The following is a 115,343-nucleotide window of genomic DNA, read 5'->3' as shown; positions in this document are numbered from 1 at the left end:
AATTATTTCGCATTTATTAGCTTCTGATCCAAACATAAATTTATTTTTAGAATCATTATAAACTTTAACTCTTAATATACCGCCTTCAAACAATTTAATATTTTTAGCTAAATTTAGAGTCAATTCACCTTTATTGTACATAGGAATATCAAAATTTTCACATGCTATAATCCCGTCTGGAGAGATAGCCCATCCATCTTCTTCTTTTATTAGAGCATACTCATAGTCAGCAGTAGTTTCTTCCTCATTAGCTTTTGAAGTTATTTTTATAGTAGCTCTTTTGATTGTGTCACTATAATCCTCCATACTAACTAACTCAGAATTTACTATTTCATATTCTTTTTTAGATTTTTCTAATATTTTTTCAATTGTAGATAAGTCATATCCTGTTGAATCTACATATACATCTGAATATAATTTCACCATTTCACTTACATTTTTTTCTTCATTATCTTTAATAAATGTTTCTACTAATTCTTCTGGAGTTCCTAATCTAACAGGTTCTACTTCTGCTTTAGTACCACACCCTACTAAAGATAAGCTGGCTAATCCTGCTACCAATAATATTTTTAAAAACCTTTTACCTTTAAACATTTTCATTCTCCTTTGTAAAATATGTTTTATTATTCTTACTTATTATAAATCAATTTCCTACCATTATAAATATTTTTTTCTAAAATTAATAAAAGATTCATTAATTTTAATGAATCTTTTATTAATACTTAATTTATTATAAACCAAATTTTTCATGCAATAAATTCATAGCTTGTGCTAATTTGCTTGTATAAATTAAACACCAGATAGTTATATTAGAATCTGTAGTTTGAAGTACTTCAATATTATTTTCTGTTAAAGTATTAATTATTTTAGCCATCACTCCAGGTACTCCAGTCATTCCGCTTCCAACTATTGCAATGGTACTGCAGCCTTCAACTGTAGTAAAGTTTATATTAGCTTTAGTTAATACTTGATTTAATTTTTCTTTTTCATCTGCATTTATTGTGAAAATTTGATGAGCTGGAAAAATATTGATTAAATCTAAACTAATATTATTTTTTGCTAGACTATCTAATAAACTTCTATATGCTGCATGATTTGGATTTTCTGATAATCTTACTCTTACCTGAATTCTATTATCTAAATGAGTAATTCCAGTTATAAAGCGCTTATTTTCCTCTGAAACGTCTCTAATAATTAAGGTTCCTTTACTATCTGACATAGTGTTTTTTATTATAAGTGGTATATTAGCTTTTTTAGCTAAGTCTACAGCTTTAGGATGAATAACTTTAGCACCTTGATCGGCCAATTGATAAACTTCATTATAAGTTACTTCGTCTATTAACGACACATCATCTACTAATCTTGGATCCGCTGTCATAATTCCGTCAACATCTGTATAAATTTCAATCTCTTTCGCCTTTAAAGCTACCCCTAGAATACACGCTGAAGTATCACTTCCTCCACGGCCTAACGTTGTGATTAAGCCATCTTTAGTAATACCTTGGAATCCTGTTACTACTGGAACTATTCCATTTTTCACAAGTTCTAAAACTTTACTTGGATCTGTATTAATAAAGCTAGCATTAGTAAAATTATCGTCAGTTAATATACCAGCTTGGCCACCTGTCAATGGAACAGCTTTTATTCCGTAATTATAAAGAGTATTACATACAACAACCGAACTAATTATTTCCCCACAACTCATTAATAAATCTTGAGCATTTTTATTATCACTCATAAACTTTTTTCCTACAAGTGATAATAGTGTATCAGTTGAATATGGATCACCTTTTCTCCCCATGGCAGATACTACAACAACAGGACTCATTCCGTTATCAATAGCAGCTTTAACTTTAGTAGCTAATTGTTTTCTTCTTTCCTCTGTAGATACAGATGTTCCCCCAAATTTTTGCACTATAATTTCCAAGGATTGTTCCCCCTTAAAATTTAAGCAGTGCATAACTGTTTTTAAGCTCGTGCACGCCTAATTTTTGTTTCATCTGCAGAGATTACTATTACATTAGCTCCAACCTTTGTAACACAGTCCCATGGAATTTCTACATATTCACGGCTAGATAAAAAACTAAATTTACTACCATTTACTCCTACGATCATATATTTTATATAACCATTTTCATCTATAATAAAATCAATGTTCTGAGCATTGTCATATTTCTCAGCTGATTCTAAATTAAATATTTCAAATCTTTCTAATTCACTAAGCATTTTTAAGCTATTATCTGCTTTTTTTTCATAATATTCATAATCTTTCATAAGAACTACCCCCTTATCTATACATAAGTTTATGCGTTTAGGAGGTAGTTTAGTACACTTCATAATTCAATTATTGTTATATTATAAAATTATTTTATTATTGAGTTTAATTTAGTAATATCTACACTTTGCCCAACATATGCGGAGCTAATAATTCCTGGTTTAAAGCATCTCTCCAATACACAGTTTATGTCTTCATTACTAATTTTGTTAATTTTATTTATAACATCTTCTTGAGTCTTTATTTTGTTTTGTAATAAAACTGATTTTGCATTTGCAAACATTCTAGACGAAGTGCTTTCTAATCCCAAAATATAAGATGCCTTTATTTTTTCCTTATTAATTTTAAGTGTTTCTTCACATATACCATTCTTACTAAACATTTTTAATTCTCTATCTATTACTTCTAAAGCATTATCAGCAAATTGTTTGCTTAATCCAGTATATATATTTAAAGTACCAACACCTAAATATGTTTGAGGGTATGAATATACTGTATAGCATAACCCTAGTTCTTCTCTAACCTTTTGAAAAAGTATTGAAGACGCTCCTCCACCAAATACGTTATTTAATAATAATAACGAATAAGATTTATCATCAGCATAAGGTAGCCCTTGTAATCCAAGATTAATATGAAGTTGTTCTATTTGCTTCTCTGTAAAAGCACTATCATTATGAAGTGTTGGAATTGTATATTGAGGTGTATATTTATCAGTTGTTTTCCAGCCACCAAAATAATGCTCGATTTTCTTTTTAAGTTCATCTATATCAAATTTTCCACAAATACTTATTACAGAATTAGAAGGTGTATAATGTCTATCTATATAGTTTTTTATTTTCTCTCTATCAAATGATTTAATTCTATCTATTGTTCCTAATATAGGATATGCTAAAGTACTATCTCCAAATATAGCTTTAGAATGTATATCATCTAAAACATCTTCTGGATTATCTTCGCTCATATTTATCTCTTCAATGACTACGCCTTTTTCTTTTTCTATTTCTTCTGCATCAAATTTAGAATTTAATAACATATCAGATAAAACATCTAAACACAAATCCATTTGGGTATTTAAAGATTTTAAATAATAACAAGTAGTTTCTTTACTTGTAAATGCATTTATTTGTCCACCAATATTTTCTATTTCCTGCACTATATCTTTAGATGTTCTTTTTTCTGTTCCTTTAAAGAACATATGCTCAATAAAATGAGATATCCCATTCTCATCTTTAGTCTCATTTCTTGATCCATTTTGGACCATTACACCAATACTTATTGAATTAACATGTTCAATATACTCTGTTACTACTCTTAGTCCATTATCTAATGTATATAAAGTAAACATAATTTCCTCCCTCACTTTGTTGCTTTGCTTTTAGTTTATTTTAATATAGTAATAATTATTCTCTATATTAAAAAAAGAGAATTTAATAATTCTCTTTCATTAGTATATTATTCACTTTTTTCTTCTTCATCAGGTAAAGCATCTTTTCTTGATAGATTAATTCTGCCTTGTTGATCTATTTCAGTTACCTTAACTAAAATTTCGTCTCCTACAGAAACAACATCTTCAACTTTATTTACTCTAGCCTTATCTAATTTTGAAATGTGACAAAGTCCTTCTTTATTTGGTAATATTTCAATAAATGCACCGAATGTAGCTATTTTAGTTACCTTTCCTAAGTAAACTTCACCTGGTTGCACTTCTTTTGTTAATCCTTCTATAATCTTAATAGCTGCATTAACACCATCATGATCAGGAGAAGATACAAATACAGTTCCATCTTCTTTGATATCAATCTTAACACCAGTATCTGCAATTATTTTATTAATTACCTTTCCACCAGCACCGATTACATCTCTGATCTTTTCTGGATCGATTGTAATAGTAGAAGTCTTAGGAGCAAATTTAGAAACTTCTTTTCTTGCTTCTGGTAAGCATTCATTTATTTTATCTAAAATAAATAGTCTAGCTTTTCTTGCATCATTTATAGCCTTAGTTATTACGTTAAAGCTTAATCCTGCAATCTTTGTATCTACTTGAATTGATGTAATCCCTTCAGTAGTACCAGCAACTTTAAAGTCCATATCTCCAAAGAAATCTTCAATTCCTTGGATATCAGTTAATACTTCTTCTTCAGTTAAATCTTCTGAAGTTATTAATCCCATAGCTATACCAGCAGCTGGTCTTTTTATTGGAACCCCTGCATCTAATAATGCTAATGTTGAACCACAAACTGATGCTTGTGAAGTTGATCCATTAGAACTTAATACTTCTGATACTAATCTAATAGTATATGGGAATTCTTCTTCAGATGGTATTAGTGGCTCTAATGCTCTTTCAGCTAAAGCACCATGCCCAATTTCTCTTCTACCTGGACCTCTTAATGGTTTTACTTCTCCAACTGAATATGCAGGGAAGTTGTAGTGATGCATGTATCTCTTAGATTCTGTTTCACCTATACCATCAATTATCTGGATATCACCAACTGCTCCTAAAGTAGCAACAGTCATTACTTGAGTTAATCCTCTTGTAAATAATCCAGTTCCGTGTGTTCTTGGAAGTAATCCAACTTCACAACTTATTTTTCTTATTTGGTCGAAGTCTCTTCCATCTGGTCTTCTCTTATGATTTAAAAGCATATCTCTAACAACTTCTTTTTGCATGTTATATACGATTTCTTTTATATCAGATACATTATCAGGATATTTTTCAGCAAACTCCTCATTAATCTTATCGTTTACTAAATCCATTGCAGCATTTCTTTCATCTTTATCTGTAATCCACATTGCTTCTTTTATCATTTCACCAGCAAATGTAGCTATTTCAGATTTTAATTCACTATTTGGTTTGTAAAGTACAGGTTCATCCTTTGTTTTACCAAACTTACTCATAGCTTCTTCTTGGAATTGAATTATATCTTGACACTTATCAAATCCATATTCAATTGCTTTTATCATTACATCTTCAGGTATTTCATCTCCACCTGCTTCAATCATCATAACTCTATCTTTTGTAGCACAAACAGTTAATTGAAGAATACTTTCTTCTCTCTCAGTTGAAGTTGGATTTAAAACAAAGTTTCCATCGATAAGTCCCACTTGCACCGCAGCAACAGGAGTTGTGAAAGGTATACTTGATACGCATAATGCCATAGAAGCAGCATTTATTGCTAGAATTTCTGGTAAGTTATCTTGTTCTACAGATACAACTGTACAAACCACTTGAACATCATTTCTATATCCCTTTGGGAATAAAGGTCTAAGAGGTCTATCTACTGCTCTACCAAAAAGTATTGCATTTTCAGAAGGTCTTCCCTCTCTTTTAATAAATCCACCTGGAATTTTCCCAACAGCATATAATCTTTCTTCATACTCAACGCTTAATGGGAAAAAATCTATACCTTCTCTTGGTTTTTCTGAAGCATTAACATTAGTTAGTATTACTGTATCTCCATAGCTCATAAAAATAGCTGCATTTGATAACATTCCAACTCTACCAAATTCAACTTTCATATTTCTACCTGCTATATTTTTTTCAAGCACATTAATCATTTAATAACCTCCTTTCAGGTCTATCATACAAATATAATTTTTTAAAATAATAGAGCGGAAAAACCCGCTCTAAAGATTATCTTCTTAAGCCTAATTTTGAAACGATAGCTCTGTATCTTTCGATATCTTGAGCAGCTAAGTAGTTTAAGAATCCTCTTCTTTGTCCAACCATCATTAAAAGACCTCTTCTTGAGTGGTGGTCTTTCTTGTGCATCTTTAAGTGAGCTGTTAAAGAGTTGATTCTTTCTGTTAATAATGCGATTTGAACTTCTGGTGAACCTGTATCACCTTCATGTCTTCCGAATTCGTTGATTATTTCTTGCTTTCTGATTTTATCCATTTTTCTTACCTCCGTAAATATATCCCCTAGCTCCATGAAATGAGAAATCACCCTCAAATCTTAGAAATAGGTTTTCCATAAAGAATTATAGCAAACTAATTATGTCTTGTAAATACAAATTAATTATTTCCTATAATTTTGTTATATTTATAATTACAATAAACTTATAAGTCTATTTTTGTCTTATTGTTTCTTTACCTTCAGCCAAGATTTTATCTTTTTTTAATTGACATACTAATTCATCAATTCCACTGAATTTCATTTCATCTCTTATTCTATCAATAAAATATAATTTTATTTCTTCATCATATATATACTTATCAAAATCTAGAATATAGGTTTCTATAGTTAATTCTTTCCCATTTACTGTAGGGTTATTCCCAATTGATGTAATTCCTTTATAAATTTTACCATTTACTTCAACATTAGTATAATATACCCCTACTTTAGGTATTAATTTATCTGCTGTTAAATTAATATTAGCTGTTGGAAACCCTATTTGTCTTCCAAGTTTTTTACCATGAACTACATTACCGTTAATTGTATATGGTCTTGATAACATCTTATTAGCTATAGCTACATTTCCGTTTAATATTTCTTTTCTTATTCGTGTAGAGCTAACAACATCACCTTCATATATATATGGCTCCATTACATAAAGTTCATAATTATATTTTTCTTTAAGTTCATTTAAAAGATCAATATCCCCTAGATTTTTATAACCAAATCTAAAATTGAACCCAACAACAATTCCTCGTATAGAATAGTCATTACATAGCCATTTTATAAATTCTTCTGGATCCATTTTCATTACTTCTTTATCAAAAGTTTTTAACGCTAGAATATCAACATTTTCATTTAGTAATATATCGATTTTCTCTCTATTAGTCATTAGCAAATCTAGATTATTTTCAGCCATTATTACTGTTCTAGGATGATTCTTAAAAGTAAATACCATCGATTTACCTTCATTATCCTTAGCTAATTCTTTAACCTTATTAATTAAAGATAGATGTCCAATATGAAGACCATCGAAGCTGCCTAAAGCAACATAATTGCTTCTTTTTGGTTCTAATAAATTAACATTATCTAATACTAACATTATCTTCTCCTAAGTAATTAATAACTTCTCTATCTTAAATCCATTATTGTTCTTACTTCCAATTCCTAATAAATTATTATTTTCATCATATACTCTATATAATTTATTAGCAATTAATTTCTCATTTGCAACTCTCGAATCAAATACATTAACTCCATTAACTAAAAGCTTAGCAAATTTATTATTCACAACTATCTTGTCAAATTCATTTAAAGCTTCTTCTATCGAAATTAAATTTTGAGTTAAATTATCTTTAGTTAGTTCATTTATATTAACTGAATTTTCTATTAAAAATCTAGAAGTTTTTACTCTACACAACTCTGTCATAGCTGCATAAACTCCAAGTTTCTCTCCAATATCGTAACATAAGCTCCTTATATATGTTCCTTTTGAGCAAGTTACTTTCATAGATATATATGGATTGTCAATTTTAATATCTTCTATATTATATATAGTTATATTTCTCCCTGGTCTTTCAACTTCTATTCCTTTTCTAGCTAATTCGTATAATCTTACTCCATTTTGCTTTAACGCTGAATACATTGGTGGAACCTGACAATATTCTCCTTTAAAAGAGTTTATTGCATTTAATATTTCCTCATATTTTAAGAAAGAGCTATCTCTTTCTTCAAGAATTTCACCTTCTAAATCATAAGTAGTTGTTTTTAATCCTAGTTTAAAGGTAACTTCATAAATTTTTTCTGAATCCATTATGTAATCAATAATTTTTGTAGCCTTACCGATACACACAGGTAAAACCCCTGTTGCTTCAGGATCAAGAGTACCAGTATGTCCAACCTTTTTGATTTTGCATACCTTTTTAACTTCTCTAACTACATCAAAAGATGTCATTCCCTTTGGTTTAAAAATATTTAAAACACCATTCATATTCTACAACTCTTTCTCTATTTCTTTTAAAAGAATTTCTTTTACTTCATTTATAGATTTCTCTTTAATAGCTATCCCAGCAGCTTTAGTATGACCTCCACCACCGAAAATCTCAGCAATCTTTCTTACATCTACATTATTTTTTGAACGTAAACTACATTTTACGCCATTCTCAACTTCTTTAATTAAAAGTGTAACTTCTACACCTTTAATTTGTAACCCATAAGATATAATGTCAGACGTATCACCAATTTCTATACTAAATTCATCAGCAAAGCTATTTGGTAATTCAATTAAAGCTACTTTCCCATCTAATACTAATTTCATATTACTTATTACTTTACCAATGAACCTTACTCTATCAAATTCCTTATTATCGAAAAGACTTTGATAAATATAAGTATTATTTACACCAATCTTTTTTAAATTACTAGCAATTAGTAAAGTTCTATCTGTTACATTTGAATGTCTAAAACAACCTGTATCTGTAACTAAAGACGTATATAGGCACGTAGCAACATTTAATGTTTTTTCATTACTTATAGATAAATCTACTCCTAATAACCCTAGAAGCTCATATACTATTTCGGCTGTAGCAGATGCTGATGTATCTACATAATTACTATCTCCGTAAAAATCATTAGAAAGGTGATGATCTACATTTAGTAAAACACCATTAAAATTATTTAAATTAGCACAAACTCTTTCTAAGTTTCCACAATCTAAAACTATTACAACATCTGTGTCTTCAGTTGGTTCTGTTATATTTCCTGTTACTTCATTTGATGTAGGAAGATAATTAAGATTTTCACTTAACTTATCTTTTGATATGATGTAAGCATCTTTATTAATAATACGTAATCCTTGTAGAAGTGCAAGGACACTACCTACAGCATCACCGTCTGGTGATACATGGTAGGTAATGCCTATCTTTTTTGCACCTAATAATATTTCACTAATAGACTTTAAGTCCATTTTTATTTATCCTTAACCTTTGCAATTAGTTCTTCAATATGCATTCCATAATTAATTGAATCGTCTAATTCAAATAATATTTGTGGATTATATCTTAAATTAATTCTTTGACCAATTTCTCTTCTAATATATCCACTTGCATTCTTTAAGGCTAAAAACGTATTATTTTTTTCTTCTTCATCTTTTCCAAATATACTTACATAAACTTTTGCGTATCTTAGGTCTTTAGTAACTTTTACATCAGTAACAGAAACCATTGCAGTAAGTCTTGGATCTTTAATTTCATTTCTTATAATATTACTTATTTCTCTTTTTACTTCTTCGTTTATTCTTCCGCCTCTATAGTTAGCCATTTAAATCACCTCTTAAAGCTCTTTTCTTTTAATAGCTTCCATTGAATATGACTCGATTACGTCACCTTCTTTAAGATCATTGAATTTTTCAACGCTTAATCCACATTCATATCCTCTTGCAACTTCTTTAGCGTCATCTTTAAATCTCTTTAAAGAAGCAAGCTTTGATTCAAATATAACTATTCCATCTCTAATAACTCTTATTTCAGAATTTCTAACTATTTTACCATCTGTTACATAACATCCAGCTATAGTTCCTACATTAGAAATCTTATATGTCATTCTTACTTCTGCTTTACCATTAACAACTTCTTTATATTCTGGATCAAGCATACCTATCATAGCTGATTTAACATCTTCTATAGCATCGTAGATAATTCTATAAGTTTTAATTTCAACGCCATCTCTATCAGCTTGAGCGATTGCATTGTTATCAGGTCTTACATTGAATCCTATAACTATTGCATTAGAAGCAGCTCCTAAAGTTACGTCTGTCTCTGTTATTGCACCAACAGCTCCATGAATAACTCTTACTTTAACATCATCAGTTGATAGTTTTTCTAATGATTGCTTAATAGCTTCTACTGAACCTTGAACGTCAGCCTTAACAACTATTGATAATTCTTTTACTTTTCCTTCTTGAATTTGGCTATATAAATCTTCTAGAGATACTCTATTAGATGATTGATGACTAGCAGTTCTTATCTTTTCTTTTCTAGCTTCAGCCATATTTCTAGCAGTCTTTTCATCTTTAACAACTACAAATCTATCACCTGCTGCTGGAACTTCAGATAAACCTAATACCTCTACTGGAATTGATGGACCAGCTGATTTTATCTTCTTTCCTCTATCATCAAACATAGCTCTTATTCTACCATAAGTAGAACCAACTAAAATTGAATCACCAACATTTAAAGTACCATTTTGAATAAGTAAAGATGCTACAGCTCCTCTACCTTTATCTAACTTAGCTTCTATAACAGTTCCTTTTCCTTTTCTATTAGGATCAGCTTGTAATTCTTGCATTTCAGCAGTTAAGATAACCATTTCTAGAAGACTTTCAAGATTTTCACCTGTCTTTGCAGAAACAGGAACACATATAGTATCTCCACCCCAGTCTTCTGATACTAATCCATGCTCTGTTAATTCTTGCTTAACTCTGTCAATGTTAGCACCTGGTCTATCTATCTTATTTATAGCTACTATCATTGGAACTCCAGCAGCTTTACAGTGGTTTATAGCTTCTTTAGTTTGAGGCATTATTCCATCATCTGCAGCAACAACTAATATTACTATATCAGTAACTTGTGCACCTCTTGCTCTCATTGCTGTAAAAGCTTCGTGACCTGGAGTATCTAAGAATGTAATTTTTTCACCATTTAAAGTTACAGTATAAGCACCTATATGTTGAGTGATTCCACCTGCTTCTGATGCTGTAACCTTTGCATGTCTTATAGCATCTAATAATGATGTCTTACCATGGTCAACGTGTCCCATTACAGTAACTATTGGAGGTCTCTTTTCTAAGTTTTCTTCTGAAACTTCTGAATCATCTTCAAACTTTTCTAGTTCATTAGTTTCTTCTTTTCTTGCAACTAAAACTTCATATTTTTCACATACTTTTTCAGCTGTATTGAAATCTATTTCTTGATTTAATGCAGCCATAACTCCTGTAAATATTAAAGTTCTAATTACGTCGTTACTAGGCTTACCAAGTTTTTCAGCTAATTCTTTAACTGTTATAGTGTCACCTATTTCAATAACTCCTGAAGCAGCTTCAGCATTTCTTTCAATTTCTTCTTGCTCTAATTGCTTCTTAGTTTTTTTCTTTTTTCTTACACCTTTGTTTAATTCTTCAGCTAATTGCTCTTCATATTCGTCAACGATAGTTTTCTTTTCTCCATCTTCTGAATTACTATCTGAAGATCCACCTAATAATTCTTTTATAAGCTCTGCATCTTCATCTTCAATAACGCTCATATGGTTTTTTACTTCTATGCTAAATTCGTCCATTAATAAATTTATTAAATCTTTAGAGCTAACATTAAGCTCTTTTGCCAATTCATATACTCTAATCTTTGACAATAAAATCACCCCCGGTTAATTTGTTACTTTTTCTGTTTGGTACAATGCTAATAGCTTTTCTGCCATATTTTTATCTTTTAAAGCTAAAATTTTAATTTCAGCTCTTCCAATAGCAATTCCAAGCTCTTCTTTTGAAAAATCTTCAATTAAAGGTATTTGTTTTTCTGCACAATGATTTCTAAACTTTCTTTTTGTACTATCTGATGCATCATTAGATAGTATTACAAGATATAAATTAACTTTATTTCTTTGTTCATCACACTTGCTATAACCTTCAATTAAATTTCCAGATCTTTTTGCTAAACCTAGAAAGTTAAAAAATCTATTCATTTTCTATCTCATTCCTTAGTCTGTTGTATATCTCTTCATCTATAACAACATCTAGATTTCTACTTAATCTCTTTGCTTTAAAAGCTTTTTCAAGACATTCAGAATTTTTGCATACATAAGCGCCTCTTCCAGATTTTTTACCAGTTAAATCTACTGAAACTTCTCCATCTGGGCTCTTAACGACTCTTATAAGCTCTTTTTTGGGTTTCATCTCCATGCAACCAGTACACATTCGTAAAGGTATTTTTTTTACTTTCATAAAAAATCACCTCTATTCTGCTGATGCTTCCGCTTGAGATTTGCTCTTTATGTCTATCTTCCATCCTGTTAATTTCGCAGCCAATCTAACATTTTGACCTTCTTTACCTATAGCTAACGAAAGTTGGTTATCTTCTACAACAACCTTAGCTGACTTGTTTTCTTCATCTACATCTACACTTAATACTTTTGCAGGACTTAAAGCACTAGCTATAAATTCTTCTGGATCTTTACTCCATTTAATTATATCTAATTTCTCACCTTTAAGTTCATTTACTATATTTTGAACACGAGCACCCTTAGGTCCAACGCAAGCTCCCATTGGATCAACATTTTCATCGTGAGAAACTACAGCAACTTTACTTCTTGATCCTGCTTCTCTTGATATACTCTTGATCTCTACTACACCTTCATGAATTTCTGGAACCTCTAGTTCAAATAATCTTTTAACTAATCCTGGATGAGTTCTTGATACAACAACTTGAGCTCCTTTTGGTGTATTTTTAACTTCTACAACATATAACTTAACTTTTTCTGGGAATTTATAGATTTCTCCAGGCATTTGCTCATTTGGTCCTATTGCTGTTTCAAGTTTTCCTATATTAACGAATACATTACCTTTATCTTTTCTTAATATTGTACCAGTGATGATATCATATTCTTTTTCTTTATACTCGTTATATATAATGCTTCTTTCAGCTTCTCTAATTCTTTGTGTAACAACACCTTTTGCAAGTTGTGCTGCAACTCTACCAAAGTTTTTAGGTGTAACCTCGAAATCAACTACATCGTTTAAATCATATTTAGGATTTAATTCTTTTGCCTCTTCTATACTTATTTCAGTTACGTTGTCAAAAATCTCTTCAACAACAATTTTTTGAGAGTAGACATGAATTTCTCCGTTATCTCTATTAATTGTAACTTTTACATTTGCAGCTGCTGAATTAGGTCCTGCATAATTCTTTTTGTATGCTGCCTCTAATGCATCTTCTATAGTTTCAAATAATAAATCCTCACTTATACCTTTTTCTTTAACAATTTCTCTAAGAGCTCCTATAAACTCCTCATTCATTTTAATTGCCCTCCTTGCTATATTTCCCCTTCTAAGTTTGTAGATTTTATCTTATCTTTAGGAATAGTTTGTAATTTTTCATCTTCTAGTTGAATAACAATGTTATCTTCATTTACTTCTTTTAACGTACCTTTAAAGTTCTTATTTCCATCTAATGCTTTAGTTAATCTAACTAAAACTTCTCTACCAACAAATTTTACATAGTGATCATTAGTAAATAATCTTCTGTTTAATCCTGGTGAAGAAACTTCTAAGAAATAAGCTTCTTTTATAGGATCTACTTCATCAAGCACATCACTAACTCTTCTTGAAAGAGCTTCACAGTCAGATAGGAAGATTCCCCCATCCTTATCTATATATATTCTTAAATAATACTCTCCATTTTCCTTAACATATTCAATATGATAGATTTCTAAGTTAAGTTCCTTAGCCATAGGCTCAACAATTCCGTAAATCTCTTTAATTAAAGACTCAACTTTCATATTAACCCTCCTTTACAATATTCAGTTTTTAAGTAATTTAAAAATGTACGTAAAAACGCAACTAGGTAAAGTAGTTGCGTTCAAATAGAAAAAGCGGGAATTCATACCCCACTTTGTTTTTAAGCTATTAGTAAATTACTTCTTTTTAAATGTTAACATACTTCACTATAAAATACAAGGGGTATATATTACATTTATCCCCCCTATTTTAAATTTGCCCAATTTAACTCATTTTATTCAAAGTAAAACACATTTTAAATACTATATAATTAAATCTTTTAATAATGGCTCGAAGAATATACCATTTCTTTCATCGGCATTTTCTAAACTCGTCATATATACAGCATTTTTAATAAAGTCACACGCTTTATTTACAGCTATTTTAAAATCAAACCCTCTAACTAACATACCACAAATTATAGATGCAAATATATCCCCCGTTCCACTGTAGGATTTATTATTATACGGATTAGAAAAACTGAAACTTTCATCTCGCTCTTTATCATATGCAAATGTTATTACTTCATCATCTTTTATAACACCAGTTATAACGACCTTCTCAGGGCCAAGTTCAGAAATTTCTCTTGCTATTTCAAAAAGAGTCTCTTCATTAATAACATCAACAACATCTTCATATTTTCTATCTGTTAAAATACAACATTCAGTTAAATTAGGAGTTACAATATTAGCATGTTTAACTAAATCTTTTACTTTATTACACATTTCTATTGTATAAGTTTTATATTTTTCACCGTTATCTCCCATAACTGGATCAACTACAATTAAAGCTTCTCGATATCTCTCTATTAATTCTATAACAATATTAATTTGATCCTCTGAACCTAAGAAACCACTATATATACCATCAAAACTTAAATTCATACTAGTCCATGAATCTATATAATCTCTCATTTCATTAGTAAAATCATAAAAATGAAAATTAGGATATTCTGTTTGACAAGATAAAATAGCTGTTGGAAGAGGGCACGGTTGCACTCCTAACACAGATAATATAGGAATCGCTGCAGTTAATGAACATCTACCTATCCCTGCTATATCTTGAACTGTCGCAACTTTTTTTACCACTTTTGACACTACAACACCACCTATACATATTCTGCAACTAAACAAAAACTTTCTTATAAATAATCACTATACAATTTTGCTACCTTATCAAAGGCTTTTAAAGAATTTTCTATCTTTTCATACTTAATACAATAGGAAAGTCTAAAATGGCCATTACAACCAAATACCGATCCTGGTACTGCTAATATATTAAATTTCTTTAATTCATTACAAAATTTATTGTCATCTTCTATTGGAGACTTAGGAAATAAATAAAAAGCTCCATTAGGTTTTAAGCATTTAAATCCTAAGCTAACAAGGTGATTATATAATAAATCCCTATTTTTCTTATATATATTAACATCAACTTCTAAATCTAAAGATCTTCCTACAACTTTTTGAAAAAGCGATGGTGCATTAACAAAACCTAATACTCTATTTGCAATATTTAATGCAGCTAAAATTTTTGATATATTATTCATCTTAGGATTAACTACAATATAACCAATTCTTTCTCCTGGTAATGATAAAGACTTACTGTACGAATATACAATTAAAGAGTTATGATAATACTTAAGAATAAAAGGCACCTCGACTCCATCATATACAATTTCTCTATATGGTTCATCTGATATTAAACAAATTTCAGTACCTAATTTCTCCGAACTTTCTCTTAATATATTACTAATAGCTTTAATAATCTCCTCAGAATAAATAACCCCTGAAGGATTATTTGGAGAATTAATAATTACAGCTTTAGTTTTAGCAGTAATTTTTTCTTTTAGCTCATCTAAGTTTGGTTCAAAATTATTTTTATCACAAGAAACAATTACAGTTTTACCATTATAGTTATTGATATAATTTATATACTCTCCAAAATATGGAGCAAAGATTATAACTTCATCATCTGGATTTACTAAGGTCTTCATAATAATATTAAGTCCACCTGCAGCCCCACAGGTCATAATAATATTTTTATCTTCTAATTGTATTCCTTTAGTTTTAGTTAAATGCTCTGCTATATTTTCTCTTACAGAAAAATAACCTGAATTATTCATGTATCCATGTACCTCTAACGGATTTTCTTCATTTAAAATTTTAATTATATTTTCTTTAATTTCGTTTGGAGGAGTTACATTTGGATTACCTATACTAAAATCAAAAACATTCTCTTCTCCATATAATTGTTCTAATCTCTTACCTTCATCAAACATCTCTCTAATGACAGAGTTATTTTTCATTAAGGTTTCCATACTCTTTGATACCATATTAAATGCCCCCTTTTAATGATGGTGTTTTATTATACCTATTGCTACACCTAAAATACTTACCTCTTTATCTACTAAACTTATCTCACTATATCTATTGTTCGCTGGTATAAGTTTAGGATATTTACCATTAGTATTTAATATTTTTAATGTTGCTTCACCATCTAATGAAGCAGCTACAATATCATTATTGTAAGCTGTATGTTGTTTCTTTATAACAACTAAATCACCACTAAAGATATTTTTATCTATCATACTATCACCCTTAACTTCAAGGATAAATGTATCTTTACCACGTTCAAGCCAACCAGCTGGCAAATAGAAGGTTTCTCTCATCTCATCATTTATTTCAATTGGATTACCAGCAGCAATCTGATTAAATACAGGTATCTCCTTTAACTCATTTTCTTTAAATACTAAATTATCCTCTAAATAAATTTCTTTAGTTCCACCTAAACTATCTATATTAAAATCAAATTCATTTTTATGCTTTAAATTAATATATTTAAACTTCTCCATATAGTCTACCTTTTTAGCTTCATTATTAATTGGTAATCCCTTTAATATATAAGTTTTATTTTTGTACTCTTCTTCTAAATAAGTTGTCTTTTTTCCTTTAACAAACCAAGAATCTATCTCTGTAGTTTCTTCTGTATTTATTGTAAATGTTAATGAAGAAGTACTAGATATGTTATATAATGATGAAATAAATTGAAGCTCACATCTAGTAATCTTCTCTCCACCATCAATTATTATATGCTTAAACTTTTCATTTACATTCTTGCTAAATTCTTTAGCAAATTTAACACGATCATACTTGTCCATAAATTTATTTTGAAGCATCTTTTTATTATACATTTCCATAAGGTTATATAATAATTTTCTTGATATAGAGTTTTTTCGTAATCTTTTTATAGCTCCTGTTCTGCTACAATTCATATACTCTTCAAATGTAAAGTCACATGATTTAATCCAAAGAATTTCCTCTAATAAAGATTCCAAAGGGAGATTTTTAATCAACTTAGATTTCTTTCCGTAGGCAGTGATAATATCATTAAAATCTTCATCTTTAATCAATTGAATTAAAGACTCCTTATTCTTATACACTAACTTCATATCATTATACATTTTATATTTATTAGAATATTCTAGTATAAGTTCTGGCAACGAAAGAATTGTCACCTTCTCATCTATTGAAGAAAATAATGAATAAAAATAATTTTTATCTTTTATCTCATTATATTTAGACTTGATATTATTAGCACTATCATTATTTAAAGCTAAATACAATATTCTATCTTCATTATATATACAATAATTATTTTCAAGATTTATTGTTCTATATAATGAAGCAGTTGTTTTACCACTATTATTTTTACCTTTTAAAAATGATACTCCCATAGACTTATTATTTATAAATCTATTTTGACCTTTAGTTAACTTCATAAATCCACCTACTGACAATATGTATATGATAAAAACTCCAAAGAAAACTACTTTGGAGTCTACATTATAATTTTATTAATCCATTACTGAATTGTCAACCAAAATTTATTAATTATATTAATAAATAGCTTTAATGTATTTTATTTATTTAAATATTCTTTGCAATTATCATCAAACTCTTTAATCATTTTATCTGCAATATCAAAATTTGCTATAGAAGCACCAGCAGCTAGCATATGTCCGCCACCGCCAAATTTTGCAGCTATATCATTTACTCTAGGTCCATTTGATCTAAATTCACAGAACACTCCACCATCTGGCTTTTCAACAAAGAACATCCAGTTTATAATTCCTGCTGTATCTTGAAGAGCATTAACCATTCTTACAGCTTTCATTGTTTCAAGCCCAAAGTTAGCTACATCTTCTTTTGGAACCTTTAAATACGCAACTCCATTTTCAGTCTTTTTATAGTTTGAATATATATATCCTAAGAATTTCAATTCTTCTTCTTCTCTTCTATACATATTTGCATAAATCTCTTTTGTTTCTAAGTCAAATGTTATTTCCGATAACTTTTTAAAGATATCTGTAGGATTTTCAACATAAAGGAATCTTCCTGTATCCCCTATAATTCCTGTAAATAAAGCTTTTCTTCCTTGCTTTTCAATCTTAAGTTTATCTTTATTGCTTAAATATAAATCTAAAATCATTTCACAAGTAGATGTATAATTTGTATCTACCCATGTAAGATTTTCAAAAGGTGCATCAAAAGGCTTGTGGTGGTCAATCTTTAAAATATATCCACAGTTATTAAATTCTTGGTTATCTACTCTAGGTGCATTTGCAACATCTAAAATAATTGCAAGTGTATCTTTATCAAGTTCTTCTGATTCATCCATCTTTCCTATGTATTCAAGATTTTTAGAATGTTCCCCAAATAATAATACTTTTTTATCTGGATATGTACATTCAATTATATTTTTAAGAGCATTTTGTGCTCCATATGAATCTGGATCCGGAAACACGTGTCTAAATAATACTATCTTATCAAATTCTTCTATTTTTTCTATAATTTCTTTCATTGGTGCGTATATCATTATTTTCCTCCTATAATTTACGATAATATATATCTGTAAAAAAAATCCCTACATAGCTATATATTATAACTAAGTAGGGACTTTAAATCAATTAATTGTTAGTATCCTCAATATTAACTTTCGTTAATACGCCTATACTCTAATAACTTCAAATTATTAAATTAAATGTTTTATTTCAAACTATTGTCTGCTTATTGAAGTTTCAACTTCTGATAATAAATCTTTAACAAAAGTATCTAAATCAGTAATGTTTCCTGTAACGAATGCTGCATACTTTTCTTCAACTGATGTTCTTGCTGATTGAGCATTGTTAACAGCTGGAGTGTAGTAAGCATATTCTAAAGCTTTTTGAGCTACGTTGTAAATTTGACCATAAAGGTTAGTTTCATCTTCAATTAATGCTTTAACTGAATCTAAATCTTGAGCAGACTTTCTAACTGGTAAGTAACCTGTTGAAGTTGCAAATTTAGCTGTATTTTCAGCGCTAGTTAAGAATTTCATAAATTCATATGAAGCGTATTGTTGTTCAGCTGAAACAGTAGATGTAGCAAATAAAGAAGCACCTTGTTGGATAACAGCTTTGTCTTTACCTTCAAATACTGGAACTTCAACTACACCTATTTCGAAAGCACCATTTGTATTGATATGAGCAAATCCTGCTGAAGAACCTTGGTAAGTTAACATCTTTTGGTTAGAGAATGGACCTGAAAGGAACTTGTCCTCTCCAGCAATTCTAAAGTATCCTTTAGTAGTTTGTTCTTGTAAGAATGGCATAAATTCTCTTACCCATTCATTATCAACATTAATTGTACCATCTAATTCAACAAAGTTCATTCCACCCATTTTTAAAGTTGAAATGTAAGCATTTGAAGAAGAGTCAAATCCAAATCCAGCTATTCCTAATTCATCATAAGCTTTCTTTGAAATTTCAGCTAATTTTTCCATAGTTAAGTTTTCCATGTCAGCCATAGTATAACCTAACTTTTCAAGTAAAGTTTTGTTTACGTATAATACTTCAGTTGATTTAGTCATTGGTAAACCATAAACTTTTCCTTCTTCCCATTGAGATAGCTCTGCAATGAATGCGTCTACGAAATCATTTTTCATATCATCAGCCATACCAACGTTTTCGTCGTTTATGTATGTAGCTAAATCTACTATTTTACCTTCATTTATTAATCCTGTAGCTAAATCAGGATAAACATTTATGATTGCTGGTAATGTATTAGATTGAGAAGCTGCTATAACCTTCTTGTTAAGATCTGCAACACTTCCTTGAGCAACAGCATTTACAGTTATCCCCTTATCGTTTGTAGTATTGAACTCTTCAACGATTTCTTGTAATGTTTCAGCTTGTTTACCAGTCATGTAGTGCCACATTTCTATAGTTACAGGCTCTTGTAGTTCTGTTACTATATCAGCATTTGAAGAAGCTCCTTTAGAACATCCAACGAAAGCTGAAGTAGCAACTGCTGCAGTCATTAATACTGCTAATAGTCTTTTTTTCATTAGTACCACCTCTTGTAAAAATTTTAATTTATATATCAAGAATTCCATTTATTCCATTTTAATGAATAAAAAAAGATTAAAATTTTTTGAGCTAAGAAGTCACCTTGATTAAATCAAGGTTCCTTCATGCTCTAAAACTTTTTTAAATCATTAAATAAAATTATGTTATTCCTAATAAACTATCCTTTAATTCCCCCGATAGAAATACCACTCATTATCTTCTTATGAAGGAAAATATAAACTGCAATTATTGGCATTGTAATTATAGTTGAAGCTGCCATAATTAACTCATATTGATTTCCTGCATCAGATTGGAATGCTGTTAATCCTGTTGCTAACAGTCTCATGTTTTCTTTATTAGTAACTAATAATGGCCATAAGAATGCATTCCATGAATTTATTCCTACTAGTATACAAATTGTAATTATTGAAGGCTTGGCCATTGGAACAACGATTCTCCATAAGAATTTCCAATCACTTGAACCATCAACCTTAGCTGCATAATATAATTGTTTTGGTATCTTTAAGAAGAATTCTCTAAGCATATAGATGTACAGAACGTTTGCCATGTAAGGAACAAATAGTGCTGTATAAGTATCCATAAGACCTAACTGAGATATTGTCTTAAAGTTTGTAACTATTAAAACTTCACCTGGTATCATCATTGAAGCTAAGAAAATTGAGAATATTAAATCTCTTCCCTTAAATTCTAGATGAGAGAAAGCGAAAGCTGATAATATTGCTATTATAACTGTACTAATTATACTTAAAATCGTAACTATAATAGTATTTATAAAATATCTTCCAAATGGAGCCATTGATAATGCTGTGCTGTAATTTTCCCATAATATTTTATTAGGAACCATTGTTGGAGGTGTTTGGATAACCTCAAAACTATCCTTAAAAGATGATGCTATCATCCAGTAAAATGGGAATAAAGTAATTATAGCAAAAGCAACTAATATAAAATACTTTAAAGCTACTTTTATATTTAATTTATTCTTCATGTCCGCACTCCTTAATAATGAACTTTATTACGTGAAATTGTTCTTTGAACAAACGTAACAGTTAAAATTATTATTAATAATACTACTGCTGCAGCAAATGCTAATGGGAAATCTTGGTCCCCATAGAATCTATCAATAATATATCTAACTACTGTAGATACTGCACCATCTAGTGTACGTCCTCCAAATAGAACATAAACTTCTGTATAAACCTTAAATGCTGCTATTAAGCTGATTATATATGTATATACTATCATAGGAGAAACTAATTTAATTGTTATCTTTCTAAATATAGTTCCATCAGTAGCTTGGTCTATTTTAGCTGCTTGATAGTATTGCGGATTAATTGAAGCTATTCCTGTAGTTAAAATTAGTGTATTAAACGCTAAACTCTTCCATACTGCAAAGATTATTAATGCAAGCATTGCATATTTAGGATCATTAAGCCAGTTTACTGGATTAATTCCTACTAACCCTAACAAGTAGTTTATAATACCATACTCACTATTAAATAACCAAGACCATACTACACCAATTGCAACTAAAGAAGTTACGTATGGTAAGAAGTAAATACTTTGGAAAACCCCTCTTACTTTTTCATTTTTTATATTTACTAATGAATTTGCAAGTAATAGTGAAATACCAACAGATAATGCTGGAACTACTGCTGCATAAATACATGTATTAATAAGTGATTGTATAAATCTCTTATCTTGGAATAAGTATCTGTAACTATCAAATCCAAATACAAATCCCGGAGCTTTAGTTTCATCAAAACTTCCTACTATAGTAGTTATAATTGGATAGAAAACAAATACACCTAATATAATTAATGCTGGTAATAAATATATATATCCTTTACGCCCTTTTTTTAGCATTTTGTTACGAACGCCTCACTTTCAGCGTCAAACACATAACTCTTACCAGTTTTAGGTCTAACTATTAATTCTTCACCTTCATTGATATAGAACTCTTTATCAACTAACATCTTATAAGTTCTATCATTATGTTCTAAAGTTAATAATCTTTCTCTACCAAGTATTTCTACTGTCATAACTTTTGTTTTAAGACCTTCTGTAGCAACTTCAAAATCTTCTGCTCTAACACCTAAAGTACCTTTAGACATATCTTTTGGTAGATTGTCTATTTTTAAAGTATCAATAGTGCATTCTCCGTTGTTTATTGTTAGGTCAATGAAGTTCATTTCAGGACTTCCTATGAATGACGCAACAAACTTGTTACAAGGGTTCATATAAATATCACTTGGAGAAGATATTTGTTGTATTGCTCCATCTTTCATTAAAACTATTTCGTCTGAAATACTCATAGCCTCTTCTTGGTCGTGAGTAACGAATATAGCAGTAACCCCTGTTTCTTTTTGAATTCTTCTTATTTCTTGTCTAGTTTCAACTCTTAACTTAGTATCTAAGTTTGAAAGTGGTTCATCTAGTAATAAGATATCTGGATTCTTTGCAATAGCTCTTGCTATAGCAACTCTTTGCTGTTGTCCTCCAGAAAGTTGTGCTGGCTTCTTATCTAATTGATCTTGAATTTTTACTATCTTAGCAACTTCAAGAACTCTTGCTTCAGCCTTAGCCTTGTCCCATTTTAAGTTCTTTAAAGGGAACATTATGTTTTCTCTTACAGTCATGTGAGGATATAGTGCATAGTTTTGGAAAACTAAACCTATTCCTAATTTTTCTGGATCTAATCCAGTAACATCTCTGTCTCCAAAGAATATCTTACCACTGTGTGGCTTATGTATTCCTGAAATAGTAAATAATGTTGTTGACTTACCAGATCCTGAAGGTCCTAATAATGAAACAAGCTTACCTTTTGGTATTTGTAATGTTACATCATTAATTGCCTTAAAATCTCCAAACTTTACAACTAGATTTTCTAGTTTTATACCCATTTGTAATTCACCTCATGCCTAATTTTATACAAATATTAATTACTAAATGCAAAAAAGCTTTCGCACATCTAACAGAATACGATAAATTTCGACCTTTTGTCAACGCTTTTTAAGCAAATACAAGATATTGTATTTTTAATATATTTTTATTTTCCAATATAAGTATTATTATCCCACTATTATCCTTTTAAGCTTTGATATTTTGTCATAAATTACAAAAAAAGTTGTGAGCATTTTATAGTTCACAACTTTTTATTTTTAATGTCTTGTAATTTTAATTCAATTATCTTTTCATTATTTTTAAACTTTGATATCTCTTTCATAGCATCATTTTCTATACATTCCCAATACAAATTCATCTTAAAAGAAATATCATTAAAGCTATTCTTAATTTTATTAATATCTATTTCTTTAATAATGCTATTAAAATTTTCCTCATCCCACCTATTAAAATCAAGAGATATATTATTTACTATTTCTTTGCTCCATTTTTCATTGATACGAGGACCATTTAAATCTCCTTCTAATTTTCTTAAAGTCTCACTATTGGTGCCTCCATCAAGAATTATAAAATATCCATAATCATATATACTCCTTACTAATCGTCCATATCCCTGTTTAACTTTGATACACACTTTAGGGTAATTGTATCCACTATAATAAATATTCGTATACGCTTTTAAAGCTTTATATAAAGGATCAGTAGGATTTATATTAGGAATTTTATCTATTATTACACAATTTAAAGAATCACCTGGAATGTCTATTCCTTCAAAGAATCCTTTACTACCTAAGATTACAACCTGTCTATTTTTATCTTTTAAATATTGTATAGCCTTTTTATTATCGTATACCTCTAAAGCAGTACCTTTAGCATATTGAATTAATCTATTCATTACACTTTGTCTTCTTAAGTTATTACTAAATAAAACTAGCATATGCCCTTTTGTTTTTACAGCTAATTCATAAATGAATTTTGCAGTATTATTAGCAAATATATCCTCATTCTTATAAGAACCTATGTCTTTTACTGTAAAAATTTTAGTTCTATCTTTTAAATTAAATACTGGCTTTATGAAAAAGGTATTCGCTTCTTGTTGACCTAATATTTTTTTAACTTCATTAAATGAATTATTAATTCTTAAAGTAGCCGAAATAAAAACTGTGCTTTTAACTTCCTTTAACATATTTTCATTAATTAACTTAGCTATGTTTAACGGTATATTCTTGATTATAAAATACCTATATTCCTTATCTATTTCTAACACTTTTGCATAATCTTTTGAAAACTCTAAAAAGTTATCAATTATCTCAAAAGAATCTCTAAGTTTCATAACATAATTACTCAGCACTCTATATTCGTTTCCAGAATCTTTTTCATCTTCATCTAGTATACTTTTCATGTAGTCATCTAAAACTTTATAAAGTCTATAGATACTTAATTTGATATTACTTAATAGTTCTTTAATACTAGATAACGATTTTTTCAATATTTCTTCAGAATTAAAAAATTCATCACTAAAGTTGTACTGTCCATTTTTTAGGCCTAGTCTTCTAAACTCATTTAGTATAAAAGCTAAATTAATTTCTACATCTTTTGATTTATTAATTATATCATCTGTATCAATATGATTCTTATAGTTATATAATCCATTCAACCTTTTTAATAAAAATATAATAGATGGAGTTGTTTCATTTATTTGCTTTAATAACTCTAAAAACTCAAATGAATTAAATTCTTCCGAAAAGAAATCATATGCTTTTTCCATTAAATTATGAGCCTCATCTATAATTAAATGATTAATTTTTCTTTTTTCTGAATATGGCCAACTAGCTAATAGGGAGTGATTAACAACTGTAATGTTCTCTTTTTGTAATTCATTATATCTATTCTTCAAATAGCATGTAGTTTTACATCTATCTAAATTACAATTTTCACTATCACAATTAATATGTATCTTATATTTATCAATTTTAAAATGATTTAAGGCCCAAAAATTAATATTTTCTAAATCACCACTAATACCATCTTCTCCATATCTCTTTAAGAATATAAAAGCAAGCAAACTCATATCATCATTGTCAAATTCTTTAGATTTTTTAAGTCTTTCCATACAAATGTAGTTTCCTTTGCCTTTCATAGCTCCAAAGTTTATTTTATTATATAAATTTAATTTTCTAAGCATATTAGGGATATCTTTGTCAATTAATTGATTCTGCAATTCTTTTGTATCTGTTGAAATTACAAAATTACTATCTTCATAATTTTTATTTTGCTTATTTAAATAAGCTGTAATAATAGCAATTAAAAGATATGCAAATGTCTTTCCACTCCCTGTTGGTGCTTCAATAAATATTCTTTTACTTTTCTCATAGTTATTTCTTATCTGTAAAGAAATAGACTCTTGATCTGCTCTATACTGATATTTAAAATCTCCACCGTTATTCCATATTTCATTATCTCTTAAAAGTTTTTCATATCTTTCATAATCTATATCAATTTTGTTCATTCTTAAAGGTTTAAATAAACGCTCCTTAAATAAAACATAAGGATAATCAATAAAATCAAACATAATTGGTTTTAATAAGTACTCTTCCCATTCCCACGAAGGTCTGTTATTAAACAATTTCTTTATGTCATTATATAAAGCATTAACTTTATTATTCTCTTCTTCTTTTTGCCACAATCTGCACAATAACGAATTAACAATTAGCATAGTATGAATTGAATCACTAAGTCCTCGATGTCTTTCCTTTTCTCTTATTGTAGTAATCTCACTTAGAAGATCTTGAATATTGTAAGACTTTCGATTTGGTTCTAATATACATGCTAATTCCATTGAATCTAACATGTTATTGTTTATATCTGGAAAGTAATATGAGAAAAAAGATTTTTCAAAAGATTTATTATGACAAATTAAAGGCAACTCCTCAATAAACTCTTTCAATATACTCTTGGCTTCTTGTAGTTCATACCCATTATCTAAATCTTCTTTTCTAAGTCCTTCACATAGATGATATATACCTTTTGGAACATCTTTTATAGGTTTAATTAAAATACTTATTTCACTTTGTATAAAATCCTTAATCTTTATAGCTCCAATCTCAATAATTTCAGAACTAAGGGGATCTAATCCGGTGGTTTCTATATCTAGATACACTACATTATTTAAAACACTTTTATAATTCATAAAAAACCACCTCCTTTATTTTATTTGAATAGTCTTTTAAGTATATCTTTTGCTTCATATTTTAAATTTTTATAAAAGTAATTAGAAAACAACTTGAAATTCTCTGTGTTCTCAATTATTACATCACATGCAATAAAGGTTACCATAGCCAAGTCATCCCATTTATTCATATTTTCACTCCCATAGTATATTCATTATACTATATTATGAAAGTTAAATTTTCTTTGTTACATTTAAATTTTCAACTCTAAACCCAATTTCTCTATTTATCTTTCTATAACTATCTATAAGTTTCTCTTCTCTACTTTTTTCACCGTTTAATAATAAATCCATAGTAATTTGTTCTTCATTAGGATAATATCGTTCTAACAACCTTTCTTCTAAATCTAATTGGGATGAAATAGTTAAATCATCTTCTATATGTTTAACATTAAAACCTCTTTTATATAAATCTCTTCCAACAAGAGCAAATCTATGACAAGTAACAGGATCTTGTTTAGCGCCTAATAATGCTATAGTATATCCCTTTGCTAAACCGTTCTTTAGTCTTTCAATCCCTTCTATAAAACTTGGTTCATTAATAACCTTTTCAAAATCTGAATAACCTTCCCATGTATAAATTATTTTATTATCTCTTTGTGCAGCAAACTCTCTCCCCATATAAATATATTTAAATCCTAGCTCTTTCAATGTAATGCCTAACGCTTCTTTATTATATTGAGTATTATATTTTGAATAAGGAGTTCCTCTTATATCAACTACTACATCTATTTTAAACTTTTTTAACATTTCAACAAATCTCTCTATAGAATAATTAGAATGTCCTATTGTATAAATATCTATCATAAACTTATCCTTTCTTTAACTAACAAATCTAATTTTTTTATCTTGTTAAAATATAGTCTTAATTTAATTTTTACTATAAATTCTTATATTATTTATAATATCGAGTAGATTTTAAAGTTATAATATTATGTTTCTCTTGCATATTTTCAATATCTAAAATAATATTATATTTATAAAGATATCATATTATTTTATTTTTATTAATATTTAGAATTAACAAAGGAGTTTAACATGCTAGCATTATTAATTATTTTTAGTTATCTTATGGGATCTATACCTAGTGGATACATTATAGTTAAGAAAAAGTTAAATAAAGATGTAAGAGATTATGGAAGTGGAAATATTGGCGCTACTAACGTTGGAAGAGTTGCTGGTAAAAAAATAGGTAAAATAACAGCTATACTAGATATGTTAAAAGCTATTGTCCCTGTCGTTTTAACACAAATACTTTTAGCTAATAATATATTAACAACTAATAAAAGTTTAAGCTTAGGGTTAGTTGCATTAGCAGCAATACTTGGACATAACTACACTATTTTCTTAAAATTTAAAGGTGGTAAGGGAGTTGCAACTTCAGCTGCAGCATTTATGTTTATAGTTCCTAAAGCTTTCATAGTTACAGCGATAGTTTTCTTTGGCTTAAAACTTTTTACAAAAATAGTTTCTATTAGATCATTAACTGCTGCAGTAGTTTTATGTACTTCTACATGGCTTTTTGGTTATGATAAATACTTGATTATATCAACATTTATAGCTGCTGCACTTTGTTTTTGGAGACATAGAGCTAATATAAAAAGATTAATAGATGGAACTGAAAAATAATAATACTTTTAAAAATTCTTAAGTTACTTTATACTTAAGAATTTTTCTTTATAACCAGTTATATATAATTATTAGAAGAGGTGAATAATTTGATTAAGTATTTTACTATATATTTTATTATAATAAATTTCGTATCTTTTATATTAATGTACATAGATAAGAGACGCGCTATAAAAAAAGAATGGAGAATAAGTGAACATACACTTATATTGATATCTTTATTAGGAGGTTCAATAGGCTCCCTTATAGGAATGTATACTTTTAGACACAAAACTAAGCACCTAAAATTCAAAGTAGGAATTCCAATAATTCTAGTAATTCAGCTACTTGTAATAGCTAATATAATTAGATAATTTAAACTTTCGTAGTATATAAAAAAGAGCTGCTATTAAGCAACTCTTTTTTTATCTTTATTTTTTTCTTTTCTTTCAAAATTCGAAATTAGTATAAATGCTATCAATCCAAATACTATAGGACCTGCTAATTGGAATATTGTTGAAACGTAGTCTTTAGTTTCAATAGCTGGTTGAATTATTGTGAAGAAGTTTGCAAATCCAACTGTTATTGTAACTATTATCGCCCAAACTGTAGCCATTGTTTTACTCTTGAATATAACAAATGGTTTTTTAATATTATCATTTTTCTTAAAGTAAATAAAAGCTATAGCTAAGAACATAGTTGGTATTGTCATAGACACGTTACCCATAAGTATTAAGTAATCTAAGAATTTATCTGAATTACGTCCTCCAAATGATGCAATTAGTATTATAGCTATAACTGCTATACCTTGAACATACATAGCTTTAACTGGCATTCCATTCTTATCTAATTCAGTCCAGCTTTTTGGCCAAATTCCCTTTGGAGCTCCTTCAATTAATTGTTTTAATGGTGCATAAATTAATGTAAAGAATGCTCCAAGTAATGCTAGGAACATTGCAAGCCCTATATATCTAGCAAACCATGTACCCATTATTTCTATTCCATTCGGTGACAAGCCGAAAACCTTACCTAATTCTACTCCTAAGTTTTTAATAACAACATAAGAAACATTTGCCATTGTAACATTAGGATTATTTAATACTGCATCCCAATTTGTAAAGAATCCAACTGTAAGTATTGCTAAAGAATATCCAACACCAATAACTATTGCTGAAATCTTAATCCCTTTCGGAAATGTTACTTGAGAGTTTTCTGTTTGGTCAACTAATCCACCAACTGCTTCTAATCCGCCATAAGCAAAAATAGCGAAAACTAAGAATCCTAACACACCAAGAATTGATCCATATGCTGGATTTGGTGAATGTGTAAATTGTTCTAAAGTTATAGGTTGTGCAAATTTAAATTTGTTTGCACAAAGCACAATAATTGAACCAACAATCAGTACAACATTAGCACTTGTTACAAAAGCTCCTCCAACTGAAGCTACTTTTGAAATACTGTTCATTCCCTTTGATGATAGGAATGTTATTACTATAATAAAACATATACCTAGAATTCCAAGTGTTTGTGCTGAGTTTAGGCCAAATAATGACCAAGTAGATGTTTTATCTGCACCAAATATTAGGTTTGATAGAGGTACCCATATAGAAGATGATACACTTACCATCCATACTATATAAGAAGAAAACCACATAAATGTCCCAATAAATGCAAATTTACGTCCTACAGAGCTTTCCATCCATGAATATATTCCACCTTTTTCATCTTTGTAAGCAGCACCAAACTCTGCCATCATAAATGCATAAGGAATAAAGAAGGCAATTGCCCCAAAAATATACCATGGAATAGCTGAATATCCCATAAGGTAAAATGCTCTTGGAATATTGTTAAAACCAAATACTGATGTAAAAATCATAAGTATAAGAGCCATTAAAGTTAATTTAGATGTACTTTTTTTACTTCCCATATCTTATCTCCTCTTTTGTTTATTAAAGTGTAATTCCACAGAATTATACTTTAAATTTAATAATAGCAAACTTAATCATTATATTCCATCTGATACATTAGCAAATATCTAATGAATTAACGTTTTCATTAAAATTATTTACTATTATCTTTATCAGAAGTCTATTTTTTATTCATATTATAGATATCAAAATTTTTACGATAATAATTTTGACAAATTTTTAATAATTAAAATGTTTTGTTACAATACTTTCAATAAGTTCATTTGATGATAAAATAGGTAAGGTTATATGATCTTTATTTTTATTATTAATATTATAATCAATGCTTGTAGTTATAGAGTTTTCATTTCTAGCCCAAGCTCTTCTAGCTACACCTCCCATAACATCCCAAAGGATAGCTGAATTTATTACTTCATCCACATAGAAACTACCATCTAAAACTAATCCAAATCCACCATTTATAGCTTTGCCTATACCAACTCCACCACCATTATGAAGAGCTACTAAACTCATACCTCTCGAAGCATTTCCTACATAGCATTGAACAGCCATATCAGCCATGATGTTACTACCATCTTTAATATTAGACGTTTCTCTAAAAGGTGAATCTGTTCCACTAACATCATGATGATCACGGCCTATCATTATTGGACCTATTTCACCATTCCTTATCATTTCATTAAACTTTAAGGCTATGTCTCTACGACCATAAGCATCTTGATATAGAATTCTTGCTTTTGTTCCAACTACCAAATTATTTTTCTGAGCATTTTTTATCCAAACATAATTATCTCTATCTTGTGCTCTCCTATTAGGATTAATACATTCCATTGCTGCCTTATCAGTTTTTATTAAATCCTCTTCTTTTCCACTTAAACATACCCATCTAAAAGGGCCATAACCATAATCAAAAAGTTCAGGTCCCATTATATCTTCTACATAAGAGGGAAAAATAAAGCCATCCTTTTCATCTATTCCATTTTTAGATATTTCTTTAACACCTGCATCAAATATAGCTTTCATAAATGAATTTCCATAATCAAAGAAATATACCCCTCTGTTACATAATTCTTTTATTAATTTGAAATGGTCTTTTAGTGTACAATCAACTAATCTTTCAAACTCTGCTCTTTCTTCTTTTAAAAGTCTAGTTCTCTCTGCAAAATCAATTCCTCTTGGGCAGTATCCACCATCATATACAGCATGACAAGATGTTTGGTCAGATAAAAGGTCTATGTTTTTATTATTTTTCACAACATATTCTAGTAAGTTTACTATATTTCCATGATAAGCTATTGAAATAGGTTCTTTTCTAAATTTATATTCTTCTGCAATCTTAAATACTTCATCTAGATTATTAGATACAATCTTAATCCAACCCTGATTGTATCTTGTTTCAATTCTTGAATAATCAACTTCTGCAATTATCCCAACTGCTCCAGCTATTTCTGCGGCTTTACCTTGAGCTCCACTCATTCCACCTAAACCAGATGATACAAAAATATAACCACTTAAATCTTCATCCTCTTTAATTCCAAGCTTTAATCTTCCTGCATTTAATATGGTATTAAAAGTTCCATGCACTATTCCTTGAGGACCAATATACATCCATCCACCTGCTGTCATTTGGCCATAGTTTGCTACACCTAATTGCATAGCTCTATGCCAATCTTTTAAATTATCGAATTGTCCTATCATAATAGCATTAGTAATTATTACTCTTGGTGATTCTTTTCTTGATTTAAAGAGACCTACAGGATGACCTGATTCAATAACTAAAGTTTGCTCGTCTGTAAGTTCTTCTAGATATTTTTTAACTAAACAATACTGCATCCAATTCTGAAACACTTGCCCAGTTTCTCCGTAAGTAACAAGTTCATATGGATATAAAGCTATGTCAAAACTTAAATTATTATCTATCATAACTTGAAATGCCTTTCCCTCTATACATTTACCTTTATATTGGTCTATAGGCTTACCATAAATCCTTTCCTTAGGCCTAAATCTATATCCATATATCCTTCCTCTAGTAGTAAGTTCTTCTAAAAATTCTGGTGCTATTTCTTCATGCAATTCTTCAGGAATATATCTCAATGCATTTCTAAGAGCTAACTCTGTTTCTTCCTTTGTCAAATTAAATCCTCTATCTGGTGCTCTTCTTATACCTTCTTTAAATATAGTCTTATCTGGCAATACATTATCTAATTTTATATTCATTGAATTATATATATCTTTATTATTCATAAATCTCAACCTTCCATTAACATTCTAATTCCATTTGCACCTTCTTCAATATATCATCTCTTTTATCTCTACCATTTTTTATAGTTTCATTACATTCATAAATAATTAAAGATACATATTCTCTGTCTTCTATATATTTTGCATTTATCTTTACATTTAGTGCAGCTCCTTCTATAGCTGACTGTAATGATAATGCAGCTACCCCAACATCAGTTATAGCATTCTTATTTCCATATAAACATGCCAAATATATATAATCATATAGCTTATAGCTTTCTCTAAGAGTTTGAAGAGGTATATATAGAGCCTCTTTATAGCTATCTTGAATTTTATTATTTCTAAAGCTAATCTCATCTACATTAGACTTAGGTAGTTTATAAGCTTTCATAACTTTATTGAAGGCAACAGCATCGTCCTCCATAAGTTTTAAAAATAATCTTGTTATATTACCTATCCTATCTTGTGCTAATAATATTTCACTCTTTACACTTTTATCTAAATTTAAAAACATGCTTTTATTACTTGTAATATCATAAACCATACTTACTAAAGATGATGATAGTGCTGCTAATAATGCTGCTACAGTTCCCCCTCCTGGTGTTGGTTCTGAGGAAGATACATTTTCTAAAAAGTCTTCTATTTTACGATTTGCAAACATTTGTTCATACCCCCTAAAATTTTAACTTTCCACTTTCAACTACTATTTTTCCATTTTTTATAACTTTATCTACTGCATTACTTCCAATATGATATATTAAATATTCTAAACTATTACTATTAAAAACTGTTATATCAGCCCTTTTACCTACTTCTATACTTCCTATTTCTTTTTCCCTATTTATTGCGCAAGCAGCGTTTATAGTAACTGCATTTATAATCTCTTCTGGTAATAATCTCATTCCATAGCATGCTAAAGTCATAGTAAATTGTAATGATTCATTAGGTGATGTTCCTGGATTACAATCTGTAGATAATGCTATCTTCACTCCATTATCTATCATCTTCCTAGCGTCAGCATAGTGATTCAGCATTAAATAAAATGATGTAGATGGTAATAAAACTGCAATCACATTATTCTCGCATAAAGATACTATTCCTTTATCAGATATAGCTACTAAGTGTTCAGCAGAAGTTGCTTTTAACTCACCAGCTAATTCCCCTCCCCCTATACTCTCTATTTCATCACCATGAATCTTAGCTTTCAATCCTTTACTTATCCCAGCTTCTAAAATCCTTTTTGATTCTTCTACAGTAAATACTCCTATCTCACAAAATACATCTATATATTCTGCTAAGTTATTATCTACTATATATGGAATATGATTATTAATTATTTCCTGAATATATTTTTCTCTATTGTATTTATACTCTTCTGGAATAGCATGAGCTCCAAGATAAGTTGATATTATATCTATTGGGTGAGTATCATTTAATTTTTTATTAGCCTTTAGTATTTTAACTTCATCTTTAAGATTCAATCCGTAGCCTGATTTACTTTCAATAGTTGTTGTACCATGCAGAAGCATATTATTTAATCTAATTTCACTTTCTTTTATTAATTGTTCTAATGATGCATTTCTTGTACTTCTTACTGTACTTAATATACCTCCACCAGCTTTAAGAATATCTATATAGCTTTTATTATTTAACTTTAACTTAAGCTCCTTTTCTCGTGACCCACTATATACTATATGAGTATGACAATCTATTAGACCTGGAGTTACAGTTTTACCATTACAGTCTATAGATACAGCCTCATTATTAAGATATTTTAAATATCCATCTCCCTCACCAATTTCTTTGATATATTCATTTTCTATTACTATATATCCATTAGCAATTATTCCTGCATCTTTCATCTCATCTTTAGTTTTTCCATAACTTCCTCTACAGGTAACAAGAGAGCTTATATTTTTTAATATTAAAGACATACTATAGCCTCGTTTCTAATATTTGTTCTTTAGAAAAATTTTCAATTTGGAGATAGTATTCTGCACATTGTATTAATGCAGCCATTGGCACTAATCCAATAACTTCACTACCTATTACATTAACTCCATATCTTTTAGCTTCCATCTTTATCATCTCAAAAGCTCTATATATTGCAGTTTTCTCATAATTAACTAAATTCATAGATACTTGAACTATATTTCTCTCCTTTAGCTCTACTGGCATAGCTTTAACATACCTTAATCCACCACCTATGTGTCTAACAACCTTTGCTATATTTTGAGCTATCTCTATATTATTTGTATCTAAATTAACATTAAAGGCAACCAAAGGTACTCTCGCTCCAATAGCAGAACATCCTAACTTGGCATTCATTACACTAGGTCCATAATCTGGTTTCCATTCTGGATTATTTATTTTTTCAAAAAACCCTTCATATTGCCCTTTTCTAACTGTTGCTAAATTTCTTCTTTCCTCTTTAGTAGCAGCATCTTCATATAAATATACAGGTACTTTATATTTATCCCCTATCTCTTTAGCAACTTTATTAGCTAAGCTTATACATTCTTCCATAGTTACATCATTAACAGGCACAAAGGGAACAACATCTAAAGCTCCCATCCTCGGATGCTCACCATTATGTTTTCTCATATCTATATATTCATATACCTTATCTGCCATATTTAGTATTGCTTCATATACCTTTTCTGGTGAACCTACAAATGTCACTACAGTTCGATTATGATCTTTATCACTAGAATAGTCTAAAAGCTTTATACCTTCTTTTCCTCTAAGGGTATCTATTATTTTATCTATGATTACAGGATCTCTACCTTCACTAAAATTAGGTATACATTCGATTATTTTTGCCATATTTAGCATATCTCCTTACTAATATTTTAACTCTATCACCTTTTCAACTTCTCTTAATAATTCCTCTGATGTTATTAACTCAGTAATTTTTTCTAAATCTTTATACATAATCTTATCTTCTTTTACAAAGTCTACATGTTGCCTTACAATATCATACGCAACCTTTGTTCCTTTTCCTAATATTAATCCTTCTCTAAAGTCAATAGCTTGACATGCCGCCATAATTTCTGTGGCGATTACCCTCTTTACATTTTCTAATATTTCTCTACTCTTTCTAGCAGCAATTGTTCCCATACTTACATGGTCTTCTTGATTACCTGAAGAGGGAATTGAATCAACTGAGGCTGGATGAGCTAAAACCTTATTTTCTGAAACTAATGAAGCTGCTGCATATTGAGTTATCATAAATCCTGAATTCAATCCTCCATTTTCTATTAAAAATGATGGTAAATCATTCAATTGATTATTAATTAATCTTTCAAGACGTCTTTCAGATATATTAGCTAATTCAGCTAAAGCTATTCCTAAAAAATCAAAACTTAATGCCATAGGTTGTCCATGAAAGTTACCACCTGATATTACATCACTATCTTCTAATATAGTTGGATTATCTGTTACAGAATTCATCTCTATTAAAACTTTTTCTTCTACATAAGATATTGCATCTTTACTTGCTCCATGCACCTGTGGTATGCACCTTAAAGAATAAGCATCTTGTACTCTTAGTTCTCCCTGTCTAGTAATATAAGTACTTCCTTCAGTTAAATTCAAAATATTTTCGGCAGTTTTTAATTGTCCCTTATGAGGTCTTACTTTATGAGCTCTTATATCAAAAGCATCCTTTATGCCTCTTAAAGCTTCTAAAGTTAATGCTGCTGCAATATCACTTACCTTTATTAAATTAATGGCGTCATAAACTGTTAATGCCCCTATTGCTGTCATTACTTGAGTACCATTAATTAAGGCTAACCCTTCTTTGGAAGTTAATTCTACGATATTAACATCTGCTTTTATCATAGCTTCTCTTCCTGACATAATCTCCCCTTTATACTCTGCTTCACCTTCACCTATCATTGGTAAAACCATATGTGATAGTGGAGCTAAATCTCCTGAAGCACCTAAAGAACCTTTTTCAAATATTATTGGATTAATATTCTCATTTACCATCTTTATTAAAGTTTCTAATGTACTAAGTCTTATACCTGAATAACCAATTGATAGAGCATTAGCTCTTAAAACCATAATAGCTCTTACAACATCTGTAGGAAGAGGCCTCCCTGCTCCGCATGCATGTGAAAGTATTAAATTACGTTGTAGCTTTTTGCAATCCTCTGTTGATATAGTCACATTAGCAAACTTTCCAAATCCAGTCGTAATCCCATAGACTACTTTTTTCTCATTTTCAATTTTCTCTACTATAGCTCGTGATTTTTTAACCTTATCTTTAGCAGCATCATCAATCTTCACCTTTCGATTAAATCTAGATATATTAATAAGTTTCTGTAAAGTAAGTTCTTTCCCATTAATTATTATTTCTTCCATATACCTCTCCTTATTATCTTATAGTATTTATAGAAAATTCTGATAATTATATATAATAAAAAGAGAGGATTTGCCTCTCTTTTTACTGTCACTATATTTTAATTTTATATCTTTATCCATTATTTGTAAATAATTTAAATGCTAATTGTCATCACTAATGATAGACATAAATCTTAATAAATCAAGTAATAAATTTAGAAAACTAATAAATATAGAGTATGATAGTTGTACTACCTCACCTTCAGATAGTCTTCCGTATCTACACCTACTTTGTATAGACTTCATTATATAAATAGCGTAAAGCGAGTATATTAAAATTCCAGCAGTAGATAAAAGTAAATCAAATATCCCAAATCTAAAAAAGAAAATATTAATAAACTCTAGTATAATCAATGCAAGAATTCCACCCCAAATTATTGGTGAAAGTTTCATAATCTTTTCTTCTGATGTTCTTAATGCCAAAAAATAAGCAAAAGCAAATACTAATAATACTCCTACAATACATGAAATAAAAATCTCTGGCCCTAATCTTGCAAAATAATAAACATACGTAGAACCAGTAAGAATTCCTAAAATAAATGCATATGTGTACATGCTAGCTTTATTTCTTATAAGTCCACCTCTTTTAGAAAATGCTGAAAATAATACTACTACAAAAAAAGCTATATTTAACATATATCTAAATGTAGCAGGTATAAATTTCACGCCTATTATACCACCGATAACTAAAAATATAAGAGCTATAAAAAAAGTTTTTAATATGGATAAATAGTTTTCCTTAACCATCTTTACTCCTCCTTAATCTTTTAATTAACATTACCACTTTCATATATATTATTCAAATGATATAGGATAATTTTACAAAATATTAATATAATATCCATATTAAATTTCCATTACTTCTTAACCAATACATTTATATATTACTTTTCTATATAAGTTTCAATTAATTCTTGTATCATTTTTTTATTTATAGATGAACTTTTAATATTACTTCCTGATAAAATATCTTGAATCAATTCTTTTTTATCTTCTTGTAAAGTAACTATACTTTCCTCTATAGTTTCTTTAGCAATTAATTTAATTACTTCTACATCTTTTTCTTGTCCTATCCTATGAGCTCTATCACTTGCTTGAGATTCTACAGCAGGATTCCACCAAGGGTCAAAATGTATAACTAAATTTGCTGAAGTTAAATTCAATCCAGTTCCTCCAGCTTTTAAAGATATTAAAAACACTTTCACATCATCACTATTGTTAAAATCATTAACCAATTTCATTCTCTCTTTAGATAAAGTATCACCACTTAATTTGAAAAATTTAATATTATCCTCTTCTAATTCAGCTCCGAACATATCTAAAACAGATGTAAATTGAGAAAAAATTAAAATCTTTCTATCATTTTTTATTGCTGTATTAATTAACTTATGAGCGATTATAAATTTGCCACTATTCCCAATATACTCTGGAAATACCAATGCAGGATGGAGACAAATCTGTCTCAATCTAGTTAAATGAGATAATACTTGAATATTAGAATCTGTTTTAATTTTCTCACGTACGTTATTAAGATAGTTTTTATACATAAATCTTTGATTTTCGTCTAATTCTACCATAATTCTCTTTTCGCTTTTACCTGGTAAATCTTTAGCTACTTCTTCTTTTGTTCTCCTCAAAATAAAAGGATTTATTAAAGTCTTAAGCAACATCATGCTCTTTTCATCATCCTTGCTAAATTTACTTTCAAACTCCTTTGTAGAATATAAAAATCCTGGCATTACAAAATCAAATATACTCCAAAGTTCTTTTAAGCTGTTTTCAATAGGAGTACCTGTTAAAGCTAATTTAAACCTTGATTTAATCTTTTTTACAGCTTCTGCATTTTGTGATTTATAATTTTTAATATTCTGAGCTTCATCAATAATGCAAATATCAAATTCTTTATCAATAAATTTATCTAAATCATTTTTTAATATTCCATAAGTAGTAATCAGACCATTAAATTTTTTATAATCTTTTAGTACATCATCTCTCTTATCTCCATATACAATTCCTACTTTTAAACTAGGAGCAAACTTTAAAAACTCATCTCTCCAATTAAAAATAAGTGAAGTTGGTACTATAATAAGAAACTTCTCCTTCTTCTTCATTGATAAGAAGGATATTGTTTGTAAAGTCTTACCCAACCCCATATCATCTGCTAAAATTCCACCAAAATCTAATTCATATAAATTATCTATCCACTTAACACCTTCATATTGATATGGCCTTAAAGTTGACATTAGCATTTTACTAATTTTTATTTCTTTAGATATTAAAGCTTCAAGCTTATCTTCTACAGATTTTAAACTTCCATTATTATATATAAAAGATAAATCACATTTATTTATAATACCTTGAACTAAAGATGATTTAGATTTATTAATATATGATATACCTTTATCTAAATCTTTCTCTAAATTCAAAAGGTTTATCATATTAAATAGTTCTCTAATCTTATCATCTAATAAATCAATAAAATTATTTTTCTTAGTTTTATAAAAACTCTTATTATTTTTAAATGCTAAATAAGCCTCTTTAAATTCCTCTTGCGTGATATCCTTAATTCCATATGATAATTTTATTGCCCAATCCTCTTCATATACTGTTCCATATAAATCTTTAGAATTATAAACATTAAATTCATTCAAGTCCTTAGGTATGATTATTTCCCCTGAAGTTAAAAGTTCATTTTCTCTAGAATGTAAAAATGAATAGAGCTTTTCATCATCACCAACGAATTTCATTCTTGCATTATTTTTTATGAATCCATATCTTTCAAAAGTCATTATTACTCGTTCTTCATACTTTAAATCTCTAATCCATCCTAGTTTAACCTTATTATCCTTTAATACGTTTATTACTTTATCACCATAGATAACCTTAATATCACAAAATATATTATCTTTTTCTTTATATATAAAATATTTACCCATCAAAAACTTTCTCATATAATTTCTTAGATCATCACTTACATTTACCTTCTTAGTAATACTAGAAAGTGTGGAAATTATATTAATAAAACTCTGATTATTTCCTGGAAAATATTTGAAGTTATTTTTCTTCAATTCATTATATATAGGTATAAAAGCCTTAGAAATCTCTTTTTCCGATAAATAAATCTCTCTATTAAATAAAAAAACTCTTTTCTCATTATCTAAAGGAACAGGCAAATTTTTTTCAGACCATAATACAAATTGCCCATTTTCTTCTTTCAAATTAAATGCTATATCAATAGTACCTTTATTGATTTTAGTTTTATACTCTAGGTATATATCTTTAAATAGTATTTCTTCATTAGGTATTTTACCTAATAGTAGTGGTAATTGCTTTTGCTCGATTTTAATTTTAGCACCATTGGTACTATTATTTAGAATATTTCCTTTAATATAATCTAAGTATTTTAAGTCACTTTCATTTATTTTATGCTTTAGAGGTGAATACTTAAAAGTATCAGTCAGCTTTATCTCTTTATCATTAAAAACTGAATAAATAAATTCTTTTATATTACTAATTAAATATTTTGATTTATTTCCTACTTTTAGCTCTAAAAAAAATTGATTTAAATTATTTACCTTATAATAGTAAATCTTACTTTCTATATGTAGTATCTCTCTTACATCTTTCTTTGGTACACTTTGCGAGTTTCCCTTACTATCTTTAATCTTACTCTTTAGTGAATCTAAAAATCTTAAAGATGTAGCTGCTATATGTTCACAATAATATGAGTATCCTTGCTCTAAGTAATCTTTATACTTACTGCATGTACATTTATAGCCACATAGTTTTTCTTTATTTAAATCATATTTAAGGTGTGTATTAATAATTTTATTATCATTTTCCAGTTTGCCGTATATATGATAAACACCATCTACTTTTTTCCCTTGAATACTCTTAACAGCTTTATTTAATAATAATTCATTTCCTCTTTTCCTAGTTAACCCACTACAACTTCTTAAAATATTTTCTTCTAAACGTTTATAATTCAATTTAATCACCTAAACTAAAAAAGACTCTTAAAAGAGTCTTTTATTTTTATTCATATTATACTTCTTATATATTATAAATTCCACTACTTTTATTTTATATTACAATTACCTTCTTTTAGATAATAATAATGAAATTGCAGATACACCAACTAAAACTCCTGCTGAAACTAAAGCTAACTTTTTCACTGTATTCATAGTACACTTACAAGTCTCTTCATAATCTTCACAGAAAGCATCACATGGATAATTTTCTTTATATTCATCATTCTCATAATCATATTCATTTTCGTAATAATCTTTGTATGCATCTTCAAAATCATTGTCTTCACAACAATTATTATCATAATCATAGCTATAAATATAATAATTTCTATTGGTTATTTTGGGAATTCGTATTCTTTTTTTCATATAATTTAATCTTTTTTCTTTATTAATTCCTATATTATCGTACATTAAATTCACCTCAACATTATTATTGACAAGTAAATTAAAATTTATAAGCAAAGAAAAAACTCTAATTCGCTTATTTAAATAACAATACATACACTAATATATAAGTTATTTCTTAAAAATTAATTTTTTTCATAATAGTTGAGGTGTAATTTTATCTGTATTTAATTATTTATAGAACTAATTTATTATAAACTCTTATCATTTACATTGTCTAACCAATTTTCGATATCACCAATAATTGAGCTTACACAGCCATCTTTAAATGGAGATTTTAAATTTGCTAGTTTAACAAGTTCTAAGAAAGACTTAGTTCCACCAGCTTTACAAAGTCTTAAATAATCATTCCATGCAACTTCTCTATTTTCATTAGCTTTCTTCCAGAATTGAAGTGCACAAATTTGAGCTAATGTATAATCAATATAGTAGAATGGATTTTCAAAAATATGACTTTGTTTAAACCAGAATCCTCCTCTTTCTAAGAAATCATCACCTTCATAATTTTTATGTGGTAAATATTTCTTTTCTAATTGTCTCCACATATTTTTTCTTTCCATTGGTGTAGCTTCTGGATTCTCATAAACAAAATGTTGGAATTCATCTACAGTTACACCATAAGGTATAAATTTAATAGCTGACCCTAAATGTGTAAATTTATACTTATCTGTATCTTCTAAAAAGAAATTATTCATCCAAGGCCATGTTAGGAATTCCATACTCATAGAATGTATTTCACAACTTTCATAAGTAGGCCAAACAATTTCCGGTACAGAAATCCAAGTAGAATTATAAACTTGGAATGCATGTCCTGCTTCATGTGTTAATACATCAATATCTCCTGAAGTTCCATTAAAGTTTGAGAAAATGAAAGGTGACTTATAATCATTTATATAAGTACAATATCCTCCACCTGCTTTACCTTCCTTTGTTTCAAGATCAAGTAACTTTCTATCTACCATAAAATCAAAGAATTCTTTTGTTTCAGGAGAAAGTTCACTGTACATTTTTTCTCCATTAGATAATATCCAATCTTTATCTCCTTTAGGTGTAGCATTTCCTGAAGTGAATTCCATATCTATATCATAATACTTTAATTCGTCTAATCCCAATCTTTCTCTTTGTCTTTCATATAGCTTAGAAGCAACAGGTACTATATATTCTTTAACTTGCTTTCTAAACTCACTAACCATTTCTGCATTATAATCAGTTCTACTCATTCTTATATAACCAAGCTCTACAAAGTTGTTATACCCTAACTTTTTAGCTATCTTAGTTCTTACTTTTACTAATTTATCATAAATTGAGTCAAACTCATCTTCATGTTCTGTAAAGAATTTTGATGAAGCTCCCCATGCTGCTTCTCTAATCTTTCTATCAGTTGATTCTTTGTATTTTCCTAAACCTGGTAGATTTAATACTTCACCGTTAAATGGTATCTTAGCTGAAGCAATAAGTTTTACATACTCTGAAGTTAATTTATTTTCAAGTTGCAAATCTTCAATAATATCTTTAGAGAAAGCTTTAAGCTTTAATTCTAGTAATTTAAATAATTGCTTACCATATTCTCTTTCTAACTCTTCTCTAAACTTAGAAGCAACCATTGCCTTGTTGTATCTATCATCTAGTTCTTCATATAATGGAGAATTTTCATCCCAGTAATCTTTTTCTTCACTATAAAACTCATCATTTGTATTTATAGTGTATCTTATACCAGCAAGTTCCATCATAGTCATAAGTGTACCCCTTAAAGCATTTATATCTTCTAATGCTTTCTTACACTCTTCGTATGTTGAAGCATTTGTGAATTTATCTAATAAAATATTAAATTCACTTTTATATTCTTCATAACTTGGTCTTTCATATGTATAGTCTTTAAATTCCATCTTAGCCCCTCCAATATGTAAATATGTTTCATGAAAATTATACCATATAATATATATAATTCCAACAGTATTATTTTAGGCAATATCAACTTATTTATATTTTTATTCCTTAATAACAATATATCTTTTTAAGCCACCATACTTCTCTTTTTCTATAGCTATTTTATATCCCAATTTAATGAATGTATTTAAACTAAATTCGTTTTGTGGTGCTACTGTTGCACAAAAAATACAGCATCCTTTATCTTTTGCAACTTTTTCAAGTTCTTCTACCAAAGTTCTTTGTAACCTATTTCCTCTATAATCTGAATGTACTACTGTTGATTCAATATGAGCTATTGAAATAAGTTTTTTATCATCATAATTTAGATCATATCCTAAGTTAAACTTTTTAAATTTTGGCTTTATCATAGCTCCAAAAGCTATAAGTTCATCATCTTCAGTAACAACTCCTATAACCTCGCCTTTATTGTTTATCATGTTTTCAAACTCTTCTTTTTCTGTCTTAGCAAAAAGGCTTTTATCTACCATACTCTCATATATGAAATCTTGAAGTAATAAAATTTTATCTAAATCCCTATTTGTCAACCTTCTAATCTTTGCATCAATAATTCTTCCACTAATATGTTTTAACTTAATACTTTTATTCATAAGTTCTCCTATATACTTTTAAAGTAATTAACTATTAGTTAGATTGAACACTTTCAATTAGTTCTATTTCTTTCTTAGCTTCTTCATAGCTTTCATCAGCATTATATACAACTTTAAAGTATTCTAAAGCATCTTCTAATTGTCCTAACCCTTTATATGCTAATCCCATTCCAAAATATACATCTAAAGTATTTTCGCCAAGATCAATTGCCTTTTCAAAATTATCTATAGCTTTAAAATACTCTTCTTTTCTTAAATAATATTCTGCAAAGCCTATATAAGCATTTCCTAAATTATTATCTAAATCTAGTGCATGATTAAAGTGATTTAATGCTTCATCTTCTTTATTTAAATATTTAAGTTTTATCCAACCTATATTTACTTCTATATAAGCAGAATCTTTGCTATCAAGTTTATTTTTCTTTAACGCTTCTTCTGCTCTTTCTACTCCTTCTTTATAGTTACCTAGCTTAATATCTATATCAGTAAGATAAGCTATTGAGAAAAAGCTATTTGGTCTTTCTTTTAATAATTCTAAAAATATCTCTTTACTTTCTTCATATTTCTCTAAATAGAATAAAGATTCTCCTTTTAAACTCTTAGCAAAATTTATATTTACTGACCCTTCCTTTAATCCTTTATCTATAGCTTCTATAGCTTCTTCAAATAAATTTAAAGCCATATAGCACTCACCTATATAAATATAAATTTCAGGATTATTGCTTTCTTCTAAAGTATTTATGCAAAACTCTAAAGCCTTTTCCACATCCTCATTCATTAAATTTTCATATTCACGTAAAAAATCCATATTTAGTTCCATTTCTTTCTCTCCTTAATATTAAGTGCTAATAAATATTTATAAATTATACTTAAATTAATTATTAACTTCTCTTTGAAAATAACTAATTAAAGTAAGTCTTCAAATATTGCATTTGAAACATTCTGTAAATCTTGTGGTGATAACTTTACTTGTAATCCCTTTTTACCACCACTTACACATACTCTGTCTAAGCTTTCAGCATCTTTATGAATAAATGTTTTATATAACTTCTTCATACCAATTGGTGAGCAGCCACCCCTAATATATCCTGTTAGTTTCAGAATATCATTTACATGTATCATATCTATTTTCTTTTCACCACATACTTTTGCTGCTTTCTTAAGATTTAATTCTTCATTTACTGGTATAACAAATACATAAATCGTTTTAGTATTGCCCTGTGTTACTAATGTTTTATACACTTCTTTAACATCTTGATTTGTTTTTTCTGCAACAGATACTCCATCGATTTTCCCATCAGATATATCGTATTCTATTACTTCATATTTAATCTTATTTTTATCTAAAATTCTCATAGCATTTGTTTTAGTCATATGTAACAACTCCTCACCTTTAAATTATCTTCTATTTATTTTACTACAAAATTAGTATATAAGCTTCAAAAAAAGTTAAAACTAAATGTATTATTTTTATAGATAAGGAGCTAAAAATGAAATTAACAAATAATTTTAAGAAAAATGTTGAACTACTACAAAAAGAATTACAAGTAGGAAAAACATTTGATGTTCTTGAAAGAATAATCGATGTACATAACACAAAATTCTATTGTTATTATCTTGATGGCTTTGTAAAAGATACTAATATGGAATATGTAAGAAGAGATATGTACAATCTTAAAAAAGAAGACTTTAAAAGTATATCTTCTGCCCAAGAGCTTATAGAAAAAGCTTTAAGCTCTATAGAAGCTTCTACAGATACTGATATAGACAGCATTGTTAAAGCTGTTTTATCTGGTCAAACAGCTATGCTATGTGAAAGCTTTAATGAAGCTCTTATTCTTGATTATAGAACATATCCTTCTAGAGGTGTTGATGAGCCAGATAAAGAGAAGGTTTTACGTGGTTCTCATGATGGTTTTGTGGAAACTATAGTATTTAATACTGCCTTAATCAGAAGAAGGATTAGAGATCCTAAGCTTATATTTGAAATGCATACTATAGGTCAAATATCTCAAACGGATGTAGCAATCGGATATCTAGAAAGTAAAGTAGATAAAAAAACATTAAATAAGGTTAAAGAATTAATAGAAGGTTTAAAAATTAAAGCTTTAACTTTAGGAGATGAAAGTTTACTTGAGGTATTAATGCCTAAAAGTCGATTAAATCCATTTCCTAAAGCAAGATATACAGAAAGACCTGATGTAGTAGCTGCTGAAATTATCGAAGGTAAAATCGTTATATTAATCGATAATACACCTTCTGCGCTAATATTGCCTGGCAGTATTTTCGATTTTTTCCAATCTATCGATGATTATTATCTACCTGTAATTACAGGAAATTATCTAAAAATGTTAAGATATCTTGTACTTTTTGTAAATATATTCTTAACTCCAGTTTATGTGCTATTAACAGCTAATCCTCAGTGGTTAGTTGGAAAATTAAGCTTTCTATTGCCGAAAGACCCTTATACAATACCAATATTCATACAATTTCTTATAGCAGAGATTGCTATAGATGGATTGAAACTAGCATCACTTAATACACCTAACTCTCTAGGTACTTCACTTTCAATTATAGGTGGATTAATTTTAGGTGATTATACAGTTCAAACTGGATGGTTTACCCCTCAAACTATCCTTTATATGTCAATAGTAGCGCTAACTAGTTTTGTTCAACCTAGCATTGAACTAGGATTTGCATTAAAATTTAATCGTATCCTCCTACTTATAACTACTGGATTTTTCGGTGCTTGGGGATTTATAGCAGGATTAGTATTTAATTTAATAATTCTATTTACAACTAAGACAGTAACTGGTGAAAAGTATTTATACCCACTTATACCTTTTAATTGGAAAGCTTTGAAAAAGGTACTTTTCAGAACTAGAAAACAAATTGAGAAAAGATAATAAAAGCTCTATTAAACCGCTTTACAATTTTATGGTTTAATAGAGCTTTTTTATTATTTATTTAATATTGTATATTTCATAATACTTATCCTTTAAATACTTAATGAAATATTGTGGGTTTAACTCTTCTCCAGTTACTCTTTTAATTATCTCAGCTGGAGAATAAATACTTCCATATTTATGAATGTTTTCTTTCAACCAAGAATGTAGATTATTAAGATTCCCCTCTGCAATGTCTTCCATTATTGTAGGTTCTTCTTTTAAAAGCGTATAATAAATTTGTGCTCCATAAAGATTACCTAATGCATAGCTAGGAAAGTATCCAAATAATGATGCAGACCAATGAACATCTTGTAAAACTCCAACAGAATCACTTGTTGGTTCAACATCTAAGTATTCTTTATACTTCTTGTTCCATTCACTTGGAAGTTGATCTAATGTTATTCTTCCATTTATCAAATCTTTTTCTAATTCATATCTAATAATTATATGAAGTGAATAAGTTAATTCATCAGCTTCTGTTCTAATAAATGAAGGCTCTACTTTATTCATTACTTCATAAAACTCTTCTGCAGTAACGTCCTTAAATTCTTCAAAATATTTTCTAGATAAATTCAATAAATATGAAGTGAACTCTTTACTTCTTCCTATTATATTCTCATAAAATCTTGATTGTGATTCATGAATAGCCATTGAAACCCCAGCATTCAATCCTGTATTCTCTAAATCATCACTAATATTTTGTTCATAAATCCCATGTCCACCTTCGTGAATTGTACTAAATAATGCTGAAGCAAATCTATCCTTATGATAATTAGTAGTTAATCTTACATCCTTGTTTCCCATATTTGTTGTGAATGGATGGACACTTACATCTAATCTTCCTGCTTCTAAATCAAATCCCATTTTTTCAAGTACACACAATGATAACTCCTTTTGCTTATTTACATCGAAATTACCATTTAGTATATCTGTACTTATTTTCTTATCACTTTTCTTGATGTTTTCTAATATCTCTACTATTCCATCTCTTAACTCACTAAATATTTTATCTAACTTTTCAACTGTAAGTCCTTTTTCATATTTATCTAATAATGTATTATATTTATCACCTTCGTATCCCCAATACCCAATAAATTCTCTAGAAAAATCAATAACATTCTGAAGGTATGGTTTAAAGCTTTCATAATCATTTGCCTCTTTAGCCTTTTCCCATGCAATTTGAGCTCTACTTGTAGCTCCAACAGAAGCCACATATCTATCTTCAGGTATTTTCATAATTTCATTATAATTTCTTTCAAGCTCTTCAAGAATTCTTCTTTGAACTAAAGACATCTCATTTTTATATGGCGTTAACTCTTCTATAAATGTCTTAACCTTTGGTGATGTAGTCATATTAAATAACTGACCTGATAAATATTCTAATACCTTACTTCTTGATTCTCCTGCTTTTATAGGCATATTAGTTCTTGTATCCCAATCAACTAACACCATTGCATGTGTTAGATATTCAACTTCTCCAATATACTCCTTAACCTCTTCAAACTTCTTTTCTAAATTCATTTTCATCCTCCTATTTTTATTTATTGCATTTAGCAAGAATAAATTTTCTGTTAAATTTTCCCATTTTATTATAGACAAATTTTATAAAAAAATAAAGGACTGTATCTAGTCCTTTTTATTTAAGCTAATTTATATTTAAAATTTAGTAATTCATTGGTTCACAATGCTCAAAGATTATCGTGTCGAACTTTTCACTACTTACTTCCAAAGCCTTTTCAGAATTAACAGTCCAAGCAATAGTTATAATTCCTAATTTTCTTAAAATTTTTAGAGAAAGATTATCTGAATCTATCCAATTATATGCTATAAAATGAGGTCTACTCTTACAATTTAATAATAAGTATTCTAGGACTATTTTAAGTGTTTTCGGAGATTTATTCTCTTTAGGAAACTTCATTGAAAGTTGTCCTCTTATTACTTCTGGCATATTCTTTTTTATTCTGCTCAGTATTAAAGGATCAAAAGATTCAATACAAAAATTACCTTTATAATTTTTAAGTTCGTTTTCCACAGCTTTACACAAACCATCTCTATCACTATTTGATTTTATTTCAATTATTAAAGGAACTTTTCCATCTACTAAACTAAGTACCTCACTAAAAGTAGGAATTTTATACTCTGTATCAGCTAATGTTAAGTTTTGTAGTTCTTCTAATGTGCAATCACTTATTTTTTTATTTAAACCTGTCATCCTTAATAAGTTATCATCATGAAATACTACTGTTTTCTTATCTTTAGTAAAAGCAACATCTAATTCAATACCATAATTGTTTTTAATGGCATTACTAAAAGCTTCTAATGAATTTTCTGGTATTACTTGGTCGTTAGAATACAACCCTCTATGTGCAAATTTAGTACTTGTTAACCATTCCGTCTCCTCTACATCCTTCTTATCTCCATATATAAGAAAGATATATATTACAAGTAAAATAACTATATCTAATCCAACTGTTACTATTATTTTTCCAAAATTCTCATACATTCAATCATCACCCATCTATAAATTATATATCTTTTTCCATTTTTATCCAACTTATTTATTGCTTATTAATAAATTTATATGAATAAATAAAGAGAACTATATCTACTAAATAAATTTAATTTATTAGTAGATATAGTTCCATGTATGATTATAAGAATTTTTTCCATTCTTCTTGATTATCTTTTTCAAAATCTAACAATTTATTTGCTAATTCTAAAACATCTTTATCTGCATCATCATATTGGTTAATTCTCTTAGTTGCATCAATTACTCCCATGGTGCTTCCTTGAATAAGCATTTCTGAAAGATGTGATGGACTTTTATCAGTTAAAGTTTTCATATTTATCATAATATATGTTGTGATTTTTTGAAACTTATTAATATCTTTTGGGTCATGTCCTCTATCTTTTATCATCTTCTCAGAATCTTTAAATATTTTATTATATTCATTGTATTGAGAGTACAAAATATTTTTAAATTCTTCATTTGTAGATTTCTCAGTAATATCAATAAGATGTTTTATTGTTTCAGTACCCATCTCAGAGTTTTGGTATATAAAATTTAAAATTTCTATGTTTCCATCCATTCAAAACACCTCCTAAAAAATATTATTTCCTCAATTATTTTTTTTATTTAATTATAAATAGTTTTTTATTATATTTAAATAACGCTACAATTTAACCTAAATATGTCCAAATATCGAGAATAAATCTTTATATTCCTATTTTTTAATATTTGATAAATTTTATACAATATTGTAAAATACTCTTTGCTATGATTTTAATAAATATATAATTTTAAAGGAGAAATCGATGAATACTTTTATATCAATTTTATTTACTATTCTTTTTATAGGTGTTCCAACATATTATTTTACTATTTTATTTTCATCATACTATAAACAAGTAAGAAAAAATAAGGACAAAATAAAAGTTGTATTAAATGTTAGATCATATACAACTTATCTTGCTGCAATAGTATTAGTTATTGCTACAATAGCATTTGGTATATATTCCTTATTCAACAAAACTTTTGTATTATTACTAATACCAATGATTTTAATAGATATACTAGTTTATTTTTTAATAAAATTATCAAGTTCAAAGTTCTACATATTCGATAATTTTTTAATAATTAAAAATTTCTATGTTGAGTTTAGTGAAATAAAAAATGTTTTATTGAAGCCAGAAAATAAAGATAATTTGTATGAACTTTCAATTTCTACAAAGGATTTTCTTCACACAATAAAAATAAAAACAGAAGATCCTAAATCTCTAATAAAGGAATTCAAAACATCATTACCAAAAAATATTAAAATAAAAGAAGTGCCAGCTAAATAAGAGCTGCACTTCTTTTTCTATCTATTATAAACTTCTTGTTATGCTTTCTATTTCTAATAAACTATTATAAATTTCTTCACATCTGAATTGAGCGTATATAATTCTACCTATGTAATTTGAAAATTCTTCTTTATTTAACTTATCATATTCCAATCTTGCTTCTCTTAATGCTAATTCTATACCTTCATTAAAGTTACTACCACAATTGTTAAATCCCTCAATATCATCTTCAAAAATATAACTTATTTCACTTAAGCTATATTCTATAGGTTCCTTTATTCCATTTTCAAAAATTACTATATCATTTGATTCATTAACTAAAACATCACAAAGTGGGTTTTCTCCTAAAACACACGCTTCTTCTCTAAATTCCTTTATTAAATTTACCGCCTCATCAGCCAATTTTCTTAATACTTCAGCTCTTTCCATTTCCCCCATCACCTTTCGTACTGTTTTTACAATATAATTATATAATAAACAGCTTAAAACCTATGTCGAATTTTATCACAATCATTATAGTAATATATTCCAACTCTTGTATATTCAATACATATTTTTTGTTATATTATTAACTTATAATATGTATTTTTTTAATTTGTTTAGTCGCTATAATATTTATTACATCAAAGATTTATTTTCCAAATATACTACTATATTAAATATCCTATTTTATCATTATTCTTTTAAAGTAAATGGCTGTTACTGAATTAAACTTTCAAAATTACTTATAAAAAAATAAGCTCTTTATTCAGAGCTTTATTTTCTATATAAAAAGCATATATGCTTAAAAAAGTTGCACTTATATAATACTTCTAAAACCTTTTTGCCTAAGAAGCAAATGAATCTTCAGCAGACTTAATTAATTCCTTTATTCCATCATTATCAATAATACTATTAGTATTGCATGTTAATACTATATCTCCAGTACTTCTAGTAAATCCCCATGTTTCTGCACTACTTTTGTCTTCATTTCTCGATGTTTTTTTAATTATAATTTCAGGGCAACTCTTTATATCACCTAAATCAATTTCACCTTTTATTCCACTTTCTTTAAATAGCTCAATTTGTTTACGTATCTTTTTAGCCATATAATATATATTTAAATTTTTACTATTAGTATTTATGATTAATATCTCTTTTAATGGATAGTCTTGATTTAGCAAATTTTTAACTAGTCTAACTAAAGCTTCTGAATCTTCCCCTTCCACTACTATCACTACTGATACAGAATACTGCAACAAATCATAATCTCTAGATTTATAAGAAAAAGAAATAACCTTCTTGATTACTATATATAATAATAGTATTACTAAATAAGAACTTAACGTAAAATAAGCTCTAGATCCAAAAGTACTACACATGTATAGAAGACCTAAAGCTATTATTATTAAACTCATCAAAATTCCTATATTTCTACTAAAGTTTGAATTACTCATTTTCTTATCCCCCACGTTTTAACAAAAGTTCTATTCCTTTTACTATATGATTCAATATTGAAAAAATTTAATGTTTTTCAATATATTTTTAACTTTTATTCATTTTCTCCGTTAGAGGTTGTTGTAGTAATATTAAGAATCCTTTCTGGAAGAACAAATATATAAGCTAAAAGAAATACAAAAAGATAAATTATAAAAATTAATCCTGAAAAAATATAATACAACATATTCTTATTAGATAATCTTTGAATAATTTTAATAAGCTTTGCTTCAAGGTCAATTATAGTTTTTACTATATATTTGCGGACCTTCATCCCTCTTAGCTTATTAGCTATCTTTGGACTATATCTGAAATAAAACTCTAATGAGGCTTTTCCAATCTTATTTTTTATAAGAACATTATCTCTATACCATCTAAGCAAGTCTAATTTAGGAGCAACAGTAGTTCCGTATGCTGCTGTTGATATAAAACACCATCCATCTTTTTTAGGCTTATTAGGATAAGTATTTTTAGATACATTATTTGATATTATCTCATTATCATCGATTTGTGTTATACGTTTGAAAGAAGATACACTTATAGTATCTTTAATTTCTGATATATATGTTAAATCATCATGTTCAACTCTTGAAAATATAACTGTTCTTCCAGGCTCCAATTTACTTACAAGATTTTTGTCTACAGCATTTTTATAGAATTTAAATTCTTTTCCATTACTATCTATTATTTTACCTCTAGCTAATTCCGTATTATACTCTTTAATCACTCCATTTTTATTGATGATTTCTTTTCCTTCACCTAAATCTATACTCTTTAAAATTTCCTCGATATAATCATAATCTACTAATCTAGTACTAACGTCATGATCACATAATCCAGATATTAATCTATGTAACACCTTTCCGTTACTTTGCTTTTTTATAATACTATCAGTTACTCCATTAGGATAAATAAAAGACCCATTCTTTAATGTACCTTCTTTAAAACTATCAGATTCAATTATTATTTGATGTAAAATAACACCTAGTGAAAATGCGCCTACTTCTTCTGATGTCGCAAACTCTCCCCAATTATTATTTATATCATTAAGCTCTGGAGCTGAATAACCTAATAATGTACGTCCAAAATTAATATGATTTGAATCAAGGTGACCATTTTTCAATTTGCATATCCTACCTAGCCCAACAAACCTAGGTACATAATCTTTTAATAGTAAAATATGCTCTGGGCTTAATGCTAAGTATGCATAATTTTTATCTTTTAATAACTTTAAAAAATAAAGTATTGAAAGCCCTAATCGAGCTATTTTAGAAGAATCTATTTTAGTTGTAGCTACTCCATTGTAATTTCTATATCTAAAGCTATGCTTATTAATTTCATCTGTTAAAGTTGAAGCTTGTTCAAAGTCTAATACAAGTATCGGCTCTTCATTTCTCATATTTTCACTCATATTTTTATCGTAAGTATTCTTAACATAAAACCAATCTAAAGGTTCTGGTAATAAAGGTGATGCTAAATCATTAAGTATATTTATTTGTTCAATTAATACACTTCTTCTTTTTCTAATACTTATTTCATCTTTTAAATCATTTGACCTATACTCAACAGTTTTAATTATTACTGGTTTGCATATATTGTCATCATATCCTAAAGAAAGGTTTGTTCTTTCATCTTTTCTATTGCATATAGAGTAAAACCATCTCCAATTGCCAGTACATATTTCTTCCATTTTACTTGGAGAAATCACTACCCATCTATTTTGTAAATTACAATTTGTTGAGTTTATAAAAATTTCTCCTTTGCTCCCAAATCTGTACCTCATTTTCCCCTCCCTTAAAACATGATTATTTTATCCTCTTATAGACATAAATGATTTATAAATATCATTTTTGGCTTCTATCATATCATTATATCTTTCATTAGCATTATACTCTGTACACTTTTTAACTATATTGTATGTATACTCAGTACAGCTAAACTTTTTAAGATTATCTACAGGAATTCTTCCATATTCATCTTTAAGCGTTAACGATAAATTTTCACCGGTTAACATATGATACATAGTCGCCCCTAAAGAATAGATATCTACCCTTCTATCAAGTTTAGCAAGCTTAGATGGATTATTCATTTCTGGCGCCTTATATCCCCATGTACCAACTCCTGCTGATCCACAGCCTTCAATATTACTCCTAGCATTACCTTGATTATCTTCAATAACCATGGTCATAGCGCCAAAATCTAAAAGTGTAAGGAATAAATCATCAGTAATAATTATATTTTCAGGTTTTAAATCTTGATAAATATAGTACCTATTATAATTTTCTTTATCTTTTTTATGAAAACCACCTAATATTGTAGCTAGTTGGAGGGAGTATTGTAATACATCCCTCTCCCAGCTTTTATAAAACTTATAATTTCTAGAAAGCATAATATTCCTTATACCTGATTTTAAATACTCACCAAGGTTAATACCATTTATCATCTGCATAATTATATAAGGTTCATTGTATGCAACGTAGTCAGTACAAACAAATACTTTTCCATCTGTTGATAAATGTGGACCATAAATGCTTGGGCAAAAATCCTCAACTATATCATTTACGTTTGGTATCCTGCCTTCTCCTAAGGTTTTAAAATCAATTAAGCAATTATATTCAAATCTAGTTACTTTTCTTATTTTCTCGATTCTATCAATTCTGCTTCTATCTTTTTCATATGAAAACAATCCATTTTCTTTATCATATCTTCTTGCTTTAACTAATACAGTTCTATCTCCAAGTCTTGTGTCTTTAGCTTTTAGAATTACTCCAAATCCTCCTGAAACAGATAAGATATCATATACTGTATATCTTCCGCCTATTTTAATAGGAGAAACCACCTCTTCACCGTTCTCATTTACAAAAATTTGAACGTTAGGTATCTTAGAGCTTTTTGTGGTCCACATCATTTTATTCCTCCACTTCGTTAAAGTAAGCTTCTAAAATAAATTTTCCACTTAAAACTATAAAATCTCCATCTTCTATAACTACAGATTCATTAAAAGATAACACTTTAGGCTCATCTTCATCATATCTTTTAATATGAACTGAGCACTTTTTAGAAAGATTTCTTACATAATATTTATCGTCCTCTTTATATACAAGCAAATGCTTTCTACTAATTGCATTTTCATTATCTACTTCTTGTAAATCAATATCAGGTGTAAATTCAGAGCTATTTCTTCCGATTATTGTTTCATCATATTTTAATTCATAAACTTTAAAGATTTCATTATCTTTATAAAGAATAAGATTATTACCTTTTATATTTTCATAAGGGTTTACTTCTTCAGTATTTTCGAGTTCATCTTCTTCCTCTTCGTCTTCTTCATTAGCTTCAGTAATAACTATATCCTCTGCTTCATTCTCTTCAATATTTTCATCATCATTTTCATCTGAATCAACATCCTCTTCAGCAAGTATTACTTCGCTTTTAAGTTTATCATCAACAATATCTATATCTATAAAACAATTTCTATCTTCAAAGGTTTCTTCAGTGTCTTCTATATCATTATTGTCTACAATATCTTCTTCATAACTCATATCATCTTCACATATAACGTCATCAGTTTCATATATAACGTCATCAGTTTCATAGTCAGTATTTTCTTCAAATTCATCGCTTTGTTCCTCTATGTCATAATCATCTACAAATACATCTTCTAAAGGAGCTCCACAAAGCTTACATACAGTAAGATCATCAAATCCTTCACCTTCTAAATATTCCTTTGCACATTGAGGCCTTGGACATACTTTCTTTCTCATATTACCCTCCTATCTATTTCTCCTACGTCTTAAAGTTGCATTTGTAGGAAAATCTATTTTTATAGTAGTTGTCGCAGAGTTTACTGGTCTTGTACTAGTTTTCCCCGCATTATTTATAGCTTGAATAGATATTGTTCCATTTTCTCTAAATTCGTCTATTAAAGCTCTATACTGATTTACAGCTAATGCATTTCCTAGTTCTTCATATCTATTTATTATCCATTCATATCTTTTTATCGCTGTATTATAATCATTTCTTTCTCTTGCAATATTTGCTTCATCTTCTAGCTTTTTAATTTCAGCTTCATAATAGCCTCTTTCTACTTCACCATCTTTTTCTACTAAACTTGTATTATCTCCTACATCCACACTTACATTTCTAACTATAAAGAAATTTCTATTTCCATAAAGCTTAGGTATATAATATTCAAGCTTAGCACTCATTATTTCTAGAGATGAATCACCGCTACTTCTTCCTGGTATAGTCATTAAAAAATAAAATTTGTATTCTTGATTTCTTTCTATATTAACTAAGTTCACAGTAGCTTTTCTTTCTTTATCAAGAACAACTTTTCCTAAATATGCCACTTCAGGAGTTCCCTTATAATGCTCTGTTACTCTAACATATTTAGGGAATGTTAATTCTAATTTAGCATTAGTAATTATAACCTCTGTAGAATTTTCAAATAGTTCTGTAAACATATCCCTAGCTTCTTCTGGTTCATTTATAAGTTCTGTTCTACCATTTGATGGTTTAGCTAGCTTTTCTAAAAATGCAAAGTTTACATCACTTCCTCCAAAACCTAAGCAATCTATTGATATACCAGTTTCAGCTATTAGTTTAGCTTGTCTTATACCAGCTTCTTCAGTATCTCCATAAGGTACACCATCAGTCATAAATATCATTTTTTTAATCTTTCCATTATTATTGTTATTTAATATAAGTCTACCTAACTTTAGAGCTTCAGATATATTTGTATTTCCACTATAATCTTTGCATTTTTCTAATGCTTCAGTTATTCTTTCTTTATCAGACCCTGGTAAGTTTTGTACTATTATATGTGGAGTATCATCATACGCTATTACTGTAACATTATCTGTTGGTCTTAAAAGCTCAACAACCTTATTTACTGCTTCTAGTGCTATATCAAGCTTTGTAGTGCCTCCAGTAACTATATTATATTTAACTCCATCAATTATTTGCTTCTTTCCTGTAGGAGTAGTTTCCCCTCCAACTATTTTAAACATTGATCCACTAACATCGATAAGAAGACATAGGTCAACACCATTATTAATTTGTTTTTCCCCTTCAAGCCTTTCTTTTACTTCGTCACTTGCATAAACTGATAAACAAGCCTTTACTACATGCTCTTTATCATCACAAAGTATATAAGGATCGCTTATCTTAGTTTCTAATACTAATTCTCCAGCCATTTTACTCCTCCTTCAATTAATTCATATTTACTTCTATCAATATACTTGTGATATTATCTCCACCACCATTATCATTTGCTGCTTGTGTTAAATTAGACGGAATATCTAATACACTTTCCATATTATCTTTAGCTACTATATGCTCCTTTATTTTTTTATCAATATTCCACAAATTACTACCATATCCTAATGGACTAATATAATCTGTAACACCATCAGAGCATATTAATACTATGTCTTTATCTTCTAATGTTATTTTCTTAATATTTAAGTCATCATCTTTAACTATTTTTGCTTCTATATTTATGTCATTGCCTCCAATACAATTAGTTAAAGCTTTAAATCCATCAACATTACTGCATTCTCCCCAGCTATAACCATTCTTTAAAAGCTCTGTTCCGTAATTTTCTTCATAGTTTAATAGGTTTAGCCCTTTGTTTTTGTTAAACAAATATATTTTACTGTCACCTAATGATGTAAAGTACATTATGTTTTCTATAATAATTACTCCTACAAAGGTAGCCCCCATAACTGTACCCCACAATTCCTTATCGCTATTCCTAACAATTGAATTGTTTATCTTAATATTACTATTATTTATAATTGAAAGAAAAAATGACTTTACATCACTTAAAGTTTGTAAATTCTCATATTTTTCTTTCCAAATTTCAATAGAAGTATCTTTTACTATGTTAGCCGCCTCATATCCTGAGCCATAATTTGTTGTTGAAATTCCATCAGACACCATAGCAAATATTTTATGATTTTCAGCATCTTCTAAAATAACATAACTATCTTCATTAGCTCGTTCTTTTAAATTATCATCCTTATATTCTACTTTAGACTTTTTATAATTCCCCATATCTGATGAATAAGAATATTTAAAACTTATATCTTCAAAATTCTGTTTTTTATTTTTACAAATTTCTTCAAAAATAATTAGTGCTTCTTCAACATTTTTATATCTATCTTCTGGAAATAATGTTGTAGTTTTATAAATCCATTCATGAAGCTCTACAGGTATTTCTTCATTAAAAGCAGTTATAAAATATGCTAAGTAGGTTTCATGTGACCTATTTTCAATCACTTTTCCTTTTAACGCCAAAACCAAAAGAAGTCTTCCAATAATATATACATCTGAAGAGTAAGTAATATTTTTACTATTACCATATAAGACTTCTGTTGAAGAGATTCTTCCAGCTTTATATTTTGAATTATCTGCACCTTTGGTTATATACGGTCTTATTTGCTTTAAATGCAAAGTTTCTATATTCTCATCACTTATCCATAATTGATCTAAATCTATAGAGCCTAAAATCTTTTTCTTTCTATTTATTGATTTAATAATATCTCCTACTCTATTTATTACAAAGTCAATGATTTTAAAGTTTATATCTTTTTCTTTAATATATTCTAATAAAGTCATCTCTTTATTGTAATTAAAATATGCCTTACCAGAGTCAATATATAAAGGACTTTCAATATATTTGTTGTCGCAATTAATAATATCGTCTTGTTTCAATGTAGTATCTATTAATAATTTATTATCTATACTTATCTTCCATTTACCTATGTCTCTTTTTATTTTCTTTCCACATTTACTACAAAACTCATTATCAATGCTAAACTCATTACAGTAGGTACATAAAACAGACATACTATCCTCCTTTCAAAATATTTAACTCTATGGTTAAAAATTTATATTTAATTATACGTAAACTTAACTTTTATATTACTAATTCACAAATAATTTAAGGAAATTTCAGGTATCCTTCTGAATAATAGTAAAAAAAGAATGAAACTATTAATTAAAATAGCTTCATTCTTTTTCATTTGAACTTACTTCTGAAAACTTCTGTGATTTGTGAGTTAGCCTTTCAACTATCTCATAAGGTATTTTTAAATATTTTTCTAAATTTTCTTCACTTATTTTTTTAACAATAATATTTATTAACTCAACTATTAACATTGAAGCAACAGCATCTAGTACGAAATGCTGCTTAATAAAAATAGTTGATAATATTATCAAAATCCCTACAGTTTGAGTATAGTAATACACATATTGACTATTTTCTTTTTTTGTGTATCTCATAATAAAGTAAGTTCCTAACACATGTAACGATGGAAAGCAATTAAAAGGTCTATCAAGTGAATATATAATCTTAACTATACTACTTAAGATACCATTACCTGTTACTGTTGGCCTTACTATCTCAGTTGGAAAGATTAAATAAATAGTGTAACTAAAGAACATTCCTAAATATAAACCTAATATACATCTCATGTATTTTTTTCTATCATTTAAAGATAAAATAAGAAATCCTATTATCATATATAAGTACCAATAAACATATGGAATAATGAAGATAGGTACAAATGGTATCATTCTATCTAAAGCTATAGTTAAATCAAATCCTTCTTTATGAATATGATTAGTTATAAAATAGATAACATTAAACATAGGAAACAAAATTAACCATAATAAATCGAGTTTATACTCATATTTTTTTACTTCGTTTATTACTCTTTTTAGCATCTTCCTACTCCCCCTAAAATACGCTCGTTTTATTATATAAAGCTATTATATTCTCAATTTCATAAATCTTTCACAAGAATATATTTATTTAATCTCTCTATGTTCTGTTGATTTATATATCTTATAATTTAAATAAAATAGATGGATATAAAAATAATTATTTTTATATCCATCTATTTAATCTTTATATTATTCTATTATATAATCTTCTAATATTTCTCTTGGTAAACTAGTGAATTTTTCACTTGCTTCACCGTTTCCTGTAATAGCTTTTTCTATTCCACTAATACCTATAACATGAATATGAGTTTTGTTTTCTAACTCTTCTAAACATAACGTTAAAGTTAGTCTATTACTCGCTCTAAAATATTTTTTTTCATAAACCATAACAACTGCTTTATTTTTACCTTGTGAGTTAATTTCATGAAAATCAATCTTTTCTGTAATTGTTCCTGATATTATACCTGCATCTAACCTCTTAATGGTTTCATCTAAAGTTAATTTCACATCGAAACTGTATATTCCCATAATTTTCTCCCCCTTTTATTCCCTATACCTTATATAATGTCTTAACATTATATCACATTTTTATATGGATATATATATTAAATTATGTTTTTATTGTAATTTTTTTAATTATATTCTTTCAAAAATATAGTTTAATTAAAGTTTAGCTAATTATTTTCTTTTATATATCCCTTTCTATAAGACATGAGCAATAACTTTAGCTCTTTTATTTTTTCTTTTTTAAAAAATAAACACTACCCTAAGAATATTATTCTTAATAGTAGTGCTTATAAATTCCGTATATAATTATATTCTACCTAATACATTTATTCATTTAAATTATTTTCATCATTTAATAAAACATTATTAGCATTTATAAAACTCTACATAAGTATTTGCCAAAGCTAAATTAATAAAATCATTTGTTACATAGGCATTATCACTAAATAATAATCCGTAATCCCCATAAAACCTACTTAACATTAATATAATATAAAAATTTATAGGACTTATATCTATAACACCTGTAAATACAGGGATTACAGCACTTGCATTAGAAATTAAGTAAGTTAAGGATGGTACAAATTCTGTAGTAATATTATATTCATTATCTAAAACATTTTTAATAAATTTATCTGCATTATCATCTTCATGTATTGATATATTTTCATAATCTTTAATATTCCCTTTTTGAACTTCATTAATAAATAAGCCAATTATAAAAAAATATAATTCAATTTGTAAATTTCCAACTCCAGTTGAACTGTAGGTACTTGGATCCATAGGATTATACGTCTTACCTACATTTGACTTTGTATTAAAACTTAAGAATAAATACAATCTATTATTATTTCTATATATTATCTTACCATCTTTAACAAAAGGGTTATTACTGCCTAAAAACTTAGCACAAGGAGGTAGTTTGAATCTATCAAAATCCTCACAAAATGATTTTTTTCTTTTTTTTCTTTTTGTCATAGGTTTCCTCTATAGAATTACTATATACTATATTATGAATTTCTTGGTTCTACTAGCACAGGAATATTTTCACTATCTAGATTACAATAACCTATATCATACTCCTTAAGATTATAACTTCTATTTTCTATAGCATATCCAAAGCTAAGATGAACCTCTACCCCATTAACTATATAGATATTCTCTCCTCTTTTCTCTCCAATTACATTAAAAATATTACATGCTGCATTCATATGTTCTTTAGAAACGACTATACAAATACTTTCAGGACAGATGCACTCCTCTCTACATTTTATATAATCATTCATAATAGCCCAACGTATACAATTTCTATCTAATATGTTTTTTATTAAAACTAGTACTTCAAAAGTTCTATCTCTTCTTTTTGCAAAAACATACTCTCTCATTGCTGGTTCAATTCCAACAGTATAACTAGTTACTAAATCATCTACTCTTTTACAAAAATCTGAAAAATATCTTTTTTTAAACTCAATAAATACACACTTAGTTAAATATTCTTCATTTTTATTCTTATTACAATCTAGTAGCTTTCTATAAACCCTCTTTTCTGCGCTTTCGTATTTCTTTTTAATTTTAGATATTCTCTTTCTGCATATTAACCCCTTTAACTCTTTTAAATCTGATGACACATTAATGCCTCCTAAAATTTAAATGCTAATATAATAATACAAAAATTTTCTTTAGAATGTTCTTAAATAAATAAGCTATAAAATATTAAATAAAAAAAGAGATGAAATTCACCTCTTTTAATTAGTTTATTTATGATATACTCTTCTGTTTTTAATATCCTAATAAATCTTCATATTCTCTAATTTTATCGTCTTTATTATCTTCTTTAACATCAACTTTTTCTACTTCTATTATTTCATCCATTTGAATTACGTTTTTTGATTCCTCTTTACACATATCAAATCCTCCTTGAATAATAATTGAATACGTTTACTTAAAGTGTAATAAAATACTTTGATATAAGTATAACATACAGTTATATCGTTTACCATATATTTCAAATTATAATTGTAATTAAATTTAAATTATAATTTGAAGAAGCTTTTAATTCATATCTTATATAAATTATATATAATCATAGCTTACTTCATTTATAAATAGCTTTAAAGTTAAGAGTTAATATAAAAACTACTATACTGTCTTTATTTCTAAACTCTTAACTCTACTAACTATTTTTATATACTATCTTCAACTTATAATTATGGTTACACTTTTGAATATAGCTCTAATGGTAACTTATCTGGATCCTCAAAGAAAGTAAACTTTCTACCTGTACATTCATCTACTCTTATAGGTTCAGTTTTAATCCCTTTTTGCTTTAGCTCCTCAACTGCTTTTTCTATATCATCAACTTCAAAAGCTAGATGTCTTAAGCCTTGAGCTTCAGGATAGCTTGGTCTTTTTGGTGCATTTGGAAAAGAAAATAATTCAATCTGACTATCTCCTATTTCTAAATCTAACTTGTATGAATCTCTTTCTTCTCTGTATATCTCTCTAATAATTCTAAGACCTAGCTTTTCTACATAAAACTCTTTAGATGTTTTATAGTCTGAGCATATTATTGCTATATGATGTATCTTTTTAAACTGCATAAATCCCCCTAAAGTCGTATTATAATAAGTATTTTTTCTTATGCTTAAATAGCAAATATATAAATTTTACTTATCTGTTTTTGATAATTCTTGTTCTTTAATAAGAACTCTCTCTTCGTAACCATCAATTTTTTTATCAAGCCTATCTAAAGTCTCTTGCATTTCTTTAATTTTATCTGCTAAATGATTACGTTGTTCTATTAAAAGCTCTTTTCTAGCTTTTATTGTAGAATTACCCTCTTGGAACATTTTAACATACTCTATTAAAACTTCAATGGAAAGGCCTGCACCTCTCATACATTTTATAAACTGTACCCAATTGCAATCTTCTTCAGTGAAATCTCTTACTCCACTATTATTTCTGTTTACGGGAGGAATTAATCCAATTCTTTCATAATATCTCAATGTATCTGCTGTTAAATTATATTTTCTACTTACTTCTGTAATTGTCATATACTATCTCCCTTTTATCTTTAAGCTATATTTATTTATTTTCAAAAGTCATAGCAACATTCTTTAGGTATTCTGTTATATTTAAATGCTGTGGACAACTTTTTTCACACTTCTTGCAATTAATACATTCAGAAGCTTTTCCATATGTTTTAGTTAAATTTGCATAATATACACCTTGAGTAGAAAAACCTTTGCTTTCTGATTGTTTTTCTGCATTATATAAAGCAAAATACTTTGGTATATCAATTTTTTTAGGACATCCATCTACACAATATTGACATGCAGTACAAGGTATTTCTATAGAATCATTTATTATATCTACTACCTTATTTATAATATCATATTCCTCTTCATTAAACGGTTTAAATTTTTCCATATATCCTGTATTATCTAATAGTTGCTCCATTGTAGACATTCCACTTAAGACCATCATAACATTTTTATGACTTGCTGCAAATCTAATTGCCCAAGATGGAACTGACATATCATTGTGATATTCTTTGAATAATTGTTCTGCTTTAGGTGGAACGTTAGCTAATGTTCCTCCTTTAATTGGCTCCATAACTATTACAGGTTTATTATGCTTTGTAGCTACTTCATAACATTTTCTTGATTGAATACTTTCATTATCCCAATCAATATAGTTAAGTTGAAGCTGAACAAAATCAACCTCTGGATGCTCTGTTAGAATTGTATCTAGTAAGTCTGCAGTATCATGAAATGAAAATCCTATTTTTTTAACTTTACCTTCTTCTTTCTTGCTTTTAATAAATTTAAAAGCATCAAATTTCTTTGCTATCTCATAATTACTCACTCCAAGGTTATGAAGTAAATAATAATCAAAATACTCTACTCCAACCTTATCTAACTGTTCATTAAAGATTCTCTCTAAATCTTCTTCCTTTTTCAAAAACATAGTAGGCATTTTTGTTGCAATTGTAAAAGCATTTCTTGGATAACGTTTTACAACAGCTTCTTTTATTACTGATTCACTTATAAAGTTATGATACATATATGCTGTATCAAAATAAGTAAATCCTCTTTCCATAAATACATCTACCATATCATTCACTTGTTTATAATCGATACTAGACTGGTCTTCCTTATTTGTAATTGGTAGTCTCATAAATCCAAACCCTAATTTCTTTTGCTCCATAGTTTTATCCTCCATTTATTCTCTCTTAATAATTCAATTAACTAAATACTCTTTTTATATAAATTTTACCTAATCCCACTATACTCCTTAGAGTTAACTCCAAGTCAATATTTTTTATATTAAAATAAAAAATAAAAAGGTAGCAGTAACATATTTACTAGTCACTACTACCAAAATCGAACTTTTAGCTTAGTCCATATTTTATATCTTAATTTCATCTTTTATAAATTAGAAACTTCTAATAAACTAAAACTAAATCCATTAACATATTTGTATAATAAGTAAAGTTTTTAAAATCTAAAGGCTCCATAGCTGATAATATTCCTTCAATGTATGCAGTCATATCTTCTATATATTTAAGCAAGTACTTTTTACTATTTGTATACCCTTGAATATAGCTATCATCCTTTAGTTTATCTGTCATAGGTTTTACAATATCATATATAGCTTTAAGTCGTCTTCTATTTCTTACTTTAAACTCATCCTCGATAGGTAAATTTAATATAATTATATTTCTTAATTCATCACATACATCTCTTAAGTTATAAACTGAATCATCTAAATCTACTGCATCTTTTTTGCCCATAATCTTTGTAATCAACAATTTATCCAAAATCAATCCCTCCCATCCTAGCTACCGCTATCTTAATTATATTTTGAATAAATTATATCATCTAATCTTAAAATAACAAACTTTCTTTTAAATACTCTACACCTTAACTTTAACCTACTCATTAACCATTATAACTCTCTTAGCAATGCTTGCAGCATGGTCTGAAATTCTTTCAATATTTGTTAATAAATCTAAATATATTATACCTGAATCTACACTGCAAATATTTTTGTTTAATCTTCTCATATGTTCATTTCTATAATCTTTATCTAATTCATCTACAGTTTCTTCTAGTATAATAACACGCTTAGAAATATTTACGTCATTTCCTTTCATAGCATCTAAAGCTAAACTATACGCCTCTAAAGTTTTGTTAAATATATTTTGTATTTCAGCTATAGCTTCTTCTGAAAAGTTAACATTATTATTAATAGACTCTTGTGCTAATTCTGCAATATTTTCTGATAAGTCTCCAACTCTTTCAATATCGTTTATTGTATGGAATAATAAATCTAGAGATAACCTCATCTTTTCATCTAATGCCTTATTTGAAAGCTTTATTAAATAATTTATAATTTCTTTTTGCTGAGCATTTACAAGCTTTTCTTTTTCTAAGCTTTCATTTACACCTTTTTGAGACTTATCAATCAAAGCATTTGTAGCACTACTAAAACAATATTTAGCTTTTCCACCCATTCTAAGAGATTCTCTAATTATATTACCATAAGCTATTGCAGGTGTTTCTAACATTCTTGTGTCTAAGTATTTTGTAATAGCATTGTCAACTTCTTCTTCACCAGCTTTATCAGGTATAATTAACATAGCTAATTTAACTATAAACTTAGAGAATGGTAGTAACAATATCACATTTACTATATTAAATAAAGTATGTGAATTTGCTATTTGCCTTGCAGGATCAGTTGGATTTAAGTATTGAACCACCATAGTTATAGGTTTGTTTAATACAAGCATAAATAAAATAGTTCCAATTACATTAAAACACAAGTGCATAGTAGCAGCTCTTTTAGCATTCTTATTTGCACCTACGCTTGAAATAAGAGATGTTGTACAACTACCTATGTTATCACCATATAATATAGGTAATGCTGCTTGTAGTGGCATTAATCCTTGTGAAGACAATGCTATTAATATTCCCATAGATGCACTAGAGCTTTGTAATATTGTTGTCATTAAAAATCCCGCAATTAAAGCTAGAATTGGTTGATGTGCAAGCTCTGCTAATACTTTTCTCACAGCTGGATATTCTGATAACGGAGCTACTGCATCCTTCATAAACCTCATACCTATAAATAATATTGCAAATCCAATTAGTATTTCAGATATATTTTTAAGCATAGGTTTAGATTTTGAGCCAATCATATGTAAAACTATCCCTATTCCAAGAGCTATGGATGACAATATACTAACATCAAAAGATACAAGCTGAGCTGTAACTGTTGTTCCTATATTAGCACCCATTATTACTCCTATTGCTTGATAAAGGCTCATTATCCCTGCATTAACGAATCCAACAACCATAACAGTTGTAGCCCCACTACTTTGAATTATCCCTGTAACTACAGTTCCTACTAGTACACCCATAACTATATTACTAGTTAAAAGACCAATAGCTTTTTCTAATTTAGGACCAGTTGATTTTTGAAGACCTTCACCCATAACACTTATTCCATAAAGAAATAAACCAAGGCCTCCTATAAGACTAATTAATATATACAAATTATATTCCCTCCTAAAAATGTAACTCTTATTATTTTCTTTTTTATGAGGTCAGTCTATACATATATTTTTAAACTTTCCTATTTATTTTTTAACTTTGCTTCTCTATATCAATAATTAAATACTCTGACTTAGAACCAGTCCTTATTGGATAATTCCATCCTGATATTCCTGACGAAACTATTATTTCATAATCTCCTATCTTTTTATATCCATATTCTAATTCATTAAAGTTAAACAATTCACTTATTAAACCCGCAGGCCAAATCTGACCTTTATGAGTATGACCTGATAGTTGCAAATCATATCCTAATGAGCTATTTAGATTAAGTTCTGATGGCTGATGGTCTAAAAGTAATATAAACCTACTCTTATCTATATTAGCTATTAAATCCTCACTACTTTTCCTTCCTTCTTCTTTTGAAAATCCTTCGTCATCTCTACCAACAATAACAAGATCATCATTAATTTCATAGCTTTCATCTACCAATACATGAATATTATTTGATAATAACTCATTCTTTAGTTCATCTTTAGTATAACTAGGAATAGAGGAATATCTAGCATCATCATGATTACCATATATATAAAATACACCATATTTACTTTTAATATCTCCAAGAATTTCAGTAGCTTCTTTCATCTGCTCAACAGTTGTTTTTTCATCGACAATATCCCCACAAAGCACTACAATATCAGGTTCTGCTTCTTCTATATCATTACAAACTGCTTGTAGCTTCTCTCTATTCATAACAGTTCCATAGTGAAGGTCAGAAATCATTGCTACTCTATAGCCTTCATCTCTTATATTCTTATTTGTATATATCTTATAACCCTTCTCTACTATGTCATTCATATTCCAATACCCATAAGCTAATATAATTGCTGTTAATATAATTGGAACAATTCCACTTTCATATACTGTTCTCCATTTATTAAAAGCTATAGTATTTCTTTTACTTGCTATCTTAAATATATAATTTAAAAGATCCATAACAAGTGCTAAAACCACGATATGAAGCAGTACAACAATACCTATACCTAAATCTCTGAGAGAAAAATACATAATAATAAGTACTAAGGCAATAATTATTAATTTTACTCGGTTCTTTTTAACATCTACTTTTACTCTTCGTAAAGCTCTTGCAATATAATAATATAAATAGATGCTAAGCAATATCATAAGTAATGCTGGAATAATAAAGTATAATATATTCATATAATCTCCCTCCCCTTTTATTCTTTATAATCTACTTACTATATAAATAAACCATACTCCTTAAAGTTAACTTCAAGTCAATATTTTTATATTAGAATAAAATAAGGCAGCAACAACGGTTATACGTTATTACTGCTTATTCATTAATTATCTTCACATCATTTTTATAAACTGCTGCGTAACTTCTTTTATCCTTAAAACATTTTCTACATTCTTCTTTATTAAGCTTTACAAATATTTTGTTTTTACTTAATCCTGTTGGTTCTATCTTTTCAACTTCAAATATTTCTCCAATAAAGCTTTTATACCAACACTTATTTACACCTTCACATTTCTCTATTTTAACTTGCATAAATTCCCCTTCTATAATAATTAATTTTATACACTTAATTATTGTCAAATTTATACTTTTTAAACACTAAAGGGAATTTTTTTTATTAAATAGAGCCATTATTATATATAGTAACTTTATATATCTTTATTATATTAATTTTAACGAATGGAATTCTAAACTCTTTGTAATAATACATTTAACCAGGTAAGATTATCTCTTCCCCCTAAGGAGTCTCCTGTTATATAGATATTTTTAATATCATATTCTTTAATTTTCTTTATCATCTCAATAAAGCTTTCTTCTCTATAACAATTAAAATATCTGCCTCTTTCATCAACATATTCATTATCACCACATTTAAAAGATAGGTAAAATACTGCTCCTTCTTTTAAGTTATTAGAAAGCTTTCTTAGTACTTCTTCAATATTTTCTCTTTTAACATGAAGTAATGATGCACAAGCCCATATTCCATCAAACTTTTGATTTAATTCTAAATCCTCAAATTTACTGACTATTACATCTTGATTTATCAATTTTTCTGCTTCTTTGGCTAGTTTTACTGAACCATCCACTGCAGTTACATCATAGCCAGCATTTTTAAAATATAAACTATCTCTTCCTGAACCACATCCAAGGTCAAGTATCTTACCACCTGACTTAACACTATTTAAAAAAGCCGTATATATATCACTTGTTTTTAGCGTCTTTGTAATTTCAAAGTATTCTTTTGCATTTTCATTATAATAATTTAACGTTTCATTTTTCATATTATCACCTTATTCTTTAATAAACTATTTAAAGTTAGTTATTTTATATTTAAATGCGAAATCTTAAGTCATATCTAATCTTAAAATTTCTAATAAAAAAAGTAGTAATAACAAGAAGTTACATACTACTTTAAATCAAATCTTATAATAGAAATATTGATAAAAAACCTATTCCATTTAATATTAAAGAAGTTTTTCTATCTCCTTTTTTATGTGCGTAAATTGATAATGCTAAAACTGATATCAAATATAAGTCTACCAGCAAATTATAATCTATTCCTAAAATTATATTTTCTATACTCATAAAATTCCTGTCATTCACTTTCTTTTAATTTCTATTCCACATAAGTATATACTATTTTTAAGTTTTAATAAACATATTATTATAATAACTAATAATATTGAAATATTAACCCATTTATAATTTCTACATAAATTATATTATAAACACAAACTAAAGATTTATGGAGGAACAATATGTATAGATTTAAAAAATTAAATCCTACTGATGGATTTGACTTTAATAATTTAGATAATGCTAGACAAAATAACTATGCTTGGGCAATTGCAGAGCTAGGTGACTATATTTATGTTGGTACAGGCCGTAACGTTCCTTTAACAATTCTTCAATCAATTGCACCAGATATAAATATTCCTGCTATTTTAAAAGCTACTAATCAGGATAACCTTGCAGAAATATGGAGATATAAAAAGAATGGAGAACTTCCTTGGGAAAGAGTATATAAAGCAAAGCCTGGTTCAGGTATTACAGGCTTCAGATTTATGATAAATGCTAAACCAGCAGGCTCAGCACAATGTTTATATGCATCAACTTATGGAAATCAAGTTAAAGTAATAAAATCCTATAACGGAATAAATTGGTTTGTTATGCCTTATGACACACTAATTGGTAATTCATCTAGGTATATGGTTACCATAAAAGATAAACTCTATCTTGCAGTGGTAGATGAAATTAATTCTAGTGAAACTCCATTCCTTTATAGAAGTAAAGACCCTGAATTCTATCCATGGGAAAATGTAACGGATACAACTAATCCTGATTTTGACCCTGATAAAAACCCTCAAGGTTCAATAGCAAACATGGCTATTTTTAACAACAAGCTTTACGTATCAACTAGCAAATCATCTGGAGTACAAGTATGGAGAAGTAATAAAGAAGTTCCTGAAATGAATGATTGGACACTTATTGTAGATAATGGTTTTGGAGATTCTGAAAATCAACTCTCACTTAGCATAGGAGTATTTAATGATTATATTTATGTAAGTGGAATTAAAGCTCCTCCTCTTTCATGGGCAATTCCTGTAGGATTTGATATGATTAGAATAGATAAAGCTGACAACTGGCAACTAGTCGTTGGTGGACGTCCTTTAACTCCTGTTAAACCAAGTAAAGGAATCAGAAATAAGAGCTTAAGTGGATATACTTCTGGATTTAATAATCCATTTAATGTTTATGCATGGCAAATTCAAGAGTATAACAATTCTCTTTTAGTATCAACTTTTGATGATTCAAGTAATATGGAAGTGATTCTTAATACCGTACTTGCTAACAAAGAATATTTAATTAATGAAATAGGTGAATCTGACACTGAAACTCTTATTAAGATATACCAAAAAATCGTAAAATTATTAGCAGAGACTAAATATCCAATAGGATTCGATTTGTATAGGTCAATTAATGGTAGATACTTCACTCCATTATTGAAAAATGGCATAAACAATATGAATAACTATGGAGGACGTATATTATATGTAGGTAAAGATAATAAACTAATAATTGGTACTTCAAATCCTTTTGATGGCTGTCAAATATGGAGGTGCACTGAAGATTGTAACTGTAGAGATAATTATAAACAACACTCTACTGATATAGACAATAATTCAAATCTAAACGAAATCGAAAAAACTATATATGAAAACTTTAACTTTTTAAAATCTACTCTTACTAGAATAGCTAATCTATTATCAAGATAAACTTATCATAATTTCATTCAAAAATTTGATATGCTTTCATTATAATAAATTAGTATTCACATTAAATTAAGATATAATAATTAGGGGTTAGTGGTACATGATATACTGCTAACTCCTTTATTTTAATTATATAGCTATTAAATTTTCAATTATTTCAGATTTTTTAGAATTTAAATAGTTATTAAACGCATCATGAAACTTATTAGAAATCCCCATTATTTTTCTTGTAGTTTCAGTATGTGTCGCATAAACTCCTTGCTTAATGTCATTAGCTACATACATGTTTATTGCAGCGACACCTCTTGATATCTGCGTACTGATTGCCTTCATTAAAACATTTCTATTGTGGTCTTCAGGCATATCTTTAAGCATTTTATTTGTATAATCCATTGTGAATATATATATAGCAAAAGCTGCTATATCTTCAAAATAACTATTATCTTTATCTGTAATTTTCTTAGCTAGAAGCTTGTAGTTATTTTGCCCTTTATAATTTCTATCTAAAGAACCAGCAATAACATTAGCTATAACTTTAGCTCCATCCTCTTTACCTTCTACTCTTTCACGCATAAAAACAGAGATATTACCTTCAATTCCATTCTTCATATTTGTTTCTTTTATTAATTTGTCATAAGCCATATTTATTCCCCTCCCATAATCCGTCTATACATAAATATTATAACTTTTAGAAGTTTTTGTAAACATTTGCCTAGATTTTTTTTTTGTTTTTCCCAAGGTAATATCATATTAAATACATGTAACTATTTTTGAAAACTTTAAAATCTATCTTCCAAAAATAGGTTCATTTTCATTTCTATTATATATTTTTATAAATGCTATTAAAACTGTTATATTTGCTATAACTCCAATTATATTAGCAATTACAAGAGTTTGTTGTGCTGGTAGTAATAATTCTTTTTCTAACTCCGTTCCATTATTTATTAGTGTTACTAATGCAATACAACCAATATCATACAGTACTCCTCTTTGTAGAACATAAAATTCTGCTGCAATTACTGCATCAATATCAGGATTATATATTTTTTTAATACTCTTATCATACTTACTTCTTATTAAATCAATACTCTTTAAAGTAGATCTTAAAAGAAAATAATCTCCATAAAATCTCATTAAAAAACAAACAGCCTGTAAGAATAGTAAGTTTATACTATTTTTATCACATTTAAAAATATTAATTACCAAACTAGCTTCATATTGCTTAGAAACTGCAATTACATTTAAACTGTAAAGAATTATACTTAATATTGATGCTTGCTTTACTAAGAACTCTGGCTCTAAAGATATCTCTTCTTCATTGTATCTTTCACTTAACTGACTATATCTAGTAGAAGTTATATAATTATTTATAATATTAGCTATTAAGGCTAAAATTTGCCCTTGTTCTAATAATAGTATTGGATTATTATCTTCTTTTTTACCATAGCATATATTTATACTTTCAATTGTACCAATAAAAAGAAATACATCTGACATCATATATATATAAATAAAAATCAATTGTAGATGTAATAGTTCTAGCGCATTCTTATCATTATCCGATATATGTTTAAACTTTTCTTTATCACTCCTATTCTTTGAATATTTACACTTCATAAGTACTTCTCCTATATATACTTTCTCGGACTGAATTAATATAAAAGTTTCTCTACTTCAAGATACTATTTATTTTAAATAAATGTTCTTTTTAATTCACTTTAACTTATATTAATCATCTAGTACTATTTTTAAAACATATCTTTTCTGATTTATTATTTTTGTACTGATAAAGCTAATTAAATAATTACTCCTATGAATTGCAATTATTTAACAATTACATTCTCCCTATTTATACAAAACAAAGATTGAATTATAGGGCATAATATATGAAGAAAATTTACTACTTAAAAATAACAAGGGATGAATTGCATGAAAAATGATAATAAAAGAAAAGAAATAATTCCACCTTTTAAAAGACCAATTTTTCTTATGATAATAACCTTTGTAGGTGGCTATATGAATGGATATACATATATTACAAGAAATGAAATACTTGCTAATATGCACACTGCTAATATGTCAAAACTAGGAATAAATATTGCCTTAGGAAACTACATAGAAGCACTACACTACTTTATTCCCATTATTGCCTGTATATTAGGTGCTGCATTTAGTGAATTAGTAAAAACTATTATTATAAAGACAAAATTTAAAGGCGAATGGAGAATATTAGCTCTCCTTTTAGAAGCTACTTTCTTATTTTTTATAGGATTAATTCCTAGTACTTTTCCAGATATAATTGTAACTAATCTAGTTTCATTTTTAATGGGATATCAATTATGTCTATTTAGGGATTGCCTTGGAATTCCATTTAACACAACTATATGTACAGGAAATATTAGAAACGTTGGGCAATTATTATTCCAAGCATTAGATGAAAAAAGCATAAAAACACTAGAAAAGTTAATTTACTTTACAGCTCTTACTTTTTCCTTTGCTATCGGAGCTATTCCAGGTACGCTAATATCACTAGTTTTAAATACAAAAGCTGTATGGATTTGTAGTGGTATTTTATTTATTCAAGCTATTTGGATAAATAATAGCAAATATAATAAGGTACAATGAAAAATAATCATTGTACCTTATTTTAAACTATTTAAGTAACTCTTCATTTATCTCTTTTACAGATTCATAAACATAATCAGCTTTTATATTTGAATTATAATATTCTTCTAAATTCGTTTCACCAGATAAAACTAATACGGAAGAAATAGATGCGTTTTTCCCTGTCTGTATATCTGTATATAATCTATCTCCAACCATAGCAATACTTTCTTTGCTAACATCATACTTCATACATATTAAATCAATTATTTCTGGATTTGGTTTTCCTATTACATATGGTCTTTTACCTGTAGAAGCATAGATTAACTCTATTATTGATCCAGTATCAGGCATAAATTTCCCACCCTCTAAAGGACAATTTTTATCAGGATGAGTAGCGATATATGTAACACCATCTCTAATAAGGTCACAAGCTATCCATAATTTATTATATGTTAGAGTTGTATCAAATCCTAAAACTACAAAATCTATATCATCTTCATACTTATCTGTAATATTAAATCCTGCATTTATGAATTCTTCTTCTAGATAATTTGTACCTAATAAAAAAATCTTACTATTTGGCTTTAAAGAGTTTAAATATATAGTTGTTGCTTCTCCTGATGTAAATATTTTTTCTTCTTCTACATCTATCCCTAATCTATTTAATTTCTCTTTATAAACTTGCCTATTTTTAGAAGAGTTATTAGTTAAGAAAATATACTCTCTTCCTGTTGATTTAATTGTATTTATAAATTCTATAGCACCATCTATTATTTCATTACCTAAATATATTGTCCCATCCATATCTAAAACAAAACATTGTATATCAGTAATCGCTCTCATAAAACCCCTCATTTCTCATTTATGCATGCTTAACTATATATAATTAAACTGTTGATTAATAATATTTAAAAATGTATCATTAACCAACAGTCTAAATAACTATTACAAGCTAAGCTTAATTTACTTTTATTCAGTTACTCCAACTTCGCTTGTAATTTTTACGTTCATTTTAGCTAACTTTTCAGCTTTATCATGTCTTTTTTGTAATACAACACCACAAATAGTACTTATAACAGCTACAAATGCCACAAATATACCTATAAATATTACATTTCCATTTCCTACTTTTAATAAGTGTGTGCAAATAGTAGGAACTATTCCTGCAACTAAGAAACTAGGTGCATGATATACAAATGAAATACCAGAATATCTAACTTCTGTTTCAAAAAGTTGAGCCCATAAAGAACCAAGAACACCCCAGATTCCTGAATAGAAGATACTCCAACCTAATATTATTACAGCAGTGATAATAAATAGATTTCCACCACTATTTTCTATTATTTTCATACCTGGAATAGCTATAAGGCCACAAGCAATACTTGACATACAGAATAATTTACCTTTTCCTAACTTATCAGCAAGTTTACCTGCCCAAAGTATAAAAGGCATAGCAGCAACTGCAAATATTATATTAACTATATACATTGAACTTTGAGCTACTCCTAAATTTTGAGTTGCATAAGAAAGTGTAAATACAGCAAATACATTATAGAATACACCATCAATCCATCTTGTACCACAACCAAGTAAAATTGTCTTCCAATAATTTTCCAGGTTACCTGGCGTTTCTGTTCCAACTGCTTCTATGATAATTACAAAAAAAAACGGAGTTACATTTTCTCCTGAAACAATAGAAAAAGTTATGGATGCTGTTAATAAATTAAATTACATAAGTAAAACTGATAAATCACAAAATATTATTAAAGCAACTAATCAAGTAATTGCAGTAATTTGTCCTAATATTACAAACCCATATTACTCAACTATAGTTCAAGCTGTAGAACAGGTTGCTAAGCAAAATGGTATAGATGTTATTATCTTTAATACTTATAGAGACCCTAAAATTGAAAAAAGAATCATTGAGACTTTTTATAATTTAAACCTTGCAGGAATTATATTTGCAATGATGCCAAGTAATCCTCAATTTGCCGAGCAATTAAGCTCTAAATTACCGATTGTAGTAATTGGAGACAGTGATTATTCCGTACACATTGATACTGTTGAAGTGAGTAACTATAATGCTGGTGTTTTAATAGGAAACCATCTTATAGAATTAGGTCATAAACATATAGCGTTTCTATCTCCAACTTTAGACCATATAAACACTTCAAGATTGAATAGATTAGAAGGACTTAAGGCCACTTACAAAAAGCATGGTAATGATTATTCAATTACGGTTAAATCACAAAATATTACTCCAGACATAGAAAGAGATAACATATCTATCGAACATGCTATTGGATATAATTTGTGTAAAGAAGTTTTAAAAGATAAAAAAGTTACTGCCTTTGTTGGTCTTAATGATATGGTTGCATACGGGATAGCAGATGCTATTATTGATTCAGGTTATAAAATTCCTAATGATTATAGTATTTGTGGATTTGATAATATATTCCCATCTCATTTTGCTCCAGTATCTCTAACCTCTATCGAGCACTGCATAGAAGATATTGGTCATAATGCTTTTAAAATCTTGCTAAATAAGATTAATGAATATACAAAACCACAATTTAAAAATAGCTCAATTATTAGAGTGGAATATGAACAAAGATTAGTACAACGTAATTCTACTGGTCCTGCTCGTTATTAAATTACTTTTAGCCTTTTTAATGTGATATAATTTTTATATTAATATATATGGAGAAGTTATTATGAAAAAAGATATAAATAACTTAATTAATAAACAAATTAAAATAATTGAAAAGAAAGAAGCTAAACTATTAAAAGAACCTAAAGACAGCTATATAAAAGAGAAAATATCTCCTATTAAAAATAAATTAGAAGATAAAATTCCTGAAAAGTTACAATCTACTTTAGAATTAGCTTTTCAAAAAGGGTTTAAATTAGTATTTGATAAAGGTATAGGAATTATAGAGAAAACTTATAATAAAGAATCAATTAATATGGAGTATGATATTAATGCTTATGCATTTAATAAATACCCATCAAAAAAGAATTTAAAGAAAATAGATAAAGCAGCAAATAAAAAATCTATAATAAATAAATCAATAACAGCCATTGAAGGTAGTGGACTTGGCTTTCTTGGTATTGGTCTACCAGATATTCCAGTTTATATTGCAGTTATTTTAAAATCAATCTATGAAATTAGTTTAAGTTACGGATTTAATTACTCAACAGAAAACGAAAATGCTTATATCTTAACTTTAATCTCTTCTGCTGTAACTAAAGGTGATGAAAGAAAGCATTATTTTGATAAGCTAGATATCTTAGCTAGTAATATAGATAATAATAACGCTTATGATTATAATTTAGAAGAAATACTAATTGATACATCTAATAAAATATCAACCTATATGCTTACAGCAAAATTTATTCAAGGTCTTCCTATCGTTGGTGTTGTAGGTGGTGTTACTAACTTTATTACATTACAAGATATCACTAAAATAGCTAAGATTAAATATAAAAAGAGATATTTAAATAAACTTTACTTTATATGAACTCTTTTACATTTAAAAACAACTGTCTATTTCTACTAATATCAAAATAGACAGTTGTTTTTATCAATTTAAGAAAAACTCTTTATAAACAAATACAAACTATTTCTTATTTCTACATTTTCATTTAAAAAACTAATTAAAGTCTCTACTTTAGGCTGTTTATACCTATCTCCAATTCTATTTCTTAAAAGTCTTGCAGAATTTAAATAATTGGAAAGTTCTTCAGATAGTACATTCTTTTCATTTAGTATTTTTATCGCTGAATCAACAGTTATTCCAATTTTATAAAGATTATATTCTTTCAAAAGCATTGTTATAAAATCTTCATATAAAATAAACATGCTTAAGTATTTATATTTAAGACTATTTGTAATTTCTTTTTTTAATAATTCATTCTCTGAATAACTATCTAAAAGTTTTAAAGATTCCTCTATATCCTTATTTTCACTTTCCATATCATAAAGCAATTTCTTCAACTTATCTTTATTCACTTTCTAATATCACCTTATCTAATCTATTCCAAAACTCAATATTTTCTTTGAATAGTATATCATAATAAACATATTTTTCATCATATTTTTCATTTTTCATTATTACCATATCACTATTTAAAGCTTCAATTTTTATAATATTTTCTATATCTTCATCATTTATATCTATTAAATCAATGCTTCGTCCAAGGAAATCTTCAAGTTCTAATGATAAAGTTAAATCTAATTTAGATGATATCTTTTCTGATCCAATTATAGCTATATCAATATCTGATTCTTCATTAAATTTATCAGTAGATAGACTACCAAATATAATAACATTATCTATATTGTACTTTAGAAAAATGTCCTTAAACTCTTGGCTACTTACTAACGCTAAAACTTCTTCTTTAGATTTATCATCTACTATATTCCTATTAAAACTCAAAATATTCTCCTCCACCTTAATATTGCAACTTTTTTCTGATTATATTTATATTATATACAATTACTTATGGTTATTAAACATAAATATACCTAAAATACGTATTCCTTACTTTACAATAAATTTAATTATGACTATAAAAATAGATGTTATTTAGTACATTTTATTAACTAAATAACATTTACTTATTTTATATTTATTAATTAAAATCTAATCCATCTATTATATCGTCAATTTTTTCTTTAGCTTTATTAATTGCATTTTGTCTCTCTTCTTCAGTTGTTCCTGTTCCATCAACTTTAAGCTCAACAACAGTTTTTATTCCCATTAGCTTCATAATAGAAGCTATATAATTTTCTCCCTTATCCATTACAGGATCTAAAATCCAAGGAATACTTCCACCTGATGATTGTATATATACTAAAGCCCTTTTCTTATCATCTAATAATCCTTTAGGCTTCTTATCCTTTTCAATTAATACTGTCTTATTTACTTGAACAATACAATCAATATATTCCTTTAGTGAAGCTGGAAATGATACACTCCACATTGGTGAAGCTATAACATACATATCAGCACTTATAAATTGGTCGCATAATTCCCTTATTCTTTGGACCTCTTTTTGCTCCTTTTCAGGCAACTTCTTTTCTGCCTCTTCATTAATAATACAGTTACGACTTTCAAAGTACTGATACTCTAATCTTGGTATATGTTGCTTATATAAGTCTACTTCCTCTACCTGAAAATCTTTATTTTTATCAAGAAACTTGTTAATAAAATCTCTCGCTACTGATTTAGATGACGATAAATTTTCAGGTTTTGAATTAACACTTATATATAATAACTTCTTACTCATAATACACCTCTTATCTTTAGAATAATATTAACAAATATAGCTTTACCTAAATTCTAATAATTATATATACATAACTAAATATTTATCACTAATAGATAAGATTTAAATAGGCAAATAAATATATACTATTGTATTTATGAATATTAATATCATAGAAATTATAAATAAACCTAAACTGATATTAAAACATATCTGCTTTATTTTATTAATCACATTTCCCTCATTTATTCTTGGGCTAATTAATTTTATAAGATACTCATAAAATTTATCTGTTTTCTCTGAGTATCTCCTTTTAGAAATCTTCATTATTTCAACAGGGTCATCCATTTCTCTATAGCAACAGCTCTCTCTTATAGTTTTTCTAGCAACCCTCTTTTTTTCATCCCTTGTTAATTTTCTCTTATAACTTTTTTCTTTGCTCTTAACTGCATCATCAATCTTATCTTTTAATTCTAAGTCTTTGTAGATGTCTATTTTATATATTTTCTTAAATAAATACCTAAACACTTTTTTCTTTATAAAAGTATTCTTTAATGAAGCTACTAAAATTAATATATCTAAAATTAATACCACAAATGTTCCTATATATAAATAATCACTTATTACTAATTCAGTATTATCGTATAATAAACCTACTCCATTAAATATTAAAAATAAAGCAGAAATTGATATTATTAATAGCAAATATATCGAATTTCTATCTATATGCTCCTTCTGCTTTATCATATAATTATATCTTTCCTTAGAATACTCAAATACTATTCTAACATTGTCCTCTTTTTTACTATCTACTGTATTCTTAGCTTCAATTGTTTTCTTGCTTTTAGCCTTCTCCCCTTTACTAGCCATATTTCCCCTCCATATTAAAATATATGTGTAAATAAAGAGACTTCAATATTTTCCCTACTTATAATTATATAAAAGTATCAATGAATCTGTTACTTTACAAATTTTCTCAAAAAGTTCATAATTATATCTATAATTGTAATATTATAAATTAGATTAACTATTCTTAAATTAAAGTAATATTACCAAAAGGATGGAGATTAATATGCAAGGAAACCTAAGTCGTGGAAAATTACTAGATGAAAAAGGACAACTTATAGAATCAGGCTGGTCTACAAAATTAATTAAAGAATATTCTAGAAATGATATTGCTGCATCGAAATGGCGAATTAAGGAATGGGATTATTATATAATCACAAATGGTAAAATCGCTATTGCCTTAACTTTCGCAGAAAATAGCTATATGTCTTTAGCTTCAGTAAGCTTTTTAGACTTTTTAAAACCAAGTTATAAAACTACAAGTGAAATTAAATTATTTACATTTGGTAAAAACATTATGCCATCAACTACGGATAATGGTGATATTAACTATAAATCTAAAAGAGTTGATATGATTTTTAAGAATGATGGACAAACTCGTAATTTATACTGTAGATTTGATAAATTTGATAATATTAATGGTAAGGATATTAATTTAGAAGTAAATCTTATCTTAACTGATTTTCCAAAAGATTCCATGGTTATTGCTTCTGCCTGGAATGAAGACAATAAGAGCTTTTACTATAATAGTAAGATTAATTGTATGAAAGCTAGTGGATATTGCATTATAGATGGCAAAAAATACGACTTTGATGAATCTGATAGCTTAGGAACTCTTGACTGGGGACGTGGCGTTTGGACTAGAGTTAATACATGGTACTGGGGAAGTATGCAAACATACTTAGATGATGGAAGAAAATTTGGTTTTAATATAGGCTATGGCTTTTCAGACAGACCTAATGGTTCAGAAAATATGATTTTCCTAGATGGTATAGCTCATAAATTTGACCAAGTTACATTCAATATTCCACAACTTAATGGTAAAGATGACTTTATGAGTCCTTGGACCTTTACCTCAAACGATGGTAAATTTGAAATGACATTTAAACCTATTATAGATAGAATAGATAATACTAACCTAGGAATAATCGAAAGTAAACAACATCAAGTCTTTGGATTATTTTCAGGACAAGCAACCTTATCTGATGGTACAGTAATTAATATTAAAGATAAGCTTGGCTTTGCAGAAAAAGTATATAATAAATGGTGATAAAAAGATATAGGCTACAGATTTCTCTGTAGCCTATATTTATCAAGTGTCCACTATAAACAAACTAATTCTTTATATACTTTAATACTACTTTATCCTTACTTTCTTCTAAAAATATATCTAACTTAGATAACTCTTGAAAACAAAACTGCTCTATCTGTTTTTCACTTTCTTCTCTCTTATAATAATCATGAGTATATCTATTTCTTAATTTTACAGAAAATATTAAGTACTCTTTCAAGTCTTTGTCAAAAAAGCCTAATTCATATGCTTGCTCTATTAAATTTAATGATGTACTCGAACTTTTAATTCTTCCATCATTTATTATAATATAACTTTCACACATATCTACTATATATTCAGAAAAATCTTGAAAAAAAGCAAACATTGCTCTTCTTATAATTCTATTAGGATTTTTACTGTATTCATTTATTGCTTCTTTCAAATCATTAAGATTATCATAAGCATTTTGGTATTTTTCCATAAATTTTTCTTTTTTATATCTATAATACGGACTCATCTATTATCCTCCCAAAGTAACTAAATTGTTCGTCAATTTTAAGAGTTCTTTCTAAATTCTCATTATTTCTTGCATATTTACAAACATAATGTTGAAAATCAAACCACTTTTCATCATTTATTATAAATTTATTATCACTATCTACTGCTATTCTTGCATACTTATTAGAGAATTCATTAAATAATACAAATGTAAGATGAATATCATCATATTTATAAAACTTCTTTGCTAACTCTAAAATATCATCTTCAATTTTTAATGTATACATAAAATTTTTATCAGGAGCAGTTACTATAACTAAATCAATATCACTCACATCTTCCATCCAATACTCGGTTCCATAACTTCCGAATTGACAAATACTTACTAACCCCTCTATTTTACTAAGCTCTTCTATGTATTCACTTTTATCCATCTATATCACCTCTCTAATTCTATAGCTACATTATACCATATGAACATATTTTTATCATTATGGTTTTAAAACTTAAATTATATATCGAAGCTTCCAATACTAGTTCTCTATAATAATGTACAATGAAAAAGTAATAAAAATAAAAGTATATTATACTTGCAATTATGCATGTATAATATTATCATCACATATCTAGACGCTTTGAAAATCCTGTAGTTGAATTTCTAAACTCTCAATTTTAGATAATATTTCTCGAATAATAATATCATTTTAATTAAATGTTTTTGCCATAATTTTATCTCTACCTTTATTTAATACCTAAGATTTATTTTTATATACTCCCTTTAAAACAATTCCTTTTTTAAAACCTCCACGAGCTTTAAGCTTTTCATTTCTCATATTAATTAAATCCTCTTCTGAGTAACCTAAGTTATGCGCAAGTCCAAATAAAACTTCCATAACATCTGCAAGCTCTTCTAAGTTTTTATCTTGAAGATATTCGTTTACTTCTTCCATAAGCTTGGCTTCAAGAAGAGCTGTTTTTTCTTCATCTTTAGCTATTTCTATTTCACATTCCTTACCATCAGCCTTTATAACTTCTGGAATTAAGTCTCTAACTAATTTATTGTAATTTTTCATAACTTTTATCCTCTCTCAGTAGAATTTCCATTAATTGAAGATACATCTTATCTTCCATAAATAAGATGTATCGTTTTAAATATCTTACTTTTTTATCTATAAAACACAGCAGTAATCATAAAATTAGTGCCATACTTTTCATTTTCTATAATCCCACTATCTGACCATTTTCCAAAGCCAGCTTCTACTGCCAAAGGTCTTAAATCACCATAAAATGAAAATACACCCTTAGACCAAACCTTTTTATAGCCATAACTTTTAACTAACTTTTTAATTTCCTTTAGATTTTTATTAGCTATATTGTTTACTTTTAAAATATCTTTTGAGATTTTATAAAACTTCTTATAAAATAAAGTACTATCACAGTAATGTGCAAATATTAAACAATTAGTATTATTACTTATTTTGATATTGCCTTTCAAGATTGCATTATTACTATCAGCTATTTTATAAGCCTCATTAACTAAAGAAACCATATTCAACACTCCAAGCTTAAACTATACATATTCTACAATTAATATCTGTAAACACAAGCTTTTTATACCCAACTATCTTTAACTTCTACATATAAAAAAGTGTACCGTTTAATAGCACACTTTGTGAAAATTATTTATTAATGATAAAATATTTCTTAGCTTTAAATAAGTTTAACATACTACTTACAATTTAATACTTGTGTATGGAACTTTCTCGGATCCAAATTGTAATCTATTACAATTCAGTGATCATATTGTTCATTGAATAAAAAACTAAACAGATAAACCAAAAGTTGGCACTGGAAATTTACTTCATGCTTAATGTCCTACCAAATTATAGTGAAGTCATGAAATCTATTCCTCGTTTTTATAGTACAAGGTTTTTATATACTATATACCAATCTGTTTTCCAACCTAATTCCACACATAGATTTAATAGACTCTCCTCATTAACAATAGCTCTTGCTGTGATTATTTCATGTGTATCTACATTTACTATTAAACCGTTATCAATATTTAAAGCATATGCTGGATAAACAGATTTTGCTCTTATATGTGAAAATTGTGCGCCTTTTAGTAATATTTTACCTGTTAATTCATCATTCTCTATTTTATAGCTTTTTATTCTTTTCTTTTTAAGAGTCTTAAACTCTTCTATCAATTGTAATTGCATCTCTGTCCTTTTATTTAGAAATTTATCATTATCTCTTATATTAATTAAAAACTGCTCAGCTAATAAAAGATATGCTCTTGTTTTACCTGCTGGTAACTCCTGTAACCTCTTTGTTACTATTTTCATGATTTCTCCAAGGGTTACATAGGTTACCCCTTGAAATATAAGCTTGTCCTCTCTTGGTATATTCACAAGAATCTCTTTAGCTACAAAGGATTTAGTTCTTAAAATTCTATCTAAATAAGCTGAATTTACAAATAAATTTCCCCTTTCATCTCCCCAAATTTCATCACAAGCATTTTTTATTGCTGTAAAAGTTCCTTTATATCCTCCATCAAATAAAGCAGGTTTTATATAATCTATATCACCTGCTTTAATAACAAAATTTGATGGCAAATTTGATGAGCTTTTATTTAATTCCTTACCTTTAACCATTACCAACCATCTCTTCAAACAATTGATTAATTTCCGAAACGGCTTCATTAGAATACTTATGGCTTACCTTATCTGGATGAATACTTTTTAAAATATTATTCTTCCACTTCCTTGCTTCTTCTTTATTTAGAAAACACTTTCTTGTAATACCAAGCTTTTCGCTTCTTCTTTTGCCATCCATTTCTAATATATAAAATATTAATTCATCTTCTTTAGACTTAAAATAATCAATATTTGAATTACTATAACTATCAATCATATTTCTAAACATACAAATCTTATTATATAACCCATCCCATGAGTTACTTGTAATACTAATCATTTCTTGTGCTGACTTATCTTTAATTCCTGTTTCAATAACATAGTTTCTAAGATCAGCCTTAATTATTCTTCTTATGTTATTTAAATTCCTTTTCCCTCTAACTTTTGATAATTCTTGTAATTCTGCAATGCTCTGCACTCTAAGCCACTCCATTATATTCCCCCAACTAATTTATGTTCAATCAAAGTATATTCAAAATAAACTTAATAAATTACTTTTTAGTTAGTATAATTCCATTATAATATTTTACTAAAAAAGTAGCCAAGATTTAGACTTCTCCAATCTCCTGGCTACTTTTATTATCTATACATCATAGTATTCCTCCGCTAAATATTTATATTTCTTTCATTTTTAATTTATATTGTTTAATCTCTTTACCTTTATAAAGAATAGCATTCATAGGACATATATTCAGACACCTAGCGCATGTTATACACTTATCTCCAAAAACAATCTTTCCATCTTTAATAAATATATTATTTTCAGGACAATTTCTAACACAAGTTCCACATTTATTACATTTAATAGATGTAGAAAAATTTTTAGCCACCTTATTACTTTTCTTCCCGAAAAAGTAACTAACATCTTTACACATATTTTCAAGAAGAAAATTAGCTTTTTCTAACTGCATTTTTCCATTGTTAATATCTATTGCAAATTTTCTTGCTATTTCTTCCCCAGTTTCACAACTAGATATTAATGGTTCTTTATAAGATTTATCAAATGGAGGTAAAAAATAATTATTTGACATTTTTATAGTTTTTGTTGCTTTAACATTAATATTTTTAGATTTTAAAATATTAATCATCTTTTTAAATCCGCTATTAAGATCTGCTGCTCCATTTATAAATATAGCAGCATCAGTTGGCTTATCGCATTCACTTAGATTATCCTGTATCCAATTCAAAAAGAATAATGGAATATACTCATAATGTTTTGGAGATCCAAATATAAAAAAGTCAAAATCATTATAATTTTTAAACCATCCTTCTTCAAACTTTCTTATTTCAACTATATTATGCTTACTTTCTAAAGTAGACTTCATTACCTTTGCTAAATCTGCAGTATTTCCTGTTGCACTAAAATAAAAAATTCCTATTTTCATTTTTATTCCTCAAATCAACATTTTCTTATATTATTATTCCTTATTTAAAAAGATTATACCAATAACATAGATTCTATTACATTTACTGTAATATCAATTATTTACACCTTCCCTTAGATCTACTGCTTCTAATACCTCAAATGAGGTACAGTTACTTTCTGTTCACTGTACCTCATTTTTATTAATACACTTTTTTTAATACTATTCCTTCTTTAAAGCCGCCACGTGCTTTAAGCTTTTCATTTCTTTTGTTAAGTAAATCCTCTTCTGAATAACCTAAATTATGAGCAAGTCCAAATAATACTTCCATAACATCTGCAAGCTCTTCTAAATTCTTATCCTTAAGATACTCATTAACCTCTTCCATAAGCTTGGCTTCAAGAAGCTCTGTTTTTTCTTCATCCTTAGCTATTTCTATTTCACATGCCTTACCATCAGTTTTAATTACTTCTGGTATAAGATCTCTAACTAATTTATTATATTTCTTCATTTATTGCCCTACTTTCATTTAAATAATTAAAACACATAATTATTTAAATTTTTAGTTATATCAATAGGTGTAGCATCCGATTTTACTCTTGAATCAACACAACTTCTTCCAATAAAATGAGGGTACATATCATAATCTATCTCATCATTTTTCTTTCTTTTTGATATATTGCTAAAATGAGCTACTAACTCATTCCTAGTAAATACTAATGATTTCTCTAGATTATCGCTACATATTACCACAAAATAATCATTATCCTCTGAATTCTCTAATTCCTCTTTACTAAACGAAACCCATAAACAATGTTTATTTTCTTCATTCTCAGTATAATCTTTACTTGTTTTAATTTTAATATTAATTTTACCACTGTTAGTCATAAAAGTTATATTATTTGCTTTCATTTCTACATCATTAATTTTATCTAAATTAGAGTTTATAAAATTAGATAATACCTTTAATGTGATTTGTCTTCTTGTTAACTTCAAAGTTATCTCTCCTTTATCTTTCATAAATATAGTTATTTATTTAAAAACCTATTTTTATAATAAGTCTCTACTCTTAAATCTATAGCATCCTTCATATGCTTTTTAAAAGCTTCATTATCAATAAACTTCTTTAAGTCATCTTGTAATGCTATTACACTACCATCTGTAACTTTAAAGAAATCTCCATGAGTTTTTAGTAAGAACTTAACTGGATTATTTTTAGCTAAAGTAATGTACTTTTTCTTATCCCAGTTCATAAAGTCACTTGTATTCTTATCCTTCAGCATATCAACCTTATTAGAGCCTTTTCTATAGAACTCATAAAAGCTTCTATAAATATCCTCTTCTGTAATTTGCATTTTTATATTGCCGTCATTATAAAATGCTAGTAATATAGGCATCTTATAAGTTTTACTCATACTTGTAGTTTCTATCATATTGATGAATTCTCTAGCTCTAGTGTTGTATATTTCTTCTTCCTCTAAAGTTAATGTATCATTCTCTTTAATATACTCTAGATAATTTGAAAATGGATTCATAGCTTTAGACTTAATGTTTTGATAAACAGCATCGTCCATATAAGTAAATAGTTCTACTCTAGATGGTCTGTACCCTAGCATATCTTTTACTATTTCAAACTGTTCTTTTATCTTATCTTTAATCTTCATTTCTCTTTCAGCTTGCTTTTTGAATATGTCTATCAGTCTGAAATCAAAATCTACTACACACTCTTCAGGATAATCATAATCTCCTTGATTATTTCTTTTTGCTTCAGTAGATGAATAATCTTTTCCACTTAATAAGAATGGTGCTAAGTTAGCTTTTTTATAATTTCCTATAAAATCTAATACATTTAAGTATTGCTTGTCTTTAGCTTTTCTTAATCCTCTACCAAGCTGCTGTAGAAATATTGTTGGTGATTGAGTTGGTCTTAAGAACATTACCATATCTATTGCAGGTACGTCTAAACCTTCATTAAACATATCTACAGAGAAAATAACCTTTAATTCACCAGAAGTTAACTTTGCTAATGCTATATTTCTTTCTTCTGAATATTCTCCAGCTTCACCACTATAAACTGCTGCTGATGGAATGTTATTTTCATTAAACATCTTAGCCATATATTCTGCATGATGTCTTGATGAACAGAAGCCCATAGCTCTCTTTGAGTTATATTTAAGGTAATGATTTAATATAAGCTCTCCTCTTTTATTAAGCATTAAAGCTTCTTCTAATTGTTTATCATCATATTTACCATTCTTAAAATCTATATCTTCATAATTAACTGTTTCATCATAGATACCATAATATCTAAAAGGAACTAGCCATCCCTTATTTATAGCATCCTTTAATCTTACTTCATAAACCATGTTATAATCACAAAGTGCAAATACATCCTTAGAATCTAATCTTTCAGGAGTTGCAGTAAGTCCTAATAAGAACTTTGGAGTGAAGTAATTAATTATCTTATTGTAATTGTTAGATACTGCATGATGGAATTCATCCACAACTATGTAGTCAAAGTAATCCTTAGGAAAATATTCAGGATTTAAATACTCATCTTTACCTAAAGTTTGAACTAATGAAAATATAAATGAATTCTTTGTATCCTTCTGCTCTCCATAAAAGAATCCAATATCATCAGAATTTCTAACATTCTTAAAGCTCTGAGCTGCCTGCTTTATTATCTCTTCTCTGTGAGCTACAAATAAAACTCTATTGTAATTTGCAGAATCAAAAGCAGCAAGATATGTCTTACCAATACCAGTAGCAGCTACTACTAACCCCTTATCAAAGCCTTCTTCCCTAGACTTTTCTAAAGAATATAAGGCTTCTATCTGAGCTCCCCTTGGTTCAAATATATTTATGACCTTTTCTAGCTCTTCCTCCTTGTGTTCCTTTTCCATATCCTTATAAACATTAGGTCTTGTCCAAGCTTTTGAATAATCCTTTAAAACTTCATCAGTTATAATTAATGAATGATTATTAAATAAATCATCAAAGGTATCATAGAAAACCTTAAAATCATTTGGAGCATTAGACTTTAAAAATCTATAATTCCACTCTATAGATGAAGTTAAAGCACCTCTTGAAATATTTGAAGAACCTATATAAATCTCACTCTCTACTGGATTATGAAACATGTATGACTTTGGATGAAAAGACTTGTTAGGATTGTTATAAAACCTTAAATCAACTTTATCCTTAAGCTCTGACTTTAAAAGATATAAAGCTTGTGGTTGAGTTATCTTAAGATAATTACCTGTAAGAATTCTTATATTAACTCCTCTGTCTAATGCTTCCTTAAGATCCTGAAGTAAAAGCTTTACCCCTGATTCCATAAGGAATGAAACTATTATATCTATTGAAGTTGCTGTTTTGAAGCTTTGTTTTAGTTTTGGATAAAGGTAGTCTTTATCTCCAGTTGATGTATTTAAATTTCCGCTATTATAGTCTATTGATTTTTCATAAACTTTATCTATAGTACTTAACTCTTTTATATTTTCTATCATTTAATCACCTGAATTTCTTCATAATTCATTATAAATTTCACATTATGTACATATGCATAGTTAATATTCGCCTTAATAATTGTCTTATTCTTCAAACTCTTTAAAGTCATCCATTTCTGTGCTCCTACTACTTATTAATCTAGTAAATGTATATTTAATAATTAGAAATTTCTTTTAATAATATCATTTTATCATAGGTTTGATTTATGCTCTATACTTATGAAGAAAAGCTACAGATTTGTCTGTAGCTTATACCCCGTTACTATAGTTATATATCTATATTACTTTTCTTAACTTATCCTCTAATGATTTCTTCTCTCCACTGCCAGTAGTACTAAATCTTATTATAGGTACATTATACTTTTCTAGTATTTTATCTTTCCGCTTATCACGCTCTAATTGTTTTTTATTTTGAGCATGATACTTATATCCATCTACTTCTACTACTAAAACTGGCTTTTTATCTAATTTGCTATATATTAAAAAGTCTGTATGTGTCCAAGGATTTAATACAAACTTCCTTTCTTCAGCAGTAAGTTTTTCTGTATTTCTTATTATCATTCTTAATGGAACATGTATTGCAGCTGAAAGATTTGCAAATTCACTTTTAGATAATACCTCTTCTATTAACGCATACATAAGATTTTCTGAATCAAAATTTGAAACTTTCTTAGAATTCTTTATTGTCTCAACAAGCTTTTCTCCATAGGACTTATATAGTAAATCAAAAATAGATGAAACTTCACTTTCTACAACTTCTAAATTGTTATATTGTATATATTTTATTAAATCACCAATGTTACTATCGACATTCTCAAAATCAGAAGTTACAACTATTAACTTCTTCACTGCTCTTGAAATAGCAACATTAATCAAGTTTGAGTTATCTACAAAGTCATTAATTTCATTAGAAACAGTGCTTAATATAACTACATCTTTCTCTCTTCCTTGGAATTTATGTACAGTATCAGCTTCAACAGTATCACCAATAATTCTTGAAAGTTCATCAGTTTGCTTTCTATACGGCAATATTACTGCAATTGACTTTTCATCTTTTAATTTAGGTAAAACTTCATCTTTGATAACATCTATCTGTCTTATATTAATAGTTCCTCTAGCATGATTGCCTTCCTTAGTTTTATATAATACTAATGGACTATCCCCTTCTTTTTCTTCTGTTAATATAATAAGTTCATCATTATAAAATTCTTTATTACAGAAGTTTATTATTTTAGGATGACATCTATAATGTTCCTTAAGCAATGTCTTCTTAATACCATTATTCAATCCTGTAATTGATGATAATAAATTATTATTTGAAAAATCATAAGCATCCTTCAATTTATATGTATCGAAAATCTTTTTGCTTATCTTTTTATCTTCTTCACTTATAACATTGGGCAACTGCATTAAATCTCCAACTACAACTACATTTTTAGCACATGACAAAGCCAATGCTCCAGTTAATATATCTACTTGTGATGCTTCATCTACTATTAAATAATCAATTAATAAATTGTCTGGGATACAGTTTCTTAAAGAATGTGTTGTACTTAATATTACAGGATATTCATTTATAACTTTATCAAATCTCTTCCACAAATCTTCTTCTGTAAATACCTGTCTACTTGAATTCTTACTATAGTTTTTACTTAGTTTATCTTTAAATATTTTAAGTGCATTATTTGAATATTCCTTAAGCTCATTATCGAAGTTAAATATTCTCAATTCTCTTTCTATTTTCTCTATATCATTATTTATTTCATTTTCTTTATTTTTATAGTATAGATAATATAAGTAATCTAAAACTTCATCAATTGGATTACTATAAAACTTAAAGTTATAAATCCCATATTTAAATAGATTTTTAACTCTAATCTTTATTGGAACTTTCTCTAACCCTTTACCATATAGCTCTAATTCAATTAATAGCTTCATAATGCTATCAGCTTTAAGTTGTGATATAGTATTATACTTAAGATTTGCAACATCCTCAGATAAATATTCCTTTTCAAAGTGCTTCTTTTCAAGCTTAAGCTCTGATAGTTCATTCTTAATATTTGCCAGCTTATTTTTCTTACTTAGCATATTGCTAATTTCATCTTTTGATTTATTAATTCTTTCTATAATGCTTTGTTTCTCAGAAGGTTCTAACTTCCATCTAGTCATATCAACATATGTACCGCTCTGGTTATTTATAAAGTTCTCTTTATTTTCTCTTCTACCTAAAGTAGCTGCAATAAAACCTAAGTTATATTTACTAAGCTTCTCATAAACATTTTCTGTAGCAGAATTATTATTAGAAACTACAGCAACAGTTTTATCATTCATTATGGCATTAGCGATTATATTTAAAATAGTTTGAGTTTTCCCTGTACCTGGTGGTCCTTCTATAACACTAACCTTATTGGCAAAAGCCTTTTCTGTAGCTTCTCTTTGACTTAGGTTAAATCCAAAAGGAAATATTATATTCTTTATTGATCTATGTTCTTCTAAGTGCTCTGGATTTAAATAAAATGCTAATGCACTCTTAGGACTTATATATGTAACTTTGTCATATTGTTTACCTAAAAAAGTTTTTGAACCATCAAGCATTAATCCCATTGATTTTGATAAATCTTTAAGATATTGAAAGCAATTATTTGCCTTAGGGTTCTTAAGACATGACTCTTCTATAGTTATGTCATTTCTTTTATAAAGTTCATTGTATCCATTTGTATGTATAACTCTTATATAATCACCAAAAGAAATAACCTTTTTAACAGTTACCAAAGGCTTATCCTTTACATACACAACCTTATTGTCTATATTTATATCTTTTGCATCTCTAATCCATACGACATTATTATAGTTGTAACTAAAGATAGCTCCACTTGAAAAAGTGACATCATATTTCTTTGTGAAACTATTATACTTGCAATACTCCACTTTATCTGTTTTATCTTCACCTTTTATAAAAATTAAGTTTTTCTCTATATTCAAATTATTTCTCCTAAACTCTCTTTAAATTAAACACCATTTTAGATTATACCATATTAATCCAGATGATATACTAAATCATCTTTACATAAAGAAAAAAGACTAAATATTTATAATTTAAACATTTAGTCTCTTGCTCCTTGCAAAATAACTGGTAAATTTATATTAAAAAGTATCACACAGTAATTTTAATATGAACATCGTTATTATAATTAAGATTTAAAGCCTCTAATAATATTCCCTTATCTTTTCAGCCATTAACTTTCTTCTAAGTTCTAAGAAAACTCATTATAGTTATTTATATCCATATCAAATACTTCTAAAGGAATACAGTTCTCTTTCAAATTTTGATGTAAATCCTCTATATTTTGAATTCCACCAAATTTAACTTCACCTGCATTACATTGTTCTTTTTAACAATACCACTAAACATTTTTCTTGAAATACCCCATTTTTAATATAATTTAAATTTACTTTATTAATTCAGAGGTATAAACAGCTGTATCAACATCTTCTTGTATAACCAACACTGGCCAATAGAATTCAGCACCTCTCCATCCAAGATTTTCTGATCCCACTTGTTTCATTAACATTAAAGTTGGTTCTTTTGATGCCATTGCCTTGGCTTTTCTTAAATCATTATCTCTATTATAAGGCATATCCGAATAATATCTTGAAGTTTTTCTTAATCTCGATATCTTTCTATCTGTGCCTACATATACATTCACATACACTTTACTTAAATAATTTATTAATGAAGTAAAAGCTTTTTCATCAATGCAATTATCACTTTCTATTTCTATAGTACTATAAATCTCTTTTACTATTTTGCAAGCATCTTCTTTGCTAATTTTAAACGTACCAGCTAATTGCCCATTATTATTGTCCATAAGAATATTGTCTATAGCCTCAATATTCTTTTTAATATAAGATTTATATCCAGTTTGAAATCCCACAGGTGTTGCAGTCTTTCCTGGTCTTAATACATGAGTATTACTTATTAATATTTTTTGTGGCGAACATGGTATTACTCTTCCTTTTTCATCTTTACTAATAAATATAACACCTTTATCTAAGTTTCCTTGTTCGAAATCTTCTCTTAGCTTAGTATCAAAGTCATTAATCTTTGACATTCTGCTATAAATATCATTTGTTGTGTAAAATCTTGTTACTGCAAGATCCTCCTTACTTCTATAACCATACATTCTTGAATGTTGCAACACTGTATCCTGTTGCATCTTCTGTGGAGCTCTTCCGTAATAAAATCCAATTAGATTTTCTATAGTAACTCCTCTATCTAAAATTTGCCCACCAATAAATATATTCAAAGGAGTTCTTAATCTTAATTGTCCATCATCATCAAGTAATGCATTAATATCATTTTCAGAGTTAACTACAACCTTTGTAACCCACTGCTTATTAATCGCTAGTTTAACATATGTGTTTACTTCTTCTAGTGATGGAACATCAAATCCGTAATTTTCAACTGATTTAGCAATATCATTATAACTTTCTTCTATGAACTTCTCTAATAATTGGCTATCATTTTTAACCTCTTCTTCTAACTTTTCAATTAGTATACTTATTAAATTTTCTTGTCTTGTATGAGATGCCTTCGATATTTCAGTATGTATTATAAAGCTAAATTTATTTTTCTTACCACTAGGCTTTCCCCCATTTTGTATTATTCTTATACAGCCACCAACTATAAAATTCATAATAGAAGTCCTTAAGCCTTCAGCTTTATCACTTGTCAAAATCTCTTCATCTTTAAATTTTCTTCTATCACTACTTTTTATTATCTGAAGTTCTTTATCAGATATAGCATGGAATAAGTACTCTCCTAATGGATGCTTTTCTCTATCAAAGTAATATTCCCCACCTATATAACCATCACCATGTGGTACTAATACAGTATCCGCAGGCTTAATAGCTCTTATTTCTTTATCATTTCCTAAATCAATAGTTTCAGGTTGAAGATATAGAGAATATGGTGTTGCTGTAACTTGAATAAATTTACATGTTAATTGAAGCCTTAATTCATTAATCTGAGAAGCTATTCTTCTTAAATCAAATGCTTCTGAATCCTTATTCCTATCGTATCCTACACTACAGAAATCAGCCTCATCATCAATAATTAAACATCTTTTATTTTCATGAAGTCCATATTGTTCTATAAACTCCATTAATTTAGGAATATTATTCTTTTCCTTTTTAACAACTATAATCATCTTCTTATCAAGTTCAAATTGTGACATACTTGGCGGCATACACATTATATCAAAAATCTCTATAATATCTTCATCTTTAAATTCTCTAAATTCATCTTTCATTCTTGCTGTAGTCTGCTTTGCAAGTGCATTTGAGTTCTTTGTCAATACAACTGCTAAATCATAGCCATTATCAAACGCTAAAGATATTACACCTATAAATGATCTTGTTTTACCACTTTGTATTTTCCCAAGCATCATAAGTGGCTTGTCCCCTATTTCTTCAAGCTTTTCAACGGCTTGTACTACGCAATTATATGTTTTATCATTGTAATCTTCACTTTTTACACTGAAAAATTCACCATTTAATATCATTATTAAACTCCTTAACTACTTTAACTTTTTTAAATTCTCTAAATCATATTTCCATTTCTTAACTGCATTTTTTTTATTCTTATGAAATGATATTAACCATTCAATATGATTAATAACTCGCTTTTTTCCAAGTTTAGGAATTGCCTCTTCATTAAGAATTTTCCATCTAATAACATCTGATTTTGCAGTTGAATATCCTAACTTACCTAACTCTGACTGAACATTAAGCTCAACTTCTTTATCAATATTAGAATTTAAATTCTTGTTTATTTCTAAATCATTAATTAGGAACTTAGTATTAGGTAGTTTATATAAAAATTCAGTATTACTATAATACTTTTTACAAATATCACAATAATAAATTTTCGATTTTAAATACTTTTGCTTATTATATTTATCTCTTCCTACTATATAACCTGAACTTTTATACATATCTTTTTTATGTATTGGACACATTCCATTTAATATATTTTTCGATTTATAAATATCATTTTCCTTATTTATAACTCTTTCCCAAAGTAAATAGGATAACTGTTCATTGAATTCGTGAGGTAAGATTGTTATTTTCTCATTATTGTTTAAATACTCAGCTGATATGCTATCTAATAACTTTCCTTCTGTAACATTATCTTCATTCTCTATTAAATTTGAAAGGATATTTTCTATATTTATTTTTTCTAATATTTTTCTAATTTCAGAGTTCTTTTCTAAAACTAGTGTTTTACAATTAAGCAACGCTGATAATAATAACAATTTAGCGCTATCTACCTCTGAGTAATTTACTTCTAAACTCCTAATGTTATCATTTATATATTTTTGTGCTTCTACGAATTTTTTAGAAAAACATAACTCTTCTAGATGTGAAACAAAATCATCATCAGCATTATTTTCTTCACTATTATTTATCAAATCATCCATTATCGGTTTAATTATAATATCTTTCAACTTATAATCAATAAGATTCATCTCTTTATAATATAAATTTAATAGTGGAATTTTATTTTTAATTTTTTCATTATCGTATCTTATCTTATTATATAATTCATACCACAAGTAATCGTATTTTCTTTCCTTAATTATTATCCTAAATTGTTTCAAGTCATATAATAATGCAGTATCTTTTTTAAATACAAAAGACATATAAAGTAAATCTACAAGTATTCTTTCATTTTGTGGTAATTCTCTTAATATCTCCTCTTTTACTAGTGTATCAATCCAAAGTGCTGCATCTGATTCATTCAAAAATATTAAATAATATTTAATAAGCTCTATCGCAAAACAGCTATCACTTTCTTTATTTGATAGTTTTAATACACTACTCTCAATCTGTTTTTTGCTATTAGATAATATTTCAGTAATAATATTATCTTCATCATTAATATATAAATATGTAAATATATCACGTAATAAAGTAGTATCAGGTGCTACTGATTTTGGATTGTTTAACTCACTATTAATAACTTCTCCAATAACATTAATTATTTCTTTGTTTTTTAATGTTTTTTCTACTTTTATATAATCTCTTATCTCTTCCAATGTAACACTTTTTTCATTATTACCTTGTAACTCCTTTAATCTTTCAACTACTATTTCATTAATTTTCTCCTTATTGTATATTTGCCTATACTCTTCAAACTCTATTTTAATTCTATTATTTTCTTTTATTAATTCATTGTTCTTATCAGTCAATTTCTCAATTTGTAATTTTAAATTTTCTATATATTTATCAATATTATTTTTAAGCTTACTATAGATTTCATCAGTTTCTTTAAATAATACCTTTAATTCATTATCCATATTATCACCCTCAGTTTTAATAACTATTACCCGCTTTTAATACTTCTGTACTACTTAGTTTACTTTAAACATTTTCCCTAAATAATCTATAATGATTTCATCTATGTAACCCACTAACTTTTATTTATAAGTTTATCATTGTTCTATCTATACAAATAAACTGGGTACTACAATTTTTAAATAACCAGTTTTATATTGTATATTTTCCTATTATATCAAAATACTACAATTTTATATATTTATTTCTGGTAATTTTAAATATTTTTTATATTTGTGTATAAATATTTATGGCACTAAATTTTAAAATACAAATGATAAATAGAATATCCTCTTAATTATTACTCTTATGCTTTTATTATATTTTCTTAAGACTAATTACTCAAAAATATATAAATAAGAATACTTATTTAACTTAACAAATACTCTTTTTTATATTATTTAATAACATAAAAATAAACACTTGCTTCCAAGTGTCTATTTATTTTCTTACATTAACTTTTTCAACTCCCCAACAATCTTTTGACTCTCTCCAACCCTACTTTGTATATATAATTTCTCTGAAGCTCTTGTGATTCCAACATAAACTGTCTTTCTTTTTAGCTGCTCCCCAACATCGTCACCATTATATATACTATCCATATTAGTTAGGAAAACAACTTTAGCCTCTAACCCCTTAGATGAATGATATGTTGTAAGTATAATGTCATTATTAAAGTCTTCTGAATCAATATCTTTAACGTATTCCATTTGATATTTTATAGGATTTGAAATATTGTTTTTTATATTTCTACAACTTTTTTCGCTATCAGCTAATATCAAAATATCTTTATTTTCATAGCCTTTATTTTTTAATTCTACTATCTTATCTGCAATACAATTATAATTGCCTATTAAAAATTCAACGCTTCCATCATTAATTGAATATAGCTCATCATCATTTGAATCGTCTTTATAAAATTTATCAACCTCAGCTTTTAAAGTCTTATTTTGACTTAAAAAGTTTAATGCTAATGTCATATGCTGCTTTGCACTCCTGTATGAAGTCTTTAATAGTTTAGATCTACCTCTCATATCAATTCCAATACTACTCCAGCTTATATCATTCTTATTGTATATACTTTGTAATCTATCTCCTGCTAAGAATAGATTTTTTACTATTTTATGGTTCTTATCTTCATATTCTTTACATAGCTTTAATGCTAATTCTATCCACGAGATATAGAAATCCTGATATTCATCTATTAATACTGCATCATACATAGGCTTAGCTTTTAAAGTAGCTCTTTCTACAACAGTTTCTCTAAACCAAGTATTTTTGTCTATATTTGCTGGTTTTCTTATTCTACCTGTTAAAATAGATATTTCCCCATGGAAATGCCTAACTTCTATATTGTCAATATTAATATCTCTATTGTTTATATCATTTTCAAAATTTTCTGCCATCTTATCTAATTTGCTTTTTAACTTATAACTTAATGATTTATTATATGTTAAAATAAGTATTTTCCAATTTGGGTTTTCCTTAATTAAATGTACCGCTCTGGCTAACAATATTACTGTTTTCCCACTTCCAGGTATTCCAGTAACCATATAATGTCCGTATGGTATTTTCCTTGCAAACTCTTCTTGATCATAATCTAATGCTTTTATATCTACAACTTCTAATTCATCATTTTCACAATTTACAATTTCTAATTCAGGAAATAGAGCAACTCTAATCTTTTTTAAATCTTCACTAGAAAATCCTTTACATTTATCATTAAAAATCTTATCTGTTGTTAATTTGCTTATATCATTTTTAAATAAATATTTTACATCATCTCTAAATAAATCTCTGTATTTTTCATTTGTTCTTATACTTTCTGGTAAATTAGTTAATATAACCGCTGTACTAATTTCACTTTCATCAATGTCAAAATCTCTTGAGAACATACCACTACATAAAATAGTCCTATAACCCTTAACCTGAATATTAGGATTATCACATTGACCGTCTAATAGCGTTACTTTTCTCTTATTGACTTCTTTAATATAATCTTCTGACCAATCTTTTACTTCTAATATTGATACTCCATTTTTAGAGTCAATAACTATAAAATCAGGTCGTTTACTTGAAAGGATAGCTTGTACATAAATAACAACCTCATACTCTGTTTCTGAGTACATTCTCTTAAGTGCATCTAATACCTTCTCTTCTCCCTTAGTTAACTCAACGCTTTTACTATTTGATATAAATACTCCCATATATATCCTAAAAAACTTGTTACCGTAATAAAGCTTATTTTTTTAATTGTAGAAATATACCTTTTATTGTTATTTATTTTGCATATTTAAAGGATTCAATGATACAGTTGATAAAGTCAATAATATGATTAAATGTTTGAATTAGCACTAAAAAACACTAGGTGAGATTGAACTGCTGCCTATCAAGTAGACATAATAAATAATATAAATTATGCTACTAAGTTGTAGCTTATATATTTAATTCTTATTATTTTAATCTTAATAAAATTAAAACTATGTACTTATTATTTTTTTAATAAATACATAGTTTATTTCATTACTAATTTATTTAATTTCTACATGTTAGTTTTAGTTTTTTTATATTCTTATAATTTTTAATTACAATACAATCTTAGTACTTAGCAGCTATTGTAACTATGTTTTTTATCTTATTCACCACATTATCTTTACTTAACTTCTTTCTCTATTCTTCTGGCTTTAATGGTCCATAGAAGTATGATGCAGTAGCTCCTCCATCAATTAGGAAATCAGCCCCTGTTATAAATGCTCCTTTAGGGTTCATTAATAATTCTGCTACATTTGCAACTTCATCTGCAGTGCCTGGACGTCCTGCTGGGCATTTAGCAAACATATTTTTGTAAAAATCGCCTCTTGGCCCATTGAATTCATCAATAGCTAATGGTGTTACAATAATTCCTGGAGAGATTGAATTAATACGTGCACCTCTTTTTCCCCATTTTACTGATTCAGCCATTACACGCTTTTGATTACAGCGTTTAGCCATCTGATAAGCATGTAGTGTATCTTTGATATTTTCTTTTTGAAGCACTTCTAAATCAAGTAGTCTTTCAGTTGGAGTTGTAGCAAGCTGTTCATCAACTTCAGCGCTTAAAGCTGGCATTCTATGTCCTGACTGACTAGAAATAGTAACACCGACTCCACCTTTCTTAATAACTTTTCCTACTTCTTCTAATAATACAGTAGTTCCATATAAATCTATTTTTAAAATATCTTCTATTGATGCCTGGCTCGGTGAAACCCCTGCACCATTAACTAACATAGAAATTTCTCCGTATTTTTGCGCTTCTCTAATTAAATCTAAAATTGACTCCCTAGAAGATAAATCCATCTCAAATGCTACTGTATCAAACCCTGTATCATTCACAATCTTTGATATCGTATTTGCATTCTGGGGATTTTTATCTCCAATAATTATTTTCATTCCATAACCAATTCTTCTTGCTATTGCCATACTAATTTGACCTGCACCAGTCATAATCATTACATCTTTCATAAATTTTCTCCTTCAATTGTTTTAATATCTACTTTAAAATAATTTTACTTCTTTGAGTTAACTCAAAGTCAATATATTTTTATGATCGTTTTCATAAAATATTTCAACTCATATATTTACTTTTTATTAAATATTAAATTTACAGTTACTTATGTTCTCATCTTTGAAAAGCCAAAAGTTAAGTGTATTTTTATTATACTTATCATCATTTACGAGTATTTTATTTTAAAGTATAACTTATTATTACTACTAAGTCTATAAAACTTTCTATCTCCTTCATATTTAATAAGTAGACATACTTCTAAACTCTAAATCTAAAGGAGGTTTATTTATGGAGATTAATGAATTACTAAACTTAATTGCTAATGTTGGCTTTCCTGTTGCCATTAGTGCTTATCTATTAGTAAGGCTTGAAAAGCAAATAATGAACTTAACTTACTCTATTAACAAGCTAAATACTATAGTTTCAACTAAACTTGGCATTGTAATAGATAATGATGAAATAACAAAAAAAATTTCTTAAAAATCTTTAAAAAGCTTAATAAAAACAGTAAAACTTTTATATTACATCATATTTATTAAGTGAAGAAACAAAAAGGGGGAATGCTAAATGGCAGCCAATAAAGAATTACAAAAAGTATCATTAGCTTTTAAGCTTGAAAATGGAACTGACGACGAAGGAAACACAGTTTATAAGACTAAATCTTTTGCTAACGTAAAAGGAAATGTTTCTGCTGAAGCTATCTTTGATGTTGCAGAAGGTATTAAGACAGTTCTTAAAAATGACGCTGTAGCTTACTACTTAAATGAAACGTCACTAATACAAAGTAACTAATTTTCAAACAACTGGAGCTTATGGGCTTATAAATGAAATACCGATTTACATAGGTTCATAGTTATAAGCTCTACTAACAAAATTAAAATTTTAAGTATCGCTTAGGGGGGAACAAATTATGGAATATACTTTATCAATGACTTTTTTAACTGAAACAGATGATAAGTACACTTTATCAATATCAGGTGTTAGACAAAATCTTAACTCTCAGGAAGTATCTGACTTAATGGATATCATCTTAGAAAATGATATTTTTATAAGTAAAAAAGGAGCTATAGCTTCCAAGTATGCAGCTAAGGTAACTGAAAGACAAATCACTAAATTTACCGTTTAACTTTTTTAAAAAGGTCCATCTAATCATTATGGTTAGGTGGGCCTTTTTCTATTCTCTCTAAAAAAGACAGTAGAGATTTGTGTAAAAAAATCTCTACTGTCTTTTTAATACTAAAGGTTTATATAATTACTTAGCATTCTAATCTATATCCATACCCTGGAACTGATTTTATGCATGTTAACCCTAGCTCTCTTCTTATTTTACTTATATGTGCATCAACTGTTCTATCGTTAACTTCATCTGTATACCAAACATATTGTATAAGCTGTTCTCTACTTATGATATTGCCTTTATTGTATACAAGTATCTTCAGTATTTCCATTTGCTTTTTACCTAATCTTACTCTTTCTCCTTCTTTTGTTATTATTTTCTGAGTGAAATCTACCCTAAGATTATCATATCTCCATACACCACTTATTAATTCACACAACTTTTCATATGTAGTACCATTATCTTCGTCGTTTTCTGTAATATTCTTTACTTCACTATTATCTTCTTTTTCAATATTGCTATTTATATAATTGTATCTTTCTTCTTCATAATAATTGTTTCTATTATCAATCCTTTCAAAGTTATCGAAATATTTTACTTTGTCAAAAGGAATTCTTAATAATTCCACTTTATTATTATCTTTCTCCTTTGTACATCTAAGATCATATCTTTCGCTCATCATACGGCTCACATCTACAAAGTCTTCATTTTCAGCTGAATGTATTATAAGCATATTTTCATCACAAACTTCTCTAAGCCATTGACATTCATTATTGATTCCTGAATTTATTTCTATTGAAATTCCAAATACTGTTTCTGCAAAGCTTTTAATTTCTTTTAAGCTATTTGCTAGTTTATTTAGTGGCCCATTAATATTATCGATATAATAAAATTCCTCAGCTATAATATCGTTTATTCTAAAAAAGCTATTAATATTACACTCTCTATTTTGCATAACCTTTTGAGAAGCAACAAAGTAACCACACACACTTTGTATAGAAGCAGTAAAATCTTCTTCTATTATTGATATACCATACTTCCAATATTGTAATTCTTCTGTAGGAACCTCATCATAAAATATAAAATTATTAAATAATTCATGTTCTGTAATTTCTTTAAGTATATTGGTTATTTCCCCTCTAATCCTTTTAAACTCTCTACCACATAACAACTTTTATTCCCCCAATTCAACACCTTCTCGTCAAACGTACGTTCTTTATCAATATTATACATAATTTCCAATAATATTTAAATACTTTTCTAGAAAATATGTTCGATTTATTATTTTGTATGTTTTTTAGTTTTATCCCTATCATCATTTACGAGTATTTTATTTTAGATTATAAACACTTCTTTGTATAGAAAAGGAAGTATTATTAGTTACTTCCCATTGTGATTTATATTTTTATTATTAATTATACATTTTCTTATTTTTTCTACTGTGAAAATAGTATTTCTCTTTATCATAGTCCATATATAAGTTTAGTAAAAAGTTTTCCATAATGATATTTTTAACACCGTTGGCCTCTTTTTCTACATTTTTTATTTTTTCAATAACCTTTGGCTCTAAATATTCTTTAACCTCAAAACTATTGCTTATATATAATGGAACATACCAAGCTAATACCTTGTATATATTTCTATAAATAGTTAGTGATGTTTCAAACTCTCCTTCCACTTCGTCATGTATTACTCTATTTCCAAGATATCTTATAGTATGAAAAGCTTTTGTAACCTCTTCTTCTAGTAGTCTTTCTCTTTCTAATAGATAAATTCTATCTTTCTGACTTATCTCTTCATTTTCTTTAATATTTTCAGCTGCTATAATATTTCTTGCTATCCTTTCTGCCATAGTCCTACCTTTTAAGATAACTGTATATGAATCTATAAATAGCATTTCTTCAAAATTCTTTATAATTTCTGCTAGGTATTTGTCTTTTTCTTTTATTATTTCTGCCATTTCACTAAACATAAACTCTCCTCCTATTTAAAAATTTGTTACTCTTGAATATCTTCCGTTCCATTTTAAAGCACAGGTTCCTCTGTCTCCATGTCTATTTTTTATTAATATTGCATTTATACATTCTGGATTTTCATCTGCATTTTTTGATGAGTATTTCAATTTTCCCTTTTTAAATAAAGCATCTCTATACATCTTATCGTCAAGCTTAATATTTCTATAAAGAGCTATAACCTGATCGCTATCTTGCTCAATTCTAGCACTATCTTGAATATCACTAGAATCAATCTTTTCTATAGCCATATCTCCACCTTTTTTATCGACAACTCTATTTGCCTGAGCCATTAGCACTATGCATATGTCTTCTTCCATAGCTAGAGTTTTAAGCATTCCACTTATTTTCCCAAGCTTATTTGTCATAATATCTTTATCGCTAAAATCTATATATTTATTTATATAATCAACAAAAACTACATCTAAAGAATTTTGAAGCTTGTATACTTTAATTTCATTTATAAACTTATTAAAATCTGTTTCTGTTGACACATAAAAGCTGCTATTAAGAAGCTTTGTCATATATTTTGTTATGTTTTCCTTATCTGTATTATTAATTGAATCATCATCTATAGATTTACTAGATATAGACAAATGACTAGCTGCCATTCTATTAAAGACTTGATTTCTTGTCATCTCTGCGCTACCATAAAAGACCTTAGCATTATTTTTAATCATATTTGCAGCAAGCTGAAGTGAAAATGTTGTTTTACCGACTCCACTTCTTGCAAATACAGTAATAAGCCTACCCTTTTGGAAGTTACCTAAATATTTATCAAGATGTATGAAGTCACTTTTTATACCATTATTTCTCTCTGAGTTATATAGCCAATTTACATAATCATCAAACTGAGTTGCAATATCTAGCTCCTTTTTAATCTCACACTTATGAACCTTAACCTTTACACTTTCAAGTTCACCTTCAATATCCTCAAGTGCCATATCACCATTTAACTTATTCATCATTTCAACATAAAGATGCTTTTTATAATTTTTAATAAGTAACTCAAGCTTTGTATTAAAGCCACTATCACTACCATTACATGTATAAATATCAGAAATATAAGATGCTCCATCCATATTCCTAATTTCAGCACTGTGATATTGAATAAAAGTAACTAAATCCACTTCCATCTTATTATTTACCATATCCAATATACCTAAATAAATCTTCATATGCTTATCATACAAAAACATCTCCGGCTTTATACTATCCCTAGCCTTTATAATAAGCTCATTGTTCCTAAACATAGAGCAAAGTATCTCCTGCTCCAATACTACCTGATTATTATCCAACATAAACTCTCCCCCTAATTATCATATTATCCTTACTCCTACAAACCCTAACCTTGCGATAGGCAACCCTTCACCATGGCCAAGCCATCTTTTCACCTTGCCACAGGCAACCTTTCTCCTTTGTGCCAGCAAACCTTTCACTTCGACGCAGTCGACTTTTCCCCTTTGCGCTAGCAAACCTTTCCCCTCACCGCAGGTGACCTTTCTCCTTTGCGTCAACAAACTTTTCTCCTCACCGCAGGTGACCTTTCCCCTTTGCGCCAGCAAACCTTTCACTTTGACTCAGTCGACCTTTCCCCTTTGCACCAGCAAACATTTCCCCTCACCGCAGGTGACCTTTCCCCTTTGCGCCAGCAAACCTTTCACTTCGACGCAGTCGACCTTTCATCTTTGCGCCAGCAAACCTTTCACTTCGACGCAGTCGACCTTTCTCCTTTGCGCAGCAAACTTTTCCCCTCGACGCAGTCGACTAATCAATATATTTTTCTATATCAAAATCTCCTCCATAGAGCTCCTCATCTTCATATTTATCTTTATAACTTAACCATATATCTCCCGTATCAATAAACCTCTTCATTCCATTTGGTCTACTAAGAAAATTAACAATCTTCCAAGGATGATTATAATAATGATTGCTATGATAAACCTTACTGTAATTTTCTATAGCTTGTACAATCTGCTCCTCTAAATAGATTTTAGATGCTGTATTTATTGCATCTGTGATTTTAGGATTTATATGTGGCTCTTTATTTATATTAATTTTATTCCAAGCATTAAATATATTTATATATAATTTATTATTTATATAACTATTTATATTATCATCTTTATCTCTATCTGACAGACTATTTTCAGAATTGTATACCCCTGTCAAACTGTCTATTTTACTTGATTTAGTCCCCATTCTACTCTTATAACAATTACACTTTTCTATAGATTCACTAAGTATTTTTTTATTACTTTCTTCTATTGGGTCATTACTTTTTGTATATATCTTTTCAGCCTTAGGTACTATTTGAGCATTACTTTTTGTACATACCTTTTCGACCATAGGTTCTATTTGAGCATTACTTTCTGTACATACCTTTTCGGCCATAGGTGCTATTTGATCATTACTTATATCTTCATTATTTTTAAATATTAAGCCTTCTTTTACAAAACTATAGTTAGTTGCTTTTCCTATAGTTTTTTCGGTAGATATATATCCTTTATCTACTAAAGCTTTTAAAATTGACTGAACCTTTGAGATTCTTGTTATACCAAATACATTGGATAATTCTCTTAAGGTAACTTTTATTATGTTATCTCCATCATTATCATAATATTTAAGAGTTAAAATCATGTATCTTTCATCTTTATTTAAGTTTTTATCATTAAATATAGTGCTTATTAAATTCTCATCCTTCATATCTCTATTTATTTTCCTTTCAATTATTTTAAAGCTTTTATCATATTAAGTTATATTCACATTGGTGCAAAAGGCTCATTATATTTGTTTCGTATATAGATGCTGTCATTAAGTTTGGCTGAATTATTGTAAGTCTTATCTTGTCATTTGTAATACTAGTTAAGAACTTGTCTATAGTAGCTAAGCCAAGTAGTTTAATATCTATATCCTGCGAAGAATTAATAAAGTCATAATCAAAGGATTTTATATCAATTACTTCAATGCTATCTTTACTCATTAAAATTACATCTGCATTAACTTCAGTTACAACTCCATCACAATGTAACTCTAACTTTTCATTAAGTAATACCTTGACATCCTCACCTTCTAGCTCCATGTTTTCAACTTCCTTCAAAACCGCTTTAAAGGCAATTTTAGATAATGTTTCTGAAAAATCAGTTAACTCATAATCAGTAGTAAGATCAATTAATTCTTCCTCATATTCATCATTTTTTATAAAACCAAAATTCTTCTTTAGCTTTAAAACTGTTAAATCCTTTACAATTTTCTCATTTTCTCGTAAATTTACATTATTATTAACCATAAATCCTCCATTTCAAATTAAATGCTACATTAAGCTCTAATTTATTTTCTTTTATTTCCTATATTTTAATTATAGAAAATGAATGTTGCATAAATATGAAGTTTCATGCTAACTTATCGACAGAATTTACTACAAAAAATAATAAAAAAAGCTATCTCGCAACTAATTTTTAAAGTTAGTTGCGAGATAGCTCCTATTTTTATGTACTTTTATTTAATAAATTCTAATAAAGATTTTCATTTAAGAATATTCTTATTAGTTAAATATACTATTATACTGCAATCTTTTCATTTTTAGTTTCTTCAATTTCTTCTTTATCTTCTCTTAAAACTAAATTTAAGATTAAAGCTACAATTGTACCTGTAGATATTCCTGATGCAAATATCATTTTTAATGCCTCTGGTAATTGTTCAATAAATTCTGGTCTAAATGTAACTCCAAGACCTAATCCAATTGCTGTAGCTATAATTAATAAATTACGTTCTGTTAATTTTACTCTACTTAAAGTCTTTATTCCAGCTGCTGCAACTGTACCAAACATAACAATTCCAACTCCTCCAAGTACAGGTTGTGGAATGCTATTGATTAATGCTGCTAATTTAGGTAAGAACCCTAAACAAACAAGTATTGCACCTGCTGCTACTGCCACATAACGGCTAGCTACTTTTGTTAAGCTTATTAACCCTACATTTTGGCTAAAAGATGTATTAGGGAAAGAGCCTAGAAGTCCACCGATTATGCTACCAATACCATCAGCTAATACACCTGAACCTACTCTTTTTTCATTCATTTCTACTTGTGAAGTCTCACCAACAGCTTTTAAGCATCCAACTGTTTCAATAGTAGTTACAAAATAAGCAGGTAAAAACGCAATAAGAGCCTTTAAGTCAAACTGTACTCCATATTCAAATATTTTAGGGAAAGATAACCATCCTGCTTCTCTTATTGGAGCAAAATCAACTAATCCAAAAGGTATACAAATTATATATCCAACAACCATCCCAATTAATATAGATGCACTGCTTAATAATCCTTTTCCGTAATGATTTAAAGCTAGTGTAATTATTAGTACTGCTATAGCAATTGATATATTTAACATGCTACCATACTCTGCTGAACCTGAACCACCTGCAGCCCAATCAATAGATACAGGTAATAATGTTAAACCAATTAAACAAACAACTGTCCCTGTAACTAATGGTGGGAAAAGTTTCATTAATGGTTTTATAAAAAAGCTTAGAATTATTTCAAAAAATGCCCCTAAAATTGTTGCACCAATTATTCCTGGTAATCCTAAAACTGACCCTACTGATATAGATGGTGAAACAAAGGTAAAATCTGTTCCCATTATACAAGCTACCTTAGAACCTGCTCTACCTACTCCCTTTGCCTGAATAATAGTAGCTAGTCCAGAAGCTAATATTGTAGCACTTATTAAAGTAGTTGTTGTCTTTCCATCAAATCCTAATGCTCCTGCTATTACTAATGGAACTACAACTATACCTCCAAAAGCTGCAAAAATATGTTGTAAACCAAATAATATCTTTTTGCTTAAAGATGGATTATCATCTACTTCATAAGTTAATTTGATTTTCGTATCTAGATTTTGTGAATTCATCATCTTGTCATTCCCTTCTTTTGTTATTAATAAAAACGTACTGCCTGTACAACAAAAAGCACCCCATAATAATATGAGGTGCTATAATAATGCTTATAATAAATTACAAACCTTCTTATATCCCCTCGTAGTCTGCTATTTTACGGCTAGCAGGTAGAAACTTTCCAACCTTATTATGGATTTTATACGAGTTAATACACAAATAATATCACGAACATTTTATAAAATCAACTATTTTTTGTACGCATTATTTTTTTCTTATGTATCTATCTTTGAAAAACATTTAAATTCTAATTATTCAATTCTCATAACATTTATTATTTTTATTACTTGCTCTTAGCAATATAGCTTGCCTCTGGAAATTTTCTGGACCTTCAAGGTCCAATACTCTCCATTTTTACCATGCTACTATAATGCAACCATTTTTAATATTAAACTTTTCAAAGTATGCATTTTCTTTAGGAATCCATTCTTCTCTAAACTTTATAAGCTGCTTTGGTCCGTTTCTTTTTTCTATATTTTCAAGCTGCTTTTCATCGCTTATATCTGTAAATATTTTTAAATCATAGCAGTTATTAAAATATGGATGAAGACTATAAGAGCCTTCAATTATATTAATCCTTTTTTGGCTTACTATATATCCATCTTTAATTTTTCTTTCCATACAACTGAAAGGTCTATAATTTACATCTTTCTTTTCAAGTATATTATCTAATACCTCTTCTTTAAACCTTTCATAATCAACATTTCCACCTACTTCTGATAAACGCTCTTCAGTTCTCTGATGATTTTGCAAGAAGAAATCATCCATATGAAAAAGGTTGCTATCATATAGTTTATTTAGATAATATCCTAAAGTTGTCTTACCACTAGCACACTTGCCATCTATTCCAATTACTAAAACATCTTTATCGCTATTTGCTATTAATTCATCCACTGCTTCTTTTATGTTTCTAAAACGTTCTTCACAGTGTTTATTCATTATTAATTTATCTTCCATAAGATATTCTCCTTGCTTCGCTTGCTTTAATTTTTATAACAAGTATTGGTATAAATACAAGCTGAATTATTATTCCAGGAATAGCATTTACAAAGGCTTGCATCATAAATATCTGCCAAGTAAATTGATTTCCAAGAGCAGTAAATAAGCCATAAGAAACTACTCCCCATACAGCTCGTCCTAAAATCATAGCTGTAATTAATGATATATATACGCCTATCTTCTTATCCTTAACTCTGCTATACATAATTCCTGATACTAAACCATAAGTTGCAAGCTCAAAAGCCATAGCTGTTGCTATAGGCATTAATGGTGGTGCTCCAAAAGTTACACTTCTTAAAAGTGGCACAACAAAGCCTACTACAAGCCCATAAGGTGCTCCACAGATAAATCCAGCAAGAATTACTGGAATATGCATTGGACACAGCATATTTCCTATACTTGGAATTTGCATTGTTATAGATGGTAGTATAAGTCCTATTGCAATAAATAATCCTGATAATACTAATTTTTTACTGTTAATTTTATTTAAGTTCATATTCCCCTCCTAATTTAAATAATACCATTTATTTTATATTTTCCCACAATACGTATTACTTTAACTATATCACTTAAAGTTAACTCTAAGTCAATATTTTTTTACTTAAATTTCATTAATTAAGTTTTTAGTAAATATTTTCTAATTTCTACTTGACTTGAAGTTAACTTCAAGGTCTATAATAATACAATGGCTAACTAAAAAAGAAGGGATTGTGAGAAAAATGGAAAAATCAAAAGTCTTTTTTACTTCTGAAATAACTCCAGAAAATATGATAAAAATGTATAATGCTCTTGGAGTAAAATCTGAGGGAAATGTAGCAGTAAAGGTCCATTCAGGTGAGGTTGGAAATCAGAATTTCATTCGTCCTGAGTTTATGAAACCAATAATAGATTATGTTAACGGAACTGTTGTTGAATGTAATACTGCATATGAAGGGAAAAGAAATACTACAGAAAAGCATAAGGAAACTATGGAACTTCACGGTTGGAATTCTGTTGCTAATGTAGATATACTTGATGAATCAGGTGATATGGAGCTTCCTATAAATGGTGGTAAGCATTTAAAAACTAATTATGTTGGTAAAAATATGGATAAGTATGATTCTATGGTTGTACTTTCACACTTTAAAGGTCATCCTATGGGAGGTTTTGGAGGTGCTCTAAAGAATATCTCTATAGGTCTTGCTTCTTCTCATGGGAAAGCTTATATTCATGGTGTAGGAAAACCTGAAGAACTTTGGACTGCTGACCATAACTCATTCCTTGAATCAATGGCTGATGCTTCTAAATCAATTATGGAATATTATAAAGATAAGATTGTTTTTATAAATGTTATGTGTAATATGTCAGTAGACTGTGACTGTTGTGCTGTTGCTGAAGACCCAAAGATTGGTGATATAGGAATACTTTCTTCTACTGACCCAGTAGCTCTAGACCAAGCATGCCTTGATTTAGTATATTCTTCTAAAGATCCAGGTAAATCTCATCTTATAGAAAGAATAGAATCAAGAAATGGTGTGCTTACTGTAAAAGCTGCATCAGAATTAGGTGTTGGAAATAGAGATTACGACCTTATTGTAATTAACGATTAATAATCAGAATAATAATTGTTTTGGAAGCCATTTTACTGGCTTCCAATTTAATTTCTTAATTTAATAATGAAATTTAACACTCTAGTAAATGTAGTTTAACTATATTTAGTAAGTTTTATATAGCCTATTCTTTTCTACTTTACTTCTATCATTCTCATACTTTAACGATATTTTTAAAGTTTTTAATAGATATTATTGCACTTATTATAAATATAGCTATTGATACTACTACACTAATAATAAAAGTAACAGTTAAATTTTCTGATAAGAATTTTCCTAAAACCTGTATTGCAAAGAAACTATGAAGAAGTCCTATTGATAATGGTAGTATATAAAATAGAGAAACTTCTTTTCTAATAGCTTTTCCTAAGTCCTTCTTTGATGCTCCTATATTTTTTAGAATCTTATATTTTTCCTTATCTTCTGTAGCATCACTATATATCTTTATATAAATTATGCTAGCCTCTGCCAGTACAAATACTAGAAATAGAAATGCTCCAATTGCATATACAACCTTTAACCATTCTACATTTTTAGTCCTATATATCCCTACTTGAAAATTAATATCCTCTGTTAAATAAGGTTCTAATGCTTCTCCTAATTTATTTGAAAGCTCTTGATTTAATAACTCATCATCATTTTTCACCTTAATTCCATAGAAATTAACCATTTCTCCACTACTCTTAAGCTTTTCGTATTCATCATTATTAACAACTACTGTTGGATAATTAATAAGTGAGCCTAAAACCTTAAATCGTATATCACCTTCACTAATCTCATAAGTTTTATCACTAACAGTTACATCCTTTTCCTTGAGTAAGCTTGCCAATGTTCCTGGGCGTTGTATATAGATAGCCTTATTTCCTTCTACCATTTCTTCATTAACTTTTGCTAAATCTTTTTCATATCCATTAGCCTTTAAAATATTAGTAAATTGGTCATAAGATAATAATATATAATCTTCTTTTTTCCACTCTTCAATATTTTCTAATGTATTCTTAACTATTGCCACTTCTGTATTTAAATCATATTTCTTACTACCTAAAATATTTGTGATTTCATCTGATATTTTTTCATCATTTATTGTATTTGAAGAATAAAATGACATTGAAAATAATTGGTCATTTTGTTCACTCATTGTATAAAGCTTTCTCATTGAAACTGCTGTACCTAATACTGTAACTGTACATGCTGTTAAAATACCTATTGTAGCATAAGTAGTGTAATTCTTCTTTATTCTGTAAGCTAAACTATTAATAGTTATTACATTCTCACCTTTATATAATATTTTTTTATTATTAATTAAAAAGTTAAGAACTACAGGAATTGCAGCATAAAACAATCCATAAGTACCTATACAAACTAAAACCAATGTTTTTAAAGCATTTATTTTCGAACTAAATACTAGATAATATCCATAAGTAATAAATCCAACGGAAACAATAGCTATAATATAAGTAAACACAGTAATCTTCGGCATCTTTTCAGACTTCTTACTATCATTTAAAAGGTCAATTACCTTACTTCTTGCAATGTTAACAAAGCCTTTTATACTCATTAATAAAAATATAAACATAAATATTAAAAATGTGCTTACTATAGAATTAGCTGTAACAGTAAATTTAACATCTACATTAAATCCTGCAACTGCAAAAACTATCATTTGAAAGAACTTAGAAAATAATACACCAACACCAATTCCAATTACACTAGCAGATAAGCCTATTAACATCATCTCTGAAAAATAGATTTTACCAATAGTTTTTAAATCAACACCCATAAAGGTAAAAAGTCCAATTTCCTTTTTCCTATTTCTCAAAAACACATTTGATGTATACCAAATAAAGAAAAACATAAAAACAGCTAAAATCACACTAACTGCTTGTAACATCATCTTAGTATAAGATGCATTAGCTTCTCCTAACACCTGTATTGCCTCGCCATTCATAAGTATAAAAAAATTACTTAAAATAATTACTGAAAAAATCATAGAAATAAAAAACATGGTGTATGTTTTTATATTATTCTTAAAATTATTAAAGGCTATGGAAAGTATACTCATTATTTAGCACCTCCTAAAGTTGCTAATAAATCAATTATCTTACCATAAAACTCTTTTCTATCATTACCTTTATTTAATTGACACTTTATCTCTCCATCACTAAGCATATAAACTTTTTTAGAATAACTTGCACTAAAAGCATCATGAGTAACCATTATTATAGTTGCTTTATTTTCTTCGTTTACTCTCTTTAAACACTCTAATAAGTCTATAGAAGATTTTGAATCTAAAGCTCCTGTTGGTTCATCAGCAAATATAACCTTAGGCTCTGTAATTAACGCTCTAGCTGCTGCACCTCTCTGCTTTTGTCCTCCTGATAATTCATAAGGGTACTTTTTAAGATGCTCTGTAAGCCCAAAAATATCAACCATCCTAATAACTTTATCTTCAATTTCCTTACTTTTCTTTCTTCCCAATGCTAATGGAAGTGCTATATTATCCATTAATGTCATGTTATCTAAAAGGCTATAATCTTGAAATATAAACCCTATCTTATCTTTTCTAATGTTTGATAACTCTTTATTTTTCACCTTTGTAATATCTATTCCGTCTAAAAGTATTTCACCTTTAGTAGGCTTATCTAATGTAGATAATAAATTTAAAAGAGTTGTTTTTCCTGCTCCTGAGGGCCCCATTATAGATAAGAATTCTCCCTCTTCAACAGATAAAGATATATTATTTAAAACTCTGGTCTTAAAGCCTTTAATTCCATAATCCTTTGATAAATTATTTAACTTTAATATTTCACCCATCTATTATTTCCTCCAAAATCTAATTTCTATTTAGCTGAGCTATTAATCAGCTTACAAATTAATTTTAGTGGTTTTTTAATAATTAATCCTTCACTTAACATTACATTTAAACATCTAATGTTACATTTTTGTAATGGTAGTGAAATCAGATATTTTATTAAACTTTATTTTAAATAAAGTGTATTTATTTTTTACTGACTGCACTTCAAATGAATTTCCTAGCTTATCTAAAATCTTCTTAGAAAAATAAAGTCCCATTCCAGTTGATTTATATATAGTATTTCTACCATTGCTACCTGTAAAACCTTTATTAAATACTCTCTCAATATCCTCCTTGGCTATTCCAATCCCATTATCTCTAATATTTAAACATATGTATTTATCTGTTTCCTCTGCATAAAATTTTATTTCTGCATTTTCCTTCGAGTACTTTATTGCATTATTAATAAGCTGATCTAAAACATATAAAATCCACTTTTTATCTGTATAAACATAGTGGTCTAAGTTATCTAAGCTTATATCAATACTATTTCTTATTAATAAGAATGCATTATTTTTAATAGCTTGCTTTACTATATCTTTTAACTTTTCCTCTGAAATAAATATATCCTCTGCAGCAGCTGTTGCTCTACTTCCATACATTACTGAATTAACTAAGAAATTAATTTTTTCAGTTTCATTTTTAATATCTGTACTTATCTTTGCATCATCAATACGCTCTAAAATCATTGATATTGCACTAATAGGAAGTTTTATTTCATGAACCCACCTTGAAATATACTCTTCCATATCTTTAATTTGTTCATCTTTAATATCTATAACCTCTGAATACTTGCTTTCTTTTTTATTAATGATATATCTGATTATCTCTTCTTCTAAAAAATCACCTTCAACATCATCTATATTGATATCATTATCATCTTCAACAAACTCATATAGCTTACTATAACGTTCCTTCCAGCTTCTATACTTAATTATGAAAGCTACTATATAAAGAACTACTAATATTAAATCTAAATAATATACTTCTCCCATATTATCCTTTAGCAAATTTAACACTAGAAAATATATGTTAATAAAAAATAAGATACTACAATTAAACAAAATACATTTTATATTTTCTCGTATAAACCTTTTTAAATTCATTGTATAAAATACCCTATTCCTTTTTTAGTTTTAATTACATCATCTAAACCTAAGTCCTTTATTTTCCCTCTAAGCCTAGTAATATTCACCGTTAATGTATTATCACTAACAAATTCATCATCATTCCATAAGCTCATCATAATCTTTTCCCTGGCTACTACCTTCCCCTTATTTTTTATAAGCAATGATAGTATCTTAATCTCATTTTTAGTAAGCTCTATTTCTTTATCCTTATATCTAAAAATACACTTTTCAATATCTAAAACTGCATCATTATAATAAATTAAAGAATCAGAACTTGCATAATCATAGCTTCTACGTAATAATGCATTTATCTTTGATATTAATACGTCAACTGAAAAAGGCTTTGTAATATAATCATCTCCACCATTATTCATTCCCATAATAATATCCATATTAGAATCTCTTGAAGATAAGAATATTATGGGAACCTTAGAAATCTCCCTTATTTTTTCACACCAATAAAATCCATCATAATACGGTAAATTTATATCCATTAATATAAGACTTGGTTTTATATCTATAAATTCCTTTAATATATTTTCAAAATCATCTATTGTAGCTACTTCAAATCCCCACTTAACTAATGATAATTCTAACTCTCTAGCTACATTTAAATCATCTTCAATTAATAATATCTTTTTCAACATCTTCACCTCTTACTTAGTATATTGCTTATCTTAGCAAAATACTATTATAAATTTACCATATTTATATAGTGATAATAATAAAACACTAGCTGAGAACTTAATCCCAGCTAGTGTTTTACTCTCCCAACAAACTCATCATAACTTTCAGGCTTACCATTTCCAAATATAATTTTAAATTCATTTGTTTCTGTATTTCTATAATTAATATAGCTCTTATTTAAATCTAATCTAGAAGTATCACTAAAATT

The 115,343-nt window shown here is 27.8% G+C and carries 111 protein-coding genes and 1 riboswitch (2 of these 112 cut by a window edge); of the genes, 13 read left to right on the top strand and 98 right to left on the bottom strand.

Going from position 1 to position 115,343, the window contains the following annotated elements:
* From ARA56_RS00815 to ARA56_RS00695, 25 genes are all read right to left on the bottom strand, one after another.
* Positions 1-594, bottom strand: the 5' portion of a protein-coding gene (locus tag ARA56_RS00815) for a hypothetical protein (RefSeq protein WP_055262956.1). The gene continues 204 nt to the left of window position 1, outside the view; the window shows 594 of its 798 coding nt (coding positions 1-594); the start codon lies at positions 592-594; the stop codon falls past the left edge of the window.
* A 136-nt stretch (positions 595-730) separates the two neighbouring features.
* Positions 731-1,927, bottom strand: a complete 1,197-nt coding sequence (gene dapG / locus ARA56_RS00810; RefSeq protein WP_055262954.1) for an aspartate kinase — start codon at positions 1,925-1,927, stop codon at positions 731-733.
* Between the two features lie 41 nt (positions 1,928-1,968).
* On the bottom strand, positions 1,969-2,274 hold the full coding sequence (locus ARA56_RS00805; RefSeq protein WP_055262953.1) for a YlmC/YmxH family sporulation protein: 306 nt from the start codon (positions 2,272-2,274) through the stop codon (positions 1,969-1,971).
* A gap of 89 nt (positions 2,275-2,363) precedes the next feature.
* The gene (locus ARA56_RS00800) at positions 2,364-3,620 is read right to left on the bottom strand and encodes a M16 family metallopeptidase (RefSeq protein WP_055262951.1); all 1,257 of its coding nucleotides are present in this window, start codon (positions 3,618-3,620) and stop codon (positions 2,364-2,366) included.
* Between the two features lie 107 nt (positions 3,621-3,727).
* On the bottom strand, positions 3,728-5,830 hold the full coding sequence (locus ARA56_RS00795) for a polyribonucleotide nucleotidyltransferase (RefSeq protein WP_055262949.1): 2,103 nt from the start codon (positions 5,828-5,830) through the stop codon (positions 3,728-3,730).
* 76 nt (positions 5,831-5,906) lie between these two features.
* Positions 5,907-6,170 (bottom strand): 30S ribosomal protein S15, encoded by a 264-nt coding sequence (gene rpsO, locus ARA56_RS00790; protein WP_055262947.1) that lies wholly within the window; start codon positions 6,168-6,170, stop codon positions 5,907-5,909.
* Positions 6,171-6,342: 172 nt separating this feature from the next.
* Positions 6,343-7,272: a bifunctional riboflavin kinase/FAD synthetase gene (locus ARA56_RS00785; protein WP_055262945.1), complete on the bottom strand. Its 930-nt coding sequence runs from the start codon at positions 7,270-7,272 to the stop codon at positions 6,343-6,345.
* A gap of 9 nt (positions 7,273-7,281) precedes the next feature.
* On the bottom strand, positions 7,282-8,160 hold the full coding sequence (truB, locus tag ARA56_RS00780) for a tRNA pseudouridine(55) synthase TruB (protein WP_055262942.1): 879 nt from the start codon (positions 8,158-8,160) through the stop codon (positions 7,282-7,284).
* 3 nt (positions 8,161-8,163) lie between these two features.
* On the bottom strand, positions 8,164-9,135 hold the full coding sequence (locus ARA56_RS00775; protein WP_055262940.1) for a DHH family phosphoesterase: 972 nt from the start codon (positions 9,133-9,135) through the stop codon (positions 8,164-8,166).
* 2 nt (positions 9,136-9,137) lie between these two features.
* Positions 9,138-9,488, bottom strand: a complete 351-nt coding sequence (gene rbfA, locus ARA56_RS00770) for a 30S ribosome-binding factor RbfA (RefSeq protein WP_055262938.1) — start codon at positions 9,486-9,488, stop codon at positions 9,138-9,140.
* A gap of 12 nt (positions 9,489-9,500) precedes the next feature.
* Positions 9,501-11,573, bottom strand: coding sequence for a translation initiation factor IF-2 (gene infB, locus ARA56_RS00765; protein WP_055262936.1), 2,073 nt, complete (start codon positions 11,571-11,573; stop codon positions 9,501-9,503).
* 15 nt (positions 11,574-11,588) lie between these two features.
* Positions 11,589-11,903 (bottom strand): 50S ribosomal protein L7ae-like protein, encoded by a 315-nt coding sequence (locus ARA56_RS00760; protein WP_055262934.1) that lies wholly within the window; start codon positions 11,901-11,903, stop codon positions 11,589-11,591.
* Entirely contained in the window at positions 11,896-12,162 is a 267-nt protein-coding gene (rnpM, locus tag ARA56_RS00755) for an RNase P modulator RnpM (RefSeq protein ID WP_055262932.1), read from the bottom strand. Before rnpM ends, ARA56_RS00760 begins: the two co-directional genes overlap by 8 nt.
* 12 nt (positions 12,163-12,174) lie before the next feature.
* A complete protein-coding gene (gene nusA / locus ARA56_RS00750; protein WP_055262930.1) occupies positions 12,175-13,233 on the bottom strand; it encodes a transcription termination factor NusA in 1,059 nt (352 codons plus the stop codon).
* A 17-nt stretch (positions 13,234-13,250) separates the two neighbouring features.
* A complete protein-coding gene (gene rimP, locus ARA56_RS00745) occupies positions 13,251-13,715 on the bottom strand; it encodes a ribosome maturation factor RimP (protein WP_055262928.1) in 465 nt (154 codons plus the stop codon).
* Between the two features lie 261 nt (positions 13,716-13,976).
* Complete coding sequence (locus tag ARA56_RS00740) at positions 13,977-14,810, bottom strand: pyridoxamine kinase (protein WP_231072176.1); 834 nt, start codon at positions 14,808-14,810, stop codon at positions 13,977-13,979.
* A gap of 44 nt (positions 14,811-14,854) precedes the next feature.
* Positions 14,855-16,048 (bottom strand): pyridoxal phosphate-dependent aminotransferase, encoded by a 1,194-nt coding sequence (locus ARA56_RS00735; protein ID WP_055262926.1) that lies wholly within the window; start codon positions 16,046-16,048, stop codon positions 14,855-14,857.
* Between the two features lie 15 nt (positions 16,049-16,063).
* Entirely contained in the window at positions 16,064-17,494 is a 1,431-nt protein-coding gene (locus ARA56_RS00730; protein ID WP_055262924.1) for a LexA family protein, read from the bottom strand.
* Between the two features lie 140 nt (positions 17,495-17,634).
* The gene (locus tag ARA56_RS00725) at positions 17,635-18,591 is read right to left on the bottom strand and encodes a DHH family phosphoesterase (protein ID WP_055262922.1); all 957 of its coding nucleotides are present in this window, start codon (positions 18,589-18,591) and stop codon (positions 17,635-17,637) included.
* 180 nt (positions 18,592-18,771) lie between these two features.
* A complete protein-coding gene (locus ARA56_RS00720; protein WP_055262920.1) occupies positions 18,772-20,100 on the bottom strand; it encodes an extracellular solute-binding protein in 1,329 nt (442 codons plus the stop codon).
* Between the two features lie 179 nt (positions 20,101-20,279).
* The gene (locus ARA56_RS00715) at positions 20,280-21,107 is read right to left on the bottom strand and encodes a carbohydrate ABC transporter permease (RefSeq protein WP_055262918.1); all 828 of its coding nucleotides are present in this window, start codon (positions 21,105-21,107) and stop codon (positions 20,280-20,282) included.
* Between the two features lie 11 nt (positions 21,108-21,118).
* The gene (locus ARA56_RS00710; protein WP_055262916.1) at positions 21,119-21,985 is read right to left on the bottom strand and encodes a carbohydrate ABC transporter permease; all 867 of its coding nucleotides are present in this window, start codon (positions 21,983-21,985) and stop codon (positions 21,119-21,121) included.
* Positions 21,979-23,022 (bottom strand): ABC transporter ATP-binding protein, encoded by a 1,044-nt coding sequence (locus ARA56_RS00705; RefSeq protein ID WP_055262914.1) that lies wholly within the window; start codon positions 23,020-23,022, stop codon positions 21,979-21,981. Before ARA56_RS00705 ends, ARA56_RS00710 begins: the two co-directional genes overlap by 7 nt.
* Positions 23,023-23,264: 242 nt before the next feature.
* Positions 23,265-26,213, bottom strand: a complete 2,949-nt coding sequence (locus ARA56_RS00700) for a helicase C-terminal domain-containing protein (protein ID WP_055262912.1) — start codon at positions 26,211-26,213, stop codon at positions 23,265-23,267.
* Positions 26,214-26,426: 213 nt separating this feature from the next.
* Positions 26,427-27,056 (bottom strand): DUF488 domain-containing protein, encoded by a 630-nt coding sequence (locus ARA56_RS00695; protein WP_055263111.1) that lies wholly within the window; start codon positions 27,054-27,056, stop codon positions 26,427-26,429.
* A gap of 234 nt (positions 27,057-27,290) precedes the next feature.
* Between ARA56_RS00695 and plsY the strand changes: the two genes are divergently transcribed.
* Together plsY and ARA56_RS00685 are read left to right on the top strand one after the other, a co-directional pair.
* Positions 27,291-27,881 carry a glycerol-3-phosphate 1-O-acyltransferase PlsY gene (gene plsY / locus ARA56_RS00690; RefSeq protein WP_055262910.1) on the top strand — a complete coding sequence of 197 codons (591 nt, stop codon included), beginning with the start codon at positions 27,291-27,293 and terminating at the stop codon, positions 27,879-27,881.
* Between the two features lie 80 nt (positions 27,882-27,961).
* Positions 27,962-28,234: a DUF1294 domain-containing protein gene (locus tag ARA56_RS00685; RefSeq protein ID WP_423230659.1), complete on the top strand. Its 273-nt coding sequence runs from the start codon at positions 27,962-27,964 to the stop codon at positions 28,232-28,234.
* 35 nt (positions 28,235-28,269) lie between these two features.
* Here the strand turns inward: ARA56_RS00685 and yjeM are convergent, their stop codons facing one another.
* The 13 genes from yjeM to ybaK all read right to left on the bottom strand — a co-directional run bounded on the left by yjeM (position 28,270) and on the right by ybaK (position 44,783).
* Positions 28,270-29,787, bottom strand: a complete 1,518-nt coding sequence (gene yjeM, locus ARA56_RS00680) for a glutamate/gamma-aminobutyrate family transporter YjeM (RefSeq protein ID WP_055262907.1) — start codon at positions 29,785-29,787, stop codon at positions 28,270-28,272.
* A 220-nt stretch (positions 29,788-30,007) separates the two neighbouring features.
* Positions 30,008-32,032, bottom strand: a complete 2,025-nt coding sequence (locus ARA56_RS00675) for a urocanate hydratase (RefSeq protein WP_055262905.1) — start codon at positions 32,030-32,032, stop codon at positions 30,008-30,010.
* A gap of 16 nt (positions 32,033-32,048) precedes the next feature.
* Entirely contained in the window at positions 32,049-32,690 is a 642-nt protein-coding gene (locus tag ARA56_RS00670; protein WP_055262903.1) for a cyclodeaminase/cyclohydrolase family protein, read from the bottom strand.
* Between the two features lie 13 nt (positions 32,691-32,703).
* Complete coding sequence (gene hutI / locus ARA56_RS00665; RefSeq protein WP_055262901.1) at positions 32,704-33,963, bottom strand: imidazolonepropionase; 1,260 nt, start codon at positions 33,961-33,963, stop codon at positions 32,704-32,706.
* A 1-nt stretch (position 33,964) separates the two neighbouring features.
* Positions 33,965-34,855, bottom strand: a complete 891-nt coding sequence (gene ftcD, locus ARA56_RS00660) for a glutamate formimidoyltransferase (protein ID WP_055262899.1) — start codon at positions 34,853-34,855, stop codon at positions 33,965-33,967.
* 18 nt (positions 34,856-34,873) lie between these two features.
* Positions 34,874-36,397, bottom strand: coding sequence for a histidine ammonia-lyase (hutH, locus tag ARA56_RS00655; RefSeq protein WP_055262897.1), 1,524 nt, complete (start codon positions 36,395-36,397; stop codon positions 34,874-34,876).
* Positions 36,398-36,538: 141 nt separating this feature from the next.
* A complete protein-coding gene (locus tag ARA56_RS00650) occupies positions 36,539-37,183 on the bottom strand; it encodes a Bax inhibitor-1 family protein (RefSeq protein WP_055262895.1) in 645 nt (214 codons plus the stop codon).
* Positions 37,184-37,320: 137 nt separating this feature from the next.
* Positions 37,321-40,425 (bottom strand): DEAD/DEAH box helicase, encoded by a 3,105-nt coding sequence (locus ARA56_RS00645; RefSeq protein WP_055262893.1) that lies wholly within the window; start codon positions 40,423-40,425, stop codon positions 37,321-37,323.
* 105 nt (positions 40,426-40,530) lie between these two features.
* Positions 40,531-40,878 (bottom strand): hypothetical protein, encoded by a 348-nt coding sequence (locus ARA56_RS00640; protein WP_055262891.1) that lies wholly within the window; start codon positions 40,876-40,878, stop codon positions 40,531-40,533.
* Positions 40,879-41,063: 185 nt separating this feature from the next.
* A complete protein-coding gene (locus ARA56_RS00635; protein ID WP_055262889.1) occupies positions 41,064-42,758 on the bottom strand; it encodes a M3 family oligoendopeptidase in 1,695 nt (564 codons plus the stop codon).
* Positions 42,759-42,860: 102 nt separating this feature from the next.
* Positions 42,861-43,409 (bottom strand): GNAT family N-acetyltransferase, encoded by a 549-nt coding sequence (locus ARA56_RS00630; RefSeq protein WP_055262887.1) that lies wholly within the window; start codon positions 43,407-43,409, stop codon positions 42,861-42,863.
* Positions 43,410-43,443: 34 nt separating this feature from the next.
* Positions 43,444-44,229: a tetratricopeptide repeat protein gene (locus ARA56_RS00625; RefSeq protein ID WP_055262885.1), complete on the bottom strand. Its 786-nt coding sequence runs from the start codon at positions 44,227-44,229 to the stop codon at positions 43,444-43,446.
* A gap of 86 nt (positions 44,230-44,315) precedes the next feature.
* Positions 44,316-44,783 (bottom strand): Cys-tRNA(Pro) deacylase, encoded by a 468-nt coding sequence (gene ybaK, locus ARA56_RS00620; RefSeq protein ID WP_055262883.1) that lies wholly within the window; start codon positions 44,781-44,783, stop codon positions 44,316-44,318.
* A 116-nt stretch (positions 44,784-44,899) separates the two neighbouring features.
* On the opposite strand from ybaK, the gene ARA56_RS00615 reads away from it, so the two are divergent.
* Positions 44,900-46,315, top strand: coding sequence for a spore germination protein (locus ARA56_RS00615; RefSeq protein ID WP_055262881.1), 1,416 nt, complete (start codon positions 44,900-44,902; stop codon positions 46,313-46,315).
* A 57-nt stretch (positions 46,316-46,372) separates the two neighbouring features.
* Here ARA56_RS00615 and ARA56_RS00610 read toward each other — a convergent pair whose 3' ends face one another.
* The 3 genes from ARA56_RS00610 to ARA56_RS00600 form a co-directional block, all read right to left on the bottom strand.
* Positions 46,373-47,878 carry a carboxypeptidase M32 gene (locus ARA56_RS00610; RefSeq protein WP_172675724.1) on the bottom strand — a complete coding sequence of 502 codons (1,506 nt, stop codon included), beginning with the start codon at positions 47,876-47,878 and terminating at the stop codon, positions 46,373-46,375.
* Between the two features lie 142 nt (positions 47,879-48,020).
* Entirely contained in the window at positions 48,021-48,860 is an 840-nt protein-coding gene (locus tag ARA56_RS00605) for a glycerophosphodiester phosphodiesterase family protein (protein WP_055262877.1), read from the bottom strand.
* A gap of 148 nt (positions 48,861-49,008) precedes the next feature.
* Positions 49,009-49,446 carry a hypothetical protein gene (locus ARA56_RS00600; protein ID WP_055262875.1) on the bottom strand — a complete coding sequence of 146 codons (438 nt, stop codon included), beginning with the start codon at positions 49,444-49,446 and terminating at the stop codon, positions 49,009-49,011.
* A gap of 226 nt (positions 49,447-49,672) precedes the next feature.
* Here ARA56_RS00600 and ARA56_RS00595 point away from each other — a divergent pair, with 226 nt between their 5' ends.
* Complete coding sequence (locus ARA56_RS00595) at positions 49,673-50,200, top strand: hypothetical protein (RefSeq protein WP_055262873.1); 528 nt, start codon at positions 49,673-49,675, stop codon at positions 50,198-50,200.
* Between the two features lie 24 nt (positions 50,201-50,224).
* On the opposite strand, the gene ARA56_RS00590 is transcribed toward ARA56_RS00595, so the two are convergent.
* The 21 genes from ARA56_RS00590 to ARA56_RS16550 form a co-directional block, all read right to left on the bottom strand.
* Complete coding sequence (locus tag ARA56_RS00590; protein WP_055262871.1) at positions 50,225-50,629, bottom strand: hypothetical protein; 405 nt, start codon at positions 50,627-50,629, stop codon at positions 50,225-50,227.
* Between the two features lie 398 nt (positions 50,630-51,027).
* Complete coding sequence (locus tag ARA56_RS00585; RefSeq protein ID WP_055262869.1) at positions 51,028-51,636, bottom strand: glycosyltransferase; 609 nt, start codon at positions 51,634-51,636, stop codon at positions 51,028-51,030.
* Between the two features lie 95 nt (positions 51,637-51,731).
* The gene (locus ARA56_RS00580) at positions 51,732-53,459 is read right to left on the bottom strand and encodes a CFI-box-CTERM domain-containing protein (RefSeq protein ID WP_055262867.1); all 1,728 of its coding nucleotides are present in this window, start codon (positions 53,457-53,459) and stop codon (positions 51,732-51,734) included.
* A gap of 27 nt (positions 53,460-53,486) precedes the next feature.
* Positions 53,487-54,584: a protein kinase domain-containing protein gene (locus tag ARA56_RS00575; RefSeq protein ID WP_055262865.1), complete on the bottom strand. Its 1,098-nt coding sequence runs from the start codon at positions 54,582-54,584 to the stop codon at positions 53,487-53,489.
* A 1-nt stretch (position 54,585) separates the two neighbouring features.
* The gene (locus ARA56_RS00570; protein ID WP_055262863.1) at positions 54,586-55,440 is read right to left on the bottom strand and encodes an FHA domain-containing protein; all 855 of its coding nucleotides are present in this window, start codon (positions 55,438-55,440) and stop codon (positions 54,586-54,588) included.
* A 9-nt stretch (positions 55,441-55,449) separates the two neighbouring features.
* Positions 55,450-56,874 carry a vWA domain-containing protein gene (locus tag ARA56_RS00565; protein WP_055262861.1) on the bottom strand — a complete coding sequence of 475 codons (1,425 nt, stop codon included), beginning with the start codon at positions 56,872-56,874 and terminating at the stop codon, positions 55,450-55,452.
* Positions 56,875-56,890: 16 nt separating this feature from the next.
* Positions 56,891-58,531, bottom strand: coding sequence for a PP2C family protein-serine/threonine phosphatase (locus tag ARA56_RS00560; RefSeq protein WP_055262859.1), 1,641 nt, complete (start codon positions 58,529-58,531; stop codon positions 56,891-56,893).
* A gap of 162 nt (positions 58,532-58,693) precedes the next feature.
* Complete coding sequence (locus ARA56_RS00555; protein ID WP_055262857.1) at positions 58,694-59,410, bottom strand: phosphatase PAP2 family protein; 717 nt, start codon at positions 59,408-59,410, stop codon at positions 58,694-58,696.
* A gap of 189 nt (positions 59,411-59,599) precedes the next feature.
* The gene (locus ARA56_RS00550) at positions 59,600-59,938 is read right to left on the bottom strand and encodes a DUF6054 family protein (protein WP_055262855.1); all 339 of its coding nucleotides are present in this window, start codon (positions 59,936-59,938) and stop codon (positions 59,600-59,602) included.
* Positions 59,939-60,283: 345 nt separating this feature from the next.
* Positions 60,284-60,895 (bottom strand): hypothetical protein, encoded by a 612-nt coding sequence (locus tag ARA56_RS00545; RefSeq protein ID WP_055262853.1) that lies wholly within the window; start codon positions 60,893-60,895, stop codon positions 60,284-60,286.
* 32 nt (positions 60,896-60,927) lie between these two features.
* The gene (locus ARA56_RS00540) at positions 60,928-61,545 is read right to left on the bottom strand and encodes a hypothetical protein (protein ID WP_055262851.1); all 618 of its coding nucleotides are present in this window, start codon (positions 61,543-61,545) and stop codon (positions 60,928-60,930) included.
* Between the two features lie 151 nt (positions 61,546-61,696).
* The gene (locus ARA56_RS17005) at positions 61,697-61,822 is read right to left on the bottom strand and encodes a hypothetical protein (RefSeq protein WP_278336503.1); all 126 of its coding nucleotides are present in this window, start codon (positions 61,820-61,822) and stop codon (positions 61,697-61,699) included.
* Positions 61,823-62,130: 308 nt separating this feature from the next.
* Entirely contained in the window at positions 62,131-62,517 is a 387-nt protein-coding gene (gene gloA2, locus ARA56_RS00535; RefSeq protein ID WP_055262849.1) for an SMU1112c/YaeR family gloxylase I-like metalloprotein, read from the bottom strand.
* A gap of 66 nt (positions 62,518-62,583) precedes the next feature.
* The gene (locus ARA56_RS00530) at positions 62,584-62,970 is read right to left on the bottom strand and encodes a MerR family transcriptional regulator (RefSeq protein WP_055262847.1); all 387 of its coding nucleotides are present in this window, start codon (positions 62,968-62,970) and stop codon (positions 62,584-62,586) included.
* 31 nt (positions 62,971-63,001) lie between these two features.
* Positions 63,002-64,126, bottom strand: a complete 1,125-nt coding sequence (locus ARA56_RS00525; protein ID WP_055262845.1) for an aldo/keto reductase — start codon at positions 64,124-64,126, stop codon at positions 63,002-63,004.
* A 238-nt stretch (positions 64,127-64,364) separates the two neighbouring features.
* A complete protein-coding gene (locus ARA56_RS00520) occupies positions 64,365-64,739 on the bottom strand; it encodes a hypothetical protein (RefSeq protein ID WP_055262843.1) in 375 nt (124 codons plus the stop codon).
* 114 nt (positions 64,740-64,853) lie between these two features.
* On the bottom strand, positions 64,854-66,476 hold the full coding sequence (locus ARA56_RS00515; protein WP_055262841.1) for a Na/Pi cotransporter family protein: 1,623 nt from the start codon (positions 66,474-66,476) through the stop codon (positions 64,854-64,856).
* A gap of 91 nt (positions 66,477-66,567) precedes the next feature.
* A complete protein-coding gene (locus ARA56_RS00510) occupies positions 66,568-67,695 on the bottom strand; it encodes a metallophosphoesterase (protein WP_055262839.1) in 1,128 nt (375 codons plus the stop codon).
* 136 nt (positions 67,696-67,831) lie between these two features.
* Positions 67,832-68,047: a hypothetical protein gene (locus ARA56_RS00505; RefSeq protein ID WP_055262837.1), complete on the bottom strand. Its 216-nt coding sequence runs from the start codon at positions 68,045-68,047 to the stop codon at positions 67,832-67,834.
* Positions 68,048-68,202: 155 nt separating this feature from the next.
* Positions 68,203-68,796: a class I SAM-dependent methyltransferase gene (locus ARA56_RS00500; protein ID WP_055262835.1), complete on the bottom strand. Its 594-nt coding sequence runs from the start codon at positions 68,794-68,796 to the stop codon at positions 68,203-68,205.
* Positions 68,797-68,938: 142 nt separating this feature from the next.
* On the bottom strand, positions 68,939-69,100 hold the full coding sequence (locus tag ARA56_RS16550) for a hypothetical protein (protein WP_156334245.1): 162 nt from the start codon (positions 69,098-69,100) through the stop codon (positions 68,939-68,941).
* A 173-nt stretch (positions 69,101-69,273) separates the two neighbouring features.
* On the opposite strand from ARA56_RS16550, the gene ARA56_RS00495 reads away from it, so the two are divergent.
* A complete protein-coding gene (locus tag ARA56_RS00495) occupies positions 69,274-70,791 on the top strand; it encodes a hypothetical protein (protein WP_055262833.1) in 1,518 nt (505 codons plus the stop codon).
* A gap of 126 nt (positions 70,792-70,917) precedes the next feature.
* Here the strand turns inward: ARA56_RS00495 and ARA56_RS00490 are convergent, their stop codons facing one another.
* Together ARA56_RS00490 and ARA56_RS00485 are read right to left on the bottom strand one after the other, a co-directional pair.
* Positions 70,918-71,430, bottom strand: coding sequence for a hypothetical protein (locus tag ARA56_RS00490; protein WP_055262831.1), 513 nt, complete (start codon positions 71,428-71,430; stop codon positions 70,918-70,920).
* A 144-nt stretch (positions 71,431-71,574) separates the two neighbouring features.
* Entirely contained in the window at positions 71,575-72,405 is an 831-nt protein-coding gene (locus ARA56_RS00485) for a hypothetical protein (RefSeq protein ID WP_055262829.1), read from the bottom strand.
* A 312-nt stretch (positions 72,406-72,717) separates the two neighbouring features.
* On the opposite strand from ARA56_RS00485, the gene ARA56_RS00480 reads away from it, so the two are divergent.
* Positions 72,718-73,413, top strand: coding sequence for a YoaK family protein (locus ARA56_RS00480; RefSeq protein ID WP_055262827.1), 696 nt, complete (start codon positions 72,718-72,720; stop codon positions 73,411-73,413).
* Positions 73,414-73,440: 27 nt separating this feature from the next.
* Here the strand turns inward: ARA56_RS00480 and ARA56_RS00475 are convergent, their stop codons facing one another.
* Both ARA56_RS00475 and ARA56_RS00470 read right to left on the bottom strand, forming a co-directional pair.
* Positions 73,441-74,238: an HAD-IIA family hydrolase gene (locus tag ARA56_RS00475; protein WP_055262825.1), complete on the bottom strand. Its 798-nt coding sequence runs from the start codon at positions 74,236-74,238 to the stop codon at positions 73,441-73,443.
* A 126-nt stretch (positions 74,239-74,364) separates the two neighbouring features.
* Positions 74,365-74,991 (bottom strand): MFS transporter, encoded by a 627-nt coding sequence (locus ARA56_RS00470; RefSeq protein ID WP_278336505.1) that lies wholly within the window; start codon positions 74,989-74,991, stop codon positions 74,365-74,367.
* Positions 74,992-75,043: 52 nt separating this feature from the next.
* Between ARA56_RS00470 and ARA56_RS00465 the strand changes: the two genes are divergently transcribed.
* Together ARA56_RS00465 and ARA56_RS00460 are read left to right on the top strand one after the other, a co-directional pair.
* Positions 75,044-76,048, top strand: a complete 1,005-nt coding sequence (locus ARA56_RS00465; RefSeq protein ID WP_055262821.1) for a LacI family DNA-binding transcriptional regulator — start codon at positions 75,044-75,046, stop codon at positions 76,046-76,048.
* A 61-nt stretch (positions 76,049-76,109) separates the two neighbouring features.
* The gene (locus tag ARA56_RS00460) at positions 76,110-76,916 is read left to right on the top strand and encodes an EcsC family protein (protein WP_055262819.1); all 807 of its coding nucleotides are present in this window, start codon (positions 76,110-76,112) and stop codon (positions 76,914-76,916) included.
* 68 nt (positions 76,917-76,984) lie between these two features.
* Here ARA56_RS00460 and ARA56_RS00455 read toward each other — a convergent pair whose 3' ends face one another.
* The 4 genes from ARA56_RS00455 to ARA56_RS00440 all read right to left on the bottom strand — a co-directional run bounded on the left by ARA56_RS00455 (position 76,985) and on the right by ARA56_RS00440 (position 79,536).
* Positions 76,985-77,407, bottom strand: coding sequence for a hypothetical protein (locus ARA56_RS00455; protein WP_055262817.1), 423 nt, complete (start codon positions 77,405-77,407; stop codon positions 76,985-76,987).
* Complete coding sequence (locus ARA56_RS00450) at positions 77,400-77,834, bottom strand: nucleotidyltransferase family protein (RefSeq protein ID WP_055262815.1); 435 nt, start codon at positions 77,832-77,834, stop codon at positions 77,400-77,402. Before ARA56_RS00450 ends, ARA56_RS00455 begins: the two co-directional genes overlap by 8 nt.
* A gap of 196 nt (positions 77,835-78,030) precedes the next feature.
* Complete coding sequence (locus tag ARA56_RS00445) at positions 78,031-78,687, bottom strand: FMN-dependent NADH-azoreductase (RefSeq protein ID WP_055262813.1); 657 nt, start codon at positions 78,685-78,687, stop codon at positions 78,031-78,033.
* Positions 78,688-78,789: 102 nt separating this feature from the next.
* Positions 78,790-79,536: a hypothetical protein gene (locus ARA56_RS00440; RefSeq protein ID WP_055262811.1), complete on the bottom strand. Its 747-nt coding sequence runs from the start codon at positions 79,534-79,536 to the stop codon at positions 78,790-78,792.
* 202 nt (positions 79,537-79,738) lie between these two features.
* Here ARA56_RS00440 and ARA56_RS00435 point away from each other — a divergent pair, with 202 nt between their 5' ends.
* Entirely contained in the window at positions 79,739-80,782 is a 1,044-nt protein-coding gene (locus tag ARA56_RS00435; protein ID WP_055262809.1) for a DUF2804 domain-containing protein, read from the top strand.
* A gap of 64 nt (positions 80,783-80,846) precedes the next feature.
* Here ARA56_RS00435 and ARA56_RS00430 read toward each other — a convergent pair whose 3' ends face one another.
* The 15 genes from ARA56_RS00430 to ARA56_RS00360 all read right to left on the bottom strand — a co-directional run bounded on the left by ARA56_RS00430 (position 80,847) and on the right by ARA56_RS00360 (position 99,754).
* The gene (locus ARA56_RS00430; protein WP_055262807.1) at positions 80,847-81,302 is read right to left on the bottom strand and encodes a hypothetical protein; all 456 of its coding nucleotides are present in this window, start codon (positions 81,300-81,302) and stop codon (positions 80,847-80,849) included.
* Positions 81,286-81,717, bottom strand: a complete 432-nt coding sequence (locus ARA56_RS00425; RefSeq protein ID WP_055262805.1) for a nucleotidyltransferase domain-containing protein — start codon at positions 81,715-81,717, stop codon at positions 81,286-81,288. The genes ARA56_RS00430 and ARA56_RS00425 overlap by 17 nt, the downstream gene beginning before the upstream one ends.
* Positions 81,718-82,035: 318 nt before the next feature.
* The gene (locus ARA56_RS00420; RefSeq protein ID WP_055262803.1) at positions 82,036-82,356 is read right to left on the bottom strand and encodes a nucleoside triphosphate pyrophosphohydrolase; all 321 of its coding nucleotides are present in this window, start codon (positions 82,354-82,356) and stop codon (positions 82,036-82,038) included.
* Positions 82,357-82,448: 92 nt separating this feature from the next.
* Complete coding sequence (locus tag ARA56_RS00415; RefSeq protein WP_055262801.1) at positions 82,449-82,832, bottom strand: hypothetical protein; 384 nt, start codon at positions 82,830-82,832, stop codon at positions 82,449-82,451.
* Positions 82,833-83,199: 367 nt separating this feature from the next.
* Positions 83,200-83,940, bottom strand: a complete 741-nt coding sequence (locus tag ARA56_RS00410) for a hypothetical protein (protein WP_055262799.1) — start codon at positions 83,938-83,940, stop codon at positions 83,200-83,202.
* The gene (locus ARA56_RS00405; RefSeq protein ID WP_055262797.1) at positions 83,933-84,415 is read right to left on the bottom strand and encodes a hypothetical protein; all 483 of its coding nucleotides are present in this window, start codon (positions 84,413-84,415) and stop codon (positions 83,933-83,935) included. The genes ARA56_RS00410 and ARA56_RS00405 overlap by 8 nt, the downstream gene beginning before the upstream one ends.
* 181 nt (positions 84,416-84,596) lie before the next feature.
* Complete coding sequence (locus ARA56_RS00400) at positions 84,597-85,367, bottom strand: EFR1 family ferrodoxin (protein WP_055262795.1); 771 nt, start codon at positions 85,365-85,367, stop codon at positions 84,597-84,599.
* A 181-nt stretch (positions 85,368-85,548) separates the two neighbouring features.
* Complete coding sequence (locus ARA56_RS00395) at positions 85,549-85,857, bottom strand: nucleoside triphosphate pyrophosphohydrolase (RefSeq protein WP_055262793.1); 309 nt, start codon at positions 85,855-85,857, stop codon at positions 85,549-85,551.
* A gap of 26 nt (positions 85,858-85,883) precedes the next feature.
* Positions 85,884-86,342, bottom strand: a complete 459-nt coding sequence (locus ARA56_RS00390) for a hypothetical protein (RefSeq protein ID WP_055262791.1) — start codon at positions 86,340-86,342, stop codon at positions 85,884-85,886.
* A 32-nt stretch (positions 86,343-86,374) separates the two neighbouring features.
* Positions 86,375-88,855 carry a DEAD/DEAH box helicase family protein gene (locus ARA56_RS00385; RefSeq protein ID WP_084758916.1) on the bottom strand — a complete coding sequence of 827 codons (2,481 nt, stop codon included), beginning with the start codon at positions 88,853-88,855 and terminating at the stop codon, positions 86,375-86,377.
* A gap of 276 nt (positions 88,856-89,131) precedes the next feature.
* Positions 89,132-91,837, bottom strand: a complete 2,706-nt coding sequence (locus tag ARA56_RS00380) for an AAA domain-containing protein (RefSeq protein ID WP_055262789.1) — start codon at positions 91,835-91,837, stop codon at positions 89,132-89,134.
* A 467-nt stretch (positions 91,838-92,304) separates the two neighbouring features.
* Positions 92,305-94,419 carry a Z1 domain-containing protein gene (locus ARA56_RS00375; protein ID WP_055262788.1) on the bottom strand — a complete coding sequence of 705 codons (2,115 nt, stop codon included), beginning with the start codon at positions 94,417-94,419 and terminating at the stop codon, positions 92,305-92,307.
* Positions 94,420-94,434: 15 nt separating this feature from the next.
* On the bottom strand, positions 94,435-96,216 hold the full coding sequence (locus ARA56_RS00370; RefSeq protein ID WP_055262786.1) for a hypothetical protein: 1,782 nt from the start codon (positions 96,214-96,216) through the stop codon (positions 94,435-94,437).
* Between the two features lie 486 nt (positions 96,217-96,702).
* Positions 96,703-98,460: a UvrD-helicase domain-containing protein gene (locus ARA56_RS00365; RefSeq protein ID WP_055262784.1), complete on the bottom strand. Its 1,758-nt coding sequence runs from the start codon at positions 98,458-98,460 to the stop codon at positions 96,703-96,705.
* A 463-nt stretch (positions 98,461-98,923) separates the two neighbouring features.
* A complete protein-coding gene (locus ARA56_RS00360; RefSeq protein WP_055262782.1) occupies positions 98,924-99,754 on the bottom strand; it encodes an SDR family oxidoreductase in 831 nt (276 codons plus the stop codon).
* Positions 99,755-100,085: 331 nt separating this feature from the next.
* Between ARA56_RS00360 and ARA56_RS00355 the strand changes: the two genes are divergently transcribed.
* The 3 genes from ARA56_RS00355 to ARA56_RS00345 all read left to right on the top strand — a co-directional run bounded on the left by ARA56_RS00355 (position 100,086) and on the right by ARA56_RS00345 (position 100,923).
* A complete protein-coding gene (locus ARA56_RS00355) occupies positions 100,086-100,277 on the top strand; it encodes a YvrJ family protein (RefSeq protein WP_055262780.1) in 192 nt (63 codons plus the stop codon).
* Positions 100,278-100,364: 87 nt separating this feature from the next.
* A complete protein-coding gene (locus ARA56_RS00350; protein WP_055262778.1) occupies positions 100,365-100,589 on the top strand; it encodes a DUF1659 domain-containing protein in 225 nt (74 codons plus the stop codon).
* 118 nt (positions 100,590-100,707) lie between these two features.
* Entirely contained in the window at positions 100,708-100,923 is a 216-nt protein-coding gene (locus ARA56_RS00345; RefSeq protein ID WP_055262776.1) for a DUF2922 domain-containing protein, read from the top strand.
* Between the two features lie 130 nt (positions 100,924-101,053).
* Here the strand turns inward: ARA56_RS00345 and ARA56_RS00340 are convergent, their stop codons facing one another.
* The 8 genes from ARA56_RS00340 to ARA56_RS00300 all read right to left on the bottom strand — a co-directional run bounded on the left by ARA56_RS00340 (position 101,054) and on the right by ARA56_RS00300 (position 109,371).
* Positions 101,054-102,085, bottom strand: a complete 1,032-nt coding sequence (locus ARA56_RS00340; RefSeq protein ID WP_055262774.1) for a winged helix-turn-helix domain-containing protein — start codon at positions 102,083-102,085, stop codon at positions 101,054-101,056.
* 240 nt (positions 102,086-102,325) lie between these two features.
* A complete protein-coding gene (locus tag ARA56_RS00335) occupies positions 102,326-102,886 on the bottom strand; it encodes a hypothetical protein (RefSeq protein ID WP_055262772.1) in 561 nt (186 codons plus the stop codon).
* A gap of 15 nt (positions 102,887-102,901) precedes the next feature.
* Entirely contained in the window at positions 102,902-104,227 is a 1,326-nt protein-coding gene (locus tag ARA56_RS00330; protein WP_055262770.1) for a replicative DNA helicase, read from the bottom strand.
* 466 nt (positions 104,228-104,693) lie between these two features.
* Positions 104,694-105,632: a helix-turn-helix transcriptional regulator gene (locus ARA56_RS00320; RefSeq protein WP_055262766.1), complete on the bottom strand. Its 939-nt coding sequence runs from the start codon at positions 105,630-105,632 to the stop codon at positions 104,694-104,696.
* Positions 105,633-105,672: 40 nt separating this feature from the next.
* Positions 105,673-106,215 carry a DUF2800 domain-containing protein gene (locus ARA56_RS00315; protein ID WP_055262764.1) on the bottom strand — a complete coding sequence of 181 codons (543 nt, stop codon included), beginning with the start codon at positions 106,213-106,215 and terminating at the stop codon, positions 105,673-105,675.
* 271 nt (positions 106,216-106,486) lie between these two features.
* Positions 106,487-107,833: a uracil-xanthine permease family protein gene (locus tag ARA56_RS00310; RefSeq protein WP_172675727.1), complete on the bottom strand. Its 1,347-nt coding sequence runs from the start codon at positions 107,831-107,833 to the stop codon at positions 106,487-106,489.
* A 108-nt stretch (positions 107,834-107,941) separates the two neighbouring features.
* A riboswitch (purine riboswitch) is annotated at positions 107,942-108,043 on the bottom strand.
* Positions 108,044-108,230: 187 nt separating this feature from the next.
* On the bottom strand, positions 108,231-108,833 hold the full coding sequence (locus tag ARA56_RS00305) for a hypothetical protein (protein WP_055262760.1): 603 nt from the start codon (positions 108,831-108,833) through the stop codon (positions 108,231-108,233).
* Positions 108,823-109,371, bottom strand: coding sequence for an ECF transporter S component (locus ARA56_RS00300; protein WP_055262758.1), 549 nt, complete (start codon positions 109,369-109,371; stop codon positions 108,823-108,825). Before ARA56_RS00300 ends, ARA56_RS00305 begins: the two co-directional genes overlap by 11 nt.
* 223 nt (positions 109,372-109,594) lie before the next feature.
* On the opposite strand from ARA56_RS00300, the gene ARA56_RS00295 reads away from it, so the two are divergent.
* Entirely contained in the window at positions 109,595-110,464 is an 870-nt protein-coding gene (locus tag ARA56_RS00295; RefSeq protein ID WP_055262756.1) for a DUF362 domain-containing protein, read from the top strand.
* Positions 110,465-110,618: 154 nt separating this feature from the next.
* Here the strand turns inward: ARA56_RS00295 and ARA56_RS00290 are convergent, their stop codons facing one another.
* The 5 genes from ARA56_RS00290 to ARA56_RS00270 all read right to left on the bottom strand — a co-directional run.
* Complete coding sequence (locus ARA56_RS00290; protein ID WP_055262754.1) at positions 110,619-112,526, bottom strand: FtsX-like permease family protein; 1,908 nt, start codon at positions 112,524-112,526, stop codon at positions 110,619-110,621.
* A complete protein-coding gene (locus ARA56_RS00285; protein ID WP_055262752.1) occupies positions 112,526-113,278 on the bottom strand; it encodes an ABC transporter ATP-binding protein in 753 nt (250 codons plus the stop codon). The genes ARA56_RS00290 and ARA56_RS00285 overlap by 1 nt, the downstream gene beginning before the upstream one ends.
* 120 nt (positions 113,279-113,398) lie before the next feature.
* A complete protein-coding gene (locus ARA56_RS00280) occupies positions 113,399-114,313 on the bottom strand; it encodes a sensor histidine kinase (RefSeq protein WP_242855819.1) in 915 nt (304 codons plus the stop codon).
* Between the two features lie 107 nt (positions 114,314-114,420).
* The gene (locus ARA56_RS00275) at positions 114,421-115,092 is read right to left on the bottom strand and encodes a response regulator transcription factor (RefSeq protein WP_055263107.1); all 672 of its coding nucleotides are present in this window, start codon (positions 115,090-115,092) and stop codon (positions 114,421-114,423) included.
* A 110-nt stretch (positions 115,093-115,202) separates the two neighbouring features.
* Positions 115,203-115,343, bottom strand: partial view of a hypothetical protein gene (locus ARA56_RS00270; protein WP_055262748.1) — the 3' portion only. The gene runs 306 nt beyond the window's last position; the window shows 141 of its 447 coding nt (coding positions 307-447); the start codon falls outside the window, past its right edge; its stop codon occupies positions 115,203-115,205.

Origin of the sequence: Clostridium disporicum (assembly GCF_001405015.1) — a bacterium.
Taxonomy (GTDB): Bacteria; Bacillota; Clostridia; order Clostridiales; family Clostridiaceae; genus Clostridium; species Clostridium disporicum_B.
Note: the sequence above shows the minus strand (reverse complement) of the source record. Positions and strands in the feature narration are given on the sequence as shown.

Excerpts from the sequence above, each read along its gene's own strand:
- ARA56_RS00310 (WP_172675727.1), bottom strand. The coding sequence starts at position 107,833 with ATGAATTCACAAAATCTAGATACGAAAATCAAATTAACTTATGAAGTA.
- ARA56_RS00760 (WP_055262934.1), bottom strand. The coding sequence starts at position 11,903 with ATGAATAGATTTTTTAACTTTCTAGGTTTAGCAAAAAGATCTGGAAAT.
- ARA56_RS00295 (WP_055262756.1), top strand. The coding sequence starts at position 109,595 with ATGGAAAAATCAAAAGTCTTTTTTACTTCTGAAATAACTCCAGAAAAT.
- ARA56_RS00355 (WP_055262780.1), top strand. The coding sequence starts at position 100,086 with ATGGAGATTAATGAATTACTAAACTTAATTGCTAATGTTGGCTTTCCT.
- ARA56_RS00410 (WP_055262799.1), bottom strand. The coding sequence starts at position 83,940 with ATGGTTAAAGGTAAGGAATTAAATAAAAGCTCATCAAATTTGCCATCA.
- nusA (WP_055262930.1), bottom strand. The coding sequence starts at position 13,233 with ATGAATGAGGAGTTTATAGGAGCTCTTAGAGAAATTGTTAAAGAAAAA.
- ARA56_RS00285 (WP_055262752.1), bottom strand. The coding sequence starts at position 113,278 with ATGGGTGAAATATTAAAGTTAAATAATTTATCAAAGGATTATGGAATT.
- ARA56_RS00585 (WP_055262869.1), bottom strand. The coding sequence starts at position 51,636 with ATGAGTAATTCAAACTTTAGTAGAAATATAGGAATTTTGATGAGTTTA.
- ARA56_RS17005 (WP_278336503.1), bottom strand. The coding sequence starts at position 61,822 with ATGTGTAAAGAGGAATCAAAAAACGTAATTCAAATGGATGAAATAATA.
- rnpM (WP_055262932.1), bottom strand. The coding sequence starts at position 12,162 with ATGAAAGTAAAAAAAATACCTTTACGAATGTGTACTGGTTGCATGGAG.
- plsY (WP_055262910.1), top strand. The coding sequence starts at position 27,291 with ATGCTAGCATTATTAATTATTTTTAGTTATCTTATGGGATCTATACCT.
- ARA56_RS00615 (WP_055262881.1), top strand. The coding sequence starts at position 44,900 with ATGAAATTAACAAATAATTTTAAGAAAAATGTTGAACTACTACAAAAA.
- ARA56_RS00720 (WP_055262920.1), bottom strand. The coding sequence starts at position 20,100 with ATGAAAAAAAGACTATTAGCAGTATTAATGACTGCAGCAGTTGCTACT.
- ARA56_RS00575 (WP_055262865.1), bottom strand. The coding sequence starts at position 54,584 with ATGATGTGGACCACAAAAAGCTCTAAGATACCTAACGTTCAAATTTTT.
- ARA56_RS00670 (WP_055262903.1), bottom strand. The coding sequence starts at position 32,690 with ATGTTTGCAAATCGTAAAATAGAAGACTTTTTAGAAAATGTATCTTCC.
- ARA56_RS00425 (WP_055262805.1), bottom strand. The coding sequence starts at position 81,717 with ATGGATAAAAGTGAATACATAGAAGAGCTTAGTAAAATAGAGGGGTTA.
- ARA56_RS00400 (WP_055262795.1), bottom strand. The coding sequence starts at position 85,367 with ATGAAAATAGGAATTTTTTATTTTAGTGCAACAGGAAATACTGCAGAT.
- ARA56_RS00710 (WP_055262916.1), bottom strand. The coding sequence starts at position 21,985 with ATGCTAAAAAAAGGGCGTAAAGGATATATATATTTATTACCAGCATTA.
- ARA56_RS00480 (WP_055262827.1), top strand. The coding sequence starts at position 72,718 with ATGAAAAATGATAATAAAAGAAAAGAAATAATTCCACCTTTTAAAAGA.
- ARA56_RS00630 (WP_055262887.1), bottom strand. The coding sequence starts at position 43,409 with ATGAATAAAAGTATTAAGTTAAAACATATTAGTGGAAGAATTATTGAT.
- ARA56_RS00530 (WP_055262847.1), bottom strand. The coding sequence starts at position 62,970 with ATGACAATTACAGAAGTAAGTAGAAAATATAATTTAACAGCAGATACA.
- ARA56_RS00420 (WP_055262803.1), bottom strand. The coding sequence starts at position 82,356 with ATGAAAAATTACAATAAATTAGTTAGAGACTTAATTCCAGAAGTTATA.
- ARA56_RS00625 (WP_055262885.1), bottom strand. The coding sequence starts at position 44,229 with ATGGAACTAAATATGGATTTTTTACGTGAATATGAAAATTTAATGAAT.
- ARA56_RS00640 (WP_055262891.1), bottom strand. The coding sequence starts at position 40,878 with ATGTACGATAATATAGGAATTAATAAAGAAAAAAGATTAAATTATATG.
- ARA56_RS00415 (WP_055262801.1), bottom strand. The coding sequence starts at position 82,832 with ATGGTTTCTTTAGTTAATGAGGCTTATAAAATAGCTGATAGTAATAAT.
- ARA56_RS00800 (WP_055262951.1), bottom strand. The coding sequence starts at position 3,620 with ATGTTTACTTTATATACATTAGATAATGGACTAAGAGTAGTAACAGAG.
- yjeM (WP_055262907.1), bottom strand. The coding sequence starts at position 29,787 with ATGGGAAGTAAAAAAAGTACATCTAAATTAACTTTAATGGCTCTTATA.
- ARA56_RS00590 (WP_055262871.1), bottom strand. The coding sequence starts at position 50,629 with ATGGAAAGAGCTGAAGTATTAAGAAAATTGGCTGATGAGGCGGTAAAT.
- ARA56_RS00365 (WP_055262784.1), bottom strand. The coding sequence starts at position 98,460 with ATGGGAGTATTTATATCAAATAGTAAAAGCGTTGAGTTAACTAAGGGA.
- ARA56_RS00385 (WP_084758916.1), bottom strand. The coding sequence starts at position 88,855 with ATGATAGAAAATATAAAAGAGTTAAGTACTATAGATAAAGTTTATGAA.
- ARA56_RS00610 (WP_172675724.1), bottom strand. The coding sequence starts at position 47,878 with ATGAATTTAGAAAAGAAGTTTGAAGAGGTTAAGGAGTATATTGGAGAA.
- ARA56_RS00795 (WP_055262949.1), bottom strand. The coding sequence starts at position 5,830 with ATGATTAATGTGCTTGAAAAAAATATAGCAGGTAGAAATATGAAAGTT.
- ARA56_RS00775 (WP_055262940.1), bottom strand. The coding sequence starts at position 9,135 with ATGGACTTAAAGTCTATTAGTGAAATATTATTAGGTGCAAAAAAGATA.
- ARA56_RS00405 (WP_055262797.1), bottom strand. The coding sequence starts at position 84,415 with ATGGAGTGGCTTAGAGTGCAGAGCATTGCAGAATTACAAGAATTATCA.
- ARA56_RS00650 (WP_055262895.1), bottom strand. The coding sequence starts at position 37,183 with ATGGTTAAGGAAAACTATTTATCCATATTAAAAACTTTTTTTATAGCT.
- ARA56_RS00700 (WP_055262912.1), bottom strand. The coding sequence starts at position 26,213 with ATGAATTATAAAAGTGTTTTAAATAATGTAGTGTATCTAGATATAGAA.
- ARA56_RS00280 (WP_242855819.1), bottom strand. The coding sequence starts at position 114,313 with ATGGGAGAAGTATATTATTTAGATTTAATATTAGTAGTTCTTTATATA.
- ARA56_RS00785 (WP_055262945.1), bottom strand. The coding sequence starts at position 7,272 with ATGTTAGTATTAGATAATGTTAATTTATTAGAACCAAAAAGAAGCAAT.
- rimP (WP_055262928.1), bottom strand. The coding sequence starts at position 13,715 with ATGAAAGTTGAGTCTTTAATTAAAGAGATTTACGGAATTGTTGAGCCT.
- ARA56_RS00315 (WP_055262764.1), bottom strand. The coding sequence starts at position 106,215 with ATGGTTAATAATAATGTAAATTTACGAGAAAATGAGAAAATTGTAAAG.
- ARA56_RS00300 (WP_055262758.1), bottom strand. The coding sequence starts at position 109,371 with ATGAACTTAAATAAAATTAACAGTAAAAAATTAGTATTATCAGGATTA.
- ARA56_RS00290 (WP_055262754.1), bottom strand. The coding sequence starts at position 112,526 with ATGAGTATACTTTCCATAGCCTTTAATAATTTTAAGAATAATATAAAA.
- ARA56_RS00730 (WP_055262924.1), bottom strand. The coding sequence starts at position 17,494 with ATGAAGTTAACTAAAGGTCAAAATAGATTTATAAATAATAAGTCTATG.
- ARA56_RS00675 (WP_055262905.1), bottom strand. The coding sequence starts at position 32,032 with ATGAATAATAAAGATATATATAATTCAATGAATATAAAATTAGATAAT.
- ARA56_RS00465 (WP_055262821.1), top strand. The coding sequence starts at position 75,044 with ATGATAATTACAAAAAAAAACGGAGTTACATTTTCTCCTGAAACAATA.
- ARA56_RS00490 (WP_055262831.1), bottom strand. The coding sequence starts at position 71,430 with ATGGCTTATGACAAATTAATAAAAGAAACAAATATGAAGAATGGAATT.
- ARA56_RS00460 (WP_055262819.1), top strand. The coding sequence starts at position 76,110 with ATGAAAAAAGATATAAATAACTTAATTAATAAACAAATTAAAATAATT.
- ARA56_RS00580 (WP_055262867.1), bottom strand. The coding sequence starts at position 53,459 with ATGAGGTACAGATTTGGGAGCAAAGGAGAAATTTTTATAAACTCAACA.
- ARA56_RS00305 (WP_055262760.1), bottom strand. The coding sequence starts at position 108,833 with ATGGAAGATAAATTAATAATGAATAAACACTGTGAAGAACGTTTTAGA.
- hutI (WP_055262901.1), bottom strand. The coding sequence starts at position 33,963 with ATGTCTTTAATATTAAAAAATATAAGCTCTCTTGTTACCTGTAGAGGA.
- ARA56_RS00605 (WP_055262877.1), bottom strand. The coding sequence starts at position 48,860 with ATGTATGAGAATTTTGGAAAAATAATAGTAACAGTTGGATTAGATATA.
- ARA56_RS00320 (WP_055262766.1), bottom strand. The coding sequence starts at position 105,632 with ATGAAGGATGAGAATTTAATAAGCACTATATTTAATGATAAAAACTTA.
- ARA56_RS00510 (WP_055262839.1), bottom strand. The coding sequence starts at position 67,695 with ATGAATATATTATACTTTATTATTCCAGCATTACTTATGATATTGCTT.
- ARA56_RS00525 (WP_055262845.1), bottom strand. The coding sequence starts at position 64,126 with ATGGAGCAAAAGAAATTAGGGTTTGGATTTATGAGACTACCAATTACA.
- ybaK (WP_055262883.1), bottom strand. The coding sequence starts at position 44,783 with ATGACTAAAACAAATGCTATGAGAATTTTAGATAAAAATAAGATTAAA.
- rpsO (WP_055262947.1), bottom strand. The coding sequence starts at position 6,170 with ATGGATAAAATCAGAAAGCAAGAAATAATCAACGAATTCGGAAGACAT.
- ARA56_RS00725 (WP_055262922.1), bottom strand. The coding sequence starts at position 18,591 with ATGATATACGCACCAATGAAAGAAATTATAGAAAAAATAGAAGAATTT.
- ARA56_RS00475 (WP_055262825.1), bottom strand. The coding sequence starts at position 74,238 with ATGAGAGCGATTACTGATATACAATGTTTTGTTTTAGATATGGATGGG.
- ARA56_RS00335 (WP_055262772.1), bottom strand. The coding sequence starts at position 102,886 with ATGTTTAGTGAAATGGCAGAAATAATAAAAGAAAAAGACAAATACCTA.
- ARA56_RS00440 (WP_055262811.1), bottom strand. The coding sequence starts at position 79,536 with ATGGCTAGTAAAGGGGAGAAGGCTAAAAGCAAGAAAACAATTGAAGCT.
- ARA56_RS00550 (WP_055262855.1), bottom strand. The coding sequence starts at position 59,938 with ATGGGAATATACAGTTTCGATGTGAAATTAACTTTAGATGAAACCATT.
- ARA56_RS00445 (WP_055262813.1), bottom strand. The coding sequence starts at position 78,687 with ATGAGTAAGAAGTTATTATATATAAGTGTTAATTCAAAACCTGAAAAT.
- ARA56_RS00500 (WP_055262835.1), bottom strand. The coding sequence starts at position 68,796 with ATGAAAAATGAAACGTTAAATTATTATAATGAAAATGCAAAAGAATAC.
- ARA56_RS00600 (WP_055262875.1), bottom strand. The coding sequence starts at position 49,446 with ATGGATGGAAACATAGAAATTTTAAATTTTATATACCAAAACTCTGAG.
- ARA56_RS00735 (WP_055262926.1), bottom strand. The coding sequence starts at position 16,048 with ATGGTATCAAAGAGTATGGAAACCTTAATGAAAAATAACTCTGTCATT.
- ARA56_RS00345 (WP_055262776.1), top strand. The coding sequence starts at position 100,708 with ATGGAATATACTTTATCAATGACTTTTTTAACTGAAACAGATGATAAG.
- ARA56_RS00370 (WP_055262786.1), bottom strand. The coding sequence starts at position 96,216 with ATGGATAATGAATTAAAGGTATTATTTAAAGAAACTGATGAAATCTAT.
- ARA56_RS00595 (WP_055262873.1), top strand. The coding sequence starts at position 49,673 with ATGAATACTTTTATATCAATTTTATTTACTATTCTTTTTATAGGTGTT.
- ARA56_RS00565 (WP_055262861.1), bottom strand. The coding sequence starts at position 56,874 with ATGGCTGGAGAATTAGTATTAGAAACTAAGATAAGCGATCCTTATATA.
- hutH (WP_055262897.1), bottom strand. The coding sequence starts at position 36,397 with ATGGAAGAAATAATAATTAATGGGAAAGAACTTACTTTACAGAAACTT.
- ARA56_RS00435 (WP_055262809.1), top strand. The coding sequence starts at position 79,739 with ATGCAAGGAAACCTAAGTCGTGGAAAATTACTAGATGAAAAAGGACAA.
- ARA56_RS00715 (WP_055262918.1), bottom strand. The coding sequence starts at position 21,107 with ATGAAGAATAAATTAAATATAAAAGTAGCTTTAAAGTATTTTATATTA.
- truB (WP_055262942.1), bottom strand. The coding sequence starts at position 8,160 with ATGAATGGTGTTTTAAATATTTTTAAACCAAAGGGAATGACATCTTTT.
- ARA56_RS00705 (WP_055262914.1), bottom strand. The coding sequence starts at position 23,022 with ATGGGTATAAAACTAGAAAATCTAGTTGTAAAGTTTGGAGATTTTAAG.
- ARA56_RS00570 (WP_055262863.1), bottom strand. The coding sequence starts at position 55,440 with ATGAGAAAGAAAGTATGTCCAAGGCCTCAATGTGCAAAGGAATATTTA.
- ARA56_RS00495 (WP_055262833.1), top strand. The coding sequence starts at position 69,274 with ATGTATAGATTTAAAAAATTAAATCCTACTGATGGATTTGACTTTAAT.
- ftcD (WP_055262899.1), bottom strand. The coding sequence starts at position 34,855 with ATGGCAAAAATAATCGAATGTATACCTAATTTTAGTGAAGGTAGAGAT.
- ARA56_RS00430 (WP_055262807.1), bottom strand. The coding sequence starts at position 81,302 with ATGAGTCCGTATTATAGATATAAAAAAGAAAAATTTATGGAAAAATAC.
- ARA56_RS00330 (WP_055262770.1), bottom strand. The coding sequence starts at position 104,227 with ATGTTGGATAATAATCAGGTAGTATTGGAGCAGGAGATACTTTGCTCT.
- ARA56_RS16550 (WP_156334245.1), bottom strand. The coding sequence starts at position 69,100 with ATGAGTATAGAAAATATAATTTTAGGAATAGATTATAATTTGCTGGTA.
- ARA56_RS00560 (WP_055262859.1), bottom strand. The coding sequence starts at position 58,531 with ATGTCTGTTTTATGTACCTACTGTAATGAGTTTAGCATTGATAATGAG.
- ARA56_RS00360 (WP_055262782.1), bottom strand. The coding sequence starts at position 99,754 with ATGAAAGATGTAATGATTATGACTGGTGCAGGTCAAATTAGTATGGCA.
- ARA56_RS00545 (WP_055262853.1), bottom strand. The coding sequence starts at position 60,895 with ATGACAAAAAGAAAAAAAAGAAAAAAATCATTTTGTGAGGATTTTGAT.
- ARA56_RS00485 (WP_055262829.1), bottom strand. The coding sequence starts at position 72,405 with ATGAAGTGTAAATATTCAAAGAATAGGAGTGATAAAGAAAAGTTTAAA.
- ARA56_RS00635 (WP_055262889.1), bottom strand. The coding sequence starts at position 42,758 with ATGGAATTTAAAGACTATACATATGAAAGACCAAGTTATGAAGAATAT.
- ARA56_RS00805 (WP_055262953.1), bottom strand. The coding sequence starts at position 2,274 with ATGAAAGATTATGAATATTATGAAAAAAAAGCAGATAATAGCTTAAAA.
- ARA56_RS00375 (WP_055262788.1), bottom strand. The coding sequence starts at position 94,419 with ATGATATTAAATGGTGAATTTTTCAGTGTAAAAAGTGAAGATTACAAT.
- rbfA (WP_055262938.1), bottom strand. The coding sequence starts at position 9,488 with ATGGCTAACTATAGAGGCGGAAGAATAAACGAAGAAGTAAAAAGAGAA.
- ARA56_RS00505 (WP_055262837.1), bottom strand. The coding sequence starts at position 68,047 with ATGCAAGTTAAAATAGAGAAATGTGAAGGTGTAAATAAGTGTTGGTAT.
- ARA56_RS00395 (WP_055262793.1), bottom strand. The coding sequence starts at position 85,857 with ATGAAGAAATATAATAAATTAGTTAGAGATCTTATACCAGAAGTAATT.
- ARA56_RS00350 (WP_055262778.1), top strand. The coding sequence starts at position 100,365 with ATGGCAGCCAATAAAGAATTACAAAAAGTATCATTAGCTTTTAAGCTT.
- gloA2 (WP_055262849.1), bottom strand. The coding sequence starts at position 62,517 with ATGCAGTTTAAAAAGATACATCATATAGCAATAATATGCTCAGACTAT.
- ARA56_RS00555 (WP_055262857.1), bottom strand. The coding sequence starts at position 59,410 with ATGCTAAAAAGAGTAATAAACGAAGTAAAAAAATATGAGTATAAACTC.